This window comes from Klenkia brasiliensis (genome assembly GCF_900100695.1).
Lineage (GTDB): Bacteria > Actinomycetota > Actinomycetes > Mycobacteriales > Geodermatophilaceae > Klenkia > Klenkia brasiliensis.
The window spans coordinates 110316-204153 of record NZ_FNCF01000007.1; the positions used below are offsets into that span (position 1 = coordinate 110316).

The 93838-nt window shown below is 75.1% G+C and carries 92 protein-coding genes and 1 tRNA gene (1 of these 93 running past the window's edge); 50 read left to right on the forward strand and 43 right to left on the reverse strand.

Translation table 11 applies throughout. From position 1 onward, the window contains the following. Positions 1–607: the beginning of an ATP-binding protein gene (locus tag BLT39_RS19300; RefSeq protein WP_091067850.1), read on the reverse strand. The gene continues 1856 nt to the left of window position 1, outside the view; 607 of the gene's 2463 nt are visible here — the first part of the coding sequence; the start codon lies at positions 605–607; its stop codon lies off the left edge, out of view. A gap of 222 nt (positions 608–829) precedes the next feature. Between BLT39_RS19300 and BLT39_RS23410 the strand changes: the two genes are divergently transcribed. The 8 genes from BLT39_RS23410 (at position 830) to BLT39_RS19335 (ending at position 7745) form a co-directional block, all read left to right on the forward strand. Then, the gene (locus tag BLT39_RS23410; RefSeq protein WP_278247017.1) at positions 830–958 is read left to right on the forward strand and encodes a hypothetical protein; all 129 of its coding nucleotides are present in this window, start codon (positions 830–832) and stop codon (positions 956–958) included. After that, positions 955–1041, forward strand: a complete 87-nt coding sequence (gene kdpF, locus BLT39_RS23540; protein ID WP_091563909.1) for a K(+)-transporting ATPase subunit F — start codon at positions 955–957, stop codon at positions 1039–1041. The genes BLT39_RS23410 and kdpF overlap by 4 nt, the downstream gene beginning before the upstream one ends. Then, positions 1041–2660, forward strand: coding sequence for a potassium-transporting ATPase subunit KdpA (kdpA, locus tag BLT39_RS19310; protein WP_091067853.1), 1620 nt, complete (start codon positions 1041–1043; stop codon positions 2658–2660). Before kdpF ends, kdpA begins: the two co-directional genes overlap by 1 nt. Beyond that, on the forward strand, positions 2657–4684 hold the full coding sequence (gene kdpB / locus BLT39_RS19315) for a potassium-transporting ATPase subunit KdpB (protein WP_091067857.1): 2028 nt from the start codon (positions 2657–2659) through the stop codon (positions 4682–4684). The genes kdpA and kdpB overlap by 4 nt, the downstream gene beginning before the upstream one ends. After that, a complete protein-coding gene (gene kdpC / locus BLT39_RS19320; RefSeq protein WP_091067859.1) occupies positions 4684–5271 on the forward strand; it encodes a potassium-transporting ATPase subunit KdpC in 588 nt (195 codons plus the stop codon). Before kdpB ends, kdpC begins: the two co-directional genes overlap by 1 nt. Before the next feature lie 112 nt (positions 5272–5383). Beyond that, positions 5384–5456, forward strand: a tRNA-Ala gene (locus tag BLT39_RS19325). A 121-nt stretch (positions 5457–5577) separates the two neighbouring features. Continuing rightward, complete coding sequence (locus tag BLT39_RS19330; protein WP_091067863.1) at positions 5578–6516, forward strand: MBL fold metallo-hydrolase; 939 nt, start codon at positions 5578–5580, stop codon at positions 6514–6516. An 86-nt stretch (positions 6517–6602) separates the two neighbouring features. After that, positions 6603–7745, forward strand: coding sequence for a thiolase family protein (locus BLT39_RS19335; RefSeq protein ID WP_091067866.1), 1143 nt, complete (start codon positions 6603–6605; stop codon positions 7743–7745). On the opposite strand, the gene BLT39_RS19340 is transcribed toward BLT39_RS19335, so the two are convergent. The 3 genes from BLT39_RS19340 to BLT39_RS19350 are packed head-to-tail and all read right to left on the reverse strand — an operon-like array spanning position 7742 to position 13472. Next, on the reverse strand, positions 7742–10165 hold the full coding sequence (locus BLT39_RS19340; RefSeq protein ID WP_091067870.1) for an AMP-binding protein: 2424 nt from the start codon (positions 10163–10165) through the stop codon (positions 7742–7744). The two genes, BLT39_RS19335 and BLT39_RS19340, sit on opposite strands and share 4 nt — an antisense overlap. Next, on the reverse strand, positions 10162–11880 hold the full coding sequence (locus BLT39_RS19345; RefSeq protein WP_091067874.1) for a class I adenylate-forming enzyme family protein: 1719 nt from the start codon (positions 11878–11880) through the stop codon (positions 10162–10164). The genes BLT39_RS19340 and BLT39_RS19345 overlap by 4 nt, the downstream gene beginning before the upstream one ends. Then, the gene (locus BLT39_RS19350) at positions 11877–13472 is read right to left on the reverse strand and encodes a flavin-containing monooxygenase (protein WP_091067877.1); all 1596 of its coding nucleotides are present in this window, start codon (positions 13470–13472) and stop codon (positions 11877–11879) included. Before BLT39_RS19350 ends, BLT39_RS19345 begins: the two co-directional genes overlap by 4 nt. Before the next feature lie 83 nt (positions 13473–13555). Between BLT39_RS19350 and BLT39_RS19355 the strand changes: the two genes are divergently transcribed. Continuing rightward, a complete protein-coding gene (locus BLT39_RS19355) occupies positions 13556–14479 on the forward strand; it encodes an enoyl-CoA hydratase-related protein (protein WP_091067880.1) in 924 nt (307 codons plus the stop codon). A gap of 50 nt (positions 14480–14529) precedes the next feature. Here BLT39_RS19355 and BLT39_RS19360 read toward each other — a convergent pair whose 3' ends face one another. The 8 genes from BLT39_RS19360 to BLT39_RS19395 form a co-directional block, all read right to left on the reverse strand. Next, positions 14530–16014, reverse strand: coding sequence for an aldehyde dehydrogenase family protein (locus BLT39_RS19360; RefSeq protein WP_091067883.1), 1485 nt, complete (start codon positions 16012–16014; stop codon positions 14530–14532). A 108-nt stretch (positions 16015–16122) separates the two neighbouring features. After that, positions 16123–16851 carry an ester cyclase gene (locus BLT39_RS19365; protein WP_091067887.1) on the reverse strand — a complete coding sequence of 243 codons (729 nt, stop codon included), beginning with the start codon at positions 16849–16851 and terminating at the stop codon, positions 16123–16125. Continuing rightward, a complete protein-coding gene (locus tag BLT39_RS19370; RefSeq protein ID WP_091067890.1) occupies positions 16851–18368 on the reverse strand; it encodes a long-chain-fatty-acid--CoA ligase in 1518 nt (505 codons plus the stop codon). The genes BLT39_RS19365 and BLT39_RS19370 overlap by 1 nt, the downstream gene beginning before the upstream one ends. A gap of 2 nt (positions 18369–18370) precedes the next feature. Then, positions 18371–19567 (reverse strand): acyl-CoA dehydrogenase family protein, encoded by a 1197-nt coding sequence (locus BLT39_RS19375; protein WP_242658555.1) that lies wholly within the window; start codon positions 19565–19567, stop codon positions 18371–18373. 80 nt (positions 19568–19647) lie between these two features. Further along, positions 19648–20499: a 3-hydroxyacyl-CoA dehydrogenase family protein gene (locus tag BLT39_RS19380; protein WP_242658556.1), complete on the reverse strand. Its 852-nt coding sequence runs from the start codon at positions 20497–20499 to the stop codon at positions 19648–19650. A gap of 98 nt (positions 20500–20597) precedes the next feature. Then, complete coding sequence (locus BLT39_RS19385; protein ID WP_091067892.1) at positions 20598–21254, reverse strand: TetR/AcrR family transcriptional regulator; 657 nt, start codon at positions 21252–21254, stop codon at positions 20598–20600. A 60-nt stretch (positions 21255–21314) separates the two neighbouring features. After that, complete coding sequence (locus BLT39_RS19390; RefSeq protein ID WP_091067897.1) at positions 21315–22490, reverse strand: zinc-dependent alcohol dehydrogenase; 1176 nt, start codon at positions 22488–22490, stop codon at positions 21315–21317. Further along, positions 22487–23428 carry an SRPBCC family protein gene (locus BLT39_RS19395; RefSeq protein WP_091067900.1) on the reverse strand — a complete coding sequence of 314 codons (942 nt, stop codon included), beginning with the start codon at positions 23426–23428 and terminating at the stop codon, positions 22487–22489. The genes BLT39_RS19390 and BLT39_RS19395 overlap by 4 nt, the downstream gene beginning before the upstream one ends. 159 nt (positions 23429–23587) lie before the next feature. On the opposite strand from BLT39_RS19395, the gene BLT39_RS19400 reads away from it, so the two are divergent. The 4 genes from BLT39_RS19400 to BLT39_RS19415 are packed head-to-tail and all read left to right on the forward strand — an operon-like array spanning position 23588 to position 27024. Then, positions 23588–24145, forward strand: a complete 558-nt coding sequence (locus tag BLT39_RS19400; RefSeq protein WP_091068126.1) for a type 1 glutamine amidotransferase domain-containing protein — start codon at positions 23588–23590, stop codon at positions 24143–24145. Then, positions 24142–24825 carry a DUF1345 domain-containing protein gene (locus BLT39_RS19405; protein ID WP_207508183.1) on the forward strand — a complete coding sequence of 228 codons (684 nt, stop codon included), beginning with the start codon at positions 24142–24144 and terminating at the stop codon, positions 24823–24825. Before BLT39_RS19400 ends, BLT39_RS19405 begins: the two co-directional genes overlap by 4 nt. 22 nt (positions 24826–24847) lie before the next feature. Further along, the gene (locus BLT39_RS19410; RefSeq protein ID WP_091067904.1) at positions 24848–25813 is read left to right on the forward strand and encodes a glucosyl-3-phosphoglycerate synthase; all 966 of its coding nucleotides are present in this window, start codon (positions 24848–24850) and stop codon (positions 25811–25813) included. An 8-nt stretch (positions 25814–25821) separates the two neighbouring features. Next, on the forward strand, positions 25822–27024 hold the full coding sequence (locus BLT39_RS19415; protein WP_091068131.1) for a glycosyltransferase: 1203 nt from the start codon (positions 25822–25824) through the stop codon (positions 27022–27024). On the opposite strand, the gene BLT39_RS19420 is transcribed toward BLT39_RS19415, so the two are convergent. From BLT39_RS19420 to BLT39_RS19445, 6 genes are read right to left on the reverse strand one after another with little or no spacing between them, the layout of a single operon-like run. Next, positions 26969–28051: a zinc-dependent alcohol dehydrogenase gene (locus BLT39_RS19420; protein ID WP_091067907.1), complete on the reverse strand. Its 1083-nt coding sequence runs from the start codon at positions 28049–28051 to the stop codon at positions 26969–26971. The genes BLT39_RS19415 and BLT39_RS19420 overlap by 56 nt on opposite strands. Further along, positions 28048–29001 (reverse strand): Gfo/Idh/MocA family protein, encoded by a 954-nt coding sequence (locus tag BLT39_RS19425; RefSeq protein WP_091067911.1) that lies wholly within the window; start codon positions 28999–29001, stop codon positions 28048–28050. The genes BLT39_RS19420 and BLT39_RS19425 overlap by 4 nt, the downstream gene beginning before the upstream one ends. 4 nt (positions 29002–29005) lie before the next feature. Further along, positions 29006–29719 (reverse strand): hypothetical protein, encoded by a 714-nt coding sequence (locus BLT39_RS19430; RefSeq protein WP_091067914.1) that lies wholly within the window; start codon positions 29717–29719, stop codon positions 29006–29008. A 5-nt stretch (positions 29720–29724) separates the two neighbouring features. Beyond that, the gene (locus tag BLT39_RS19435; protein WP_091067917.1) at positions 29725–30900 is read right to left on the reverse strand and encodes a zinc-dependent alcohol dehydrogenase; all 1176 of its coding nucleotides are present in this window, start codon (positions 30898–30900) and stop codon (positions 29725–29727) included. After that, a complete protein-coding gene (locus BLT39_RS19440; protein WP_091067919.1) occupies positions 30897–31367 on the reverse strand; it encodes an SRPBCC family protein in 471 nt (156 codons plus the stop codon). Before BLT39_RS19440 ends, BLT39_RS19435 begins: the two co-directional genes overlap by 4 nt. Before the next feature lies 1 nt (position 31368). After that, the gene (locus tag BLT39_RS19445) at positions 31369–32517 is read right to left on the reverse strand and encodes a glutathione-independent formaldehyde dehydrogenase (RefSeq protein WP_091067922.1); all 1149 of its coding nucleotides are present in this window, start codon (positions 32515–32517) and stop codon (positions 31369–31371) included. 242 nt (positions 32518–32759) lie between these two features. Here BLT39_RS19445 and BLT39_RS19450 point away from each other — a divergent pair, with 242 nt between their 5' ends. Then, positions 32760–33449, forward strand: coding sequence for a helix-turn-helix transcriptional regulator (locus BLT39_RS19450; RefSeq protein ID WP_091067925.1), 690 nt, complete (start codon positions 32760–32762; stop codon positions 33447–33449). Between the two features lie 145 nt (positions 33450–33594). On the opposite strand, the gene BLT39_RS19455 is transcribed toward BLT39_RS19450, so the two are convergent. Together BLT39_RS19455 and nhaA are read right to left on the reverse strand one after the other, a co-directional pair. Continuing rightward, a complete protein-coding gene (locus BLT39_RS19455; protein ID WP_091067929.1) occupies positions 33595–35448 on the reverse strand; it encodes a glycoside hydrolase family 15 protein in 1854 nt (617 codons plus the stop codon). Between the two features lie 81 nt (positions 35449–35529). After that, positions 35530–36816, reverse strand: coding sequence for a Na+/H+ antiporter NhaA (gene nhaA / locus BLT39_RS19460; RefSeq protein ID WP_091067932.1), 1287 nt, complete (start codon positions 36814–36816; stop codon positions 35530–35532). Between the two features lie 404 nt (positions 36817–37220). On the opposite strand from nhaA, the gene BLT39_RS19465 reads away from it, so the two are divergent. Further along, positions 37221–38873 carry a M48 family metalloprotease gene (locus tag BLT39_RS19465; protein WP_165640339.1) on the forward strand — a complete coding sequence of 551 codons (1653 nt, stop codon included), beginning with the start codon at positions 37221–37223 and terminating at the stop codon, positions 38871–38873. A 19-nt stretch (positions 38874–38892) separates the two neighbouring features. On the opposite strand, the gene BLT39_RS19470 is transcribed toward BLT39_RS19465, so the two are convergent. Continuing rightward, positions 38893–39759 (reverse strand): nucleotidyltransferase domain-containing protein, encoded by an 867-nt coding sequence (locus tag BLT39_RS19470; RefSeq protein ID WP_207508187.1) that lies wholly within the window; start codon positions 39757–39759, stop codon positions 38893–38895. Positions 39760–39777: 18 nt separating this feature from the next. On the opposite strand from BLT39_RS19470, the gene BLT39_RS19475 reads away from it, so the two are divergent. Beyond that, a complete protein-coding gene (locus BLT39_RS19475; protein WP_091067939.1) occupies positions 39778–41133 on the forward strand; it encodes a CCA tRNA nucleotidyltransferase in 1356 nt (451 codons plus the stop codon). A gap of 32 nt (positions 41134–41165) precedes the next feature. Here BLT39_RS19475 and BLT39_RS19480 read toward each other — a convergent pair whose 3' ends face one another. Next, entirely contained in the window at positions 41166–41957 is a 792-nt protein-coding gene (locus tag BLT39_RS19480) for a glycerophosphodiester phosphodiesterase family protein (RefSeq protein ID WP_091067942.1), read from the reverse strand. Further along, positions 41954–42151 carry a hypothetical protein gene (locus BLT39_RS19485; RefSeq protein WP_091067945.1) on the reverse strand — a complete coding sequence of 66 codons (198 nt, stop codon included), beginning with the start codon at positions 42149–42151 and terminating at the stop codon, positions 41954–41956. The genes BLT39_RS19480 and BLT39_RS19485 overlap by 4 nt, the downstream gene beginning before the upstream one ends. 63 nt (positions 42152–42214) lie before the next feature. Here BLT39_RS19485 and BLT39_RS19490 point away from each other — a divergent pair, with 63 nt between their 5' ends. Next, complete coding sequence (locus BLT39_RS19490) at positions 42215–43312, forward strand: SDR family oxidoreductase (RefSeq protein WP_091068138.1); 1098 nt, start codon at positions 42215–42217, stop codon at positions 43310–43312. A 42-nt stretch (positions 43313–43354) separates the two neighbouring features. Here BLT39_RS19490 and BLT39_RS19495 read toward each other — a convergent pair whose 3' ends face one another. After that, the gene (locus BLT39_RS19495) at positions 43355–43930 is read right to left on the reverse strand and encodes a DUF1353 domain-containing protein (protein ID WP_091067948.1); all 576 of its coding nucleotides are present in this window, start codon (positions 43928–43930) and stop codon (positions 43355–43357) included. Positions 43931–44046: 116 nt separating this feature from the next. Between BLT39_RS19495 and BLT39_RS22600 the strand changes: the two genes are divergently transcribed. Genes BLT39_RS22600 through BLT39_RS19520 form a run of 3 tightly spaced genes read left to right on the forward strand, consistent with a single transcriptional unit; the run spans position 44047 to position 47338 of the window. After that, entirely contained in the window at positions 44047–45513 is a 1467-nt protein-coding gene (locus BLT39_RS22600; protein ID WP_165640340.1) for a lytic murein transglycosylase, read from the forward strand. Positions 45514–45559: 46 nt separating this feature from the next. Next, positions 45560–46480 carry a pyridoxal-phosphate dependent enzyme gene (locus tag BLT39_RS19515; protein ID WP_091067951.1) on the forward strand — a complete coding sequence of 307 codons (921 nt, stop codon included), beginning with the start codon at positions 45560–45562 and terminating at the stop codon, positions 46478–46480. Between the two features lie 54 nt (positions 46481–46534). Then, entirely contained in the window at positions 46535–47338 is an 804-nt protein-coding gene (locus BLT39_RS19520) for a class I SAM-dependent methyltransferase (protein ID WP_207508189.1), read from the forward strand. A 10-nt stretch (positions 47339–47348) separates the two neighbouring features. On the opposite strand, the gene BLT39_RS19525 is transcribed toward BLT39_RS19520, so the two are convergent. Next, positions 47349–47747: a TIGR03618 family F420-dependent PPOX class oxidoreductase gene (locus BLT39_RS19525; RefSeq protein WP_091067954.1), complete on the reverse strand. Its 399-nt coding sequence runs from the start codon at positions 47745–47747 to the stop codon at positions 47349–47351. Between the two features lie 29 nt (positions 47748–47776). On the opposite strand from BLT39_RS19525, the gene BLT39_RS19530 reads away from it, so the two are divergent. Beyond that, positions 47777–48658, forward strand: coding sequence for an ABC transporter substrate-binding protein (locus BLT39_RS19530; RefSeq protein ID WP_091067956.1), 882 nt, complete (start codon positions 47777–47779; stop codon positions 48656–48658). Here the strand turns inward: BLT39_RS19530 and BLT39_RS19535 are convergent. Continuing rightward, on the reverse strand, positions 48648–49559 hold the full coding sequence (locus tag BLT39_RS19535) for an aldose 1-epimerase family protein (protein ID WP_091067959.1): 912 nt from the start codon (positions 49557–49559) through the stop codon (positions 48648–48650). The two genes, BLT39_RS19530 and BLT39_RS19535, sit on opposite strands and share 11 nt — an antisense overlap. A 62-nt stretch (positions 49560–49621) precedes the next feature. Here BLT39_RS19535 and BLT39_RS19540 point away from each other — a divergent pair, with 62 nt between their 5' ends. After that, positions 49622–50659 carry a LacI family DNA-binding transcriptional regulator gene (locus BLT39_RS19540; protein ID WP_207508191.1) on the forward strand — a complete coding sequence of 346 codons (1038 nt, stop codon included), beginning with the start codon at positions 49622–49624 and terminating at the stop codon, positions 50657–50659. A 2-nt stretch (positions 50660–50661) separates the two neighbouring features. Here BLT39_RS19540 and BLT39_RS19545 read toward each other — a convergent pair whose 3' ends face one another. Continuing rightward, positions 50662–51894 (reverse strand): DUF2786 domain-containing protein, encoded by a 1233-nt coding sequence (locus BLT39_RS19545; RefSeq protein ID WP_091067963.1) that lies wholly within the window; start codon positions 51892–51894, stop codon positions 50662–50664. Between the two features lie 139 nt (positions 51895–52033). Between BLT39_RS19545 and BLT39_RS19550 the strand changes: the two genes are divergently transcribed. Then, positions 52034–53071, forward strand: coding sequence for a winged helix DNA-binding domain-containing protein (locus BLT39_RS19550; RefSeq protein ID WP_165640341.1), 1038 nt, complete (start codon positions 52034–52036; stop codon positions 53069–53071). On the opposite strand, the gene purT is transcribed toward BLT39_RS19550, so the two are convergent. After that, entirely contained in the window at positions 53072–54262 is a 1191-nt protein-coding gene (gene purT, locus BLT39_RS19555; protein WP_091067973.1) for a formate-dependent phosphoribosylglycinamide formyltransferase, read from the reverse strand. It abuts the gene before it with no gap. A gap of 110 nt (positions 54263–54372) precedes the next feature. Here purT and BLT39_RS19560 point away from each other — a divergent pair, with 110 nt between their 5' ends. Then, entirely contained in the window at positions 54373–55551 is a 1179-nt protein-coding gene (locus BLT39_RS19560; protein WP_091067975.1) for an acyl-CoA dehydrogenase family protein, read from the forward strand. On the opposite strand, the gene BLT39_RS19565 is transcribed toward BLT39_RS19560, so the two are convergent. Further along, a complete protein-coding gene (locus BLT39_RS19565) occupies positions 55479–56621 on the reverse strand; it encodes an acyltransferase family protein (protein WP_091067978.1) in 1143 nt (380 codons plus the stop codon). The two genes, BLT39_RS19560 and BLT39_RS19565, sit on opposite strands and share 73 nt — an antisense overlap. A 29-nt stretch (positions 56622–56650) precedes the next feature. Beyond that, positions 56651–58093 (reverse strand): MFS transporter, encoded by a 1443-nt coding sequence (locus BLT39_RS19570; RefSeq protein ID WP_091067982.1) that lies wholly within the window; start codon positions 58091–58093, stop codon positions 56651–56653. Positions 58094–58204: 111 nt separating this feature from the next. Here BLT39_RS19570 and BLT39_RS19575 point away from each other — a divergent pair, with 111 nt between their 5' ends. Next, positions 58205–59032 carry a siderophore-interacting protein gene (locus BLT39_RS19575; protein WP_207508193.1) on the forward strand — a complete coding sequence of 276 codons (828 nt, stop codon included), beginning with the start codon at positions 58205–58207 and terminating at the stop codon, positions 59030–59032. 25 nt (positions 59033–59057) lie between these two features. Here the strand turns inward: BLT39_RS19575 and BLT39_RS19580 are convergent, their stop codons facing one another. Genes BLT39_RS19580 through BLT39_RS19595 form a run of 4 tightly spaced genes read right to left on the reverse strand, consistent with a single transcriptional unit; the run spans position 59058 to position 62114 of the window. After that, a complete protein-coding gene (locus BLT39_RS19580) occupies positions 59058–59723 on the reverse strand; it encodes an NADPH-dependent F420 reductase (protein WP_091067985.1) in 666 nt (221 codons plus the stop codon). A 16-nt stretch (positions 59724–59739) separates the two neighbouring features. Continuing rightward, entirely contained in the window at positions 59740–60522 is a 783-nt protein-coding gene (locus BLT39_RS19585; RefSeq protein ID WP_091067989.1) for an enoyl-CoA hydratase/isomerase family protein, read from the reverse strand. Then, positions 60519–61457 carry a KPN_02809 family neutral zinc metallopeptidase gene (ypfJ, locus tag BLT39_RS19590; protein ID WP_242658557.1) on the reverse strand — a complete coding sequence of 313 codons (939 nt, stop codon included), beginning with the start codon at positions 61455–61457 and terminating at the stop codon, positions 60519–60521. The genes BLT39_RS19585 and ypfJ overlap by 4 nt, the downstream gene beginning before the upstream one ends. Continuing rightward, positions 61458–62114 (reverse strand): SIMPL domain-containing protein, encoded by a 657-nt coding sequence (locus BLT39_RS19595; RefSeq protein WP_165640342.1) that lies wholly within the window; start codon positions 62112–62114, stop codon positions 61458–61460. 82 nt (positions 62115–62196) lie between these two features. Here BLT39_RS19595 and BLT39_RS22605 point away from each other — a divergent pair, with 82 nt between their 5' ends. Then, positions 62197–62370 (forward strand): hypothetical protein, encoded by a 174-nt coding sequence (locus BLT39_RS22605; protein ID WP_165640343.1) that lies wholly within the window; start codon positions 62197–62199, stop codon positions 62368–62370. 14 nt (positions 62371–62384) lie between these two features. Here BLT39_RS22605 and BLT39_RS19600 read toward each other — a convergent pair whose 3' ends face one another. Together BLT39_RS19600 and BLT39_RS19605 are read right to left on the reverse strand one after the other, a co-directional pair. After that, a complete protein-coding gene (locus BLT39_RS19600; RefSeq protein WP_091067994.1) occupies positions 62385–63965 on the reverse strand; it encodes a helicase HerA-like domain-containing protein in 1581 nt (526 codons plus the stop codon). 9 nt (positions 63966–63974) lie between these two features. Then, the gene (locus BLT39_RS19605; protein ID WP_091067997.1) at positions 63975–64508 is read right to left on the reverse strand and encodes an antitoxin; all 534 of its coding nucleotides are present in this window, start codon (positions 64506–64508) and stop codon (positions 63975–63977) included. 112 nt (positions 64509–64620) lie between these two features. Here BLT39_RS19605 and BLT39_RS19610 point away from each other — a divergent pair, with 112 nt between their 5' ends. Genes BLT39_RS19610 through BLT39_RS19655 form a run of 10 tightly spaced genes read left to right on the forward strand, consistent with a single transcriptional unit; the run spans position 64621 to position 71304 of the window. Further along, a complete protein-coding gene (locus BLT39_RS19610) occupies positions 64621–64845 on the forward strand; it encodes a DUF4287 domain-containing protein (protein ID WP_091068157.1) in 225 nt (74 codons plus the stop codon). A gap of 4 nt (positions 64846–64849) precedes the next feature. Next, on the forward strand, positions 64850–65602 hold the full coding sequence (locus BLT39_RS19615) for a DUF4184 family protein (RefSeq protein WP_091068000.1): 753 nt from the start codon (positions 64850–64852) through the stop codon (positions 65600–65602). A 9-nt stretch (positions 65603–65611) separates the two neighbouring features. Continuing rightward, the gene (locus tag BLT39_RS19620) at positions 65612–66058 is read left to right on the forward strand and encodes a nitroreductase family deazaflavin-dependent oxidoreductase (RefSeq protein WP_091068004.1); all 447 of its coding nucleotides are present in this window, start codon (positions 65612–65614) and stop codon (positions 66056–66058) included. Further along, positions 65962–66906, forward strand: coding sequence for an SDR family NAD(P)-dependent oxidoreductase (locus BLT39_RS19625; protein ID WP_207508197.1), 945 nt, complete (start codon positions 65962–65964; stop codon positions 66904–66906). Before BLT39_RS19620 ends, BLT39_RS19625 begins: the two co-directional genes overlap by 97 nt. After that, entirely contained in the window at positions 66903–67844 is a 942-nt protein-coding gene (gene ligD / locus BLT39_RS19630) for a non-homologous end-joining DNA ligase (RefSeq protein ID WP_091068010.1), read from the forward strand. Before BLT39_RS19625 ends, ligD begins: the two co-directional genes overlap by 4 nt. Beyond that, positions 67844–68593 (forward strand): LamB/YcsF family protein, encoded by a 750-nt coding sequence (locus BLT39_RS19635; protein WP_091068012.1) that lies wholly within the window; start codon positions 67844–67846, stop codon positions 68591–68593. The genes ligD and BLT39_RS19635 overlap by 1 nt, the downstream gene beginning before the upstream one ends. Beyond that, positions 68590–69198 (forward strand): 5-oxoprolinase subunit B family protein, encoded by a 609-nt coding sequence (locus BLT39_RS19640; RefSeq protein WP_091068016.1) that lies wholly within the window; start codon positions 68590–68592, stop codon positions 69196–69198. Before BLT39_RS19635 ends, BLT39_RS19640 begins: the two co-directional genes overlap by 4 nt. Further along, the gene (locus tag BLT39_RS19645; protein WP_091068020.1) at positions 69195–70025 is read left to right on the forward strand and encodes a 5-oxoprolinase subunit C family protein; all 831 of its coding nucleotides are present in this window, start codon (positions 69195–69197) and stop codon (positions 70023–70025) included. Before BLT39_RS19640 ends, BLT39_RS19645 begins: the two co-directional genes overlap by 4 nt. A gap of 32 nt (positions 70026–70057) precedes the next feature. After that, positions 70058–70795, forward strand: coding sequence for a signal peptidase I (gene lepB / locus BLT39_RS19650; protein WP_242658558.1), 738 nt, complete (start codon positions 70058–70060; stop codon positions 70793–70795). After that, on the forward strand, positions 70792–71304 hold the full coding sequence (locus BLT39_RS19655) for a TlpA family protein disulfide reductase (RefSeq protein ID WP_091068024.1): 513 nt from the start codon (positions 70792–70794) through the stop codon (positions 71302–71304). The genes lepB and BLT39_RS19655 overlap by 4 nt, the downstream gene beginning before the upstream one ends. Positions 71305–71354: 50 nt before the next feature. On the opposite strand, the gene BLT39_RS19660 is transcribed toward BLT39_RS19655, so the two are convergent. Further along, complete coding sequence (locus BLT39_RS19660) at positions 71355–73460, reverse strand: catalase (RefSeq protein ID WP_091068028.1); 2106 nt, start codon at positions 73458–73460, stop codon at positions 71355–71357. A 60-nt stretch (positions 73461–73520) separates the two neighbouring features. Then, positions 73521–75044 carry an FUSC family protein gene (locus tag BLT39_RS19665; RefSeq protein WP_091068031.1) on the reverse strand — a complete coding sequence of 508 codons (1524 nt, stop codon included), beginning with the start codon at positions 75042–75044 and terminating at the stop codon, positions 73521–73523. A 141-nt stretch (positions 75045–75185) separates the two neighbouring features. On the opposite strand from BLT39_RS19665, the gene BLT39_RS19670 reads away from it, so the two are divergent. The 5 genes from BLT39_RS19670 to BLT39_RS19685 are packed head-to-tail and all read left to right on the forward strand — an operon-like array spanning position 75186 to position 80054. After that, positions 75186–75770 (forward strand): class I SAM-dependent methyltransferase, encoded by a 585-nt coding sequence (locus BLT39_RS19670; RefSeq protein ID WP_091068163.1) that lies wholly within the window; start codon positions 75186–75188, stop codon positions 75768–75770. 34 nt (positions 75771–75804) lie between these two features. After that, positions 75805–76950, forward strand: a complete 1146-nt coding sequence (sfnG, locus tag BLT39_RS19675; RefSeq protein WP_091068034.1) for a dimethylsulfone monooxygenase SfnG — start codon at positions 75805–75807, stop codon at positions 76948–76950. Positions 76951–76970: 20 nt separating this feature from the next. Beyond that, positions 76971–77096, forward strand: coding sequence for a hypothetical protein (locus BLT39_RS23415; protein WP_278247019.1), 126 nt, complete (start codon positions 76971–76973; stop codon positions 77094–77096). 31 nt (positions 77097–77127) lie between these two features. Then, positions 77128–78747 (forward strand): ABC-F family ATP-binding cassette domain-containing protein, encoded by a 1620-nt coding sequence (locus BLT39_RS19680; RefSeq protein ID WP_091068037.1) that lies wholly within the window; start codon positions 77128–77130, stop codon positions 78745–78747. Further along, positions 78744–80054 carry a D-arabinono-1,4-lactone oxidase gene (locus BLT39_RS19685; protein WP_091068040.1) on the forward strand — a complete coding sequence of 437 codons (1311 nt, stop codon included), beginning with the start codon at positions 78744–78746 and terminating at the stop codon, positions 80052–80054. Before BLT39_RS19680 ends, BLT39_RS19685 begins: the two co-directional genes overlap by 4 nt. Here BLT39_RS19685 and BLT39_RS19690 read toward each other — a convergent pair. Together BLT39_RS19690 and BLT39_RS19695 are read right to left on the reverse strand one after the other, a co-directional pair. Beyond that, positions 80012–81871 (reverse strand): sugar phosphate isomerase/epimerase and 4-hydroxyphenylpyruvate domain-containing protein, encoded by a 1860-nt coding sequence (locus BLT39_RS19690; RefSeq protein WP_091068044.1) that lies wholly within the window; start codon positions 81869–81871, stop codon positions 80012–80014. The two genes, BLT39_RS19685 and BLT39_RS19690, sit on opposite strands and share 43 nt — an antisense overlap. Beyond that, positions 81864–82748, reverse strand: a complete 885-nt coding sequence (locus BLT39_RS19695; protein WP_242658559.1) for a shikimate dehydrogenase — start codon at positions 82746–82748, stop codon at positions 81864–81866. The genes BLT39_RS19690 and BLT39_RS19695 overlap by 8 nt, the downstream gene beginning before the upstream one ends. Before the next feature lie 93 nt (positions 82749–82841). Between BLT39_RS19695 and BLT39_RS19700 the strand changes: the two genes are divergently transcribed. The 3 genes from BLT39_RS19700 to BLT39_RS19710 all read left to right on the forward strand — a co-directional run bounded on the left by BLT39_RS19700 (position 82842) and on the right by BLT39_RS19710 (position 85789). Then, the gene (locus BLT39_RS19700) at positions 82842–83510 is read left to right on the forward strand and encodes a TetR/AcrR family transcriptional regulator (protein ID WP_242658560.1); all 669 of its coding nucleotides are present in this window, start codon (positions 82842–82844) and stop codon (positions 83508–83510) included. 118 nt (positions 83511–83628) lie between these two features. Beyond that, entirely contained in the window at positions 83629–84975 is a 1347-nt protein-coding gene (locus tag BLT39_RS19705) for an MFS transporter (RefSeq protein WP_091068052.1), read from the forward strand. A 4-nt stretch (positions 84976–84979) separates the two neighbouring features. Next, a complete protein-coding gene (locus BLT39_RS19710) occupies positions 84980–85789 on the forward strand; it encodes an N-acyl homoserine lactonase family protein (protein WP_091068171.1) in 810 nt (269 codons plus the stop codon). A gap of 6 nt (positions 85790–85795) precedes the next feature. On the opposite strand, the gene BLT39_RS19715 is transcribed toward BLT39_RS19710, so the two are convergent. After that, a complete protein-coding gene (locus BLT39_RS19715; RefSeq protein WP_091068055.1) occupies positions 85796–86665 on the reverse strand; it encodes an oxidoreductase in 870 nt (289 codons plus the stop codon). A 27-nt stretch (positions 86666–86692) separates the two neighbouring features. Next, a complete protein-coding gene (locus BLT39_RS19720; RefSeq protein ID WP_091068059.1) occupies positions 86693–87910 on the reverse strand; it encodes an MFS transporter in 1218 nt (405 codons plus the stop codon). A 474-nt stretch (positions 87911–88384) separates the two neighbouring features. Here BLT39_RS19720 and BLT39_RS19725 point away from each other — a divergent pair, with 474 nt between their 5' ends. From BLT39_RS19725 to BLT39_RS19745, 5 genes are all read left to right on the forward strand, one after another. Next, on the forward strand, positions 88385–89458 hold the full coding sequence (locus BLT39_RS19725; protein ID WP_242658561.1) for a M23 family metallopeptidase: 1074 nt from the start codon (positions 88385–88387) through the stop codon (positions 89456–89458). Positions 89459–89525: 67 nt separating this feature from the next. Beyond that, the gene (locus BLT39_RS19730) at positions 89526–90455 is read left to right on the forward strand and encodes a cation diffusion facilitator family transporter (RefSeq protein WP_091068062.1); all 930 of its coding nucleotides are present in this window, start codon (positions 89526–89528) and stop codon (positions 90453–90455) included. Positions 90456–90495: 40 nt separating this feature from the next. Next, positions 90496–91452 carry a cytochrome c oxidase assembly protein gene (locus BLT39_RS19735; protein WP_242658562.1) on the forward strand — a complete coding sequence of 319 codons (957 nt, stop codon included), beginning with the start codon at positions 90496–90498 and terminating at the stop codon, positions 91450–91452. 7 nt (positions 91453–91459) lie between these two features. Then, a complete protein-coding gene (locus tag BLT39_RS19740) occupies positions 91460–91969 on the forward strand; it encodes a metallophosphoesterase family protein (protein WP_091068066.1) in 510 nt (169 codons plus the stop codon). Continuing rightward, positions 91966–92811, forward strand: a complete 846-nt coding sequence (locus tag BLT39_RS19745) for a putative RNA methyltransferase (protein ID WP_242658563.1) — start codon at positions 91966–91968, stop codon at positions 92809–92811. The genes BLT39_RS19740 and BLT39_RS19745 overlap by 4 nt, the downstream gene beginning before the upstream one ends. Positions 92812–92895: 84 nt before the next feature. Here the strand turns inward: BLT39_RS19745 and BLT39_RS19750 are convergent, their stop codons facing one another. After that, positions 92896–93228 carry a GlsB/YeaQ/YmgE family stress response membrane protein gene (locus BLT39_RS19750; protein WP_242658564.1) on the reverse strand — a complete coding sequence of 111 codons (333 nt, stop codon included), beginning with the start codon at positions 93226–93228 and terminating at the stop codon, positions 92896–92898. A gap of 188 nt (positions 93229–93416) precedes the next feature. Here BLT39_RS19750 and BLT39_RS22775 point away from each other — a divergent pair. Beyond that, on the forward strand, positions 93417–93838 hold a 422-nt coding region (locus tag BLT39_RS22775; RefSeq protein ID WP_242658565.1), incomplete at its 3' end, for a cbb3-type cytochrome c oxidase subunit I.

A 93838-nucleotide genomic window follows, 5' to 3' on the forward strand; every position in this document is an offset into this window, starting at 1 on the left:
CCAGCTCGCGCAGCGCGGTCAGGTTGCCGACCCGGAACCAGTTGCCCATCGCCGCGTCCACCCGCTCGGGCGGGTAGACGTTGCCGTGGGCCAGCCGCCGGCGCAGCGCCTCGGGGGACATGTCGACCAGCTCGACCTGGTCGGCCCGGCGGACCACCTCGTCGGGCACGGTCTCGCCCTGGGTGACCCCGGTGATCTGGGCGACGACGTCGGTGAGGCTGGCCAGGTGCTGCACGTTGACGGTGGTGACCACGCAGATGCCGGCGGCGACGAACTCCTCGACGTCCTGCCAGCGGTACTCGTTGCGCGACCCGGGGGCGTTGGAGTGGGCGAGCTCGTCGACCACCACCACCTCGGGGTGGCGGGCCAGCACGCCGTCGACGTCCAGCTCCGGCAGCGCCACGCCGCGGTGGGTGACCACGGCGCGGGGGAGGACCTCCAGGCCCTCCAGCTGGGCGGCGGTCCGGTCCCGGCCGTGGGTCTCGACCACGCCGACGACGACGTCGGCGCCGCGCTCGGCGCGGCGGCGTGCCTCGCCCAGCGCGGCGTAGGTCTTCCCGACGCCGGGTGCGGCGCCCAGGTAGACGCGCAACGTGCCCCGGCCCATGCCCCCATGATCACCCCGCCCGGCCACGGGGCGGTCCAGCCGGGCGTCAAGGACCCGTCAGGATCGCCCGCCGGGGTGAGGACCGCCGCGCCGGCCGGCCGGTGTCCGGTGGCGGCGGTCACCGGGCATCAGGACGGCGTCAAGGGCGGCGCAGTGCGGCGTCAAGGACCCGTCAAGGCCGGGTGCGGCCGGTCCCGCCGCTCCTAGCGTCGCCGTCCGCAGGTGACCGGTGCCGTGCCGGTCCCGCGGACGAGAAAGGCGACAACGGTGACCGACGTGGTCTACGTGCTCCTCACGCTGGCGGTCTTCGGGCTGCTGGCCCTGGCCGTGCGCGGGGTGGAGCGGCTGTGATCGAGACCTGGATCGGTCTGGCGGTGGCGGTCGGGCTGACCGGCTACCTGCTGGCGTCCCTGCTGTTCCCGGACCGGTTCTGATGACGGGCTGGCTGCAGGTCGCCGTCCTGGTCCTCGCCCTGGGCCTGGTGCACAGGCCGCTGGGCGACTGGATGGCCCGGGTGTACACGTCGGGGGAGCACTGGCGCGTGGAGAGGCTGACCTACCGGCTGGTGGGGGTGGACGCCGACGCCGAGCAGCGCTGGCCCACCTACCTGCGCAGCATCCTGGCGTTCTCGCTGGTCGGCGTGCTGCTGCTCTACTCGTTGCAGCGACTGCAAGCACTGCTCCCGCTGGACAACGGCATGGCGTCGGTCGAGCCCTCCAGTGCCTGGAACACGGCGGTCAGCTTCGTGACCAACACGAACTGGCAGGGCTACGCGGGCGAGTCGACGATGGGCCACCTGGTCCAGATGGCCGGGCTCGCGGTGCAGAACTTCGTCTCCGCCGCCGTGGGCCTGGCCGTCCTGGTGGCCCTGGTGCGCGGGTTCGTCCGCCGCGGCACCGACCGGCTGGGCAACGCGTGGGTCGACATCACCCGCTCCGTCGTCCGGCTGCTGCTGCCCCTCGCCGTCCTGGCCACCGTGGTCCTGGTGCTCGGCGGGGTCGTGCAGAACCTGCGGTCAGGCGGCGACGTCACCACCCTGGCCGGCGGGTCGCAGTTCATCCCCGGCGGGCCGGTCGCCTCGCAGGAGGCCATCAAGGAGCTGGGCACCAACGGCGGCGGGTTCTACAACGCCAACTCCGCGCACCCCTTCGAGGGGCCGACCGCGTGGGTGTCGCTGTTCCAGGTCTTCCTCATGCTGGTCATCCCGTTCTCGCTGCCGCGCACCTTCGGGCGGATGGTCGGGGACCGCAAGCAGGGCCTGGCGATCCTCGGGGTGATGGGCCTGCTGGCCGGGATCTCCCTGGCGCTGATCAGCAGCTTCCAGGCCGGCGCGCTGCCGGAGGGCCAGGAGGTCCGCTTCGGGGGGCCGCTGTCCTCGCTGTTCGCCGCCTCGACCACGCTCACCTCGACCGGGGCGATCAACACCCAGCACGACTCGCTCACCCCGCTGGGCGGCATGGTGACGCTGTTCAACATGATGCTCGGCGAGGTCGCGCCGGGCGGGGTCGGCTCGGGCCTGTACGGGATGCTCGTGCTCGCCGTCGTCGCGGTCTTCGTCGCCGGCCTCATGGTCGGCCGGACGCCGGAGTACCTGGGCAAGAAGCTCGGCCGTCGGGAGATGACCCTGGCCAGCCTCTACATCCTGACCACGCCGGCGATCGTGCTGATCGGCACAGCGGTGGCGATCGCCGTGCCGGCCGGGCAGGCCGGGATGCTCAACAGCGGCCCGCACGGGCTCTCCGAGGTGCTCTACGCGTTCACCTCCGCCGGCAACAACAACGGCTCGGCGTTCGCCGGCCTGAGCGCGAACACGCCCTTCTACAACACCGCGCTGGGCCTGGCGATGGTGCTCGGCCGGTTCGTGCCGATCGTGCTGGTCGTCGCGCTGGCCGGGAAGCTCGCCGCGCAGGGGAAGGTCCCGGTCACCTCCGGCACCCTGCCCACCCACCGCCCGCTGTTCGCCGGGCTGCTCACCGCCGTCGTCCTCGTGGTCGTCGGGCTCACCTACTTCCCGGTGCTCGCACTCGGGCCTCTCGCCGAAGGGCTGTCATGACCACCCCCGTGCTCGACCGGGCACCCGCCCCGGAGACCGCGAAGCCCACCATCGCGTGGGCGCCGGCGTTCGCCGGCGCGGTCCGCAAGCTCGACCCGCGCGGGCTGGTGCGCCAGCCCGTCGTGTTCACCGTCTGGGTCGGCTCGGTGTTCTCCACCGTGCTGGCCGTGCTGCACCCGTCGGTCTTCGGCTGGTCGATCGCGGTCTGGCTGTGGCTGACCGTGCTGTTCGCCAACGTCGCCGAGGCCGTCGCCGAGGGCCGCGGCAAGGCGCAGGCCGCCTCGCTGCGCAAGGCCAAGACCACCGCCGTCGCGGTGCGGGAGGACGGCCGCGAGGTGCCGGCCGCCGACCTGCGGCCCGGTGACCGGGTCGTCGTGGTCGCCGGGCAGGTGATCCCCGGGGACGGCGACGTCGTCGAGGGCATCGCCAGCGTCGACGAGTCGGCCATCACCGGTGAGTCGGCACCGGTCATCCGGGAGTCCGGCGGCGACCGGTGCGCCGTCACCGGCGGGACGACGGTGCTGTCGGACCGCATCGTCGTGGTCATCACCAGCAAGCCGGGCGAGACCTTCGTCGACCGGATGATCGCGCTGGTCGAGGGCGCCTCGCGGCAGAAGACGCCGAACGAGGTGGCGCTGGACATCCTGCTGTCCTCGCTGACCATCGTGTTCCTGCTGGCCGTCGTCACCCTGGCACCCGTCGCCGCGTGGTCGGGTGCGGGCCAGTCGACCACCGTGCTCATCGCGCTGGTGGTCTGCCTGATCCCCACCACCATCGGCGCGCTGCTGAGCGCGATCGGCATCGCCGGCATGGACCGGTTGGTGCAGCGCAACGTGCTGGCCATGAGCGGCCGGGCCGTCGAGGCCGCCGGCGACGTCGGCACCCTGCTGCTGGACAAGACCGGCACCATCACGCTGGGCAACCGGCAGGCCGCCCGCTTCGTGCCGGTCGGGGGCGCCTCGGCCGAGGAGGTGTCGCAGGCCGCCGTCCTCGCGTCGCTGGCCGACGAGACGCCGGAGGGCCGGTCGGTCGTCGTCCTCGGCGGGGGAGCGGTCGACCGCCCCGCGGGTGCCGCGTTCGTGGAGTTCACCGCGCAGACCCGGATGAGCGGGGTCGACCTGCCCGGCGGCCGGCAGCTGCGCAAGGGCGCCGCCGGCGCCGTGCAGGCGTGGGTGCGCGGGCTGTCCGGTGCGGTGGCCCCGGAGACGGGGTCGCGGGTCGCGGACATCTCCGAGGCCGGCGGGACGCCGCTGCTGCTGGCGGAGAAGGGGCCGGACGGCGCCCGGGTGCTCGGGGTCATCGAGCTGAAGGACGTCGTCAAGCCGGGGATGCGCGATCGCTTCGACGAGCTGCGCCGGATGGGCATCCGCACCGTGATGATCACCGGCGACAACGAGGCGACCGCCCGGGCCATCGCCGCCGAGGCCGGGGTGGACGACGTCCTGGCCGAGGCGACGCCGGAGGACAAGCTCGCGCTGATCGCGAAGGAGCAGGAGGGCGGCCGGCTGGTCGCGATGACCGGGGACGGCACGAACGACGCCCCGGCGCTCGCCCAGGCCGACGTCGGCGTCGCGATGAACACCGGGACGTCGGCGGCGAAGGAGGCCGGCAACATGGTCGACCTCGACTCCGACCCCACGAAGCTGATCGAGATCGTGGCCATCGGCAAGCAGCTGCTCATCACCCGCGGCTCGCTGACCACGTTCTCCATCGCCAACGACCTGGCCAAGTACTTCGCGATCCTGCCGGCGATGTTCGCCCCGGTCTTCCCGGGTCTGGACGCGCTCAACGTGATGCGGCTGCACTCGCCGGAGTCCGCAATCCTCTCCGCGGTCATCTTCAACGCGCTGATCATCGTGGCGCTGGTGCCGCTGGCGCTGAAGGGCGTGCGGTACCGCCCCGGGACGGCCTCGGCCCTGCTGTCCCGCAACCTCCTGGTCTACGGCGTCGGCGGCGTGGTGCTGCCGTTCATCGGGATCAAGGCCATCGACCTGCTCGTGTCGCTCATCCCCGGGATCTCGTGATGACTCGTCAACTGCTCGCCTCGGTCCGTGCCCTGCTGCTGGCCACGGTGGTGCTGGGCCTGGCCTACCCGCTGCTGCTGACCGGGTTGGCCCAGGTCGCCGTCCCCGGCCGGGCCGACGGGTCCCTCGTGTCCTCGGCCGACGGCACGGTGGTCGGCTCGTCGCTGCTCGGCCAGGGGTTCGTGGACTCCTCCGGCGACCCGCTGCCGCAGTACTTCCAGTCCCGGCCGTCGGCTGGGGACTGGGACGGCGCGGCGTCGGGCGGGTCGAACCTGGGGCCCTCCTCGCCCGAGCTCGCCGAGGCCGTGGGCTCCCGGCGGGCCGAGGTGGCGTCGTTCAACGGGGTGCCGGAGTCGCAGGTGCCCGACGACGCGGTGACGACGTCGGCGTCCGGCCTGGACCCGGACATCTCGCCGGCCTACGCCGCCATCCAGGTCGACCGGGTCGCCGCCGCGCGGGGGGTGTCCGCCGACGAGGTGTCGGCGCTGGTCGCGCAGGCCACGCACGGCCGGGACCTCGGGTTCATCGGGGCGCCGGGCGTCGACGTCCTGGACCTCAACCTGGCCCTGGACCGCGCCTTCGGGTGACCCCGCGGCGGGGGTGCCGGCCGACACGCCGGTGACCGGCACCCCCCTGCGGAGGGCCCTCCCGGGGACTGTATGGTTGTCGACGGCTCGGACACACCAGACCGGGTCGCAAGGGGCTGTGGCGCAGCTGGTAGCGCACCACACTGGCAGTGTGGGGGTCAGGGGTTCGAGTCCCCTCAGCTCCACCCGATCGACCAGGCCGTCCTCCTCCCGGAGGGCGGCCTTCGTCGTCTCCGGAGGTCCATCGGCCGGAGCGCCCGGCCCTGCTGTCAACAGCAGGGTTGACAGCGGAGGCACGATGGGGCGGTGAGCTCCACCGCAGCTGACCCGGTCCTGCCGCCCCCGGTCCTGACCGAGGTCGCCGACGGGGTGTTCGCCTACGTCCAGCCCGACGGCACCTGGTGGGTCAACAACACCGGTCTGCTGGTCGGCGCGCGGGGGGCCGCGGTGGTCGACACCTGCTCCACCGAGAAGCGCACCCGGGCGTTCCGGGACACGGTCGCCACGGTCACCGACCAGCCGGTGCGCACCCTGGTCAACATCCACCACCACGGCGACCACACCCACGGCAACTGGCTGTTCGACGGTGCCACCGTGGTCGGTCACGAGGCCACCCGCGACGGCGTGCTGGCCGCCGGGATCCCCGGCGAGCAGCCGTTCTGGACGCCGTTCGACATCGGGCGGGTCGTCCTGGAGCCGCCGTTCCTCACCTACACCGAGGGCGTCACGCTGTGGGTCGACGACCGGCGCTGCGAGGTCACCCACGTCGGCACGCCGGCGCACACCACGAACGACTCCGTGGTCTGGCTGCCCGAGCAGCGCACGCTGTTCGCCGGCGACCTGCTCTTCGCCGGCGGCACCCCGTTCCTGGTGATGGGTTCGCTGGCCGGGGCGATCGAGGTCCTCGAGGAGGTCGTCACCCCCCTCGGCGCGGAGACCGTCGTGCCCGGCCACGGCCCGGTGTCCGGCCCGGAGCTGGTCGACGACGTGCTGGGCTACCTGCGCTGGCTGGACGGGGTCGCGCGCGACTCGCACGCCGCCGGGGTGTCACCCCTGGAAGCTGCGCGCAGCACCGACCTGGGGCCGTACGCCGGGTGGTCCGACGCGGAGCGCATCGTCGGCAACCTGCACCGCGCGCACGCCGAGCTGTCCGGTGGCGAGCGCGGCTGCCAGATCGACGTCCGGGCGGCACTGGCCGACATGGTGACCTACAACGGCGGTCACCCGCTGACCTGCATCGCCTGATTCCGTGCAGATGTCCCCGACCGTCCCGGTCAGGGCTGTTACCCCGGCCGGCACCGCTGCCGGCGCCCAGTGAGAGGAGTCGCCAGATGCGCGACGCAGTGATCGTCGAAGCCGTGCGCACCCCCGTCGGCAAGCGCAACGGTGGCCTGTCCGGTGTCCACCCCGTCACCCTGTCCGCGCACGTGCTGCGCGAGCTGGTGGCCCGTGCCGGGGTCGACCCCGCGCTGGTCGACGACGTGGTGTGGGGGTGCGTCTCCCAGATCGGTGAGCAGACCTACGACGTCGCCCGCAACGCGGTGCTGTCGGCCGGCTGGCCCGAGAGCGTCCCCGGCACCACCGTCGACCGGCAGTGCGGCTCATCCCAGCAGGCCGTGCACTTCGCCGCCGCGGGCCTGGTGGCCGGGCACTACGACGTCGTCGTCGCCGGCGGCGTGGAGTCGATGAGCCGGGTGCCCATGGGCTCCTCCGTCGCCGGTCAGAGCCCGCTGGACCAGGACTACCTGGACCGCTACGACGGCGTGGCCCCCAACCAGGGCGTGGGCGCCGAGCTGATCGCCGAGCACTGGGGCCTGTCGCGCACCCAGCTCGACGAGTTCGCGCTGCGTTCGCACGAGCGCGCCGCCGCTGCCCAGGACGAAGGCCGCTTCGAAGCCCAGCTCGCCCCGGTCGACACCCCCGACGGCCGGGTCGCCGTCGACGAGGGCGTGCGGCGGGGTGGCACCGTGGAGGGCCTGGCCGGGCTGAAGACCCCGTTCAAGGCCGACGGTGTGGTGTCGGCCGGGAACGCCAGTCAGATCTCCGACGGCTCGGCCGCCCTGCTGATGATGACCAGCGAGAAGGCCGCGGCCCTCGGCCTGACCCCGATCGCCCGCGTGCACAGCGTCGCCCTGGCCGGCGACGACCCGGTCAAGATGCTCACCGCGCCCATCCCGGCCACCAAGAAGGTGCTCGACCGCTCCGGCCTGCGGCTGGACGAGATCGGCGTCTTCGAGATCAACGAGGCCTTCGCCCCCGTGCCGCTGGCCTGGCAGGCCGAGATCGGCGGTGACGAGAAGCTGCTCAACCCGGTGGGCGGGGCCATCGCGCTGGGTCACCCGCTGGGCGGCTCCGGCGCCCGCATCATGACCACGATGGTCCACCACATGCGCGACAACGGGATCCGCTACGGCCTGCAGTCGATGTGCGAGGGCGGCGGCCAGGCCAACGCCACCATCCTCGAGCTGCTCTAGCGCTGCACCCGGCGGGCCAGGTCGGCGGTGAGCTCGTCGGCCTGGCCCAGGGCCCTGGACAGCCACCAGAAACCGTGGACGGCGCCCGGGTACTCGACCAGCTCGACCGGTACCCCGGCCTCGCGCAGCCGCGCCGCGTAGGCCCTGCCCTCGTCGCGCAGCGGGTCGAGCTCGGCGACCACGACCGTGGTCGGCGGCAGGCCGGCCAGGTCGTCGGCCAGCAGCGGTGCGGACAGCGGGCCCGGCTCGGCGCCGGCCAGGTAGAGGTCCCAGAACCAGTCGAGCTCGCGGCGGGTCATGAACGGTCCGTCCGCCCGCGCGAGCATCGACGGGGTGTCCGTGGGCGGTGCGAGCGTCGGGTAGACGAGCAGCTGCGCGGCCGGCAGCGTTCCCCCGTCGTCCCGGAGCAGCGTGGAGACGGCTGCGGCCAGGGCCCCACCGGCGGAGTCCCCGAGCAGCACCAGCCGGTCCCCGAGGTCCCGCGCCCACCGGACGGCGGCCAGGCAGTCGTGCACGGGGCCCGGGAACGGCGACTCCGGGGCGAGCCGGTAGGCGACCGAGACCACGGTCGCACCCGAGGCGGCGGCCAGCGCCCGGCAGGGGCGGTCCACGACCTCGAGGTCACCGAGGACGAACCCGCCGCCGTGCAGGTAGACCAGCACGGTGCCGGTGGTCCCCGGGTAGACCCGGGCCGGGAAGCCGAGGTCGACGTCGTAGGTGCCGGCCACGTCCGGGGCGGGCCGTTGCAGGCGGATGGCGCCGCGCACCTGGTCGCGGGCCGCGGCCACCCCCACCCGGTCGTATGTCTGCACCCCGGCGGTGGCGAACTTCTCGACCAGGGCCTGCACGTCGGGGCGCAGCCGCACCTGCTGCCGCAGCACGTTCTTCTGCACCTTGCCGGTCGGCGTGCGCGGCAGGTCCCCGACCAGCACCAACGACTCCGGGTACTTCTGCTTCGCGATCCCGAGCCCGTCCAGGAACGCCGTCAGCGACTCCAGGGTCACGGTGGCACCGGGCCGGGGGACGACGACCGCGCAGCCACGTTCGGTCAGCACCGGGTCGGGCACCGCCACCACGGCGACGTCGGCGACGTCCGGGTGCCGGTAGAGGTGGTCCTCGACCTCCTTCGCGCTGATGTTCTCCCCGCCGCGCAGGATGAGGTCCTTGCTGCGGCCGGTGACGGTCAGGAACCCGGCGTCGTCGACCCGGCCCAGGTCGCCGGTGGCGAACCAGCCCTCGGCATCCACCACGTCCCGGTCCAGCCCGTGGTAGCCCAGGAACATCTCCGGTGCCCGGGCCCGCAGGTGACCCACCGTGCCCGGCGGCACCTCGCGCTCCTCGTCGTCGACGACCCGCAGCTCCCCGAGACCGACCACCCGGCCGTCGGTGTCGGCGCGCAGGTCGGCCGGGTCGTCGGCGTGGCCGGCGGTGACGGTCGGGATCTCGGTCGACCCGTAGACCCGGACCACGGTGCAGTCCAGCTCCCGGGTGGCCTCGCGGACCAGCTCGGGCGGGACGTCGGCGCCCCCGCAGCCGAACACCCGCAGCGTCGAGGTGGCCGGCCGGGCGGGCGAGTGGGTGAGCCCGTGCAGGAACGGGGTCGCCGCGACGGTGACCGTGCACCCCTCCGCCGTGATCAGCGACCAGCCGCGCTCGGGCGACCAGACGTCGCAGAACACGACGGCGGTGCCCAGCAGCGAGGCCAGGTGGAAGCCGTAGAGCACCCCGGTGACGTGCGCGACCGGAGAGGCCGACAGCACGACGTCGGAGGCGGTGAGCTGCAGGTGGGTCACCATGCTGCGGTCCTCGTGGCCGAGCGTGTCGTGGCTGTGCACCGCGCCCTTGGGGTCGCTCTCCGTGCCCGAGGTGTAGAGGAGGCACACCGGGTCCCCGCTGCTGCGCCCGGGTTCCGCGTGCCCGCCGTCGGCGGTGGAGAGCAGGTCGTCGAAGTCGCCACCGCGAGCCACGACGACGTGCTCGAGAGCTGGGCAGACCGGCCGCAGCCGCTCGGCGAGGGCCGTGTGGTCGTGTCCACGGAACACCCCGGGGACGACGAGGACCCGCGCACCGCCCGAGCGCAGCGCGAACGTCATCTCCGCATCGCGCAGGATCGGCATGAGCGGGTTGCTCACCGCACCCAGCCGGATGGTGGCCAGGTGCACGACCAGCGCCTCCCACCAGTTGGGCAGCTGCTGGGCCACCACGTCGCCGGGGCCCACGCCGAGCCGGCGCAGACCCGCCGTGCAGCGGACCACCCGGTCGGCCAGCTCGGCGTAGGTGAGCCGGACATCGGCGTCGACCACGGCCAGCCGGGCGGGGTCGGCGGCGTCCACCCAGGCGTCGAGCAGGGTGCCGTCCCAGGCGCCGGCGGCCGTCCACCGCTCCCGCGCGGCGGGGGTGGCCTGCGGGAACGCCGTCACGACGGGAGCAGGGTCTGCCGGGCGCGCTCGGCGAGCAGGAACTTGCGGGGCCGACCGGACGGCGTCAGCGGGATCTGGGCCGGGTCGATGGCCAGCACGTGCCGGGGCACCTTGAACCGGGCCAGCTGCGGGGCCGCCCAGGCCAGCACCTGCGCGGCATCCAGCTCTGCGCCGGGGGCGAGCACGACCCAGGCCACCCCGACCTCGCCCATCCGCTCGTCGGGCAACGGGACGACGTGGGCCTGCGCGATCGACGGGTGCGCGGCCAGCACCACCTCGACGTCCCCGGGCACGACCTGCTCGCCGCCGCAGCGGTAGCAGTCCTTCACCCGGCCGGCCAGCCGCAGCCAGCCGTCGGCGTCGACCGAGCCCAGGTCACCGGTGCGCAGCCAGCCGTCGGCGGTGAAGGTGGTGGCGTCGGCGGCAGGGTTCTCGAAGTATCCGTCGATGACGCCCGGCCCGCGGGCCAGCAGTTCGCCCACGGCGCCGGGCTCGAGCGCCGCACCGGTGACGGGGTCGGCGGTCCGGTAGACCACCAGCTGGCGGTCGAGGTCGGGGTCACCGGCGATGCCGGCGTCCCGGACCCGGCCGTTCGTCGTGCGGCGCCGGTCCGGGTCGTCCTCCGGGCGGGTGCAGGTGGTCGAGGCCGTGGTCTCGCTCTGCCCGTAGCCGGTGACCACCTCGACCCCGCCGCAGACCGCACCGAACACGTCGTCGATCGCGTCCCAGATGCCGGCGGGGGACACCCCTCCCGAGGAGAACAGGTGGGTGAGCGAGGAGAGGTCGTGCTCGTGGGCCCGCAGCTCGGCCAGCACCCCCAGGGTCATGGTGGGGATCAGCAGCGCGTCGGTGCAGCGGTGCGCCTGGATCGCGACCACCGTGGCGGCCGGGTCGAAGACCAGCTGCGGCACGATCGCCCCGCCGACGAACGGCACGGTGAGCAGGCCCTCGACGAAGCCGTAGACGTGGTACATCGGCAGCGAGAACGTGATCCGGTGCCCGTCGGCGAAGGCCCGGCCGAGCACGCTGGAGTACGCCGCCCGCAGCAGCATGTCGTGGGTCAGCGGCACACCCTTCGGCTCGCCGGTGGTGCCCGAGGTGAACAGCAGCACGGCGGGCGCGTGCGGGTCGCCGACGGGCTCGTCGACCAGCGGGTCGAGGTCGGCGAGCGCGGCCAGCGTCGTCGTCCCCGGGCGGGCCGGGGCCTGCCCGGTCTCCACGACCACCACCGAGCGCAGCTCGGGCAGGGCCTCGCCCCCGCCGGCGGTCTCCCACCCCGGCGCCAGCTCGTCGAGCACCGCCAGGTGGTCGGTGCCGCGGAACGCGTCCATCACCACGAGGGCGACCGCGTGCGAGCGGCGCAGGATGAACCCCAGCTCCGCCGTCCGGACCAGGAAGTTCACCGGCACCGCAGTGGCGCCCAGCCGGCTGAGCGCGTACGTGACCACGGGGAACTCGGCGTAGTTGGCCAGCAGGACGGCCACGTGGTCCCCGGCGCGCACCCCCAGCCCACGCAGGCCGGCAGCCAACCGGCGGGAGCGGTCGACGGTCTCGCCGTAGCTCCAGGACGCCCGGTCGGTGATGACCAAGGGACGTTCGGGGAAGGACCCGGCCGCGTGGTCGACCGCTCCGGACAGCGTGCGCGGTACCCAGACCGGGTGCCGTTGCTCCAGCAGGGCCCGCCGGGCAGCGGGGGCGAGCGGGTGGGCGGTCACCGGGCCGACGCCGTCATGGTGAAGCCGTCGTAGTCGTCGGCCACCACCCGCTCGAGGATGCGCTTGTAGCCCCGGACGCCGCCGACGTAGGGGGTGAACACCCGTGGCTTGCCGGGGACGTCGTCGCCCATGTAGTAGCTGCGCGCCCGCGGGTAGAGGGTGGCCTCGGCCCGTTCGTTGACGTGCGCCACCCAGCCGCTCTCGGCCTCCGGGGTCACCTGCACGACACCGGCGCCTCGGGCCGCCGCCGCGTCGAGCAGGTCGGCGATCCAGTCCACGTGCTGCTCGATGCTCAGCAGCACGTTCGACAGCAGCGACGGGCTGCCCGGACCGGCGACCAGGAACATGTTCGGGAACCCGGCGACCTGCAGGCCCAGGTAGGTGCGCGGCCCGGCGGCCCACGCCTCGCGCAGGGTCTGCCCGTCCCGGCCGACGATCTCGGGCTTGAGCAGCGCACCGGTCATCGCGTCGAACCCGGTGGCGAAGACGACGACGTCGAGCTCGATCTCCCGCTCCGCGGTCTGCAGGCCCCGCTCGGTGAAGCCGGTGACCGGGGTGTCCCGGACGTCGACCAGCTCCACGTCGTCGCGGTTGAAGGTCTCGAAGTAGCCGGAGTCGACCGGTGGCCGTTTCGCGCCGAACGGGTAGCCCTGCGGCAGCAGGTGCGGCAGCAGCTCGGGCTTGGTCACCTTGGCGGCGATCCGCTCGCGCACGTAGTCGGCGACCGTGTCGTTGGCGCGCTCGTCCAGCATCAGGTCCCGGTAGCTGAGCAGGAACCCGAACCCGGTGGTGGGCCACTGCTCGTCGTAGTGCCGGCGCCGCTCCTCGGGGGTGACCTCCAGCGCCGACTGGCGCACGACCGGGAAGCTCAGGCCGGTCGGGGAGTTACGGGCGGCCTCCCGGCGCTCGCGGTAGACCGCCTTGACCGCGGCGTCCTCCTCGTCGTCGACCGGTGCGTTGGTGGCCGGGATGGAGAAGTTGGGCGTGCGCTGGAAGACCGTCAGGTGGGCGGCCTGCTCGGCGACGACCGGCACCAGCTGGGTGCCCGAGGAGCCGGTGCCGATGACGCCGACCCGCTGCCCGGTCAGGTCGACGCCCTCGCGCGGCCAGCGGGCGGTGTGCAGCACGGTGCCGCGGTACCGGTCCTGGCCGGGGAGCTCGGGGTCCTTGGGGATGCTCAGCTGGCCCGTGGCCATGACGACGAACCTGGCCCGCCAGGTGCCTGCGGAGGTCTCGACGTCCCAGCCGTCGTCGGCGAAGACCATCCGGGTGACCCGGGTGCGCAGGTGGACGTCGCGAGCCAGGTCGAAGCGCTCCACGACGTGGTCGATGTAGCGCAGGATCTCCGGCTGGGTGGCGTAGCGCTCGGTCCAGCGCCACTCCTGCTCCAGGTCGGGGTCGAAGCCGTAGGAGTAGTCGTGGCTGCGCACGTCGCAGCGCGCGCCCGGGTACCGGTTCCAGTGCCACACGCCGCCGATGCCGTCCCCGGCCTCGAGCACGGCGACGCGGTACCCGCGTCCGCGCAGGGTGTGCAGCGCCCGCAGGCCGGCGAACCCGGCCCCCACCACGACGACGTCGACCTCGGTTGCCATGCCTCGACTGTGGTCGTGGACACAGCCATTGTCAACAACTACGTTGACCAACGACGGGTCGACGACGACGCAGGGAGACCGCAATGGGCCGCAGGGTGACCAACCCCTCGATGCTGACCTACGAGAAGGAGGGCCGGATCGCCACGATGACGCTGAACCGGCCCGACCGGGGCAACGCGTTGTGCCGCCAGCTGCGCGACGAGATGGACGACGTCCTCGACGACCTCGACTCCGACGACGACACCCGGGTGCTGATCGTGGCCAGCAACGGGAAGAACTTCTGCACCGGCTACGACCTCTCGGAGTGGGGCTACCTCTGGGGCACCGGTGAGCCCTCGCGCCCCGAGGACAGTCGCCCGCACCGTCGCGCCCCGATCTTCAGCCGCCGCGAGTTCCACGAGTCCCGCGAGCGCTGGATGCGGCTGTGGCGCATCCGGCAGGCCACGGTCGGCGTCGTGCGCGGGGCCTGCGTGGCCGGTGGCCTGGACCTGGCCGGTGTGCTGGACGTCGTGTTCGCCGCCGACGACGCGACCTTCGGCCAGCCCGAGGCCCGCACGATGGGGGAGATCCACACCTTCGGCATGTGGCCGGTGCACCTGGGCATGCGCAAGACCAAGGAGTGGCTGTTCACCGGCGACTCGATGACCGGCACCGAGGCCGAGCAGCTCGGCCTGGTGAACAAGGCCGTGCCGGCCGACGAGGTGATGGCGGTGGCCCGGGCGTATGCCGAGCGGATCAGCCACGTGCCGCTGGAGATGCTCTACAGCCACAAGGAGGCGACCAACCGCTGGTGGGACGCCATGGGCATCGCCTCGGCGATCGCGGCGGCCAACGACGCCGACGCGATGGCGATCGCCGGGCCCTCGATGGCCGACTTCGAGCGCATCCAGCGGGCCGACGGCGTCCGCGCGGCGGTGGAGGACCGCGACGAGCCCTTCTCCCACCACCGCACGTACTGGGAGGCCTACCAGGCCGGCCGGGCGGCGGAGCGGGCCGACCGGGGATGACCGCCGCGACCGCGGCCCGGCGACGCTGCCGGGCCGCGGTCGCGGGGCGCCTACAGCTGGATGGCCTTGGTCTCCAGGAACTCCTCGATGCCCGCGGCGCCGGCCTCCCGGCCCAGGCCCGACTGCTTGTACCCACCGAACGGCGCGGCCGTATCGAACGCCCCGCCGTTGACCTGGACCTGGCCGGCCTGCAGCTGCCGAGCCACCCGCAGCGCCCGGTCGCGGTCACCGGACCACACGGCCGCGGCCAAGCCGTAGACGGTGTCGTTGGCGATGGACACCGCCTCGGCCTCGTCGCCGTAGGGCAGGATCGCCACGACCGGCCCGAAGATCTCCTCCCGGGCGATGGTCATGTCGTTGCGGACGTCGGAGAACACCGTCGGCTGCACGAACCAGCCGGTGTCGCGACCGGTGTCCAACCCGCCCGTGACCAGCGTGGCGCCCTCGTCGATGCCGGCCTGGATGTAGCCCCGCACCTTGTCGTGCTGCACCTTGCTCACGAGCGGGCCGATGACGGTGCCTTCCTCGTCCCAGGCCCCGATCGAGTAGGTGCCGGCGATCCGGGCGGCGATCTCCTCGGCCTCCGCCAACCGGTCGGCCGGCACGAGCACGCGGGTCAGGGCGGTGCATGCCTGCCCGCAGTTCAGCCCCACCGAGTTGGCGAAACCGCCGGCGATGGCCTCCTCGAGGTCGGCGTCGTCCAGGACCACGTTGGCCGACTTGCCGCCCAGCTCCAGCGCCACCCGCTTGACCGACCCCGCGGCCACCTCGGCGATCCGCTTCCCGGCCCGCGTGGAGCCGGTGAAGGACACCATCGCGACGTCGGGGTGGGCGACCAGCGCCTCGCCGACGACCGGACCCACGCCGCTGACCAGGTTGAACACCCCGGCGGGCAGGCCGACCTCGTCCATGACACCGGCGATGGCGTGCACCAGCAGCGGAGCGACCTCGGAGGGCTTGACCACCACGGTGCAGCCGGCCGCGAACGCCGCCGCCACCTTCAGCGCCACCTGGTGGGCCGGGAAGTTCCATGGCGTGATGCAGCCGACGACCCCGATCGGCTCCTTCACCACCAGCGAGTTGCCCACCTCCTGCCCACCGAAGTCGTAGCTGCGGGCGAGGTCGGCGTAGAAGCCGAAGTTGAAGATCGGCAGGCCCAGCTGCACGAGCTTGGAGGCCTCGACCGGGCCGCCCACGTCGCGCGAGGCCAGCTCGGCGAACTCGTCGAGCCGCCCGCCGACGATCTGCCCGACCCGCTCCAGGTAGTCGGCGCGCTCGGCGCCCGACAGCGCCGACCAGGCCGGGAGCGCGGCCTTCGCGGCGGCGACGGCGGCGTCGACGTCGTCGGTCGAGCCGTCGGCGACCTCGGCGATGACCTGCTCGGTGGCCGGGTCGAAGACCTGGATGCGGGCATCGCTGGTGGAGGGGGTCCAGCGGCCGTCCACGTACAGGGCGGTGGCGTCGACGACCTCACCGGCCCGCAGGCCGGCCAGCAGGTTCTCCAGGGTGGGGGTGGTGCGGGCCGTCGCGGTCATCGCGACGCTCCTCCGGCTGGGTGTGATGTGTCGCACACACCTTGACCGCATGCCACGCATCTGTCAACGGTGCTGTGGACTGCTTGTCCGCGGAGAACATCGCCCAATTCATCCGCTCCTGCGGGTTCGGAGCAGGCCGTGGCGATCGCTGACCACCGTCCCGCCGGACACCGCGCCCTGGGTCACGGTCACCAGGCCCGCGATGCCGAGCCGCTCGCCGCCGTCGACCTGGGTCGCCGCGAACGCCACCTGGTCGCCGGCGGAGAACATTTCGGCCACCTCGACGTCGCGGGGGCGGATCAGCGCGGCGGTCAGCCCGTCGTCCCAGGTCACGCCGTCGACGCCGGGCTCGGCCGAGGCCAGCCAGGAGCGGACGACGTCCTCGGCGGCGGGGTCGGGCAGCGCGGGCCGGGTCGTCCACGGCGCCGCCATCGGCGTCCCCACGGTGTCGGGGACCCCGTCGGCCAGCTGACGCCGGCGGGCCGCGTAGTCCTCCTGGGTCCAGTTCTCGGTCAGCCGCTCGCCGTCCCAGGCGAACAGCGCGACACCGGTCCAGGCGGCGGCCCGCAGGTCGTGCCGGGCCGACGCCCCGTGCTCGGTGAAGTGCAGCACCAGCCGGTCCTCGGTGAACGCCAGGTCGTGCACGGTCAGCTGCAGGCCCGGGAACTGCTCGAGCTGGCCGACGGTGGCCGGCACGTAGGCCTCGAGACCGTCGAGCTCGACGTCGCCGATGTGCACCCGGTAGCCGGGCACCATGATGTCCGGGGGAACGGACGCATCGGCCCGGTCCAGCCAGTCGACGGTGAAGCGCTGGGCCAGGCGGGCGAGCGGGTGCATCAGTGGACCTGCCTCTCGGAGCCGGACCAGAACGGCTCGCGCAGCACCTTCTTGAGCACCTTGCCCGAGGCGTTGCGCGGCAGCTCGTCGGTGAAGTCGACGCTGGTCGGGCACTTGTAGTGGGCCAACCGGTCCCGGGCGAAGGCGATCAGGCCCGGCTCGTCGACCGTCGCACCGGGCCGCCGGACGACGACCGCCTTGACCGTCTCGCCCCACCGGGGCGAGGGCACCCCGATCACGGCGGCCTCCAGCACCTCCGGGTGCGCGTAGAGCACGTTCTCCACCTCGGCGGGGTACACGTTCTCCCCGCCCGACACGACCATGTCCTTCATCCGGTCGTGCAGGAACACGTACCCCTCGGCGTCGAGGTAGGCGGCGTCGCCGGTGCGCAGCCAGCCGTCCTCGGTGATGGTCTCGGCGGTCAGCTGCGGCTGGCCCCAGTAGCCGACGGTGTTCTGCCCCGAGCGGACCCAGATCTCCCCGACCCCGCCGACGTCGGCGTCCGCACCGGTGGCCGGGTCGACCACCCGGAGCTCCAGCCAGGGCAGCGGCTTGCCCACCGAGCGCAGCAGGCCGGCCCGCGGTCCGCCCGGGTCATGGTCCTCGGGTGGCAGGCAGACGACCGAGCCCGAGGTCTCCGTCATGCCGTAGACACCCATGAAGTCGCACCCGAAGAGCGCGATCGCCTTCAGCAGCTGGGTCTCACCCATCGGTGCGGCGCCGTAGGCGATGCGCCGCAGGCTCGACAGGTCGGTGCCGGGCAGCGCCGCGCTCTCGGCCAGCATCTGCACGACCGCCGGCACCAGGAACGTGTGCGTGACCCCGTGCTGCTCGATCAACCCCAGGACGGCGGCCGGGTCCATGTCGCGCACCAGCACGGTGTGACCGCCCTGGCCCAGGGCCGTCAGCGAGTAGCCCGCCCCGCCGATGTGGAACAGGGGAGAGGGCACCAGGTTGACCGTGTGCTCGTCCATGCCGTAGAACTCCCGGCCCATCCGGGGCGTCCACAGCAGGTTGGCCGAGGTGAGCATGGCCCCCTTGGGGCGTCCCGTCGTCCCCGAGCTGTAGAGCTGCAGCACCACGTCGTCGGCGTCACCTCCCCACCCCGGGTCCTGGTCCTCGCCCAGCCACGCCTCGTAGTCCTCGCCGAGGTGCACCTGCGGGACACCCTCGGGGAGCAGGTGGGCGAACTCCGGGTCGACGACCACGAGCCGGACACCCGCGTCGGCGACCACGTCGGCCACCTCGGGGGCGGCCAGCCGGAAGTTGAGGCCGACGGTGACCGCACCGAGCATGGCCGCCCCGAAGACGACCTCGTAGAAGGTCGGCGCGTTCTTGTCCAGCACGCCGACCCGGTCGCCGGGGCCCAGCCCGGCCGTCTGCAGGGCGCGGGCCACCCGGGAGCTGCGCTCGTGCAGCTCGGCGAAGGTGCGGGTGGTGTCCCCGAGCGTCACCGCCGGCGCACCGGGTCGGTCCGCGGCGAGTTCGCGGACCAGCTGGGCGAGGGTCTCGGCCACGGTCAGTAGCTCTTGGGCAGGCCCAGGCTGTGCTGGGCCACGTGGTTGAGGACCATCTCGCGGCTGACCGGCGCGGTCTTGAACATGCGCGCGACGAACCACAGGTCGGCCAGGCCGTACTCGTAGGACAGGCCGTTGCCGCCGTGCACCTGGATGGCCTGGTCCAGCGCCTTGACCGCGGCGTCGCCGGCGGCGAACTTGGCGATGTTGGACGCCTCGGCGGCGTCGAGCCCGGCGTCGGACATCTCGGCGGCGCGCATGGTCATCAGCCGGGCCAGCTCCACGGCGATGTAGGACTCCGCCAGCGGGTGCGCCACCCCCTGGTGGGCGCCGATCGGGGCCTTCCAGACGGTGCGCTCGTTCGCGTACTGCGCCCCCTTGGCCAGCGCGTAGCGGGCGATGCCGTTGGCCATGCAGGCCGCGGCCACCCGCTCGGGGTTGAGCCCGGCGAAGACCTGCTTGAGGCCCTCGCCCTCGGTGCCGACCAGCCCGGCGCGCTCGACCGGGACGTCGTCGAAGAACGTCATGAACTGCTTCTCGGGCAGCATCAGCGCCGAGTCCAGCTTCTGGAAGGTGAGCCCGGGGGCGTCGGTGTCGCAGATGAACAGCGACAGCGTGTGCCGCCCGTCGGGGCCGGGCTCGGCGTCGCGGGCCACCACGAGCAGGGCCTGGCACTCGTCGACGCCCGAGGTCCAGTACTTCTGCCCGCGCAGCCGCCACCCGCCGTCGCCGTCCTTGTGGGCGGTGGTGGTGATCTTGTGGGTGTTGGAGCCGGCGTCGGGCTCGGTGATGGCGAACGCCATCCGGAAGGTGCCGTCGGCGATCCCGGGCAGGTACTTGGCCTTCTGCTCGGGCGTGCCGTGCGCGGTGAGCACGGTGCCGGCGATGGCCGGGCTGATCACGACCATGAACATCGGGCAGCCCTGGCTGGCCATCTCCTCGATGACCACGGCCAGGTCGGCCAGCCCGCCGCCCCCGCCGCCGTGCTCCTCGGGCAGGTGGACGCCGAGGAACCCGGCCTTGCCCATCGCCGACCACAGCTCGTCGGCGTGCTCACCCTTGGCGACGACGTCCTGGAAGTAGGAGCGGCCGTAGCTGCCGACCAGCTGCCGTACCGCCTCGCGCAGGTCGCGACGCTCCTCGGTGGTGTCGCTGATCCGCGAGCCCTTGCCGGGCAGGCCGACCGGGGTGTTGTTCACGAGGCTCTCCTCTGCAACGCCGTCAACGCCGTCGTTGACGGTAGGGAGTGGCCTGGGCCACGTCAAGGGTGCCGACGGGGTCAGGGCCAGTCGTAGAAGCCGCGGCCGGACTTGGCGCCAAGCTCTCCTGCAGCGACCTTGTCGACCAGCAGCTGCGGCGGTGCGAACTGCGGCCCCAGGGCCGTCTCGAGGTTCCGGGCGATGTGCAGCCGCACGTCCAGCCCGACGATGTCGGTCAGCCGCAGGGGCCCGACGGGGTGCCGGTAGGCCAGCTGGACCGCCCGGTCGATGTCGGCCGGTTCGCCCACCCCCTGCTCGACCATCCGGATGGCCTCCAGGGCGGCCACCACGTCGAGCCGGCTGGTGGCGAAGCCCGGCGCGTCGGCGACCACCGCGGACTCCTTGCCGATACCGGCGACGGCGGCCAGCGCCGTCTCCAGCGTCGCCGCCGACGTGCGGGCGCCGCGGACCACCTCGACCACCGGGATGGACCAGACGGGGTTGAAGAAGTGCAGGCCGAGGAACGCCTCGGGGCGGGCCAGCCCCTCGGCGAGGGCGTCGATGGACAGGGCGCTGGTGTTGCTGGCCAGCACGGCCGGTCCGCGCGCCTCGCAGGCGGCCAGCACCCGGTGCTTGAGCGCCAGGTCCTCGGGCACCGTCTCGACGACCAGGTCCAGGCCCTCGGGGAGCTCCTCGGCCGAGGGCGCGTGCTCCAGGCGGTCGGCCAGGCCGGCGGCGACCTCGGCGGAGAGCTTGCCGCGGCGCACTCCGGCCTCGGCTGCGCCGGCCACCTCGCGGCGCACCGCGACCATCCGTGCGTGGTCGGGCTCGACCACCACGGTGCGCGCCCCGGTCACCGCGAAGACGTAGGCGATGCCCACGCCCATCGTGCCGGCCCCGACCACACCGACGCTGCCCGTCGCACCCGCCACCCGGTCCTCCTCGACGCGTCCTGGCTGTACCGTGCCGTCAACGTACACGTTGACGGCCTCGGGCGGAGCGACCGCGGTGCGGACCGGGCGATGAGCGATCAGCGGGCCGTGAGGCCGTCCAGCAGCACGTCCGCGTAGGCGCGCCCGATGGTCGCGGCGTCGACGTCGGACTTCTCGGGGTTGAACCACCGGTTCGTCCACCCGACCATGCCGATCAGCCCGTAGGCGAGCACCCACGGCTCGGCGACCGGCCGGATGGTGCCCTCGGCGATGCCCGACTCGATGATCGCGGTCACGCAGTCCTGGTAGGCGCGGTTGAGCCCGCGCATCTCGGCCGACCAGTCGGCGCGCTTCTGCCCGACGTGCGACAGGTTCTCCTGGATGAAGACGTACAGGAAGGGATAGGACGCGGCGTAGGAGTCCATCAGCTCGGTGACCAGTCGGCGCAGCTTGTCCGGGGCGTCCCCGGCGCCGTCCCGGATGGCTTCGGCCCGTGCGACGTTGGCCCGGACGGCATCGCTGACGACCTCGTCGAACAGCTCCTCCTTGCTGCCGACGTAGTAGTACAGCGTCGCGCGGTCGGTCCCGAGCGCCTCGGCGATCTGCCCGATGCTCGTGCCGCGGAACCCGTGCGACTTGAACAGGCCGGCCGCCGCCGCGATGATCTCCTGCCGCCGCTCCCGGTACGCCGCGCGGTCGCCGTCCTGGGCCGCGGCCCGGCGACGACCGATCGCGCTCGCCTGCTCCTCGCTCACCCCGTCGACCCTAGGCGTTGCGGCCCCGCGGGAGTCCGGGCCCGACCGCGCGACGCCACGTCAGGGGGTGAGGACGACCTTCTCGCAGTGGTCCTGCTTGTGCTTGAAGACGTCGTAGCCGTGCGGGGCCTCCGACAGCGGCAACCGGTGGGTGATGATCCGGGTCGGGTCGATCTCGCCGCGCTCGATCCGCTCGAGCAGCGGGCGCATGTACCGCTGCACGTGGCACTGCCCGGTGCGCAGGGTGATGGACCGGTTCATCCACGCCCCGGCCGGGAACTTGTCGATGAACCCGCCGTACACCCCGATCACCGACACGATGCCCCCGCTGCGGCAGGACGTGATGGCCTGGCGCAGCGCGTGCGGGCGGTCGGTCTCCGCGCGCACGGCCTGCTTGGCCCGGTCGTAGAGCTGCACATGCGCGGCGCCGTGCGTGGCCTCCATGCCCACGGCGTCGATGCACTTGTCCGGGCCGCGGCCACCGGTGAGCTCGAGCAGCCGGGAGCGGACGTCGGTGTCGGAGTAGTCGATGGTCGTGTAGCCCTGGGACGCGGCCATCTCCAACCGGTAGGGGACGTCGTCGATGGCGATCACGTGCGCCGCACCGAGCACGCGGGCGGAGTCCATCGCGAACTGCCCGACCGGCCCGGCGCCCCAGACGGCCACGACGTCGCCGTCGTGGATGTCGCACATGTCGGCACCCATGAAGCCGGTGGGCAGGATGTCGGAGAGGAAGAGCACCTGCTCGTCGGTGAGGTCGGACTCGATCTTCAGCGGGTTGACGTCGGCGAGCACCACCCGGGCGTACTCGGCCTGGCCGCCGGCGAAGCCGCCGGTGAGGTGGGAGTAGCCGTAGATCCCGGCGGTCGGGTGGCCGAACATCTTCTCCGCCAGGCCGGCGTTGGGGTTGGTGTTCTCGCAGCACGACCACAGGTCCGCCAGGCACGCGGCGCACGCCCCGCAGCCGATCGGGAAGGGGACGACGACGCGGTCGCCCACCCGCAGCTTGTCCCGGTCCACGCCGGGGCCGACCTCGACGACCTCGCCCATGAACTCATGGCCCATGATGTCGCCCTTCTGCATCGTCGGCACGTAGCCGTCGAGCAGGTGCAGGTCCGAGCCGCAGATCGCCGTGGAGGTGATCCTCACGATCGCGTCGCGGCTGTTCAGGATGGACGGGTCGGGCACCTCGGTGACCTCGACCGTGTTCGGGCTGATCCAGCAGTTGGCCTTCATGCCAGTGCCTCCGCGCGCTCGTCGTCGGTCAGGGGGTGGGCGGGGTGCTGCGGGAACTCCTCGCGGGCCTGCTTGCCGCGGGGTGCGCCGTCGCTGCGGACCACCTCACCGGTCTCCATCACCTGCTTGAACCGGCGCAGGTCGTCGTCGAGCTGCTGGGAGGGCTCCTCCCCGAACCACCGGGCGACGGCCTTCCCGACCGCCCCGCCGGGGATGCGGTAGTTCAGCGCCACGTGCACCTCCGTGCCCCGCCCGCCGGGCGCGGGCAGGAAGAGCACCTCGCCGTTGTTCGGCACGTCGGCGCCGTCGAGGGAGCGCCAGGCGATCCGCTCCCCGGGGACGTCGGCGGTGGTCTCGGCGTCCCACTCGACGGACTTCCCGAAGGGGGCGCTGGCCTTCCACCGGCTGCGCCCGCCCCCGGTGTCGCGCACCTCGTCCAGGTGTGCCATGAACGTGGGCAGCCGGTCGAGCTGGCGCCAGAACGCGTACACCTCCTCCGGTGGCCGGGTGACGGTCGTGGTCGACGTGAGCTCCATGGGTCTCCTGGTCTCTTTCCGGTTCGAGCGGGTGAGGGCGGCGTGCACGTCGACGGCGGTCACGACGGCCAGGGCCGCCGTGCTGAGCACCGTGCGCTGCAGGCCGCGGCCGTCGTGGTGGCGCAGGGCGCGGCCCATCAGCGTCAGGTCCATCGCGTCGCCGCCGACGCGGGCCCACAGCCACGCGGGGTGCGGGCGGCCGAGCAGGCCGGCCGCGGCGACCAGCTCCCGGACGCCGACGACCACCGTGGCCGTGCGGTGCCGGGGGGCGTCACCGACGCCGAGGGCCCGGGCGACCTCGGCCGGTCGCAGCACCTGCGGGACGCCGAGCGCCGCGCTGAACAGGCCCAGGCCGCGGGTCAGCGGGTCGGCCCGCAGCGGTGCGTGGGGTGGGGACGGCATCGCGCACCTCCGGGTGTCGGTCGTCGGAGCACCCAGCCCACCTCCGGGGTGCCGGTCGGCGCCATCGGCAGGTCTGCCGATGTGGTGCGCGGTCTGCGGCGGCTTCCATCGGCGTGCACCCCGAGCCCGGCGGGTCGCAAGAGTGCGGAGGTGGCCGACGTGGCCGGTGAGCTGAAGGGACGACGGGTCGCGATCCTGGCGGCGGACGGGGTGGAGCGGGTCGAGCTGGAGCAGCCCCGACAGGCCCTGGAGGACGCCGGTGCCCGCACCGAGGTCCTGTCGATCGCGAGCGGCGAGATCCAGGCGCGCGACCACGACCTGGCCGACGCCGGCACGTTCGGCGTGGACGGGCTGGTGGGGGACGCCTTGGTCGGGGACTACGACGCCCTGCTGCTGCCCGGCGGCACGGTGAACCCGGACAAGCTCCGGGTGGAGGCCGACGCCGTCCGCTTCGCCGGGGACTTCGTCCGGTCGGGCAAGCCGGTGGCCTCCATCTGCCACGGTCCGTGGACCCTCGCCGAGGCCGGCGTGGTCACCGGTCGGCGGCTGACGTCGTGGCCCAGCGTGCGCACCGACCTGCGCAACGCCGGCGCCGAGGTGGTCGACGAGGAGGTCGTCACCGACGGCAACCTGACCACCAGCCGCTCGCCGGACGACCTCCCCGCGTTCTGCGCCCGCATCGTGCAGGAGTTCGCCCGGCCCGCGGCCGGCCGGTGAGCGGGGGGCACCGCGGGCCCACCGCCACCGCCGCCCCGGACACCGACGCCCAGATCCTGTCCTGGCGCCGCATCCTGGTCAGCCTCGCGGCCGGCGTCGTGGTGGGCGGTGCGCTGGGGGTCGCCGGGCTGCCCGAGCTCGCGGTGCTCGCCGGCTGGACCGTCGCGGCCGGCGGCCTGCTCACCTGGGTCTGGCGGGTCAGCTGGCCGCGCGACGCCGACGGCACCCGGCGGCTGGCCGAGGAGGAGGGGCGGACCCGGGCCACCGACACCGCCGTCCTGGTCGCCGCCGTGGTCAGCCTCGGCGCCGTCGCCGAGGCGCTGGTGCGGTCCGGGTCGCCCGACGCGGTGGGGGTCGCGGTCGTCGTCCTCGGCGTGCTCGTCGTGATGCTGTCCTGGGCGCTGGTGAACACCGTCTTCGCCCTCAAGTACGCCCGCCACCACTACGAGGGCGCCGACGGCGGCATCGACTTCGGCCAGCGGGAACCCCCGGCCTACAGCGACTTCGCCTACCTGGCGTTCACCGTCGGCATGAGCTTCGCCGTCCCCGACACGCAGTTCACGGCGACGCCCGTCCGCAAGGTCGCCCTCGCGCACTCCCTGCTGTCCTACCTGTTCGGCACGGTGGTGATCGCCGTGGCCGTCAACCTGGTGACCAACCTCGGCCAGCAGGGGCAGTGACCGGCCGACCGCAGGAGGAGCCGTGCACACCGACGCCGCCGCCCTCCTCGCCCGGCGCACCGGCGCCGTCGGGGACCACGACCCCGCCACGCTGCTGGCCGAGAAGCGCCGGCAGGGCCTGACCGTCAGCGTCGTGCTGCCGGCCCGGGACGAGGCGGACACCGTCGGCACGATCGTGACCACCCTGCGGCGGGCCTGGCAGGAGGAGGTGCCCCTGGTCGACGAGGTCGTCGTCGTGGACAGCGACTCCGTCGACGACACCGCCGCGGTCGCCGCGGCCGCCGGCGCCCGGGTCGTCGCCGTCGACGCGGTGCTGCCCCACCTGGGCCGGCTGCCCGGGGGCGGCAAGGGGGAGGCGCTGTGGAAGTCGCTGGCCGTCACCTCCGGCGACCTGCTGGTGTTCATGGACGCCGACCTCGTCGACGTCGACCCCGGCTACGTCCCGGGTCTGCTCGGGCCGCTGCTCACCGACCCGACCGTGGGCTACGTCAAGGGCGTCTACGACCGTCCCCTCGCGACCACCGAGGGCCTGGTCCCGACCGGCGGCGGCCGGGTCACCGAGCTGCTGGCCCGGCCGCTGCTCAACGCCCTCTGGCCGGAGCTGGCCGGGGTGATCCAGCCGCTGGGCGGGGAGTACGCCGGCCGGCGGCACCTGCTCGAGCAGGTGCCCTTCGTCTCCGGCTACGGCGTGGAGTTCGGCCTGCTCGTCGACCTGACCCGGCTGGCCGGCGTGCAGACCCTGGCCCAGGTCGACCTCGGCACCCGCCGGCACACCCACCAGGGCGACGCGGCCCTGGGACGGATGGCCGGCCAGATCCTGCAGACGGCGCTGGCCCGGTTGCCCGGCGGCGCACCGGTGCCGGCCACCCGGCTGCTGCAGTTCGTGCGCACCGACAGCACCGTCGACGTCGTCGGGTGGGACGTCGGCGTGCACGAACGGCCGCCCATGGCGCACGTCCGACGGGTGCCGGCCGAGGCGGACCGGTGAAGGTGCTCATGGACGCCGGCCCCTGGCTGGCCGTCCCCCCGGTCGGCTACGGGGGCCTGGAGAACGTGGTGGCCACCCTGACCGGCGAGCTGTGCGACCGCGGGCACGAGGTCGTCCTGGCCACGGTGGGGGAGTCCGCGCAGCCGGCCGCCGAGCGGGTCTCCGCCTTCGCCACCGGTCAGTTCCACCGGCTGGCCGGTCCCTACCCCGAGGTCGTCGGGGTCGCCCACGCGCACGCCCGGCTCGTCCTGGACACCCTGGCCCGGCACGCCGCGGCGGGGGCGCCGTTCGACCTCGTGCACACCCACCTCGAGGTCGTCGGCCCGGCCGTCCTGGGCGCCCTGGGGGTCAGCGCCCCGCCGGTGGTGCACACCCTGCACTGGGACCTGGCCCGCAACGCGGACTTCTACGCCACCTTCGACGGCGGCGGCCGGGTCGGCTACGTGGGTGTCTCGGCCAGCCAGCTGGAGCGCGGTCCCGACCTGTTGCGCCGCCAGGCGCTCGGGCACGTGCCGCTGGCCGTCCCGCCGGCCACCGCCCCGCCCCTGCCGCGCGGCGCCCGGGGCGCGCACGCGGTGCTGCTGGCCCGGCTGACCCCCGCCAAGGGCGCGCCCACGGCCATCGCGGCCTGCGCGCGGGCCGGCGTCCCGCTGGTCCTGGCCGGCCCGGTGGGACCCCACCCGGACGTGGCCTCCCTGCAGGCCGCCCTCGCCGACGACCGGGCCCCGCTGGGCGCCGACGTCGCCTGGTTCCTCGAGCACGTGCAGCCCCACCTGGACGGGGAGCGGGTGCGGTGGGTGGGCAGCGTCTCGGGCCGCGCGAAGGCCGAGCTGCTCGCCACGGCGCGCGCCGCGCTGTTCCCGGTCGCGTGGGAGGAACCCGGCGGGACGGCGGTCTGCGAGGCCCTCACCGTCGGCACACCGGTGGTCGCGATGGCGCGCGGCTGCCTGCCCACCCTGGTCGACCACGGCCGCACCGGGTTCCTGGCCACCGACCTGGACGGCTTCACCGACGGGCTGCGCCGCGTCGACGAGGTCGACCCCGCCGACTGCGCAGCGGTGGCGCGGGAGCGGTTCGCGCCGGCCGTGATGGCCGCCGCCTACGAGGCGGTCTACCGGCGCGTGCTCGGGCGGGCACCCGAGCAGACCCGCCCCCTCACCCTGCCGGGCCCGCGAACACCACGGTCAGGGCGTGCCGCCGCCGCTCGCTGAGCTCGGCGACGACCCGCGGGGCCTCGGCCAGCGGCAGCACGTCGGTGACCAGCACCTCGCGCACCAGCGTGCCGTGCCCGGCGAGCAGCGCCAGGGTCTCGACGGCCAGCCGCCGCCGGTCCCACAGGTGCGCCAGCCCGCGGGGCACCCGACCGATCTGGGCGCAGACCACCGCGAGCCCGTTGTGGTGGAACTCCTCGCCCAGCCGCACCTCACCGGCGCCGCCGGTGTAGAACGCCAGGTCGACCACCGTGCCCTGCGGGCGCAGGCAGCGCAGGGCGGTGGCCAGCGCCGCCGCGGTGCCCCGGCACTGGAACACCACGTCGGCGCCGCGGTCGGCCGGGCCGTGCCGCCACCGGGTCTTCAGCTCCCGGGCCAGGTCCGGTACGTCGTCGGCGGCCTGCAGGCCCAGCGCCCGCGCGGCCGACCGCCGGGCCGGTGTCGGGTCCACCACGACCACCTCGGCGGCACCGTGCACCTGGGCCAGCAGCCCGACCAGCAGCCCGACCGGGCCGCCGCCGGTGACCACGACCAGACGCCCCCGGACGCCGTCGGCGAGGTCCCGGCCGCCGACGTCGGCCGCGGCGTGCAGCAGGCCGTTCACGCAGATGGGGCCCAGGTGCGCGACGTACACCCCGAGCACGGCGTCCAGGCCGGCCGGCAGCGGGACGACCGCCTGGGCCAGCGGGTCGCCGTGGACGACGGTGGCGTGCCCGTACGCCATCGCGACCAGGTCGCCGGGTGCCACGGCCGGCGTCCGGGTGTCGGTGACGCGGGCGACCTCCATGTAGCCCAGCCGGCGGACCGGGAAGGACTGCACCGGTCCGCCGGGGTCGAAGAGCCCGAGGTCAGCGTCCCAGCCGGTGGTGAGGTAGGGGCTGGTGCCGCGGTACCAGGTGAGCTCGGTGCCCGCCGACAGCCCCGTCCACGCCGTCTCGGCCCGGAACCGGCCCTCGGCCAGCGCCGGTTCCTCGGTGTCCTCGAACGCCAGCTCGCCGGCGCGGGGCACCACCAGCGTGCGGATCACCGGGCGACCCGCACCGTCGAGCCGGTCCGGGTGGCCTCGGCCAGCGCCCAGGCCAGCCGGTGGGTGCGCAGCGCCTCGGCGACGTCGACCAGCCCGGCCGCCGGGACGCCGCCGGCGAGGACGTCGACGAACGCGCGGTCGACGGCCACCCGGGGGTCGACGGCGGGCGTGCGCTGCTCGTCGCGTCCCCGGTCGCGCACCGACAGCGAGGTCTCGGTGAGCTGCACGACCAGGTCGTCGGCGACGACGTCGAGACCGGCGGCGGTGGGCCCGGGCAGCACGCACGAGGTGCTCACCGACCCCACCGCGCCCGAGGCCATCCGCAGGACGGCCGCGGTGGCGTCGGGCACGCCGCGGTCGTCGTGCGTGGACGCCGCGGCGGCGCCGACGACCTCGTCGACCTCCCCGGCCAGCACCCGCACCAGGTCCAGCACGTGGGTGGCCTGCTCGACCAGTTGGCCCCCCGACCGGGCAGGGTCCCGCCACCACGCCGGCGGCGGCGTGCCGCCCCACCAGCGCGCCGCCACCAACCGGGGCACCCGGCCGGCCAGCTCGGCCCGGGCCGCGGCCACGGTGTCCAGGTGCCGCCAGTGGTACCCGGTCGCGGTGGGCAGGCCGGACGCCGCGACCAGGGCGGCGACCTGCACCGCGGTCGCCAGGTCGGCGGCCAGCGGCTTCTCCGTGAAGAAGGGCACCTCGGCCGCCACGACCTGCACCTCCAGCTCGCCGTGGGCGAAGGGCGGCACGCACAGCCAGACGCCGTCCGGGCGGGCCGCCAGCAGCTCGGCCACGGGCACGACCGGCGCCCCGGTGCTGTCGGCGAGAGCGCGGGCCGCCCCCGGCACGGGGTCGGCGATGCCCAGCAGCTCCACGTCGGCGAACCCGGCCAGCACCCGGGCGTGCCGGGCGCCGACCGCGCCGGCGCCCACCAGGCCCACCCGCACGCTCATGCGGTCACCCGCCCAGCTGGCCGACGGCGGCCGAGATGACGACGAGGGTGGTGAGCAGGGCCGCGGAGGCCTGGATGCCCATGAGGACCTTCGCGCGGGTGGTCAGGGGCATGGTGTCGGCGGGGGAGAAGGCACTGGAGTTGGTGAGGGACAGGTACAGGTAGTCGGGGAAGGACGGGACCCAGTCGGCCTCCACGCTGGAGCCCCGGGCCACCTCGCGGACGGCGTCGTGGTCCTCGTCCTGGGAGAAGCGCCAGTCCGCCGGGGGCAGGTCGTCCCGGCGCCGCCGGCGACGCGACACCGGCCCGCCGCGGTCCAGCTGGGCGTAGGCCAGGGCGAAGGCCAGCACGCCGGTCACCCAGATCTGCAGGGCCGCGGTGAGCAGCGTCCCCGAGTCGGAGGCGGCCGGGGTGCCGCGCACCAGGGCCGTGACGGTCAGCCCGAGCGCGGCGAGGTTGGTCGCGGCGATGACCGCGACCAGCGCGAGCGCGGCGCGGCGCGACCAGACGGTCTCGCGGTCCATCCGCCACGGGTTGACCACCAGCAGCGCGACCAGCAGGAGTGCCTCGACGGCGGGGACGGCGAACCGCGGCGCGAGCAGCAGGTCGTCGGGCAGGGCCGCGTACGCCGCCGCCGCGACCACGGTGGCCACCGCGTACGGGGCACGGACCTCCCCGCGGCGGTCGCGGTCCGCGCCGCGCCGCGGGGGGTCCTCCACCTCCCTCAACCCGCCGGCTTGAAGACGGCGCGGACGCAGCCGTCCTCCTTCTCCTTGAACATCCGGTACCCCTCGGGGCCCTGCTCCAGCGACATCACGTGGGTGGCCAGGTGCTCGGTGCGCACCTCGCCGGAGTCCATCAGGTCCAGGATCTCGGGGACGTAGCGCTGGCCGTGCTGCTGGGCCCCGCGCAGGGTGAGCGCCTTGTTCATCACCGCGCCCAGCGGGAACTTGTCCACCAGGCCGCCGAAGACCCCGAGGGTGAACACGGTGCCGCCCTTGCGGCAGGCGTGGATCGCCTCCCGCACCGCCGTCGGCCGGTCGCTCTGCAGCCGCAGCTGCTGCTTGACCTGGTCGTAGACGTGCTGCACGCCGGTGCCGTGGGCCTCCATCCCGACCGCCTCGATGCACACGTCGGGCCCGCGCCCGCCGGTCATCTCCCGCAGCTCGGCCAGGACGTCGACCTGCTCGTAGTCCAGCGTCTCGGCCCCGATGTGGGTGCGCACCTGCTCGAGGCGGTTGTCGAGGCGGTCGACGACCACCACCCGCTCGGCGCCCATCAGCATCGCCTTGCGGGCCGCCATCTGGCCCACCCCGCCGGCGCCCCACACCGCGACGACGTCCCCGGCCTGCACCCCCGCCTGGTCCGCCCCGGTCCACCCGGTGGGTGCCGCGTCCGAGGCGAACAGCGCGCGCTCGTCGCTGACCCCGTCGGGGATGGTGAAGGCACCGTGGTCGGCGTGGGGCACCCGGATGTAGCGGGCGTGGCTGCCGGCGTACCCGCCGAGGGCGTGCGAGTAGCCGAAGCAGCCGCCGATCGACTGGCCCCACAGCGCCTCGGTCATGCCCGGGTTGGGGTTGCCGTTGTCGCACAGCGACCACAGCCCCTGCCGGCAGTACCAGCACTGCCCGCAGCCGATGAAGGACACCACCACCACGCGGTCGCCCACCCGGTGCCGGGTCACGGCGGGGCCCACCTCGGCGACGGTGCCCATGAACTCGTGGCCCAGCACGTCCCCGGCCCGCATGGCCGGGATGTAGCCGCCCATGAGGTGCAGGTCCGAGCCGCAGGTCACGCTCAGCCCCACCTCCAGGACGATGTCGCCCGGGTCGAGGATGGTGGGGTCCGGCACGTCCTCGACCCCGATCTCGTTGACCCCCCGCCAGGTGATCGCCCTCATCGCACACCTGCCCCGGCCGCGCCCCGGGTCCACGCCTCCAGCAGCGCGCCGCCGGGGGTCGCCGTCCGCCGTCCGTGCGGGACGGGGTCGACGGTGAGCACCGCGCCCACCTCGAGCAGCTGCTTGGCCCGGCGCAGCGCCGACCGCAGGTCGGCCTCGGGGTCGGCCCCGGCGAGCCGGGCGGGGGCAGGGCCCGGCGGGCGGCGGTCGCGCAGCCGGGCCCGCAGCTCGGTGCCCTTGCCGGCCGGGGCGGGGTCGGCCCGCACCTCGATGCGGTGGCCGAACTCGGCCAGCGGGGCGGGCAGCGACGCCAGGTCGACATCGCCGGGGTCGCGCAGCACCGTGACGGCCAGCCACCCGGCTGCCGTCCGCCCCGCCGTGGCGGACGCGCTGCCCGTCGGGTCCACCAGCGACCGGACCCGGCCCACCACGGCACCCGCCAGGTAGGTCAGCGTGTCGGTGGCCACCTCAGACCCCCGCCGGCTTGAGGACCACCTTGGTCCAGCCCTCGTCGCGGGCGTCGAAGTGCTGGTAGGCCTCGGGGGCCTCGTCCAGCGAGAGCTGGTGGCTGACGATGAACGATGGCTCGGCCTTGCCGGCGGCGATGAGGTCGCGCAGCTGCCGGTTGTACTTCTTCACCGGCGCCTGGCCGCTGCCGAGGTGTTGGCCCTTGAACCAGAACAGGCCCTGGTCGAAGGCGATCTGGCCGTTGCGGGCGAGCTCGTCCGACGCCCCCGGGTCCTGGGGGACGAAGACGCCGACGCAGCCGATCCTCCCGGTGAACCGCACCGACTGCACCAGCTTGTTCATCGTGGCGTTGGGCTGCTCGTCGCCCGACGGGTCGTGCGCCTGGTAGCCCACGCACTCGCAGCCGTTGTCCGCGCCCAGCCCCAGCGTCTGCTCCAGCACGGCCTCGACCGGGTCCACCTGCGAGTCGTCGATGGCGATGGCGCCGATGGACTCCGCCAGCCGCAGCCGGTCGGGGTGGCGGTCGACGACCATCACCTTGCTGGCGCCGCGGATGGTCGCCGAGAGCGCGGCCATCAGCCCGACCGGGCCGGCCCCGTAGATGACCGTCTGGTCGCCGGGGGAGACCCCGGCCATCTCGGTGGCGTGGTAGCCGGTCGGGAAGATGTCGGCCAGCATCACGTAGTCGGCGGCGCGCTCGTCGGCGTCCTCGCCCAGCCGCAGGCAGTTGAAGTCGCCCCAGGGCACCCGCAGCAGCTCGGCCTGGCCGCCGGCCCAGGGGCCCATGTCGGCGAACCCGTAGGCGGCGCCGGCCATGTGCGGGTCGGGCTGGGCGGTGAGGCAGTAGTTGGTCAGCCCCCGCTCGCAGTTCTTGCAGTGCCCGCAGGCCACGTTGAACGGCAGGACGACGCGGTCCCCGACCTGCACCTTGTCGACACCGTCCCCGACCTCGATGACCTCGCCCATGTTCTCGTGGCCGAACCAGCGACCGGTCTCGAAGTCGGTGCGGCCCTCGTACATGTGCAGGTCCGAGCCGCAGATGTTGGTCGTGGTGACCCGCACCAGCACGTCGGTGGACCGCTCGACCCGGGCGTCCGGGACGTCCTCCACGCCGACCTCGCGCGGTCCCTTGTAGACGACTGCCTTCATGGTGCCTCCTCGTCCGTTGCCGATCCCTGGTCGCTGCGTACGTCCACCGGACGCCGGGCGCCGGGCGCCCCTCCATCCGACGCCGGGACCGCGGAGCGGGGTATCGGCAGACCTGCCCATCCGGGCTCGGCAGGTCCCTCGACAGGACGCCGGCGCCGGGATCCGTTAGACAGGTGGCAGCGGCCCGGCGGCGGCCACGTCCAGACTGGGCGTCGGTGTCCCGCCCTGGCCCTGGAGAGCCCATGGCGCCACCGAGCGCTCACCCGGTCGGGATCGCCGACCCCGCCCGTCCGTCGTGCGGACGGGCGCCCGAGCTGCAGACCTGGGCGGAGTGCTTCCGCCCGGCCGGCTACCTGCAGGCGCTGCGCCTGTCGCTGGTCGGGGACGGGCGACGCCAGGCACAGCCCCAGCGCTCGGTGACCTCCGCCGTCCGGCTGGTCCGCGGCGCGACCGCCGGGGCGGTGCTGCACCGCCGGGGTACGAGCCCGCTGCCCGGTCTCGGGGAGGACGACCTGCTGGCCCCGCTGTCGCCGGTCCTCGACGTCGCCCGCTCCCGGATGGAGGAGGGGCTGGTGTTCGCGACCTTCCTGTGGCCCCGGGGCGGGGCGCACGCCCCGAACGGCCACACCCGGGTGACCGTGCTGAGCTGCCCGGACGCGGCGCCGGCCGGCGTGCTCGGCGCCGTCGTGCTGTCCCCGGCGGGTGACCTGCGCGGGCTGACGCCCCGGGAGCTCGAGGTGCTCGGTCTGCTGGTCGACGGCTGCACCAACCAGGAGATCGCCCGGGCGCTGGTGGTCGCGCCCCGCACGGTGGCGGCCCACCTCGAGCACGTCCTGGTCAAGCTCGACGCCTCCACCCGGACGCTGGCCGCGGTGCGGGCCGAGCGGGAGGGTCTGCTCGTGCCCTCGCTGCCCTCGCCCTGCCGGAGCTGAGCGGGGGTGCGGCTGGGGACTACCCCTGCACCGGCCCCAGGCGCTCGACCCAGGGCGGGGCGCCGCCTGAAGCACTTCCGGCGGCGCCCGTCCCGCATCACCACAACGGGTGCTCCCACCGCGGGACCCGTTGACCTGCCGTCCGTCAGCCCCGGCGCGCCCGGGCCGCGCGGGCCTGCGCCAGCTTCCAGCCCGATGCGACGACGCCGAGGTGGCTGAACGCCTGCGGGAAGTTGCCGAGGAACGACCCGTCCCGGGGGTCGATCTCCTCGCTGAGCAGCCCGAGCGGGGTGGCGCGGGCGCACAGCGAGTCGAAGAGGGCCTCCGCCTCGTCCAGCCGGCCCTGCCCGGTCAGGTTGTCCACCAGCCAGAAGCTGCAGAGCAGGAACGCGCCCTCCTCACCCGGCAGTCCGTCGTCGGACTCGGTGTGCAGGTACCGGTACATCAGGCCGTCGCCGGCGTCCAGGTGCTCGCGGACCTGCTCGACGGTGGCGACCATGCGCGGGTCGTCGAAGGGGACGACGCCGCGCAGCGGGAGGGCGAGCAGCGACCCGTCGAGCCCGCCGTCGTTGCGCTCGCCGTCCTCGGCCAGGTGCTCGGTGAAGGTGCCGCGCTCCTCGTCCCACGACCGCTCGAGGACGGCGGCCCGCATCTCGTCGGCCGCGGCCCGCCAGCGCTCCCGGGGGTGGTCCAGGCCGCAGCGGTCGGCGATGCGCAGCGCGCGGTCGACGGCGACCTGGCACATCGCCACCGAGTAGGTGAACGGCCGGCCGGCGCCGCGGATCTCCCAGATGCCCTGGTCGGGGGTGCGCCACTGCTCGATGGCCTGCTCGGCCAGCGCGGAGAGCGCCGTCCAGAGGTGGTCGTCGACCGAGCCGCCGTCCGAGGCCCACTGGTGGGCGACGTCCATCAGCTCGCCGTACACGTCGTGCTGGGTCTGCCCCGCCGCGCCGTTGCCCCAGCGGACCGGCGCCGAGCCGCGCCACCCGCGCAGCACCGGGTCCTCCTGCTCCTCGGGCGGCTGCCCGCCGTCGAGGGCGTACATGATCTTCGGGCCGCCGTCGCGCTCGGCGTTGGTGAGCGTCCAGGCCAGGAAGGAGTCGGCCTCGGTGGTCAGCCCGATGCGGCGCAGCGCGTAGACGCTGAACGCGGCGTCGCGCACCCAGGTGTAGCGGTAGTCCCAGTTGCGCACCCCGCCCACCTCCTCGGGCAGCGAGGAGGTGGCCGCGGCCATGATCGCGCCGGTCGCGGCGTGGTCGAGCAGCTTGAGGGTCAGCGCCGAGCGGCGGACCAGCCGGCGCTGCGGGCCCTCGTAGCGGATGCGCGCCGCCCAGGCCCGCCAGGCCGCCGCCGTCTGGTGCACCAGGGCGTCGGGGTCCTGCCGGTCCTGCAGCCGGGTGTTGCCCGACCAGTGCAGCGCCACGGTCAGCGGGTCGCCGGCGCGCAGGGTGACCGTGCCGCCCAGGACGCCGTCGGCGCCGACCGCCAGGGGGTGGGAGGACCACAGGGTGAGCCGCAGGTCCGGGCGGGCCGGCCAGGTGAGCGCCCAGCCGCCGCCCTCCTCGCGGACCTCGACGTCGTCCTTCGGGCGCAGCCGCACGGTCAGCTCGGCCCGGCCGGTGACCACCCGGGCCAGCCGCAGCAGCTCCGACCGGCCGGCCGGGACCAGCTCGGTGAGGTCGGCGCCCGCGCGGAGGGTGAGGCAGTCGGTCACCTCCACGACGCCGTCGGGGCCGTGCAGCTCGGTCAGCAGCACCCCGGTGTCGTCGAGGTAGCGCTGGTCGGCCGACTGCAGCCCGGTCAGCTCCAGGTCGAAGGAGCCACCCCGCTCGTGGTCGAGCAGCCCGGCGAGGAAGGGCGGGGAGTCGAAGTCGGGCAGGCACAGCCAGGGGATGGAGCCGTCCCGGGCGACGAGCGCGCACGTGGCGCCGTCCCCGATCAGGCCGTGGTCCTCGATGGGCAGCTGGCCGCGGTCTCGGGTCAGCGGGCGGGTCGGCACAGGTCTCTCCTGGGTGTCGGCTCGTCGGTGCAGGTCAGGTGCCCGCTGACCGGCCCGGCAACCGTGGGTCCGCTGGAACGGTCAGCGGCCGTGCTGCTGGTGGACGTCGGGGATGCCGTCGCCGTCGTCGTCGCGGGCCTCGGCCTCGGCGATGCGGCGGTACAGGCGGTCGCGGGGCTTGAGCACGGCGGTGGCCAGCAGCGCGGCGAGCAGGGTGCCGGTGAGGACGCCGACCTTGACGTGCTCGTCGCGCAGCGACCCGGCCCCGAACGCGAGCTCGCCGATGAGCAGCGAGACGGTGAACCCGATGCCGGCCAGCAGGGACAGCCCCACCACGTCGGGCCAGCGCAGGTCGGTGTCCAGCCGCGCGCGGGTGGTCCGGCTGACCAGCCAGGTCGCGCCGGTGATGCCGATCGCCTTGCCGGCCACCAGGCCCACCACGATGCCGATGGCGACGGTGTCGGTCAGCGAGGCGCCCAGCCCGGACAGGCCGCCGACGGTGACCCCGGCGGAGAAGAACGCGAAGACGGGGACGGCGATGCCCGCCGAGATCGGCCGGATGCGGTGCTCGAAGTGCTCGGCCAGCCCGGGGCCCGCACCGGGGGCGCGCCGCGCGACGGGGACGGTGGAGGCCAGCAGGACGCCGGCCACCGTGGCGTGCACCCCGGACTCGTGCACCAGCACCCAGGTGACGGCGGCCAGCGGCAGCAGGACCCACCACGACCGGATCCGCCGCTGCACCGCGAGGCCGAACAGCGCCAGCGGGATCAACGACAGCGCGAGCGGGCCGAAGGACAGCGCGGAGGTGTAGAAGACCGCGATGACCGTGATGGCCAGCAGGTCGTCCACGATGGCCAGGGTCAGCAGGAAGGTGCGCAGCGCGGCCGGCAGGTGCGTGCTGATGACCGCCAGCACGGCCAGGGCGAAGGCGATGTCGGTCGCGGTCGGGATGGCCCAGCCGGCCAGCCCGCCGTCGCTGCGCAGGTTGACGACCGTGAAGATCAGCGCCGGCACCGCCATGCCGCCCACCGCCGCGGCGATGGGCAGCGCGGCCTTGCGGGGGTCGCGCAGGTCGCCGGCGACGAACTCGCGCTTGAGCTCCAGGCCGGCGACGAAGAAGAAGATCGCCAGCAGGCCGTCGGCGGCCCAGGTGCCCAGTGACAGGTCCAGGTGCAGGGACGCGGGCCCGACGACGGTGTCGCGCAGGCCCTCGTAGGCCGACGCCCACGGGGTGTTCGCCCAGACCAGGGCGGCGACCGCGCCGGCGATGAGCAGGACGCCGCCGACGGTCTCCTTGCGCAGCAGCGCCGCGATGCGGGTCGCCTCGTCGTACGTGCCGCGGGCGAACAGGCGGGCGGGCGAGGTCACGGGGCGGCTCCGGGTGCAGGGGTCGGTCGAGGAGTTGCCGACCAGACTTCCCGGCGCACCGGTGCAGAGGTTACCGGCGCGGGGAGGCCGCGGCAGCTCAGCCGCGGGGGCGCAGCCGGGTGACGCGGGCCGGGGTCTGCCGTCGACGCTGCTCGGTGGCGGGCCCGCCTGCCAGGACCTGCTGGTCCCAGGACCACCGGGCCGAGCCATCCCCCGGGGGCGCCGGGACCCGATCGGCCGTGCACCCCGGGCGCGGCGCTGACCTGCGGTTCCGTCGCGCAACCATGCGATGGGGTGCCGTCGCGGTTGCTCTTGCGGACCGGGCCCGTTCCGGTGACCATTCGGCTGCGCGGTCGGTCCACCGGTCGCGGGGGGACCCACCGACGAGCGACACAGGGTGCGCCATGACCGGGTACGTGCTCCGCCGATCCGCAGTCCCCCTCGGGGTGCTGGCCGCCCTGCTCGCCGCCGGGGGCGGGGTCCTGGTCTGGTTCGGCGCCCCGCTGTGGGCGCCGGTCGTGCTCGCCGTCCTCGTCGTGTCGGCCCAGTACGCGCTCGCGCCCTACCTCGTGCAGTGGTTGATCCCGGCCCGGCGGGTCGAGTGGCTGGGCGACCGGTACGACACGCTGCACCCCGTCGGGGAGCTGGTGGTGCGGCGGTGCAGGGAGGCCGGCGTCCGCCCGGTGCGGCTGGGCATCGTCGACGACCGGACGCCCAACGCCTTCACGTTCGGGCACACCCGCGGCAACGCCCGCATCTACCTCACCCGCGGCCTGCTGGAGCGGCTCGACGAGCGCGAGCTGGACGCGGTGGTCAGCCACGAGGTGGGCCACGTCAAGCAGAACGACGTGCTGGTCATGGCCATCGCCAGCACCGTGCCGATCATCCTGTACTACCTGTTCCTGTTCTTCCGCAGCGACCGGAACGCCAACAACGCCATCCCGGCCGTGGTCGGCTTCGTCGGCTACCTGCTCTCGCAGCTCGTGCTGCTGTCGCTGGGCCGGGCCCGGGAGCTGGGCGCCGACCGGTACAGCTGCCAGGTCACCGGGGACGGCGACGCGTTGTGCTCGGCGCTGGTCGCGATCGGCTACGGGATGGGACAGGTCGACGCCGACCGGGCCTCCCGCGCGGCCGAGGCGACCCGGACCAAGGACAAGGACGCGCAGAAGGCCCTGGCCAAGGAGGAGCGGCGGCACCAGCGCACCCGGTCGATCGCGGTGCTCGGCATCGCCGACCACGGCCAGAGCACCACCATCCTCGCGGCGCGCGAGCGGGGGCTGGACCCGGCGGAGGTGATGGGCGCGCTGCGGTGGGACGCGTGCAACCCGTGGGCCCGCTTCCTGCAGCTGCTGAGCACGCACCCCCTGGTGGTCACCCGCATCGCCGCGCTGGAGGACAGCGGCCTGCCCGGTGCGCCGCAGGGGTGGAGCGCGCGGGCGGTCGCCGACTCGTGCGACGGCCCCGAGCTGACCCGCGCGCGCCGCCGGTTCTGGTTCGAGCTGCCCGTCCGCTACCTGCCCTTCATCGCCCTGCTGGTCGGGCTGGTCGCGTGGGGCCGGCACGACTGGCTGCTCCTCGCGCAGGCCGCGACGGTCGGCGGTGCCGCCCTGCTCGCCCGGACGGCGCTGACCCGGCCGCTGTGGCGGCACGTCCCCGTGGCCCGCGTCGCCCAGCTGCTCACCCGGCTCGACGTCGGCCCCGTCTCGGGGCTGCCGGTCGAGGTGCGCGGGCGGGTCATCGGGCGGGGCGTGCCCGGCTACGTGCTCAGCCCCGACCTCGTCGTGCAGGACGACTCCGGCTTCGTCCCCGTGCTCTACCAGCAGCCCTGGCCCTTCGCCCGCAGCGTCTTCGGCCTGCTGCGGGTGCCCGAGCTGATGGACACCGACGTCGTCGTCCGGGGCTGGTACCGCCGTTCCCCGGCGCCGGTGCTCGAGCTGCGCGACCTGGTGCCCGACCGGGGCGCACGGGTGCGCGGGTTCCAGTGGGCGACCGCGTACGCGGTGTCCCTCGCGCTGCTCGTCGCCGGCGCCGTCGCCTGGACCCAGCTGGCCGGCTGACCGCGGCCGCCGGGTGCCCTCAGCGGCGGGCCCAGGAGGCCAGGTAACTGCGGTGCAGCCACCCGTCCACCCAGGCGTGGTCGGGCTCGTCGGGCACGGTGGCGCTGTCCCGCAGCTCGACCAGGCGGCGCTCGGCGTCGTCGACCGCGGCCACGACCTCGGGCAGCGGCACCTCGCCGGCACGGACCGCGCGCAGGTACGAGCGGTCGGGTTCGGGCACGGGCAGGGAGATCCGCCCGGTGCTCAGCAGCTCGACCCCCTGCACGCCCAGCCGCAGCGCGTGCATCGCGTACTTGGTGTCGTAGCCGTGCACGGCCACCAGCTCGGGCCGGTTGGTGTGGGCGCCGGCCTCGCCGGTCATCGCCGCGCGCTGGCCGGCCAGGTAGCCGAGGAACCTGTCGGCGGCCAGCCGCGAGACGAACCGGTGCGCGTTGTCGACCAGCTCGGCCCCCGCCTCGTCGCGGTGCACCACCTCGGCGTCGGGCACGAAGAGCAGCAGGAGCACCGTGGGGTTGCCGGCCAGCGCCAGCCGCGCCCACTTGCGCGCCGAGTAGACGACGACGTCCAGGTCCCCGGCGCCCGACCGGTTCGCCAGGCCGCCCGGCCGGTCCCACACGGTGTGCCGCTGGTACTGCTCGAACGGGATGCCGCCACCCACCCGGGCCACCCCGGTCACGAACTCCGGCGGCTCGAGGCAGATGCCCATCTCGTCCCGGTCGTCCTGCCCGGAGATCGACGTCCCGTGCACCCCCGACCCGACCTGGACCCGCAGGATGGTGCCCTCCTCGGCGATGCGGCGGGCCTGCTCGGAGGCGTGCGGGTGGTCGTAGCCGGGCGGCAGCGACCGGTCGCCGAGCACCACCTTCGACGGGAACGGTGCGGACACGACGGCCACACTCCCACCATGACCACCCTCCCGGCAGCCGGTTTCGCCGACACCGTCCTGGCCGCCGTCACCCGCGCCGGAGGGCGGCCCTACCTGGTGGGGGGCTGCGTCCGTGACCGGTTGCTCGGCGTCCCGGCGGGCGACGTCGACGTCGAGGTGTTCGGGCTGGCGCTGGCCGAGGTCGCCGCCGCGCTGCGCGGGGTCGGCCGGGTCGACGAGGTGGGCCGCGCCTTCGCCGTCCTCAAGGTGCGCCGGGACGGCGTGGACGTCGACGTCGCCGTCCCGACCGCGGGACCGGGCACCGCACCCGAGGACGCCGCCCGGCGGCGGGACTTCACCGTCAACGCGCTGATGCTCGACGCCGCGACCGGCGAGGTCCTCGACGTCGTCGGTGGGCGGGCCGACCTCCGGGACGGCGTCCTGCGGCACACCGGGCCCGCCTTCGCCGACGACCCGCTGCGGGTGCTGCGCGGGGTCCGCTTCGCCGCCCGGTACGGGTTCCGGTTCGCGCCGGGGACGGCGGCGCTGTGCCGCACGCTGACCCCCGCGGGTCTGCCGGCGGAGCGGGTGTGGGGCGAGTGGCGGCGCATCGGCGAGGAGGGCCGGCACCTGTCCGCCGCGCTGGCCGCGCTCGCCGCGACCGGCTGGCTGGCGCACGTGCCGAAGCTCGCCGCCCTCGCCGGCGTCCCGCAGGACCCGCACTGGCACCCCGAGGGCGACGTGCTCACCCACGCCGGCCTCGCCGGGGACGCCGCCGCCGCACTCGCCGACGAGGCGGGGCTGACCGGGGAGGACCGCGCCGTGGTCGTGCTCGCCGCGCTGCTGCACGACGTCGGCAAGGCCGGCCACACCCAGGTCCGGGCCGACGGCCGGATCACCTCCCACGGCCACGCCGAGGCCGGGGCCGAGATCGCCCGCGAGGCGCTCACCGCGCTGGGTGCGCCCGAGGCGTTCGTGGCGCGCGTCGTCCCGCTGGTGCGCGAGCACATGGTCGCGACGGGCCCGACCGGTGCTCCACGGCGCACGGTGGTCCGCCGGCTGGCCCGCCGCCTGGCACCGGCGACCGTGGCCGAGTGGTCGCTGGTGTGCGGGGCCGACCGGGCCGGCCGCGGGTCCGGCGCAGGGCCGAACCCGACGCTGGCCTGGCTCGCCCTGGCCGAGGCGGCGGGGGTGGACCGCGAGCCGTCCCGCCCGCTGCTGCGCGGCGCCGACCTGGTCGCCCTGGGCCGCGCACCCGGGCCCGGGTTCGGCGCGGTCCTGGCCGCGGCGCTGGAGGCCCAGGACGAGGGGGCGTTCGCCGACACGGCCGGTGCCCGGGCGTGGCTCGCCCGGCTCGACGCGGACGGCGGTCTGGACCGGTTGCTGGGCGGATGACCCGGCTCAGCTGCAGCCGGTGCCGGCGTGGGTCAGCGCGGGACGACCTCGGTCACCCCGGAGACCATCAGCCCGGTGGCCCCCTCGGCCAGCGCCTGCTGCGCCTGCGCCGCGGTCGCCACCACGTGGCCGAACACCGGCTTGCCCGTGCCGACGGCGTCCGTCCAGGCCGACGCCGGTCCGTCCCAGGGCAGGGCGAGCAGGTCGTAGCGCTCCTGGTCGGCGTCGAACGTCGGCAGGTCGGCGACGAACCAGTAGCCCCAGGTGAGGTACCCGCGCCGGTGCGCGGCCTCCGGCACCGCGACCGACGGGCCGTAGCTCTTGAGCACGAACCGGTCGGGTCCGCCGGCGGCGTCGAGCAGGTCGAGCAGGCCGGCCGGGTCGGCGGCGGGCTTGTCGTCGATCAGCCACACGCGGTCGGGGTGCTCGGCCAGCACGTCGGACAGCCGGGCCAGCGGCTGGTCGCCGTCGACCGTCCGCAGCGCCGACAGCTGCGCCCACGTGCTGGTCGCGATGTCGAGGTCGGCGTCGAACTCCGCACCCGTCGTCGCGTCGTGGCAGACCACCCAGACCCCGTCGGCGGTGAGCCAGACGGGTGCCTCCAGCGCCAGGGTCGGCGACCAGTCCGCCGCCTGGTCGTAGGCGTAGGAGGTGCCCTCGGGCCAGTCGGCGCTGCCGCCGCGGTGCGCGGCGAGCGACGGTGTCTGCGCCAGCCACACCTCGACCGGCGTGCGGATCGGCTGGACGGCCCCGGTCACCGGGCTGCCGCAGCCGGCCAGCACCAGCCCGCCGACGAGCAGCACCAGGCCGAGCCGGGGCCTCACCGGTTCTGGCGGCGGGCCACCAGCACGGCGACGGCCAGCACCAGCGCCAGCGGTGCCCAGCTCGGGAGGTCGAAGCCCCCCAGCAGGAGACGGGCGATCGCGAGGACGACCTGGAAGACCACGAAGAAGCCGACCAGCAGCAGGATGAAGTACAGGACCGGTCGTTCCATCTGGAGGCGGCGCAGGTAGTCCATGTCTCCATCATCCCCGGCCAGCACCGGGAACAGGTCGGGACGTGGCCGTGCTGCCCCGTGGTGATGAGCACCGACACCAGCACCCCGACCCCTCCCTTCCTCGGCGCCCACGCCCTCGTCGTCGGCGCGAGCGGCATCACCGGCAGCGCGCTGGTGGAGAAGCTGACCGCCGGCGGCTGGGAGGTCTCCGGCCTCTCGCGCAACCCCGTCCCGGGGTCCAGCGCCCGGCACGTCCGCGCCGACCTGCGCTCGCCGGACTCCCTGGCCGAGGCGCTCGGCGAGCTGCGGCCCACCCACGTCTTCTTCTGCGCCTGGTCCCGGCAGGACACCGAGGCGGAGAACATCGTGGTCAACCGGGCGATGGTGGCCGACCTGCTCGCCGCGCTGGCGCCGGGGCGCAGCGTCCGGCACGTCGCGCTGGTCACCGGCCTCAAGCACTACCTCGGCCCGTTCGAGGCCTACGCGCAGGGCGAGATGCCCGACACCCCGTTCCACGAGGACGCCGAGCGGCTGCCGGTGCAGAACTTCTACTACGCCCAGGAGGACGCGCTCTTCGAGGCCGCGGCGCAGCAGGGGTTCACCTGGAGCGTGCACCGCTCGCACACCGTCATCGGCCACGCCGTGGGCAACGCGATGAACATGGGCTCGACGCTGGCCGCGTACGCCGCGATCTGCCGCGCCGAGGGCCGGCCGTTCACCTTCCCCGGCTCCGCGACGCAGTGGAACTCGCTGGTCGACATGACCGACGCCGGCCAGCTCGCCGACCACATGGTGTGGGCCTCGACCACCGAGGCCGCCGCCGACCTGGCCTTCAACGTGGTCAACGGCGACGTCTTCCGGTGGCGCTGGATGTGGCCGCGCCTGGCCGCCGCGCTCGACGTCGAGCCCGCCGGGTTCGCCGGTGAGCCCCAGCCGCTGGAGCAGCAGATGGCCGGCGCCGAGGAGGTGTGGGCGCGGGTCGTCGCCGAGCACGGGCTCGTGGAGCCGGACCTGTCGCGGGTCGCGTCGTGGTGGCACACCGACTCCGACCTCGGCCGCGACATCGAGGTGGTCGCCGACATGAGCCGGTCGCGGCTGCTCGGGTTCACCGGCTACGTGCGCACCGAGGACTCCTTCCTGCGGCTGTTCGACCGCTACCGCGCCGACCGTCTCATCCCGTGACGACGCCGGGCCGGGGCGGGGAGGTCATCACCGGACTCCCCATCACGACCTGATGTCCTGCCCGGCCTCCCGCTCGTCCAGCCACGGTCCGGGCGGGTCGGCCGGGCGGCCGGCCAGCCGGAGCACCAGGGTCAGCGCCCGGTCGACGACGGCGTCCACCGCGAGCCCGACGGCGACCACCACCGACACCGGCAGCACCAGCGGGCTGACCGCCACCGACAGCAGCAGGACGGCGGGGGCGTCGCGGGCCCACCCGGGACGGCGCACCGGGCTCGCCAGCGCGCCCCACCGGACACCGGTCCACATCACCCAGCGGCGCAGCACCGGCGTCCCGAGCTCACGGCACATGCGGCGGAACACCCCGTCGGCGTCCCGGCTGCTGATCACCCCGGCCGCGATGCCGACGTCGCAGAACCAGTCGTGCACGATCGCGGCCGCCGTCCACGGGCCGTCCGCGGGGATCAACCACCGCACCGGGACGGGCACCGAGGCGAAGTCGGACTCGAAGCCCGCCGGCACGACCCACTGCTCGGCGCGGCCCGCGTAGACCAGCGGGGAGGTCAGCGTCCAGTGCCCGCTGGCGGTCTGCTCCACGCGTGGACGGGTCAGGAACGGCACGCGAACAGTCTGGACCCCCAGGTCGGGGGGCTGGACCACATCGTTGCCTCCGCTTACGGTCGGGGGCAGTGGTCGGGTCGACGGGGGCCGGGCCGGCGGACGGTGGGGGAGGCACGATGGGCCGCGGACCCGGTACGACGTTGCTGCTGGCCGTGCTCGGTGGCGTGGCCGTCGCGACGCTCCCGGCCGTCGTCGGACCGGGCGCCGCCACGTCGGCGCAGCCGCGGCACGAGGAGCTCGCCCTGGCCGCCGCCCGCGTGGTCGACCCCGACCTCGACCTGGACGGCGGCGTGCCGTCGACCCGGCGGGGTGCCACCGGCGCCGGGGACGCACCCGTCGGCGCGGACGACGCCCCGCCGACGCACCGGTCCGGCTCGGTGGACCCCGACCTGGACGGCGGACCCCGGCCGTCGGCCACCAGCTCCTCGAGCGTCCCGGCCTCGGGGCTGGCCGCGTCCGGCATCCCGACGACGGCGCTGGAGGCCTACCGGGCCGCGGCCGCCGCGCAGGACTGCGGCATCGAGTGGCCGCTGCTGGCCGCGATCGGGCGCGTGGAGTCCAACCACGGCCGGTTCGGCGGCGCGGTGCTGCGGACCGACGGCACGTCCAGCCCGAAGATCATCGGCATCCCGCTGGACGGCGGCCCCGGGGTCGCCACGATCACCGACACCGACGGCGGCCGCTACGACGGCGACGCGGTGCACGACCGGGCGGTCGGCCCGATGCAGTTCATCCCCGGCACCTGGGCCCGCTACGCCGCCGACGGGGACGGCGACGGCGTGCGCGACCCCTTCGACATCCACGACGCCGCCACGGCCGCGGCCGACTACCTCTGCACCGCCGGCGGCGACCTGTCCGACGCGGCCGGGCAGGCCCGGGCGGTGCTCGCCTACAACCGGTCGCAGACCTACGTGGACACGGTCCTGGGCCTGGCGGCGACGTACGCGGGCACCGAGGTGGCCGAGGTCCCGACGCCGACGGCACCGCCTGCGGTCCCGCCCGCCGCACCCCCCGCGCCGGTCGCGGACCCGACCCCTGCGCCGCAGCCGGCCCCTGCGCCGGAGCCCGCCCCGAGCCCGACGCCGACGCCCAGCCCGACGCCGACGCCCAGCCCGGAGCCCACCCCGAGCCCGACGCCGACCCCGAGCCCGACGCCGACCCCGGAGCCCACCCCGGGTCCGGACCCGAGCCCGACGCCGACCCCGAGCCCGACACCGGAGCCGTCGCCGACCCCGGAGCCCACCCCGGCCTGTCCCGGCGAGGGGGCACCGGCCGTCGTCGACGTCCTCGACGGCACCGGGCGGTCGGGTGCGGCCGACGAGCTGGTCGCCGACCTGACCGCGGCCGGCCTGACCGCGGGCACGGTGACCGTCGCCGACGGTGGCGGAGCCGCGGTCGAGGGGCCGGCCGGCGACGGCGGGGCCGCTTGGCTCGCCGACGCGCTCGGGCTCACGGAGCTGGCCCGGGACGCCGAGGTCGAGCACGTGACCCTCGTGCTCGGCCCGGGCACGGCCGCCGACGACCGGACGGCCGACCTGCTGGCCGCCGTCGACGCCCTGCCCGACTGCACGCCGGCCGGCTGACCGGGGCCGGCGTGCGGTCCACCGCCGTCGGCACGACGATCCAGCCGTGACCGTCCCGCTCTCGCGCTGGCCCACCCCGCTGGACCCCGCCCCGCGGCTCGCCCGGGCGATCGGCCTGCACCCGGCCGACCTGTGGGTGAAGCGGGACGACCTGACCGACCTCGGCGGCGGCAACAAGATCCGCAAGCTCGAGCACCTGTTCGCCGAGGCCGAGGGGGCCGGCGCGACGGTGCTGGTCACCGAGGGTGGCGTACAGAGCAACCACGCCCGGATGACCGCGGCGGCCGCCGCGCGGCGCGGGCTGGGCTGCGTGCTGGTGCTCTCCGGGGACCCCGACCCGCGGCACCCCGGCAACCTGGCCCTGGAGGGGCTGTTCGGCGCCCGGGTGGTGGTGGGCCCGGCGGTGGACGACGTCGTGGCCCAGCTGCGGGAGGCGGGGGAGCGGCCCTCCGTCATCCCGCTGGGCGGGTCGTCGGTCACCGGGGCCCGCGGCTACCTGACCTGCGCCGCCGAGCTCGCCGAGCAGGCACCGGACGCCGTGCACGTGGTGACCGCCGTCGGCTCCGGCGGCACGATGGCCGGGCTGGTCGCCGGCCTGGGTGCGGCCCGGGTGCTCGGCGTGCACACCGGCGCGGTCCCCGACCCGGAGGCCCGGGTGGCCGCGCTGGTCGCGGCGCTGGGCGGCTCGGCCGCGGGCCTGCGGCTGCGCACCGACCAGGTGGGGGACGGCTACGGCGCGTTGACGACCGCCGCCGAGCACGCCATCCGCACGGCGGCCGCCACCGAGGGGCTGGTGCTGGAGCCGACCTACACCGGCAAGGCCCTCGCCGGCCTGGTCGCCGCCGTCCAGGAGGGCGCCGTCCGCCCCGGTGAGCGCACCGTCTGGCTGCACACCGGCGGCCTGCCCGGGCTGTTCGGCCACCCGTTCGCCGAGCAGGTGGCCCGGGAGGTGCTGGACCGGTCTTGACGGCGGGGCCGTGCGGGAGTGTGCTGCGGTGGACCCGCCAGACCGGAGCCCATCGTGAGCCACGCCGCCACCTCCTTCCACGGCTCGATGCCGGCCGCCTACGAGGACGGCCTGGTCCCGGTCCTGTTCGAGCCCTACGCCGCGGTCGTGGCCGACCGGGTCGCCGCGTCGGGGCCCCGCCGGGTGCTGGAGGTCAGCGCCGGGACCGGTGTCCTCACCCGGGCGCTCGCCGCCCGGCTGCCCGGTGCCGACGTCCTCGCCACCGACCTCAGCCCGGCCATGGTCGAGCTGGCCGCACGCATCTCGGCCCGACCCGGGGTGCGCTGGCAGCAGGCCGACGCGCTCGCCCTCCCGGCCGGGGACTGCACCGTCGACGTGGTCACCTCGCAGTTCGGCCTGATGTTCGTCCCCGACCCGGTGGCCGCGCACCGCGAGGCACGGCGCGTGCTGGTCGACGGCGGCCGGCTGGTGGTCGCCGTCTGGGGCCACCTCGCCGGCAACGGGCTGGCCGCCGCGCTCGACGCGGCGCTCCGGGCCCGGTGGCCCGACGCCACCACGACGTTCGTGGGGCGCACCCCGCACGGCTACGGCGACCCCGACCGCGTGGCGGCCGACGCCACGGCCGCCGGGTTCCGCGACGTGCAGGTGGAGACGGTCGCCCTGGTCAGCCGGGCGCCGTCGGCGTCGGGGGTCGTGCGGGCCTTCCTCGCCGGGACCCCGCTGGGCATCGAGGTGCTCGAGCGCGAGGGGAGCACCGAGGGCGCCGCCGCCGACCTGGTCGCCGAGGTCGCCCGGCGGTTCGGCGACCACCCGGTGGAGGCGCCGATGACGGCGTTGCTGCTCACCGCGACCAGGTGAGCCCGGGCGGTCAGCCCTGCGGGGAGTGCACCGAGTCGGCCTCGACCTTGATCACCAGGCGCTGCTGGTCCCGGCCGCCGTACCAGGGGTAGGGCCCGCCCAGGTACTTCTGCGCCAGCGCCTCGATGTGCTCCACGGCGCCGTCGGCCGTGACGTCCACGACCCGGCCGCGGACGGCGTAGTACCGCGACGGGTCGGCCGGGTCGGCGACGTTCAGCGCCACCCGGGGGTCGCGCTCGACGTTGCGCACCTTCTGGAACCCGGCGACGGAGTTGATCCGGATGCGGCCCCGGTCGTCGGCGTCGACCCACGTCTGGGTCAGCTGCGGGCCGCCGTCGGGCATCAGGGTGGCGACGAAGCAGGGTGCGGGCGAGCGCAGCAGCGCCAGCAGGGCGGCGGGGAGGTCCATGGCCCGACGCTACGACCTACCGTCGGGGCATGCGCGTGGTCTCCCTGCTGCCCTCGGCCACCGAGGTCGTGGCGGCCCTGGGCCTGGCCGACGACCTGGTCGGCGTCAGCTTCGAGTGCGACCGACCGGTGGGCATCCGCGACCGCGCGACGGTGGTGGTCGGCGGGCTGGACACCGCGGGGCTCACGCCCGGCGAGGTCGACGCCGCGGTGCGCGCGACGGTGGCGGCGGGGGAGGACCTCTACACCCTGCGCGCCGGGGCGCTGGCCGACCTCGCCCCGGACCTGGTCATCACCCAGGACCTCTGCGCGGTCTGCGCCCTGCCGGCGGGCACGGTCCGCGACGCGCTGGCCCACCTCGGCACGACGGCCGCCGTGCTCACCCTCGACCCGCACACCCTGGACGACGTGCTGGACACCGTCACCGCGGTCGGCGGGGCGGCGGGGGTGCCGGAGCGCGCCGCCGCGCTGGTCGCCGGTCTGCGGGCCCGGCTGGACGCCGTCGCGGCCGCGGTGGCCGGGCGGCCCCGCCCCCGGGTGGCGGTCGTGGAGTGGACCGACCCGCCCTTCACGGCCGGCCACTGGGTGCCCGACCTGGTGACCGCGGCCGGCGGCGACCCGGTCGGCGCGACCAGCGGCGCCCGGAGCGTCCCCACGACGTGGGCGGCGATCGACGCCGACGACCCGGACGTCGTGCTCGTTGCCCCGTGCGGCTACGGCCTGGACGCCGCGGTGCAGCAGGCGCGGGACGTCGCGGCCCACCTCCCCGGCCGGCCGGTGTGGGCGATCGACGCCGACGGGCTGGTCGTCCGCCCGGGCCCGCGGCTGGTCGAGGGCGTGGAGGCGGTCGCCGCCGTGCTGCACCCGGGCGCCGTGCCGGCCTCGGCCTCGGTGGCGCGGGTCAGCGGCTGAGCGCCTCGACCTCCCACGTCGCGGTGTGCCTGGCGCCGGGGTCGAGCACCACGAGGTCGGTGCCGGAGTTCAGCGCGTCGGGCGGGCAGGTCATCGGCTCGACGGCCAGCCCCCCGCGGTGGGCGGGGGTGCCCGGCCGGTCGCAGGTGTAGACCTGCGCCCACGGCAGCTGCGCCGCGTCCCAGTGCACGGCGACCCCGGTGCCCGACGGCGCCCACACCCGCGCAGTCGTCCGGCCGGCCCCGAACCCGGTGAAGGCGTGGTCGACCTCGAGACCGCGCAGGGCGCGCGCCCGGAGATCCAGCCCGGCGCCGGCCGCCTCGACGAGCCCGGTCGGCAGCTGGCCGGGCCCGGCGGTGAGCACCTGGCCGGCGGCCAGCTCGAGCTCCCAGTCGTCGACCCCGCCCTCGCCGGCCACGAGGTAGGGGTGCACCGAGCTGCCCCAGGGCGCCGGGGCGGCCCCGGCGTTGGCGCCCTCGACCGTCCAGCGCAGCCCGGTGTCGGTGAGCTCGTAGCCGACGACGACGTCGAGCAGGTGCGGCCAGCCGGGCTGGGGCCAGATGCGGGTGCCCAGCCGTGCGCTGGACGCCGTGCGGTCGAGCACGGTGAACGGGCTCCAGCAGACCAGCCCGTGCAGCGCGTGGCCCCGCTCGGGCTCGGTGACCACCAGCTGCTGCTCCTCGCCGGCGAAGGCGTACCGGCCGCCGCCCACCCGGTTGGGCCAGGGCGCCAGCACCGAGCCGCGGAACAGCGGCCGCGCCTCGTCGACGCCGAACCCGGCGACCAGGGGCCGGCCGGCGACGGTCAGCTCGCGCAGGCCGCCGCCCACCTCGGTGACGACGGCGCGCACGTCGCCCCGCACGAGCTCGTGCTGGGCGCCGGTCGGGGCGGGGGTGGTCACGTCGTCTCCCGGGGGTCGGTGGGGCTGTGAACGCTAACAGTGAGCCGTGCCACGATGCCTGCATGGCGGAGGGCACCGGCGAGGGCGGCGACCACCGTGCCGCGCGGCCGGTGATGGCCGACGTCGCGCGCCTGGCCGGGGTGTCGCACCAGACCGTCTCGCGGGTGGTCAACGAGCACCCCTACGTCAGGGAGCAGACCCGGGAGGCGGTGCTCGCCGCCATGGCCGAGCTGGGCTACCGGCCGAACCTGACCGCTCGCGCCCTGGCCCGCCGGCAGTCCGACACCATCGGGGTCATCGCCTTCGACACCACCCTGCACGGGCCGGCGAGCACGCTGTTCAGCCTGGAGCAGGCCGCCCGGACGGCCGGCTACGAGGTGCACGTGGTGACCGTCCCCGACCCGGAGCCGCAGGCCTTCGCCGACGCGGTCGAGCGCCTGGTCGCGCAGTCGGTCTGCGGGGTGGTGGTGCTGGCGCCCCAGCAGGCCGCGGTGCAGGTGATGGTGGGGCTGCCCACCGACCTGCCGGCCGTCGCGGTCGAGGGCGGCGCCGCGCCGGGGGTGCCGTCGGTGGTGGTGGACCAGGTCGAGGGTGCCCGGCAGGCCACCCGGCACCTGGTCGAGCTCGGGCACCGGGAGGTCGCGCACGTGCGCGGACCGCAGGACTGGATCGAGGCCGAGGCCCGCGTCGACGGCTGGCGCCGGGCGCTGGCCGACGCCGGGCTGGCCGTCCGCGACCCGCTGCCGGGGGACTGGAGCGCCCGCTCGGGCTACGCCGCCGGGCAGGCGCTGCGCCGCGACCACCCCGAGGTCACCGGTGTCTTCGTGGCCAACGACCACATGGCGCTGGGCCTGCTGCGGGCGCTGGCCGAGGCCGGCGTCGACGTGCCCGGGCAGGTCAGCGTGGTCGGCTTCGACGACATCGCCGAGGCCGAGTACCTGCACCCGCCGCTGACGACGGTGCACCAGGACTTCGCCGAGGTGGGCCGCCGGTGCGTCGACGTCCTGCTCGCGCGGATGGCGGGAGGGACCGCGCCCGGCCCCGTGGTCGTGCCCACCCGGCTGGTGGTGCGCACCTCGACCGGCCCGGCCCGCGGCTGACCTCACCGGCCCAGCCGCGGCGCGGCGGGCCCGGACCCGAGGTCGGCGCGGTCGGCCGCGGCCCGCCCGGCCCACCACCCCGCGGGGTCGACCGTGCGGCGGCGGCTCGACCGCAGCCGGGGGAACAGCTCGGCGAGCCGGTGCTCCACCGCGGCGTCGCGCCGGGCGAGGGCGGGGACCAGCGCGGCGCCGTGCTCCCCGGCGGCCGCCGCGGCGGCCCGCTCCCCGGCCGCGGCGAGCCGCTCGCCGATGCGTGCCGCGTAGGCCAGCAGGAACCCGCGGCCGAACACCGCCGAGCCCGGCCCGCCGCGCGTGGCGTCGGCCAGCGCGCGGGTGGCCTGCAGGAGCAGCGAGGTGAACAGCAGGTCGACCAGCTCCAGGTCGGTGGGGAGGCCCACGACGGTCGCCATGCCCAGGTCGCCGAGCCGGACGACGCGGCAGCCGTTGGCCGCGGCGACCGCGTGCAGCAGCTGCGACTTCGCGGTGGCGAACGGGTCGTCCAGGTGCAGCCGGCGGGCGACCACGCCGGCCCCGAGGTCGACCGCCTGCGCGCCGGCCAGCACGGCGGCGTCGATGGCGTGCCGGCTCATCAGCTCCTGCGCCTTGCCGGTGAGGGCGTCGGCCTCCTCCGGGAAGTCGGTGCGCTCGGCCTTGGCCAGCAGGGCGCGGACCCGGCCCAGGACCCGCTCGTCCACCGGACCCGACCGGACCGGCTCGTCGACGGCGCGGCGGTGCGCGGGCCAGCCGGCCGGCCCGGGCAGCAGCCGCTCCAGCGACGGCAGGGTGGGCAGCAGCGCGAGCACGCGGACCAGGTCCGACCACGCGGTGGCCGGGTCGACGCGGGTGCCGGTCCGCCAGGCACGCAGCCCGACCGCGGGGGGCAGTGCCCCGAGCTGGTCCAGCCAGGGCCGCGGGGCCCGGTCGGCCGCCCGGGTGACCTCGGCCTCGGCGCGGACGGCGGCGGCCGCCAGCCGGGCCGCGCGGCGGCTGGTGCGCCGGCCCACCACGTGCACCACGTCGGCCGGTTGCCAGCCGCGCGCCCACAGGCCGGCGAGCGCCGCGACCAGCTCCTGCTCGGCCGGCGGCAGGTCGAGCCCCGGGAACCGGCGGCCCAGCTCGGCGACCCACGGGCCGAGGTCGTCGGCGGTGGCGCCGGGGCGCCGGGCGGTGTGCACGGCCGCGCGCAGCAGGTCCGCCGGGTCGGGCTCGGCGGCCGGCCGCCACGGGGTGCGCATGGCCAGCAGCGTGCCCCAGCGGCGCCGGGTCGAGCGCCGGTCGACCCGATCTGTGGACGGCCGGCCCGGGAGGGACGGCCGTGCGCGGTCCTGTCGGGGGTACCCGCTACCGTCGCCGCCCACCGAGGGGAGCGCCCGGATGCAGATCGACGTCGTCGCCGTCCGTCGCACGCGGCTGGCCGCGCTCGGCCTGACCCGGCCCCGGGGCGGGGTCGCCGCCGCGGTGCGGGGGGTGCTCGCGCTGCAGGCCCAGGACCTGCGGCAGGCCGAGTGGGCGATCGGCTCCCGGGTCCCCGGGAGCTCCGCCGCCGAGGTGTGGGCCGCCTTCGACGCCGGCGCGGTGGTCCGGTCCTGGCCGGTGCGCGGCACCCTGTTCGCCCTGGCCCCGGCCGACCTGCGGCTGCTGCTGTCGCTGACCGCCGAGCGGCAGCAGCGCACCGCCGAGCCCCGGCACCGCCAGCTGGGCCTGACCGAGGAGCAGGTCGGCCGGGCCGGCGACGTCGCCCGCGCCGAGCTGGCCGGCGGGGGAGCGATGACCCGCCCGGAGCTGCTGGCCGCGTGGACCGCCGCCGGCGTGGACACGACCGGCCAGCGGGGCCCGCACCTGTACGGCCGGCTGGCCCACCGCGGCCTGCTCTGCCTGGGCCCGGCGCGCGGTGCCACGGCCGGCGGGCCGCAGCAGGCCTTCGTGCTGCTCGACGAGTGGGCGCCCGGGCAGGCACCCGACGACCGGGCGGCTGCCGTCGCCGAGCTGGTCCGGCGCTACCTGGCCGGGCACGGTCCGGCGTCCGAGCGCGACCTCTCCTGGTGGAGCGGGCTGACCCTGACCGAGGTGCGCGCCGGGTTCGCGGCCGTCCGCGAGGAGCTGACCGAGCTGCACTGCGGTGACCGGGTGCTGTGGACCCTCGGCGAGCCGCTCCCCGCCGAGCCCGACGGCGTCCGGGCGCTGGCCGGCTTCGACGAGCTCCTGCTCGGCCACACCGACCGCTCGTTCGTGGTCGCACCGGACCGGTTCGACGCCGTCGTCCCCGGCGGCAACGGGGTCTTCCTGCCGATGCTGGTCGCCGACGGCGAGGTGGTGGGCACCTGGCGGACGGTCCGCGGCGCCGTCCAGTTCGACCCCGACGTCCCGGGGGCGGCCGACGCGGTCGCCGTGGCGCAGCGGTTCCGCAGCTGATCAGGCGTGCGGGCGCACCCGGGACGCGGCCTCGCGGGCGGTGGCGCGGGCGGCGTCGGGGTCCTCGCCACGGGCCAGGGCCACGCCCATCCGGCGCCGGGTGAAGCTCTCGGGCTTGCCGAACAGCCGCAGCTGCACGCCGGGCAGCGCCAGCGCGTCCTCCACCCCGTCGAAGACGATGCCGGTCGCCTCGACCCCGCCGTAGACGACGGCGGAGGCGCCGGGGTTGCGCAGCGCGGTGTCCACCGGCAGGCCGAGCAGGGCGCGGGCGTGCAGCTCGAACTCGTCCTGCCACTGGGTGGCCATGGTGACCATGCCGGTGTCGTGCGGGCGGGGGCTGACCTCGGAGAACCAGACGTCGTCCCCGCGGACGAACAGCTCGACGCCGAACAGGCCGTGCCCGCCCAGGTCCCCGGTGACCGCGGCGGCGATGTCCTGGGCCCGCTGCAGCGCCAGCTCGCTCATCGGCTGGGGCTGCCAGCTCTCCACGTAGTCGCCGGCCTCCTGCCGGTGCCCGATCGGGGCGCAGAAGCTCGTGACGGTCTCCCCGTCGCGCACGGAGCGGACCGTGAGCAGGGTGATCTCGTAGTCGAAGTCGACGAAGCCCTCGACGATGACCCGGGTGCCGGCCACCCGGCTGCCGGCCATCGCGTACTCCCAGGCGGTCTGCACGTCCTCGGCCGTGCGCACCGTGCTCTGGCCCTTGCCCGACGAGGACATCACCGGCTTGACCACGCACGGGAAGCCGACCGCGTCGGCGCCGGCGCGCAGCTCCTCCAGCGAGTCGCAGAACCGGTACGGGCTGGTGGGCAGGCCCAGGGTCTCCGCGGCCAGCCGCCGGATGCCCTCGCGGTCCATGGTGAGCCGGGCCGCGCGCGCGGTGGGCACGACCCGCTGGCCCGCGGCCTCGAGCTCCACCAGGGTCGGGGTGGCGATCGCCTCGATCTCGGGGACGACGACGTCGGGCCGCTCGGCCTCCACCAGCGCCCGCAGCTGCTCCGGGTCGCTCATGGTGATGGTGCGGGCGTGGTGGGCGACCTGGTGGCCGGGCGCGTCGGCGTAGCGGTCGACGGCGATGGTCTCCACGCCCAGGCGCTGCAGCGCGATCAGCACCTCCTTGGCCAGCTCGCCGCTGCCCAGCAGCATCACGCGGGTGGCCGACGGGGACAGGGGCGTGCCCAGGGTGACCATGCGGCGAGGTTATCGAGGGTGATGCCCGGCACGGTGCCTGGAGTGGCTACCGGTGGGTAGCCAGCGGACCATCGAGGCAGACGCCGTCGTCGACCGGGAGGACCCGCACCATGACCACCGACCTGCTGACCGGGGACTTCTTCGGCTACGAGTCGCTGCTGCCCGAGCACGAGCGCAAGGACCTGCTCGCGCTGCGGGAGTTCCTCGACGACAAGGTCCGGCCGCGGGTGAACGACGCGTGGGCGGCCGCGGAGTTCCCGATGGACCTCATCCCGGAGTTCACCTCGATCGACGTCGTCGGCCGGGCGTACGAGTGGGAGGGCCGCCCGCCGGCCTCGAAGCTCTACAACGGCTTCCAGGCCCTGGAGCTCTCGCGGGTCGACCCGTCGATCGCGACCTTCCTGGGCGTGCACAACGGCCTGGCCATGGGCTCGATCATGATCCTGGGCTCGGAGGAGCAGCGGCAGCGCTGGATCCCCGCGATGATGTCGATGGACGAGATCGGGGCCTTCGCCCTGACCGAGCCCGAGGGTGGCTCCGATGTCGCCCGCGGTCTGCGCACCACCGCCCGTCGCGACGGCGACTCGTGGGTGCTCGACGGGGCCAAGCGCTGGATCGGCAACGGCACCTTCGCCGACCACGTGGTGGTCTTCGCCCGCGACGAGGCCGACGACCAGGTCAAGACCTTCGTCGTGGACAAGGGCACGCCGGGCTTCACCGCCACCAAGATCGAGGACAAGTTCGCGCTGCGCACCGTGCAGAACGCCGACCTGGTCTTCACCGACTGCCGGATCCCCGCCGACCACAAGCTCGAGGGCGGCAACACCTTCAAGGACGTCAACAAGGTCCTCAAGGTCACCCGCGGCGGCGTGGCCTGGTCCGGTGTCGGCTGCCAGATGGGCGCCTACGAGTACGCGGTGGCCTACGCCAAGGAGCGGGTGCAGTTCGGCAAGCCGATCGGCTCCTTCCAGCTCATCCAGGACCTGCTGGCGCGGATGCTCGGCAACGTCACCGCCAGCCTCGGCATGGTGGTGCGGGTGGCCCAGCTGCAGGAGGCCGACGAGCTGCGCGACGACCAGGCGGCGCTGGCCAAGAGCTACGTGACCGCGCGCGGCCGGGAGACCGTGGCGATGGCCCGTGAGCTGTTCGGCGGCAACGGCATCGTGCTGGAGAACAACGTCGTGCGGTACTTCAACGACGCCGAGGCGCTGTACTCCTACGAGGGCACCCGGGAGATGAACACGCTCATCGTGGGCCGCTCGGTGACGGGCTTCTCGGCCTTCGTCTGAGCGACCCCGGGCAGCAGCCGGTCGCGCAGCCACAGCGAGGGCCGCTCGACCAGCTGCGTCGCGACCACCCCGACGACGAGGGCGGCGGCGTACTTGACCAGCAGGTTGACGCCGCCGCCGTCGGTGTAGTCGCGGCCCAACGCCTCGATGACGAGCTGTGCGGCCAGCACGTGCCACACGTAGATGCCGTAGGAGTTGCGCCCCAGGGCGGCCATCGGGCGGGACACCCAGCCGGCCCGGTCCACCCAGCGGGCGTCGAGCACCAGCAGCAGGATCGCCGCGGCCCACACCCAGGCGATCGTGTAGCCGGCGGTCATCCCCCACGGGCTGGACTTGGACACGATGGCCAGCCACGCGGTGCCGCCGGCCACGACGGCCAGCAGCGGCAGCCGGGCGCGGTGCAGCGCGTCGAAGGCCCCGGGCCGGTGCACCGCGGCCCACGCCAGCAGCACGCCCGCGGCCAGCGAGTCGGCCCGGAACTGGGCCTGCCACTGCACGTCGACCGCACCCCACCCGCGCGCGGTGGCCCAGACCCGCAGCCCGAGCGCGACCACCAGCACCGCGGCGAGCACGGCGGCGACGGTGCGCGGCCGCACGCGGCGCCGGGCGGCCAGCGGCAGCAGGAGGGCCAGCGCGAGGTAGAACTGCTCCTCCACCGCCAGGGACCACAGGTGGGGCACCGACGTCCCCAGGTAGTTCTGCAGGTGCACGACGTTGGGCCACAGCGATCCGCTGGTGTCGCCCGGGCGGCCGGTGCCGGCCACGGCCTGGACGACGAGGTACAGGTAGAGCACCGGCCACAGCTTGAACGCGCGGCGGACGCTGAACCGCCAGCCGTCGAACCGCCCGGTGCGCTGGGTCTCGAGGAACACCAGCCGGCCGATCAGGAAGCCGCTGAGCACGAAGAACAGGTCGACACCGGCCCAGCCGAACGCCCCGCCCGGGGAGGCCGCCCAGGTCAGCGGGGGCACCCCGGTGGGTTTGCGGGCGAAGTGCCAGCCCAGCGCGAGCAGCACGGCCAGGCCCCGGACCACGTCGAGGTCGCGGCGGCGGGCAGGTGCGGCGGTCATCGCCGCCCCACGCTAGGGGGCCGGGGCGCTCACCGCTCGGCGGTGAGCGGGTCGGCGATGTCCTCCAGGGAGGCGTTCTCGCTCTGCACGCCGAACACCAGCTCGGCCACCCCGCCGATCGCCATGACCGCGGCGGCGATCCAGAAACCGGTGATGAGCTGGCCGGGGTCGCCGGACTCCACGAGCTTGCCGAACAGCACCGGGCCGATGACCCCGCCCAGGCCGGTGCCCACCGCGTAGAAGAACGCGATGGCCAGCGCCCGGGTCTCCATCGGGAAGATCTCGCTGACCGTGAGGTAGGCGGAGCTGGCACCGGCCGAGGCCAGGAAGAAGGTGACGCCGAGCAGGGCGATGAACGTCCACTCGGTCAGCCCGGTGAACACCAGGGCGATGACGACGGCCATCGCGGCCGACCCCAGGTAGCTGACGCTGATCATCGGCTTGCGGCCGATGGTGTCGAAGAGCGGGCCGAGCAGCACCGGGCCGAGGAAGTTGCCGACGGCGTAGACGACGAGGAACACCGGCGCGGTGGAGGTGGCCACGCCGAAGTAGGTGGTCATCAGCGTGCCCAGGTTGAAGGTGAACCCGTTGTAGAGGAACGCCTGCCCGACGAACAGCGCCAGCCCCAGCACGGCGCGCTTCGGGTACTTCGTGAACGCGACCTTCGCGATCTCCCGGAACGGGATCACGTGCCGCTGCCGGATCTGCAGCTGCTGGTCCACCGGCTCCAGCTGCTGCCCGGTCTCGCGCTCGACCTCGCGCTCGATGTCGGCCACGGTGCGGTCGGCCTCGTCGGCCTGGCCGTGGATGAACATCCACCGCGGGCTCTCCGGCACGTGCCGGCGCACCAGCAGGATCAGCAGCCCGAGGACGGCGCCGATGCCGAACGCCAGCCGCCAGCCCAGCCCCGCCCCCAGCAGGCCCTCGTCGAGCAGGAGGAGCGAGGCGCCGGACCCGGCGGCCGAGCCCAGCCAGTACGAGCCGTTGACCAGCAGGTCGACCCGGCCGCGCAGCCGGGCGGGGATGAGCTCGTCGATGGCGGAGTTGATCGCCGCGTACTCCCCGCCGATGCCGGCGCCGGTGAAGAAGCGGCAGAGGTAGAAGAACCACGGGGCGGTGGCGAAGGCGGTGGCGACGGTGGCCACCACGTAGATGCCCAGGGTGAGCATGAACAGCTTCTTGCGGCCGAACCGGTCGGTCAGCTGGCCGAAGAACAGCGCGCCCAGGCAGGACCCGACGATGTAGATCGAGGCGGCCAGCCCGATCTGCGACGCGGTGATGGAGATGCCGCTGCCGGCCTCGGTGAGCCGGGCGCCGACGCTGCCCACGATGGTGACCTCGAGGCCGTCGAGCACCCACACCGTGCCCAGGCCCAGGATCACCATCCGGTGGAACCGGGAGAAGGGCAGCCGGTCGAGCCGGGCGGGGACGTCGGTGGTGATCGTGCCGAGCTCGTGGGTGTCGCTGGCCATCGCTGCCTCCTGGGGTCGCGCGGCGATCATCACGCCGGGTGACCCGGACCGCACGTTGGCCGGGGCAACCATCCCGGGGGCGTAGGGTTAGGTGACCCTAAGGAGAGCGACGTGACGCAGGCACCGAAGAAGAAGCGGGTCACCCGGGTGGGCACCGTGGTCCGCGCCGACCGGCTGACGCCCCACCTGGTCCGGGTGGTGCTCGGCGGCGCGGGCCTGACCGGCTTCGGCGCGGGCGAGTTCACCGACCACTACGTCAAGCTGCAGCTGCCGCCGGCCGGCGCGCCCTACGGCGCGCCCTTCGACGTCGAGGCGGTGCAGGCCGAGCAGCCGCAGGAGTGGTGGCCGGTCACCCGCACCTACACGGTGCGCGCGTGGGACGCCGGGGCCGGCGAGCTGACCGTCGACTTCGTGGTGCACGGCGACGAGGGCGTGGCCGGTCCGTGGGCCGCGGCCGCCAGGCCCGGCGACCGGGTGCAGCTGGCCGGGCCGGGCGGTGCGTACGCGCCGTCGGCCGACGCCGACTGGCACCTGCTCGCCGGCGACGACTCGGCACTGCCGGCGATCGCCGCGGCGCTGCCCCGGTTGCCCGAGGGCGCGCCGGCGCACGTGTTCGTCGAGGTGGCGGGTCCGGCCGACGAGCAGGACCTGCCCGGCGTGACCTGGGTGCACCGCGGGGCCAACCCGGTGGGCAGCGCGCTCACCGCGGCGGTCCTGGCCGCCGAGCTGCCCGGGGGCGTGCCGCACGTGTTCGTGCACGGCGAGGCCGGGTTCGTCCGGGAGCTGCGCCGGGCGGTGCGGGCCCGCTGGGACGTCCCGCGCGGGCTGCTGAGCGTGTCGGGCTACTGGCGGGCCGGCCGCACCGAGGAGGGCTGGCGCGCCGACAAGCCGGCGTGGAACGCCGCCGTCGAGGCCGACGAGGCCGCGCTCGCCGTCTGAGGACGGCGGGCGCGGCCCCCGCGGCTCACATGTCGCGGTAGCGCTTGGCCTCGCCGAGGGCCTGCCGGAGCTGCTCGGCGTCGAGCTCCGGGCCGTATCCGGGGGTGTCCCGCTGGATGCGCCACCCCTCGGCGAGCGGGCCGGCGTCGACGGTGTCGAAGCCGATCCGGTCGATGTAGTCGGCCACCCAGGCCTTGGCGTCGGCGTCGTCGCCGGCGATCACCAGCGCGCGCCGGTGCTCGGTGCCGGTGGCCGAGCGCTGCTCGGTGAGGTGCTGGGCGTAGATGTGGTTGAAGGCCTTGACCACCTTCGAGGTGGGCAGGTGGGCCTGCGCCATCTCGGCGGTGGTGGTGCTCTCGTCGTCGAGCTCGGCGATGTGGCCGTCGCGCTCGGGGTAGTAGTTGTTGGTGTCGACGACGACCTTGCCGGCCAGCGGCTCGACGGGGACGTCGCCGAGGTTCTTCAGCGGCACCGTGACGACGACGACCTCCCCGGCGGCGCCGGCCTCGGTGGCGGTGGCCGCCGAGATCGAGCCCTGCCGGGTGTCCCGGGCCTCGACCTCGGCGACGAGGTCGGCCAGGGTCTCCGGGCCGCGGGAGTTGGCGATGACGACGTCGTAGCCGGCGTCGACGGAGATGCGGGCGAGCTGGGCGCCGATGTTGCCGGCGCCGATGATGCCGATGGTGGTCATGCCCGCTGCAACGCCGTCAGGCCGGGCTGATTCCTGCCGACGGGAACCGCGGTGGCCGCCGCTCCGCGAACGCGGCCACGCCCTCGGCCAGCTCGCCGGAGGCGATGGTCTCGCGGAACCGCCGGGCGGCCACCGGCTCGGCGTCCCGGCCCTCGGTCAGCGCGGTCACGATCTCCTTGGTGGCCCGCTGGGTCAGCGCCGAGCGGCCGGCCAGGACGGCGGCGAACTCCTGCGCGCGGGCACCCAGCCGGTCGGCGGGGTGCACCTCGTCGACCAGTCCCACCCGCAGCGCCGTCGCGGCGTCGAGCAGCTCGCCGGAGAACAGCAGCCACTTCGCCGTCGCCGGGCCGACCAGGTCGACCAGTGCCCGGGTGGGTGCCGGCGGGTAGACCACCCCGATCCGGGCCGGGGTGACCCCCAGGACGGCGGTCTCGTCGGCCAACCGCAGGTCGCAGCTGGCCGCCAGCTCCACCCCGCCGCCGATGCAGTGCCCGCGGACGACGGCGAGGGTGGGGTGCGGGAAGGCGCGCAGCGCCGCCTGCGCCGCCAGGTTGTCCGCCCGCAGCCCGGCCATCGGGTCGGCCGGGTCGTCCCCGCCCAGCAGCTCGCCGATGTCGGCGCCGGCGCAGAACGACGGGCCGGCGCCGGTCACCAGCAGCACCCGGACGTCGTCCACCACCTGCGCGAGCAGGCCGGGGACGGCGGCCCACATGGCGCGGGTCATCGCGTTGCGCTTGGCGGGCCGGTCCACGGTCAGCGTGGCGACCGGCCCCTCGACGTCGATCCGGAGGTCGCTCACCCGAGGTCGTCGGTGCCGAACGTGTCGCACGCGCCCGGGTCACCGCTCTGGTAGCCGGTGCTGAACCAGCGCTCGCGCTGCGCCGACGAGCCGTGGGTGAAGGCGTCCTGGTCGACGGTGCCGCTGCCCAGGTTGGTCTGGATGAAGTCGTCGCCGATGCGGCTCGCGGCGTCCAGGGCGCGGTCGACGTCGTCCTGGGTGATCTCGGTGATCAGCGGCTCCTGGCCGTCGTCGGAGACCGTGGTGGCGTGGTTGGCCCACACCCCGGCGTAGCAGTCGGCCTGCAGCTCCAGGCGGACCGTGCCCGACGTGGGGCCGGTCTCGCCCGGGGTGACCCGCTGGTTGGTGCCCAGCAGGTTCTGCACGTGGTGGCCGTACTCGTGGGCCAGCACGTAGGCGTCGACGAACGTGCCGCCGCGCGCGCCGAACTGGGTCTGCAGCTGGTCGAAGAAGGTCAGGTCGACGTAGACCAGCTGGTCGCCGGGGCAGTAGAAGGGGCCCGACCCGCTGGTCGCGCCGCCGCACGCGGTCTGCACCGACCCGGAGAAGAACACCGTCTGGGTGTCGGCGTAGGCGGTGCCGCTGGTCTGCGGCAGCGCCGTCGTCCAGTAGTCCTGGATGGAGTCGACGATCGCGACGGCCGCGCAGTCGGCGCTGTCGTTGGCGTCGGCCCCGGTGCGGCACTCCTGCGCGAGCTCGGTGTTGTCGGCGGTGCCCGACCCGCCGCCCTGCAGCTGGGACAGGATGCTCGCGACGTCCGCGCCGGAGCCGGAGCCGGAGCCGCCGCCCCCGCCCAGGACCTGCACGAGCACGAAGGCGATCAGGCCCAGCACGCCGATGCCGCCACCGCCGACGGCCGCGGCCCGGCCCCCGCCGCCACGGCGGTCCTGCACGCCGGAGGTGTCCAGCCGGGCACCTTCACGGAAGCGCACCATCTACAGCTCCTCGAGGTCGGGGGCGGAGACGAGGAACACGGCCTCGACCGCGCCGTGCACCTCCTGCAGCGCCGGTTCCAGGTCCAGTTCGGGCAGGGCGGCCGCGCCCGCGCGCCCGGCGCGCGCCGAGGCGGCCATCATCATCGGGACGGCGGGGCCGGTGCCGACGTCGCGCAGCTCCACCAGCGCGGTGACCCGGCTGCCCAGGGCCGAGGCGTAGCCGCGGGCCCGGGACAGCGCCTCGCCGATCGCCTCGGTGCGGGCCTGCGCGTGGGCGGGGTCGTCGCGGTCCAGCCGCCAGTCCGGGCCCCACAGCGAGCAGTCCGGCAGGGCGGCGGCGGCCAGGGCCAGCTCGCCGACCCGGTCGACGTCCTCGACCCGCACCTGGGTGGTGACGCTCGCCCGGTAGCCGGTGACCCGGCCCCGGTCGTCGTGCTCGGGGTGCACGCCGACCGCCGCGGTGGAGGAGCGGGTGATGAGTGCGGCGTGCTCGGCCAGCAGCGCGGCCACCCCGGCCTGCACCTCACCGACCAGCGCCAGGGCGCGGTCGCGCCGCCTGTCCCGCGCGGTGGCGGTGATGGACAGCGTGGCGTGGCTCGGCCGCACCCGGAGCACGGTCTCGCCGCGCACCACCACGCGCGGGCTCGGTTCGGTCACCGGGCCACCCTGGCAGATCACAGCTGGGGAACGCTTCTCGAGCCGTGATGCGGATGTGACCCTGCGCTGTGACCCTCGGGGCATGAGCAGGCCGGAGGGGGTGCGGGGGCGCATGGCCACCGTGGGCGTCCTCGGGGCGGTCTGCCTGGCCAGCGCGCTGCTGACGTTCTGGATGCTCGGCGTCCCCGTGTGGGCGTTCGCGGTCGTCTTCGTCGGGCTGGTCGTGGTCAGCCTGATCCGCCCGCCCAACGGCTGACCCGCGCCGCACCCCTAGCGGCGCCGGCGGGTGCCGAAGATGCCGCGGGTGATCTCGCGGCCCAGCGCCGAGGCCGCCGAGCGCGCGAAGGACCTGAACGCCGACGAGCCCAGCACCTGCTCCACCACGCCCGGCTCGGGCTCGGGCTCGCGGCGCGACCGCGGCCGCCCGGCCGGCTCCCGCGGCTCCTCGGGTGCGGGCGCCGGGGCCGGGGCCGGTGCGCTCGGCGGGGGAGCCAGCCGGGAGGCCAGCCGCTCGTAGGCCGACTCCCGGTCGACGGCGGTGCCGTAGGTGGCCAGCAGGGGCGAGGCGGCGACGGCGGCCTGCAGCTGCGCCGGCTCGACGGCGCCCATGAAGGAGCGCGGCGCGCGCAGCATCGTCCAGGCCACCGGGGTCGGGGCACCGCGCTCGGACAGCACCGTCACCACCGCCTCGCCGGTGCCCAGCGACGTCAGGGTCTCGGCGATGTCGTAGGCGTCGGACCTCGGGTAGGTCTTGACGGTCTTCTTGAGCGCGGTCGCGTCGTCCGGGGTGAAGGCGCGCAGCGCGTGCTGCACCCGGTTGCCCAGCTGGCCGAGCACGGCGGGCGGCACGTCGGTGGGGTTCTGGGTCACGAAGAACACGCCGACGCCCTTGGACCGGATCAGCCGCACGGTCTGGGTGACCGACTCCAGGAAGGCCGGGCTGGCGCCGGTGAAGAGCAGGTGGGCCTCGTCGAGGAAGAAGACCAGCTTGGGCTTGTCCACCTCGCCGACCTCGGGCAGGTCCTCGAACAGGTCGGCCAGCAGCCACATGAGGAACGTCGAGAACAGCGCCGGCCGGTCGGCGACGGCGGACAGCTCGACCGAGCTGATCACGCCGCGGCCGTCGGGGGCGGTGCGCATGAGGTCGGCGGTGCTCCACTCGGGCTCGCCGAAGAACACGTCGCCGCCGAGGTCCTCGAGGGCGACGAGGTTGCGCAGGATGACCCCTGCGGTCGCCTTCGACAGCCCGCCGAGGCCCGCGAGGTCGGCCTTGCCGTCGTCGCTGACCAGCCAGCTGATGACCGACCGGAGGTCCTTGAGGTCCAGCAGCGGCAGGCCCGCGCGGTCGGCGTAGTGGAAGACCAGGCCCAGGGAGCTCTCCTGGGTCTTGTTCAGGCCCATGACCTTGCTCAGCAGCACCGGCCCGAAGGAGGTGATGGTGGAGCGCACCGGCACCCCGGTGCCCAGCCCGCCGAGGGCGAGGAACTCCACCGGGTAGCCGGTCGCCGTCCACTCGTCACCGGTGTCGGCGGCGCGGCGGGTGACCCGGTCACCGGCCTCGCCGGGCCGGGACAGCCCGGTCAGGTCGCCCTTGACGTCGGCCAGCACGACCGGGACGCCCTGCGCGGACAGCTGCTCGGCCAGCAGCTGCAGCGTCTTGGTCTTGCCCGTGCCGGTGGCACCCGCGACCAACCCGTGCCGGGTCATCATCGACAGCGGCACCCGCACCTGTGCGGTGGGGTGCGGCGCACCGCCGGCCACGACCGAGCCCAGCTCCAGGGCGGGACCGGTCGAGGCGTAGCCGGCGGCGATGCCCGCCGCGGTGGCAGCGGGGTCGGTCGGGGTGCTCACCGGTCCGGGTCAGCCCTGCTCGCGCGCGGCGCGGTCGACCTCGGGGGTCGGGGACGGCGGCGTGTGCGTGGGCGGCGGGGTGTGCGTCGGCGGCGCCGGCGGGGTGGGCGGGGTGGCCTGGGTGTCCGCGCCCGGGGGGCTCCAGCTCGGCGCGGTGGTGTCGGCCGCGGTGGGGGTGGCCGGGGCCGGCGGCGCGGTGTGCGTCGGGGGCACCGGCGGGGCCGGCGGAGCGGGGGTGACCGGGGTCACCGGGGGCACCGGGGCGCCCGTGCCGCCGGCCGTGGCCGGGGAGCCGGGGTAGCCGGTCGCGGTCGAGGCGCTGCCGGTGCCGTCCTCGTGCCGCGGGACGGCGGCCTTGGCCTTCTGCGTCGCGTTGTCGATCTGGGCGGCGCGGTCGGGCATCTTCTCCTTGGCGAACTGCCCGGCCTTGTCGACGGCGCCCTCGATCTTGCCGGCGTTGTCCTTGAGCGCGGCCTCGATCCGGTCCGACCCCTGCGCCAGCGCGTCCTGGGCCTTCTTCGCGAACTTCCCGAAGTCCACCACGTCGTCCTCCTCTGGATCGTCGTCTGCGGACACCCTGCCGAACAGGGGCCCGCCGTGCCACCGGTGCACGAGTGCGCCCACCGGGAGGTTCCCGTGCGCCAGGATGGCGGTCGTGACCGAGAAGGTGCAGGGCCCGGCGAGCTACTTCCCGTCGATGGAGAAGAAGTACGGCCGGCCGATCGGTGAGTGGCAGCACCTGGTGCGCGAGAAGCGGGCCGCCGAGCCCGACGCCAAGCACATGGCGCTGGTCTCCTGGCTGAAGTCCGAGCACGGCATGGGCCACGGGCACGCCAACGCGCTGGTGGCCCACGTCCTGGCCGAGGACGCCGCCGGCTGAGGCCGTGCCCTTCACCCTGAGCCACCCGGCCGCCGTCCTGCCGTTCCTGCGCAGCCGGCTGCCCGCGTCCGCGCCGGTGGCCGGGAGCGTGGTGCCGGACCTGCCCTACTACCTGCCGGTCGACCTCGGTCTGCGCACGCACACCGCGCTGGCCGTGGTGACCACCGACCTGGTCGGCGGGCTGCTGCTGTGGGCGCTGTGGCACGGGTTCCTCGCCGCGCCGCTGGTCGCGACCGCGCCCGGCCCGCTGCGCGCCCGGCTGCCGGTCCCCGGCCCCCCGCGGGTGGGCGGCGCCCGCGGGCCGGCGCTGCTGGCCGGGGCGGTGGTGCTGGCCGGGGCGGTGGTGCTGGGTGCGGCCACCCACGTGCTGTGGGACGAGTTCACCCACCCGCGCCGGTGGGGGCCCGAGCACATCCCGGCGTTGTCGTCGCAGGTGGCGGGGGAGCCGCTGTACGGCTGGCTGCAGGACCTGTCCGGCCTGGCAGGCGGCCTGGCCGTCGCGGTCTGGGTGCTGCTGTGGTGGCGGCGCACCCCGGCGCGGCCGGTGCCCGGCGGGGTGCCCTGGGCGTGGCTCGCGGTGGCGGCGGTCGCGCTGGTCGCCGGTGCGGTGGGCGGGGCCGGGCAGGACGACGTCCGCAGCGGGGCGGTGCTGGCGGCCTTCGCCGGCGGGACCGCGGCCCTGGTCGCGGTGGTCCTGCTCGCCGCCGCCTGGCACCTCCGCGCCCGCGCGGGGGCGGGGTCGGGCGGGGGGTCCTAGGGTCGGGGCATGCCACTGGAAGGCGAGTACGAGCCCAGCCCGGAGAAGTGGGTCCGCGACCAGGTCGAGGCCTACGAGCGCAGCGGCGGACGCGAGGCGAACACCCTCCCGGGCCGCCCCGAACCGGTCGTCGTGTTCACCACGCGCGGTGCGAAGAGCGGCAAGGTCCGCAAGAACCCGCTGATGAAGGTCGAGCACGACGGCGTCTACGCCATGGTCGCCAGCCAGGGCGGGGCACCCAAGCACCCGACCTGGTACTTCAACCTCAAGGCGCACCCCGACGAGGTCACCGTGCAGGACGGCGAGCGCGTGTGGGACGGCGTCGCCCGCGAGGTCCACGGCGAGGAGAAGGCGCAGTGGTGGGAGCGCGCGGTCGCCGCCTTCCCCGACTACGCCGAGTACCAGCAGAAGACCGACCGGGAGATCCCCGTCGTGCTCGTGGAGCCGAAGGCCTGAGCGCGCCCCGCACCGCCGTCGTCACCGGTGCCTCCGACGGCATCGGGGCGGCGGCCGCGCGCCGGCTGCACCGCGACGGCTGGCGGGTGGTCGTGGTGGGCCGGTCGCCGGACAAGACCGCCGCGGTCGCCGACGAGCTCGAGCGCCAGGGCCACCCCGACGACCACCGCGCCGTGGAGCGGCACACCGTCGACTTCGCCCGGCTCGACGACGTCCGCGCGCTGGCGGGCACCCTGCTGGAGCGGCACCCGCGCATCGACGTGCTGGCCAACAACGCCGGTGCCTCCTTCCCCCGCCGGACGACGACGGCCGACGGGTTCGAGACGACGTTCCAGGTCGACCACCTCGCCGGGTACCTGCTGACCCGGCTGCTCGAGGAGCCGCTGCGCGCGGCCCGCGCCCGGGTGGTGACGACGTCGTCGTTCATGCACCGCATCGGCCCGCTGCCGCGCACGGTGACCGCCGACCCGCCCCGGCCCTACGCCGGGATGCTCGCCTACTCCCGCGCCAAGACGATGAACGCCTTGTTCACCCGCGAGCTGGCCCGCCGCTGGGCACCCGACGTCACCGCCACCTGCTACACCCCCGGCGCGGTGGCCACGTCGTTCGGTGCCCGGTCGGGCGGGCTGTCCGGGCTGGCGTGGAAGCTCGGGCTGTCCCGCAGCTTCCGCACCCCGGCCCAGGGCGCGGACACCCTGGTCTGGCTGGCCACCGCCGCCGAGGGCTGGCGCAACGGCGGCTTCCACGCCGACCGGGCCACCGCGCCGGCCATGCCGTGGGCCACCGACGACCGCCGCGCGCGGGACCTGTGGCAGCTGTCGGCCGATGCGGTAGGACTGCCGGCGTGAGCGACGCCATCGAGGTCGAGGTCGACGGGCTCGACGTCCGGCTGTCCAGCCCCGACCGGGTCTACTTCCCGGCGCACGGCTGGACCAAGAAGGACCTGCTCGACTACTACCTCGCCGTCGGCCCCGGGATCGTCAACGGGCTCCGCGAGCGGCCGTGCATGCTGCACCGCTTCCCCAAGGGCGTCGAGGGCGACAAGGTGCACCAGAAGCGCATCCCCGCGGGTGCCCCGCCGTGGATCGAGACGGTGCGGCTGCACTTCCCGCGCTGGAACCGCACCGCCGACGAGCTGTGCGTGACCCACCTGGCGCACGTCGCGTGGGCGGTGCAGATGTCGACCGTGGAGTTCCACCCGTGGAACAGCCGCCGCGCCGACACCGAGGTGCCCGACGAGTGGCGCATCGACCTGGACCCGATGCCCGACGCCGACTACGCCGCCGTCCGCCGGGTCGCGCACGTGGTGCACGAGGTGCTCGACGAGCTGGGCGCCGTCGGCTTCCCGAAGACCAGCGGGGGCAAGGGCCTGCACGTCTACGTCCGGATCGAGCCCGAGCACGGGTTCGCCGACGTCCGGCGGGGTGCGCTGGCCTTCGCCCGGGAGGTCGAGCGGCGCAGCGCCGACGTCACCACGACCTGGTGGCGCAAGGACCGCGACCCGACGGCGATCTTCCTGGACTACAACCAGAACGCCCGCGACCACACGATCGCCGCGGCCTACTCGGTGCGCGGCAACGCCGAGGCGACGGTGTCCACGCCGATCCGCTGGGACGAGGTCGACGACGCGCACCCCCGCGACTTCACCATCGCCACCGTGCCCGCCCGCTTCGCCGAGCTCGGTGACCTGCACGCCGGCATCGACCGCGAGGTGTTCGACTTCCGCCCCCTGCTGGAGTGGGCCGACCGGGACGGCACGGAGGTCCCGCCCGAGCCGGAGGACTGATGGACCTCAACGCCGACCTCGGCGAGGGCTTCGGCGCCTGGACCCTCGGCGACGACGACGCCCTGCTCGAGGTCGTCACCAGCGCGAACGTGGCTTGCGGGTTCCACGCCGGTGACCCGCGCACCATGCGGCGGGTCTGCGAGCGCGCGGTGGAGCACGGGGTCGCCATCGGGGCCCAGGTCTCCTACCGCGACCTGCCCGGCTTCGGCCGCCGGTTCATCGACGTCGACCCCGACGAGCTGACCCAGGACGTCGTCGCCCAGCTCGGCGCGCTGTCGGCGTTCGCCCGGGTCGCCGGGGACCGGGTGCGCTACCTCAAGCCGCACGGCGCGCTCTACAACGCCGTCGTGCACCACGAGGAGCAGGCCGCCGCCGTGGTCGCGGCCGTCGTGGACGTCGACGCCTCGCTGCCGGTGCTGGGCCTGCCCGGCTCGGCGTTCCTGCGGCTGGCCCGCGACGCCGGGCTCACCGGGGTGGACGAGGCCTTCGCCGACCGCGGCTACACGCCCGCGGCGACGCTGGTGCCCCGCCGGGAGCCCGGCGCCGTGCTGCACGACGCCGACGAGATCGCCGCCCGCTGCGTCGCCATGGCCACCGGGCGACCCGTGCGCGACGTGGACGGCGGCGAGCTGCGGCTGGCCCCGGCGTCGATCTGCGTGCACGGCGACACCCCGGGCGCGGTCGGCATCGCCCGCCGGGTGCGCGCCGAGCTGACCGCGGCGGGGGTCGAGCTCGCCGCCTTCGCATGAGGCTGTTGCCCAGCGGGGACGCCGCGGTGCTGGTCGAGCTCGCCGACCTCGACGAGGTGCTCGCCCTGCACGCCGCCCTCGCCGACCGCCCGGACGGCGTGCTGGACGTCGTCCCCGCCGCCCGCACCGTCCTGGTGGCGCTGGACCCCGGCCGGACGTCGGTGGTCGCCGTCGCCTCGTGGGTCCGGGCCGCCGAGCCGGTCGCGGGGGCGCGGCCGCGGGGCGCGGAGGTCGAGGTGCCGGTGCACTACGACGGCGCGGACCTCGCCGACGTCGCCGCGGCGCTGGGCTGCGACGTCGACGAGGTCGTCGCCCGGCACACCGGCACCGCCTGGACCGTCGCGTTCGGCGGGTTCGCCCCCGGCTTCGGCTACGCGGTGCCCGACGGCGGCGGGTGGGACGTGCCGCGGCGGGCCACCCCGCGCACCCGGGTGCCGGCCGGGTCGGTCGCCGTCGCCGGCGGGTTCGGCGCGGTCTACCCGCAGGCCTCGCCCGGGGGCTGGCAGCTGCTGGGCCGGACCGACCTGGCCGTGTTCGACGTCGACCGCGACCCGGCGGCCCTGCTGCGCCCGGGCGTGCGCATCCGGTTCACGGCGCTGCCGTGACGCTCACCGTGCTGGCACCGGGCCCGCTGACCACGGTGCAGGACCTCGGCCGGCCCGGCCTGGCGGCCGAGGGCATCGGCCGGTCGGGCGCGGCGGACCGGGCGTCGGCCGCGCTGGCCAACCGGCTGGTCGGCAACGCCCCGTCGGCCGCCCTGCTGGAGGTCACCGCCGGCGGGCTGGTCGTGCGCGCGGACGCCGGGGTGTGGGTCGCGCTGACCGGCGCCCGCTGCACCGGTGCCCCGTACGCGGCGCCGGCCTGGCTGGGCGCGGGGGAGCAGCTGCGGCTGCGCCCGCCCGCCCGGGGCCTGCGCAGCTACCTGGCGGTGCGCGGCGGGGTCGACGTCCCCCCGGTGCTCGGCTCCCGGTCCACCGACCTGCTCTCCGGGCTGGGGCCGGAGCCGCTGGCGGCCGGCGACGTCCTGCCCACGGGGACGGCGACCCGGCCGTGGCCCGGCGTCGACGTGGCCCCGGTGGCCGAGCCGGTGCGGGAGCTGACGGTGGCGCTGCGTCCGGGGCCGCGCGCGGACTGGTTCCCCGACGCGGCCCACCGGGTGCTCACCGGGACGGCGTGGGAGGTCACGGGCGACAGCAACCGGGTCGGCCTGCGGCTGGCCGGCCCGGAGCTGACCCGGGCCCGCGACGGCGAGCTGGCCAGCGAGGGCATGGCGCGCGGGGCGCTGCAGGTGCCGCCGTCGGGCCGGCCGGTGCTGTTCCTCGCCGACCACCCGGTCACCGGCGGCTACCCGGTGATCGGCTACATCGCCGACGCCGACGTCGACCGCTGCGCCCAGCTCGCGCCCGGGGACGTGCTCCGGCTGCGGGGTTGACCCCCGGCGGCGGCGTCCCGCACGCTTCGCCCGTGGCGGACCCGGGGAGGAAGCAGGGGTCGCTGCTCAAGGAGCTGCCGGTCCTGCTGCTGGTCGCCGTCGTCCTGGCGGTGCTGGTCAAGACCTTCCTGGTGCAGCCGTTCTACATCCCGTCGGCGTCGATGGAGCAGACGCTGCACGGGTGCACCGGCTGCACCGCCGACCGGATCCTGGTGACCAAGCCGCCCTACTGGTTCGGCGACCCGCAGCCCGGTGACGTCGTGGTCTTCGAGGGCCCGGACACCTGGCCGTCGGAGGGGCAGGCCGACGAGCCGGGGAACTGGTTCGCGCGGGCCGCCCTGTTCGTCGGCCGCGCGGTCGGCACCGCCCCGCCCAGCGACCGCGACTTCGTCAAGCGGGTCATCGCGGTCGGCGGGCAGACCGTGCAGTGCTGCGACAACCAGGGCCGGGTCACCGTCGACGGCTCGCCCCTCGACGAGCCCTACCTCTACCAGGACGACCAGCGCGCGTTCGGCCCGGTGACGCTCGCGACCGGGCAGCTCTGGGTGATGGGCGACCACCGCGGCGACTCCGCCGACTCGCGGGACCACGGCCCGGTCTCCGTCGACGACGTCATCGGCAAGGCGTCGCTGATCATCTGGCCGCTGGGCCGTGCCGGCTGGATCGGCAGCCCCGACATCCAGGCCACCGCCGAGGGCCCGGCCGACCCGGGCACCGTCGTCCTGCTGGCCGCCGCGCTGCTGGTCCCGCCCGGGAGGCGACGGCGGTGAGGGCGGCGGTGCTCGGCCTGGCCGCGCTGCTCGTGCTCACCGGCTGCAGCGGGGGCGCCGACCCGACCCCGCCCGGCGAGGTCATCCCGGTGGCCGACCGCGACCCCGCACCGCCCGTGGCGGGCGACCTGCTGGGCGGCGGCACCTTCGACCCCGCGCGCACCGACGGCGTCGTCACCGTCGTCAACTTCTGGGGCAGCTGGTGCCCGCCCTGCCGGCTGGAGGTCCCCGAGCTGCAGGACCTCGCCGACAGGAACCCCGACGTCCTGGTCGTCGGCGTCGCGCTGCGCGACAGCCCCGAGCTCGCCGAGCAGTTCCGCGTCCACCAGGGCATCAGCTACCCGTCGATCGACGACCCCGGCGGCGAGCTCGCCACCGCCTTCCGGGCGTGGCCGCTGACCAGCACGCCGTCCACCGTCGTGCTGGACGACCGGGGGCGGGTCGCCGCGGCCTACCCCGGGCCCGTGTCGGCCGAGGACCTGCAGCGGGCGGTCGACCAGCTGGCCTGACCGCGAGGGTGCCGCCCCCGCCGCCCCGGTGGGACGACGGGGGCGGGTGGTCAGACCGCGGGCGGGACGGCGGAGGCGGTGACCAGCTCGGCGCGCTCCCAGACCCGGTGCTGCCCCATCGCGGCCACCAGGTCCCCGACCACGTCGGCCACGGACGCGCCGGTGAACACACCCGGACCGGACACCCCCGCCGACGTCAGCACCTGTGCACCCGAGCCCCAGGCCGCGAACGGCTTGAGCTGGCGCAGGGCCTCCTGCAGCAGGACGACGGCCTTGACGTCGCCGTCGTCCGGGGCGCCGTCGGCCACGACGACGGCGTCGAACTCGACCGAGCGGGCGGTCAGGTTCGTCCGCTCGACCACCTGCTGGTCCTCGCCCGTCCCCAGCACGCCGCCACGCGGTGCCAGCACCTTGAGCTGGGCGCCCTCGGCGTCCAGGGCCTGGCGCAGAGCCGCGATGCCGGCCAGGTCGGCGTCGGGTCCGGCGACGACGGCGACCTGCCGGCCGTCCAGCGGGAACGACTCGCCCGTGACCTGGGCGAGCGCGGGGGAGGCGGGCAGGTGCTCGGCCGGGGTGCCCTCGGGGGCGGGCAGGCCCAGCCCGTCGGCGACCAGGGCGGCCAGCTCGGTGTCGACGTGGGCCAGCACGCCGAGCACCCGCTCCTTGATCGGCTGCTCGTAGACCTTGCCGAGCTCGAAGGTGTACGCCTCGACGGTGTGCGTCTTCTCGACGTCGGACAACGACGCCCAGAACATCGCGGGCTGGCTGAAGTGGTCGTCGAAGGAGGAGGCCACCGCGCGCACGACCTCGCCCTCCACCTTCCGCGGGACGACGACGTAGCCGCCCTCGTCCCACCCGGCGGGCCGCGGTGAGCCGCCGTCGACGGTGTTGGGGGAGTACGGCGCCTGCCCGGTCGGCACGCCCTGCTGCATGAAGCCGTCGCGGTGGTCGTCGTTGACCGGCACGTGCGGGCGGTTGATCGGCAGCTGGGTCCAGTTCGGTCCGCCGAGGCGGGTGAGCTGGGTGTCCTGGTAGGAGAAGTTGCGGCCCTGCAGCAGCGGGTCGTCGGTGAACTCGATGCCGGGCACCACGTGGCCGGTGTTGAACGCGACCTGCTCGGTCTCGCTGAAGTAGTTGGTCGGGTTGGCGTTCAGCACGAGCGTGCCGATCGTCTGCACCGGCACCATCTCCTCCGGCACGATCTTGGTGGGGTCGAGCAGGTCGATGCCCTCGAACATCTGGTCCTCGGTGTCGGGGAAGACCTGCACACCCAGCTCCCACTCCGGGAAGGCGCCCGCCTCGATGGCGTCGGCGAGGTCGCGGCGGTGGAAGTCCGGGTCGGTGCCCATGGCCAGCTGCGCCTCCTCCCAGGTCAGGGAGTGCACGCCCAGCTTGGGGGTCCACTTGAACTGCACCAGCACCGTCTCGCGCGCCTGGTTGACCATCCGGAAGGAGTGGACGCCGAAGCCCTCCATCATCCGGTAGCTGCGCGGAATGCCCCGGTCGCTCATGTTCCACAGCACGTGGTGGGTGGCCTCGGTGTGCAGGGAGACGAAGTCCCAGAACGAGTCGTGCGCCGACTGCGCCTGCGGGATCTCCCGGTCCGGGCTGGGCTTGGCGGCGTGGATGAGGTCGGGGAACTTGATGGCCTCCTGGACGAAGAAGACCGGCATGTTGTTGCCGACCAGGTCCCAGGTGCCCTCCTTGGTGTAGAACTTCGTCGCGAACCCGCGGGTGTCACGGGCGGTGTCGGCCGAGCCGCGGGACCCCAGCACGGTGGAGAACCGCACGAACACCGGCGTCTGCAGGCCCTCCTCGGCCAGCACCGGTGCGCGGGTGATGCTGGCCGCCGTCCCGTTGGCGGTGAAGACGCCGTGCGCCCCGGCGCCGCGGGCGTGCACCGCACGCTCGGGGATGCGCTCGTGGTCGAAGTGGCTGACCTTCTCGCGGAGGTGGAAGTCCTCCAGCAGGGTCGGACCGCGCCGGCCCGCCTTCAGCGCGTGGTCGGTGTCGGGGATCCGCACCCCGTTGGGCGAGGTGAGGGCGTCGCCGCCCTGGGCGCGCGGGTCGCGGTCGCCGCCTGGCGCCTCGAACGGGACGCCGGTGGCGCTGACCTGGGCGGGGGCGGACTGGTCGGGCTTGCGTGCAGGAGGCATGGGGGATCCCTGGGCTCGGGCGGGCAGGAGGTGCCGGCGCCGTTCCCTGGACGCGAGACATCAGGGCCCATGCCCCTCGTCGACGGGGGCCGAAACGGTCCCGTGCACCCGGACGCGCTCGCCCAGCGCGGCGGCCAGGTCGGCCTCCCCGCGGGCCCGGGCGGCCAGCAGGCCCCACCCGACGTCGGCGGTCCACCGGGCCCGGTGCAGCCAGGCCGCCGTCCCCGCCGCCGGGCGCAGCTCCGCCCGCGCCGCCGTCCCGACCTCGTCCAGGCCCTCCAGCGCGCCCCGCAGCACGCCCTCGTCGCCGGCGCCCGCGACCAGCGCGGCCGTCGCCCGCTCGGCGGCGCTGACCGCGGCGGGCAGCCGGCGGCTGGCCGCCCGGGGGAGCAGCAGCAGGCCCGCGGCCAGTGCCAGCGCGATGCCGACCACGGTCTCGGTGAGCCGGGTCCCGATGAGCTCCGCGCCGCTGCGGCCCGGGACGCCGACGTGCACGAGCATCAGCGACAGCGGCGTGATGAGCGCGACCGCGAGCACGTACTGCGCCGCGACCAGCAGCTCCACCCCCACGAGCAGCAGGCCGACGACGACCACCTCGACCCCGACCGGCAGGTCCGCGGCCAGCAGCAGCCCGGCGACGCCGACCCCGGCCAGGGTGCCGGTGACGCGGTGCACCGCGCGGGTCCGCGCGGCCCGGGCGCCGGTGCCCATCAGCACCGCGACCGCCGTCGTGGACGCCCAGTAGGTGCTGCCCAGCCCCAGCGCGGCGGCGACCAGGCCCGCCGCGGCGACCCCGGCGGTGGTGCGCAGCGCCGTGGCGACCCAGGCGGGCAGGTCCCGGACCGGGCTGCCGGCCGGGGCGGACGGCGGGACCGGCGGGACGTCGGCGGGCGACAGCCCGTGCAGGAAGGCGGCCTCCAGCTCGTGCACGCGGGGCCGCAGGGACGGTCGGCGCCGGGTGCCCCCGGCGACCGCCGCGTCGGCGACCCGCAGCGCGCGGGCCACCACCTCGGGCGGGGCGGACCCGGCGACCGCCGCGGCGGCCGCGGCCACCGCGCGGCGCTCGGGCCCTGCCGGGTCGCGGACCCAGGGCGCCATCACCACGAACCAGGCGAGCGCGGCCCCGCCCGCCGCGGCCGCCACGTGGCCGGCCAGCGCCGACGGCGCGGCGCCGAGCGCGCTGGCGCTGCCGCCGACCAGGACGACGCCCAGGGCCCCGGGCGGGCCGACGCGCAGCACCGCGGTGGCCGCGGCGGCGGCACCGGCGAGCAGGCCCAGCACCACCGACAGCGCCACCGGTGACCCGCCGACCAGACCGCAGACCGCGACGGCCAGCACCAGCACCGCCCCGCACCCGGCGACCACCGCCGCCCGCCGGCGGTAGGACAGCTGGTGGCCGTAGACCGCGGTCAGCCCGCCCAGCGCCGCGGCCGACCCCAGGTCGGCGTGCCCGGCGGCGACCCCGGCGCCGAGGGGGACCGCCACGCAGAGCGCGGCCGACAGCGCCCGCCGCCCGGCCGCCGCCCACAGCGCGGGGACCGCCGGTGGGCGGTGACCGATCAGGTGGTGGGCGGCGAGGGGCACGCCGCCATGGTCGCCGCACCGGGCCGCACCGCCGAGCGGTGCCTCCCGGTGGACGGGAACTGCGACCGGCCTCACGAGACCACCCGATCGTGTGCGCAGCGGTCACAGCCGGGGCCCAGTCCCGACCACTACGGTGCCGCCGTGCACGCCACCGACTGGGACGCCCGCTACGCCGAGAAGCAGCAGTGGTCGGCCGACCCGAACCCGGTGGTGGCGCAGCTGTGCGCCGACCTGGCGCCGGGCACCGCCGTCGACCTCGCCGCGGGGGAGGGCCGGCACGCGCTCTGGCTGGCCGCCCGCGGGTGGCGGGTCACCGCGGTCGACTTCTCCGCCGTCGGCCTGGACCGGGGCCGCGCGACCTGGCACGGCCCCGACGTGCTGTGGTCGGTCGCCGACGTGACCACCTGGACGGCGGCGCAGGCGTCCCTGGACCTGGTGCTGGTGGTCTACCTGCACCTGCCCGAGCCGGAGACGACCGAGCTGCTGACCCGCGCGGTCGGGTGGCTGCGCCCCGGTGGGCACCTGCTGGTGCTCGGCCACGACGTGGACAACGTGGCGCACGGGGTCGGCGGCCCGCAGGACACCGCGATCCTGCACTCGGTCGACCGGCTGGCCCCGGTGGCGGCCCGGCTGGACGTCGACCGGCTCGAGCAGCTGCCCCGCGAGACCCCGGCCGGCACCGCGCTGGACACCCTGCTGTGGGGTCGGCGCCCGGCCCGCGCGTGATTCCCCACCAGGTCGCTGTGGTTCCCTCGGGTGCATGACCGACCAGGTGCCCACCCCCGAGCAGCCCGCGGCGACCAAGTTCGCCTACTGGGTCCCCAACGTCAGCGGCGGCCTGGTCACCTCGACCATCGAGCAGCGCACCGACTGGGGCTACGACTACAACAGGAAGCTCGCGCAGACCGCCGAGGCCGTCGGCTTCGAGTACGCCCTCTCCCAGGTCCGCTACATGGCCAGCTACGGCGCGGAGTTCCAGCACGAGTCGACGTCGTTCTCCCTCGGCCTGCTGCTGGCCACCGAGCGGCTCAAGGTCATCGCCGCCGTCCACCCGGGGCTGTGGCAGCCCGGCGTGCTGGCCAAGCTGGGCGCCACCGCCGACCACATGAGCGGCGGCCGGTTCGCCGTCAACGTCGTCTCCGGCTGGTTCAAGGGCGAGTTCACCGCCATGGGCGAGCCGTGGCTGGAGCACGACGAGCGCTACCGGCGGGCCGAGGAGTTCATCTCCGCGCTGCGCGGCATCTGGACCGAGGAGGGCTACACCCTCGGCGGCGACTTCTACCGCTTCCGGGACTTCGACCTCAAGCCCAAGCCGCTGGCGTCGGAGGGCCGCCCGCACCCGGAGATCTTCCAGGGCGGCAACTCCACCGCCGCCCGCGCCATGGCCGGGCGGGTCAGCGACTGGTACTTCTCCAACGGCAAGGACCTGGCCGGCATCGACGAGCAGATCCGCGACGTGCGCGCGGTCGCCGACCCGCTGGGCCGCCGGGTGCGGTTCGGCCTCAACGGCTTCGTCATCGCCCGCGACACCGAGGCCGAGGCCCGGGAGACCCTGCGGGAGATCGTCGCCAAGGCGAACAAGCCCGCCGTCGAGGGGTTCCGCGACGCGGTGCAGCAGGCCGGCAGCTCCACCGGCGACAAGCGCGGCATGTGGGCGGACTCCACCTTCGAGGACCTGGTCCAGTACAACGACGGCTTCCGCACCAACCTGATCGGCACCCCGGAGCAGATCGCCGAGCGCATCGTGGAGTTCCGCAAGCACGGCGTGGACCTCATCCTCTGCGGCTTCCTGCACTTCCAGGAGGAGGTCGAGCAGTTCGGGGCGAAGGTGCTGCCGCTGGTCCGGGAGATGGAGGCCGCGGCCGGGATCGCCCCGTCGCCGTTCGCGCCTGCCGTCCCGGCCTGATCCCGGGTACGGTCCCGCCCATGCTCGGCATGGGCGGGACCAACGGGGAGCAGGGACGACGGCGGCAGCGGCTCGTCGCCGGGGTCATCGTGCTGGCGATGGTGCTGGCCGCCGGCGCGGTGCTGTTCTCCATGCTGCTGGGCTAGGTGCTGGACCCCGTCGGCCAGACTGGTCGCCGTGGGCTACGTCGACGTCACCGGGATCCGGTTCACCCTCCCCGACGGGCGGGTGCTGCTCGACGACGTGTCCTTCCGGGTCGGGGACGGCGCGGTCGCCGCGCTGGTGGGGGAGAACGGCGCCGGCAAGACCACCCTGCTGCGGATCATCACCGGCGACCTGACCCCCGACGCCGGCTCGGTCGCGGTGGTCGGCGGCCTGGGCGTGATGCGCCAGTTCATCGGGTCGGTGCGCGACGCCACGACCGTGCAGCAGTTCCTCGTCGACCTCGCCCCGCCCGCCGTCCGCGAGGCCTGGCACGCCGTCGAGGCCGCCGAGCTGGTGATGATGGAGCGCGACGACGAGCCCGCGCAGATGGCCTACGCGAACGCCCTGGCGCACTGGGGCGACGTCGGCGGCTACGACGTCGAGGTCACCTGGGACACCGTCACCGTCGCCGCGCTCGGCGTCCCGTACGAGCGGTGCAAGTACCGCGAGCTGCAGACGCTGTCGGGCGGGGAGCAGAAGCGGCTGGCCCTGGAGTGCCTGCTGCGCGGCCCCGATCAGGTGCTGCTGCTCGACGAGCCGGACAACTACCTCGACGTCCCCGGCAAGCGCTGGCTGGAGGCCCGGCTGGCCGAGACCCGCAAGACGGTGCTGTTCGTCAGCCACGACCGCGAGCTGCTGGCCACCGTCGCCACCCGGGTGGTCACCGTCGAGGGCGGGACGGCGTGGGTGCACGGCGGGCGCTGGGCCGACTACCCGGCCGCCCGCGAGGCGCGGCACGAGCGGATGGCCGAGCTGCGGCTGCGCTGGGAGGAGGAGCACCAGCGGCTGGTCGACCTCACCCGCACGATGCAGCAGCAGGCCGCCAACTCCCCGGACATGGCCAACCGCTACCACGCCATGCAGACCCGGCTGGCCAAGTTCGAGGCGGCCGGCCCGCCGCCCGAGCGCCCGCCGCAGCAGGAGGTGTCCATGCGCCTGACGGGCGGGCGCACCGGTGTGCGGGTGCTGGTCGCCGCCGACCTGGAGCTGACCGGCCTGATGCGGCCCTTCGACGTCGAGCTGGACTACGGCGACCGGGTCGCGGTCCTGGGGTCCAACGGGGCCGGCAAGTCGCACTTCCTGCGGCTGCTCGCCGGCCAGGACGTCGACCACACCGGCACCTGGAAGCTGGGCGCCCGCGTCGTCCCCGGCTTCTTCGCCCAGACCCACGCCCACCCGGAGTGGATGGACCGCACCCTCACCGACCTGCTGTGGCACGGCGAGCCCGGCCGGCCGGGCATCGACCGCGGCAGGGCGATGGCGGTGCTGCGCCGGTACGGGCTGGCCGCGGCCGGCGACTCGCTGTTCCGGTCGCTGTCGGGCGGTCAGCAGGCCCGCTTCCAGGTGCTGCTGCTGGAGCTGTCGGGGGCGACGCTGCTGCTGCTCGACGAGCCCACCGACAACCTCGACGTGCTCTCGGCGGAGTCGCTGGAGCAGGCGCTGGCCGCCTTCGACGGCACCGTCGTCGCGGTCACCCACGACCGCTGGTTCGCCCGCTCCTTCGACCGGTTCCTGGTCTTCGGTTCCGACGGCCGGGTGCGGGAGTCGCCCGAGCCGGTGTTCGACGAGGCCCGCGTGGAGCGTGCCCGGTGAGGTGGCGCAACTGGGCCGGCAACCAGCGCGCCACCGGCATCGAGGTCCGGCACCCGCGGGGCGCCGAGGAGATCGCGACCGTGCTGCACGAGGCGACGGTCGCCGGCCGCCGGGTGCGCCCCATCGGCAGCGGTCACTCCTTCTCCGGCATCGGCCGGCCCGAGCAGGTGCAGCTGGTGCTCGACCGGCACGCCGACCTGGTCGACATCACCCCCGACGGCCTGGTCACCGTGCAGGCCGGCATGACGCTGCACCGGCTGAACGCGGTGCTGGCCCGCGAGGGCTGGGCGCTGACCAACCTGGGCGACGTCGACCGGCAGACCGTCGCCGGTGCGCTGTCCACCGGCACGCACGGCACCGGCGCCGCGTTCGGCGGGCTGGCCACCCAGGTGCGCGCCCTGCAGCTGGTCACCGCCGACGGCACCGTGCTGGACTGCTCGGCCGACGAGCACCCCGACGTGCTGTCCGTCGCCCGGCTCGGGCTGGGCGCCCTCGGCGTGCTCAGCACGGTGACGCTGCAGGCGGTGCCCGCGTTCGGGCTGCGGATGGTCGAGGAGCCGATGCCGCTGGCGGCCCTGCTGGCCGATCTCGACGGGTTCATGACCTCCACCGACCACGTCGAGTTCCACTGGTTCGGCCACACCGGCACCTGCCTGACCAAGCGCAACACCCGGGTCCCCCTGTCCGAGGGCCTGGCGCCGCTGCCGCGGTGGCAGGCGCTGTGGGAGGACGAGCTGCTGTCCAACGGCGCCTACGCCGCCCTGATCGCCACCGGCCGCGCGGTGCCCGCGCTGGTGCCGCCGCTGGCCCGCTTCGCCTCCACCGCCCTCAGCCCCCGGACGGCGACCGACCTGTCGCACCGGGTGTTCGTCTCCACCCGCCGGTTCCGGTTCCGGGAGAGCGAGTACGCCGTCCCGCGGGCCGCCGTCCCCGACCTGCTGCGGGAGCTGCAGCGGCTCACCGACCGCCGCGGCTGGCGGCTGCCCATCCCCACCGAGGTGCGCTACGCCGCCGCCGACGACGTCCCGCTCTCAACCGCGCAGGGCCGGGACACCGCCTACGTCGCGGTGCACGTGCCCGCCCGCAGCGACCCGGCCGACTGCTTCGCGGCCCTGGAGCGGCTGGCCGGCGAGGTCGGCGGCCGGCCGCACTGGGGCAAGGAGCACGGCCTGGACGCCGCCGCCCTGGCGCAGCGCTACCCGCGGTTCGGCGAGTTCACCGCCGTGCGCGACCGGCTGGACCCCACCGGCACGCTGTCCAACGCCTACCTCGACCGCGTGCTGGGGGTACCCGCCCCGGTGGCCTGACGGGCCCGCCGGTGCGCGGCCATCCGCACCGGGGTGTTGACCGCGCCGTACCCGTCGTAGCCGGACAGGCGCTGCACCACCTCGAAGAACACCCGCCCGGCCAGCACCTCGGTGTAGAGGTGCAGGAAGGAGCCGCCCGCGTCGGTGTCGTGCAGCAGGCCGTGCTCGCGCAGGTCGGCCAGCAGCTGCGGGTCCAGGTCGACCCGGGCCGCGAGGTCGTCGTGGTAGTTCGCGGGGACGGCGAGCAGCGGCGCACCCGCCGCCCGCAGCGCGCGGGCGGTGGCGACCAGGTCGTCGGTGGCGAAGGCGACGTGCTGGGGGTCGGGGACCGCCGGGCTCCAGTCGCCGCGGCGCAGCACCGACGCGCTGAGCACCAGCCGGACGGCGCGGTCGGGCGTGGTGACCCCGCGCGAGCGGACCAGGCCGAAGGGGGCGGCCACCTCGCTGCCGCCGCCGTCGGCCAGCCCGAGCACCGAGCGGTAGAACAACCCGGCCTCGTCGTAGGAGTCGTAGGGCTGGGTCAGCGCGACGTGGTCGGTGCCGGTCAGACCCGCGCCGGCCGCCGTGCCGCCGGTGGGGAGGAAGTCCGCCGGCCAGCCGTCGGGGCCGGTGCGGGCGAGGAACACCTGGGTGCCGTCGGGCGCGGCGACCGCGGACAGCTCGGCCTCGGCGGCGCCGCGGGAGCGGGGGAGGACCGGGGCCAGCAGCGCCTCCGCCCGGGCGGCCGCGGCCGTGGGGTCGGCGGACTCGACCGCCACCGCGGCGACGGCGGCCCCGCCCTCGGCGGTGCGGGGTGCCCCGGCGTTGAGCAGCACGCGGGCGGCGCCCTGCTCCCACAGCTGCACCGGCTTGGAGCGGTGCTGCCCGGTGTGCGCGAACCCCAGCCGGCCCAGCACGTCGGCCAGCGCCGGGCCCGAGGTGCCGTCGACGGCGAGCTCGGTGAAGGCGTACCCGTGCAGCGCCGGGGCGGGCGGCAGCACCAGCGGGTCGACCGGCAGCGCGGCCTCCAGCGCCAGCAGCGAGCGCATCGCGTCGACCGCCGTCCGGGCCGGGTCGGACTGCCGGAAGACGTCGTTGAACACCTCCAGCGACAGCGGCCCGGGATACCCGGCGGCGAGCACGTGCCCGAGGAAGGCGGGCAGGTCGAAGGCGCCCTGGCCCGGGAAGAGCCGGTGGTGGCGGGACCACTGCAGCACGTCCATGTCCAGCCGCGGGGCGTCGGCCAGCTGCAGGAAGAACAGCTTCTCCCCGGGGACGGCGGCGAACCCGGCCGGGTCACCGCCGCGGGAGAGCACGTGGAAGGAGTCCAGGCACAGGCCCAGCGCGGGGTGGTCGGCGGCCTGCACGACCCGCCAGGAGTGGTCCCAGGTGGAGACGTGGGAGCCCCAGGCGAGTGCCTCGTAGGCGATCCGCATCCCGCGCTCGGCGGCCAGGTCGGCCGCCGCGGACAGCTGCGCGGTGAGCTCGTCGTCGTCGCGGACCGCGTCGGGGGCGACCGCCGAGCAGACCAGGACGGTGTCCACGCCGAGGTCGGCCATGACGTCGAACTTGGCCCGGGCGCGGCGCAGGTTGCGGGCCGCGGTGGCCGGGTCGGTGGAGTCCAGGTCACGGAAGGGCTGGTAGAGGTCGATGCCCAGGCCGAGGTCGGCGCAGCGGGCGGCGAGCTCGGCCGGGGCCCAGGGCGAGGCGACCAGGTCGGGCTCGAAGACCTCGACGCCGTCGAACCCGGCGCCGGCCGCGGCGGCCAGCTTGTCCTCCAGCGTGCCGGACAGGCAGACCGTGGCCACCGACCGCCGGCGGGTGGTGCGGTCAGCCAACGGGGGTGCCCGCCGGGTCGACCAGCGTCGCGAAGTGGGCCAGCATCCGGTCGGCGTCGGGCTCCACCCCGGTGAACAGCCGGAAGGAGTCCACCGCCTGGAACACCGCCATGCCGCCGCCGTCGAGCACCCGGCAGCCGCGCTCGCGGGCGGTGCGCACCAGCTCGGTGTCCAGCGGCCGGTAGACGATGTCGGCCACCCACAGCTCGGGCCGCAGCAGCTCGGCGGGGACGGCGGAGCCCGGGTGGGCGGCCATCCCGGTGGGCGTGGCGTGCACCAGGCCGTCGGCCGCCGCGGTCGCCGTGCCCAGGTCGGCGAGGTCGCCGCCGTCCGCCCGGTCGGCACCGAACCGGGCCGCCAGCTGGGCGGCCAGGCCCTCGGCGCGGCCCCGGTCGACGTCCAGCACGGTCAGCCGGCCGGTGCCCAGGGTGAGCAGGGCGTGCGCCACGGCGGCGCCGGCGCCGCCGGCGCCCAGCAGCACCACCCGGTCCATCGCGGCGTCCGGCAGACCCCGGTCGACGTTGCGCGCGAAGCCCGACCAGTCGGTGTTGTGGCCGACCGCGCGGCCGCCGGCGAGGACCACGGTGTTCACCGCGCCCAGCGCCTCGGCGTCGGGGGAGAGCTCGTCGAGGTGGTCGATGACCAGCTGCTTGCAGGGGTGGGTGATGTTCAGCCCGTCGTACCCGGCGGTCCGCGCGGCCCGGACCATCTCGCCGACGTCCTCGGGGGCGCGGCCCAGCACGTCGATGTCCAGCCGGCGGTAGACGTAGCGCAGGCCCAGCGCGTCGGCCTCGTGCTCGTGCAGCGGGGGGCTCAACGAGGGGCCGATGCCCGAGCCGATCAGCCCGACGACGACGCCGGGACGGGACTGCTGCACGCGGGCCTCCGTATGTACCGGTTGGTGAGTTGCGCCAGACCCAGGACACCACACCGCACGCCCCGGCGCCATCCCCCCACCTACGCTGCGCAGGTGACCGAGACGACCGGGCGGACCCCCGAACGCACCCGGGACGCCGACCGCACGCGGGCCGAGATCCTGGCCGTGGCCACCGAGGAGTTCGCGCACTCGGGCTACGCCGGTGCCCGGGTCGACGTGATCGCGGCCAAGACCAGCACCACCAAGCGGATGATCTACTACTACTTCGGCGGCAAGGAGCAGCTCTACGTCGCCGTCCTCGAGGCCGCCTACACCCGCATCCGCGACCTGGAGCAGCAGCTGGACGTCGAGCACCTCGACCCGGTCGACGCGGTCCGCGAGGTCGCCGGGCTGACCTTCGACCACCACGAGGCGCACCCGGACTTCGTGCGGCTGGTCAGCATCGAGAACATCCACCACGGCGAGCACATCGCCCGTTCGTCGGTGCTGTCCGGGCTGGCCAACCCGGCGCTGGACGTCCTGGGCGGCATCCTCGAGCGCGGCCGGGCCGCCGGCCGGTTCCGCGACGACGTCGACGCCCTGGATGTGCACCAGGTGATCAGCAGCTACTGCATCTTCCGGACGGCGAACCGGCACACCTTCGGGGCGCTGTTCGGCCGGGACATGCTCGACCCCGCCCGCCGCGCCCACCAGCGGGCGCTCATCGGCGACCTGGTGGTCGCCTGGCTGTCCTCGTCGGGCGGCGACACGCGCGGTATGTGACCCACGTCTTGACAGGGTGACGCGGCCCACTCCATCCTCTCCGTCGTACTAACCAGGTGGTACATAAGCCGCCTCGCCCCACTGTCCCTGCACCGCCGCATCCACAGAGGAGCACGACGTGACGACCCCGACCAGTCCGCCCACGGGGGGCACGGGCTTCGTGGCCAACCCGCGCAAGGCCGCGACCGCCGCCTTCGTCGGCAGCGCCCTCGAGTACTACGACTTCTTCATCTACGGGACCGCCGCGGCTCTGGTGTTCGGGCGGGTCTTCTTCCCCTCCGACAACCCGGCCGCGGGGACCCTGCTGGCGCTGGCCACGTTCGGCGTCGGCTACCTCGCCCGCCCGGTCGGCGCCCTGGTGCTCGGGCACATGGGCGACAAGTTCGGCCGCAAGAACGTGCTGGTGCTGACCGTGCTGCTCATGGGTGTCTCCACCTTCCTGGTCGGCTGCCTGCCCTCCTACGCCGCCATCGGCGTCGCCGCCCCGATCGCGCTCGTCGTGCTCCGCCTGGCGCAGGGCTTCTCCGCCGGCGGCGAGCAGGCCGGCGCCAACTCGATGAGCCTCGAGCACGCCCCCGACGACCGCCGCGCCTTCTTCACCAGCTTCACCCTCAGCGGCACGCAGGGCGGCCAGATCCTGGCCACCGCCATCTTCATCCCGATCGCCGTGCTGCCCGACGAGCAGCTGCTGACCTGGGGCTGGCGGATCCCGTTCTTCCTGTCCGCGGTCGTCGTCCTGGTCGCGTTCCTCATCCGCCGCAACCTGGAGGAGACCCCGGTCTTCGAGCAGGAGAAGGCCAGCGCCGAGGTGGCCAAGCTGCCGCTGGCCGTGCTCCTGCGCGACCACTGGCCCGCCGTGCTCCGGGTCGTCCTCGCCGCCGTCATCGCCTCGGTCAGCACGATCTTCACCGTCTACGCGCTGAACTACGCGGTGAACACCGTCGGGCTCGAGCGCACCCCGATGCTGTGGGTCGGCGTGCTGGCCAACGTCGTCGCGCTGTTCACCATCCCGCTGTGGGGCCGGCTGGCCGACCGGGTCGGCCGCAAGCCGGTCTTCCTGTTCGGCAGCGCCGGCTGCGCGGTGCTGATGTTCGGCTACCTCTGGTCGATCTCGCAGGGCAACTACTTGTTGGTCTTCGCCTTCGGCCTGGTCATGTTCGGGATCGTGCACAGCGCGACCAGCGGCACGTGGCCGGCGTTCTACGGCGAGATGTTCCCCGCCCGGGTGCGGCTGTCGGGCATGGCGCTGGGCACCCAGATCGGCTTCGCGATCGCCGGGTTCGCCCCGACCATCGGCGGCGCGGTCGCCGGCGACGGCGTCGACGCCTGGTTCCCCGTGGCCGTGGTGACCGCGGTGTTCTGCCTGGTCAACATCGTGGCGGTCGCGACGGCGCGGGAGACCCACCGGGTGCCCACCGCCGACCTCGGTGAGCCGGCCGCGCGCCGGCAGACCGCCGGCGTCTGACCCCGTGGCCCTCGTCGACGAGCTCCGCCCCGGCGGCGAGGGCCTCTGGCGGGTCCTGGCGCTGCGCTACGCCACCCGCCAGGGCACCCGGGGCCAGCACTTCCTGGGCCACGACGACCGCTCGGCGCACCCGCACCCCACCGCGTACTACGTGTGGGTGGCGGTCTCGCGGTCCGCCACGGTGCTCGTGGACGCGGGCATCTCGGCCGCCCACGCGGCCACGGTCCCGGGCCTGGAGCACCGCGGGTCCCCGGTCGCGCTGCTGGCGGAGGTCGGCGTCGCCCCCGGGGACGTCGACGTCGCCGTCCTCACCCACCTGCACTACGACCACACCGGCACGGTCGCGGAGCTGCCGCGGGCCCGCTACGTCGTGCAGCGGGCCGAGTGGGAGTACTGGACCGGCCCGTGGGCCCGGCGGATCACCCGGGAGCACTGGCTGAACAGCCCCGCCGACATGGCGCACCTGGCCGGGGCCGGCGACCGCCTGGAGCTGCTGGACGGCGACGCGGAGCTCGCCCCGGGCCTGTCGGTGCACCGGGTGGGCGGGCACACGGCCGGCATGCAGGTCGTCCGGGCCGCCACCCCGGCCGGCGCCGTCGTCGTCGCCTCCGACAGCAGCCACTTCTACGAGAACGTGGAGACCGACCGTCCCGGCACGCTGCTGCACTCCATGACCGGCGTCCACGGCGCCTTCGACCGGGTGCGCGAGCTGGCCGACCCGGGGCTGGTGGTCCCCGGGCACGACCCGGAGGTGCTGGCGCGCCACCCGGCGGCCTCGCCGGAGCTGACCGGCCGGGTGGCGCTCATCGGCTGAGGCGCCTCACGGACCGCCGATGGCCGCCAGCTCGTCGAGCTCGTCGGGGCCCAGCACGCGCGCGGCGGCCTCGAGGTTCTGCTCCAGGTGCGCCACCGAGGAGGTGCCGGGGATGAGCAGCACGTTGGGGGAGCGGGCCAGCAGCCAGGCCAGCGCCACCTGCATCGGCGTGGTGCCCAGCCGGCCGGCCACCGACTCCAGCGCCCGCGACTGCAGCGGGGTGAACCCGCCGAGCGGGAAGAACGGCACGTAGGCGATGCCCTCGCGGGCCAGCGCGTCGACCATCGCGTCGTCGTCCCGGTGCACCAGGTTGTAGTGGTTCTGCACGCACACGACCGGCGCGATCGAGCGGGCCTCGGCCAGCATCGAGGTGCTGACGTTGCTGACCCCGATGTGCTGCACCAGGCCCTCGGCCTGCAGGGCGGCCATGGTCTCCATCGGCTCGGCGACCGAGCGCTCGACCGGCTCGGCGAACCCCGGCATGCGCAGGTTGACCACGTGCAGGCTGTCCAGGCCGAGGTGGTCGAGGTTGTCGTGCACCGCCTGCCGCAGCTCGTCGGCGCCCAACGCCTCGGGCCACTCGCCCTCCGGCGTCCGCCGCGCCCCGATCTTGGTCGTGATGGTCAGCTGCTCCGGGTAGGGGTGCAGCGCCTCGCGGATGATCTCGTTGGTCACGTGCGGGCCGTAGTAGTCGCTGGTGTCGATGTGGTCGACACCCAGCTCGACCGCCCGCCGCAGCACGGCCACCGCCGCGTCCCGGTCGGCCGGCGGACCCATCACGTGCGGACCGGCCAGCTGCATGGCGCCGTAGCCCATCCGCTGCACGGTGCGGTCACCGAGCTGGTACTGCCCGGCGTGGTCTGCCCTCGTCGTCATGTGCTCCGGTCTACTCCCGGAGGACGGTCAGCGCGCGGTGACGCAGGCGGTCGCGCCCTCCCAGGCGTCGACGTCGGCGACGACCGGGTCGGGGGTGCGGGCGTCGGCCCGCTCGGTGCGCACGGCGACCAGGCAGAGCACGGTGCCGGCCAGGGCGAGGGCCGCGCCCACCCAGATCGGCGCGGTGTACCCCTGCCCGGCGCTGAGCACCGCGGCGCCGAGCGCGGCCCCCAGGGCGTTGGCCACGTTGAACGCGCCCTGGTTGGCCGCGGACACCAGCGACCCGCCGCGCACGCGGGCGGCCTCGATGACCTTGTTCTGCACGACGGGGCCGGCGGCGAAGGACACCGCACCGAAGAGCACCAGCAGGACGACGGCGGCCACCGGTGTGCGCGCGGTCAGCGCGAACGCCGCCAGCAGCAGGGCGCTCACCACCAGGCTGGCGAGGACGGCGCGCAGCCCGAACCGGTCGCCGAAGCGGCCACCGGCGAGCATGCCGATCGTGGTGCCGATGCCGAACACCGCGAGCACCGGGGTCACCCACGCCTCGGGGAGGCCGCCGAGCTCGGTCAGGATCGGCGCGACGTAGGAGTAGACGGCGAACAGCGCGGCGAAGCCGATCATCGTCACGCCCAGGACCATCCAGACCTGCCGGCGACGGAAGGCGCGCAGCTCGCTGCGCAGGTCGGTCGCCTCGCCGGTCAGCGCCGGCATCCAGGCCAGCAGCCCGGCGATCGTCACCAGCCCGATGACCGCGCACCCCGCGGGCACCAGCCGCCAGCTGGCCTGCTGGGCCACGAAGGTGCCCAGCGGGACGCCGACGACGTTGGCCACGGTGAGGCCGGCGAACATCAGCGAGATCGCCTGGGTGGCCTTCTCCCGGGGCACCAGGCGGCGGGCGGCGACCGCGCCGACGCCGAAGAAGGAGCCGTGCGCCAGCGCGGTGATGACCCGGGCGACGACGAGGGTGCCGTAGCTGGGGGCCAGCGCGGAGAGCACGTTGCCGACCACGAAGACCGCCATCAGCGCGACGAGGGTCTGCTTCGGGGTGAACCGGACGCCGAGGGCGGTGAGCGTCGGGGCGCCGACCACGACGCCCACGGCGTAGGCGCTGATCAGCAGCCCGACGGCGGACACCGACACGTCGAGGCCGTCGGCGATCTGGGGGAGCATGCCCATGACCACGAACTCGGTCGTGCCGATGCCGAAGGCACCGATGGACAGGGCGAGCAGGGCGCGGGGCACAGCAGTCCTCACAGGGCGCGGGTGGGCAGGACGTCTCCTGGGGCCAAGGCCGGATCGGGTCCCGACCATCCACGATCCCCGATGACACCGGTCACGTCGGCACCGACACCCGCCGGCCGCCGTCCGGTAGGCAGAACCGGACGGTGACGGAACCCCATGAACACGCCGTGCCGGGGTGACACCTCGCTGGGTACGGGTTTCGTCACGGCTGGTGATGATCGTCCCGCGGTGTGGGATGCGGTCGGCGCTGTGCAGCCACAACATCACCCAGGGTTGCTGATTGGCACATCTGGTGGTGACCTACCTCACTGAACACCAGTGATCCCGGTCCCCATCTGGTCACGGCCAGGTCACGGCATGTTTAAGTGGGTCCCGCCCTCCCCCCGAGCCCCACTGACGAAAGCCAGGTGCATGAGCCCGCAACACCCGGAACACCTCCTGGCGACGGGCAGGGATCGGCAGGTCGGCACGCTGGTGTCGGACGACGTCCGCAACCCCTCCACCGGGGAGTGGAACGCGATCGTCGGCATCTGGTCCGACGAGTTCACCGCCGACCCGGTCGTCGTCCAGGGCCCGGCCACCGCAGCCGCGCTGCGCGCCGTGGCCGCCCGCGACCTCGTCGACCACATCACCGGTGACGCCGGCGGCACCCGACCGGTCCCGCACGCGCAGGCCGCCGACGGCGACGTCGTGCTCGCCGACGCCCCGCGCGAGGACGTCGAGGTGTCCGCCGCCGAGATCATCGCGGCCATCGCCGAGGGCCGCGTGCCCCGCGGGCGGCACCGCCAGGTCAAGCCCGCCCGCACCCGGTCGCTGGCCGGCCCGGCGCGGATGCGCAAGCCGACCCTCTACCTCGCCGCCGCCCTCGCCGGGGCCACCGGCGTCGGCCTGCTGACCACCGGCGACCCGCAGGCGCAGGCCGGTTCCGCGGTCACCGCCGCCGAGGCCTCTGCCGCGCAGGCCACCAGCGTCGCCGACGCCCTGGGTCTGCAGACGCCCGACCCGGCCGTCGTCGAGAGCGACGCGGTGTCCCAGCTGCAGCAGATGGCCGCCAGCCGGGCGCAGCGCGAGGACGCCCAGGCCGCCGCCCAGGAGACGCAGGCCGCCGCCGACCAGGCCGCGATCGCCGCCGCCGAGGAGGCCGCCCGCCCCAAGGCCGTGCTGCCGGTCGACGGTGCGCGGCTGTCGAGCACCTTCGGCTACCGCTGGGGCACGCTGCACGCCGGCATCGACCTGGCCGCCCCGATCGGCACGCCGGAGTACGCGGCCATGGACGGCGTGGTCATCAAGGCCGGTCCGGCCAGCGGCTTCGGCCTCGCGGTCTACATCCAGCACGAGAACGGCGACGTGACCGTCTACGGCCACATGGAGGAGATCCTCGTCTCCGAGGGCCAGACCGTGAAGGCCGGCGACACCATCGCGCTGCTGGGCAACCGCGGCCAGTCCACCGGCCCGCACCTGCACTTCGAGGTGCACGTGGGCGGCATCGGCGGCGAGAAGGTCGACCCGATCCCGTGGCTGGCCGAGCGGGGCGTCTCCGTCCCCTGACCCCACCCGGCGGCCCCGTGGGGCACACTCCTGGCATGCACGACGACGCATGCGAGGTGACGGGCTGATGGGCCACGACCACGCGCACGCCCACGTGCCGCCCGGCGGCACCGCCTCGGCGGGGTACCGGCGCCGGCTGGGTCTCGTCCTGGGCATCACCGCCACGGTGCTGGTGGTCCAGGCGGTCGGCGCCGTGCTGTCGGGGTCGCTGGCCCTGCTGGCCGACGCCGCGCACATGGCCACCGACACCCTCGGCATCGCCCTGGCGCTCGGTGCGGTCACCCTCGCCCAGCGGCCCGCGTCGGGCCGGCGCACCTTCGGCTGGCAGCGCATCGAGGTGCTGGCCGCGGTCGGCAACGGGCTGCTGCTGGTCGGCGTCGGCGCCTACGTCGTCGTCGAGGCCGTCCGCCGGATCGGCGACCCGCCGGAGATCCGTTCCGGCCTGATGCTGTCGGTCGCCGTCCTCGGCCTGGTGGCCAACCTGGTCTCGCTGGCGCTGCTGCGCCGCGGCCAGGGCGAGTCGCTGAACATGCGCGGGGCCTACCTGGAGGTGCTCGGCGACGCGCTGGGGTCGGTCGCCGTCATCGTCGCCGCGGTGGTCATCGCCACCACCGGCTGGACCGGCGCCGACGTGGTGGCCTCCTTCGTGGTCGGCGCGCTGGTGCTGCCGCGGGCCTGGTCGCTGCTGCGCGACGCCCTCGACGTCCTGCTGGAGGCCGCCCCCCGCGGGGTGGACCTGGCCGACGTCCGGTCGCACATCCTGGGTGTCGACGGCGTCCTGGACGTGCACGACCTGCACGCCTGGACGATCACCTCCGGCCTGCCCGTGCTGTCGGCCCACGTGGTGGTCGCCGAGGACGTCCTCGCCGACGGCCACGGCGGCCGGGTGCTCGACGCGCTGTGCGCGTGCCTGGGCGGCCACTTCGACGTCGAGCACTGCACCTTCCAGCTCGAGTCGGCCACCCACCGCGCGCACGAGGCACCGGTCCACGACTGACCCCCCGACCGGGTCGGCGCCCGGGTGGGACAGTGGGGGAGTGCACGACCACTCCGACATGTGGATGCCCACGGATCCGCCCACGTGGGCCCGGCTGTTCACCCCGCACCTCGACGGCTGGTCCTGGGTCGCCTACCTGACCGTCGCCGCCCTCCTCGCCTACCTGGTCGGCCTGGCCCGGCTGCGCCGCGCGGGCGTGCGCTGGCCCTGGTGGCGGACCCTGTCGTTCGTCACCGGCGCGGTGTCGCTGTTCGCGGTGACCGGCACCGAGCTGCACGGGTACTCGATGGTGCTGTTCAGCGTGCACATGGCCCAGCACATGGTGCTGTCGATGGTCTCGCCGCTGCTGCTGCTGCTCGGCTCCCCGGTGACGATGGCGCTGCGCGCCCTGCCGCGGGGCAGGGGCACCGCCGGCGTCCCCCGGGCGCTGCTGCTGGAGGCCCTGCACAGCCGCTTCGCCCGGTTCGTCTCGCACCCGGGCTTCACGATCCCGCTGTTCATCGTGAGCCTCTACGGGGTCTACTTCACCCCGCTGTTCGACGACCTGATGGCCGACCCGCTGGGCCACCAGTTCATGCTGGCCCACTTCCTGGTCACCGGGCTGCTGTTCTTCGGGCCGATCCTGGGCGCCGACCCGTGGCCGCGGACCGTCGGGCACGCGGGCCGGATGCTCGAGCTGCTGCTGCCCATGCCGTTCCACGCCTTCTTCGGCGTCGCGATCATGATGGCCGGCAGCCTGGTCGTGGAGACCTTCGCCACCCCGCCGGCCGGCTGGGGCGTCGACCCGCTGGCCGACCAGAACACCGCCGGCGCGATCGCCTGGTCCTTCGGCGAGCTGCCCACCGTGCTGGTGCTGGCCGTCGTGTTCTTCCAGTGGGCAGGGTCCGAGCAGCGCCGCAACCGCACGCGGGAGCGCACCATCGACCGGGTCGGCGACGCCGAGCTCGACGCCTACAACGCCCGGCTGCGGGCGATGGCCGCCGGCCGGCGGGCCTGACCGCCCGGTGGCCCTCGCGCTGACCCTGATCGCCGACACGCACCTGCCGCGCCGGGCCAGGGACCTGCCCGCCGAGGTCTGGGCCGCGGTCGAGGGCGCCGACGTCGTGCTGCACGCCGGCGACTGGGTCGACGTCGCGCTCCTGGACGCGCTGGAGGAGCGGTCGCGCCGCCTGGTCGGCGTCGTGGGCAACAACGACCACGGCGAGCTGCGCGACCGGCTCCCCGAGGTCGCCCGGGTGGACCTGGACGGCGTCGCCACCGCCGTCGTGCACGAGACCGGTGCCGCGGCCGGCCGGGAGGCCCGCTGCGCCGCCGCCTTCCCGGACGTCGACCTGCTGGTCTTCGGGCACAGCCACATCCCCTGGGACACCACGGCCCCCGGCGGGCTCCGGCTGCTCAACCCCGGGTCGCCGACCGACCGCCGGCGGCAGCCGCACTGCACCTACCTGACCGCGGTCGCCGACGCCGGCAGGCTGCGCGACGTCGTGCTGCACCGGCTGCCACCCCGCCGGTGAACCCGCCGTTGCCGCCGGCCGCGGTCGGGCTGCTGGCCTGCCCCGTGTGCGGTGCCGGGCTGGCCGCGGACGACGCCGGGGTGCGCTGCGCCGCCGGGCACGCCTTCGACCGGGCCCGGCAGGGCCACCTGACCCTGCTGCCGCCGGGGGGCAGCCCGCACGCCGGGGACTCCGCGGCGATGGTGGCCGACCGGGTCGCCTTCCTGGCCGCCGGCCACTACGCCGGGGTGACCGCCGCGCTGGCCGACGCCGTCCTCGCCGACGGCGTCCCGGGCACCGTGCTCGACCTGGGCGGCGGCACCGGCGCGCACCTGGCCGGCGTGCTGGACGCCGCACCCGGCGCCGTCGGGGTCTGCCTGGACGTCTCGCGGTACGCCGCCCGCCGGGCGGCCCGGGCGCACCCGCGGGCCATGGCGGTGGTCGCCGACACCTGGGCCGGCCTGCCGGTCCGCGACGGCGCCGTCGACCGGGTGCTGGTGGTCTTCGCGCCGCGGAACGGCGCGGAGACCGCGCGGGTGCTCGCGGTAGGTGGCCGGCTGGTCGTGGTGACGCCGGCCGCCGACCACCTGGGCGAGCTCGTCGGCCCGCTCGGCCTGCTGTCGGTCGACCCCGCCAAGGCCGACCGGCTGGCCGGGTCCCTCGAACCGCACCTCGTGCGCACCGCGACCGCCGGCCACCGGGAGCAGCTGGTGCTCGACCGGGACGCGGTGCGGGTGCTCGTCGGGATGGGTCCGCACGCCCGGCACCTGACGGGGGAGGAGCTGGAGCAGCGGCTGGCGGGGCTGCCGGACCGGGTGGCGGTGACCGTGGCGGTCGACGTCACCACCCACCGGCGGGCCTGACCCCGGACACGCGGACGGGGGCCCGGCCTGTGGGACCGGGCCCCCGTCGGAGGTCCTGCGGGGCGCGGCGATCCGCGCCCGGGATCAGCGCCGGACGCTGCGGCGGCCGGTGACGGCCACGTAGACGCCGAGCACGATGATCGCGCCGACGATCGAGCCGATCCAGCCGGCGGTGCCGAGCTCGAAGCCGTTGCCGCTGATCAGCGAGCCGAGCAGGTTGCCCACGAACGAGCCGATGATGCCGAGCACGATGGTGGCGACCACGGACATGTTCTGCTTGCCCGGGATCACGGCGCGGGCGATGAAGCCGGCGACGGCGCCGATGACGAGAAGGACGATGATGTTCCAGAGCACGGGGACCTCCCAGGGGTGACGGCTGGTGCCGTCGGCGCCGGTCTCTCCAACGCGGCTGATCATGTGTCCCGCACGCGACCCGTCCAAACAACGCGATGGTCACGACCTGGTCTCGGAACGCGGGACACCACCCCGACGGGGGACGCGTCGGCGCAGGTCGGCGGCGGGGTGCGGGGGCGGCCGACGCACCGCCGCGGATCGCCTCCCGGACCGCCCGACCGGAGGCGTGCACACCGTCTAAGCTCCGGGTCGTGACGATCGCTCCTGCCCCGATCGTGAGCCGTCCTTCTCCGGTTCACGTGGCCGAGAAGGGTTCGCGGCTGTCGATGCTGCTGCGGACCACCGACCACAAGGTGATCGGGTTGATGTACCTGGCCACCTCGTTCACCTGGTTCATGGTGGGTGGCCTGATGGCCATGCTCATGCGTGGTGAGCTGGCCCGTCCGGGTCTGCAGTTCCTGTCGAATGAGCAGTACAACCAGTTGTTCACCATGCACGGCACGGTGATGCTGTTGTTCTTCGCGACGCCGTTGTTCTTCGCGTTCGCGAACCTGATCCTGCCGTTGCAGCTGGGTGCCCCGGATGTGGCGTTCCCGCGGCTGAACGCGTTCTCGTACTGGTTGTTCCTCTTCGGTGGGTTGATCCTGATCTCGGGGTTCTTCACCCCGGGTGG

Coding starts and splice junctions, on each gene's coding strand:
- BLT39_RS23415 (WP_278247019.1), top strand. CDS start 76,971: ATGCTCGGCATGGGCGGGACCAACGGGGAGCAGGGACGACGGCGGCAG.
- kdpA (WP_091067853.1), top strand. CDS start 1,041: ATGACGGGCTGGCTGCAGGTCGCCGTCCTGGTCCTCGCCCTGGGCCTG.
- BLT39_RS19425 (WP_091067911.1), bottom strand. CDS start 29,001: ATGAGCGTGCGGGTGGGCCTGGTGGGCGCCGGCGCGGTCGGCGCCCGG.
- BLT39_RS19445 (WP_091067922.1), bottom strand. CDS start 32,517: ATGAAGGCAGTCGTCTACAAGGGACCGCGCGAGGTCGGCGTGGAGGAC.
- BLT39_RS19390 (WP_091067897.1), bottom strand. CDS start 22,490: ATGAAGGCCAACTGCTGGATCAGCCCGAACACGGTCGAGGTCACCGAG.
- BLT39_RS19550 (WP_165640341.1), top strand. CDS start 52,034: ATGCAGATCGACGTCGTCGCCGTCCGTCGCACGCGGCTGGCCGCGCTC.
- BLT39_RS19490 (WP_091068138.1), top strand. CDS start 42,215: ATGAGCACCGACACCAGCACCCCGACCCCTCCCTTCCTCGGCGCCCAC.
- BLT39_RS19715 (WP_091068055.1), bottom strand. CDS start 86,665: ATGACGACGAGGGCAGACCACGCCGGGCAGTACCAGCTCGGTGACCGC.
- BLT39_RS19350 (WP_091067877.1), bottom strand. CDS start 13,472: ATGGCAACCGAGGTCGACGTCGTCGTGGTGGGGGCCGGGTTCGCCGGC.
- BLT39_RS19475 (WP_091067939.1), top strand. CDS start 39,778: ATGACCACCCTCCCGGCAGCCGGTTTCGCCGACACCGTCCTGGCCGCC.
- BLT39_RS22600 (WP_165640340.1), top strand. CDS start 44,047: ATGGGCCGCGGACCCGGTACGACGTTGCTGCTGGCCGTGCTCGGTGGC.
- BLT39_RS19635 (WP_091068012.1), top strand. CDS start 67,844: ATGGACCTCAACGCCGACCTCGGCGAGGGCTTCGGCGCCTGGACCCTC.
- BLT39_RS19360 (WP_091067883.1), bottom strand. CDS start 16,014: ATGACCGCGACGGCCCGCACCACCCCCACCCTGGAGAACCTGCTGGCC.
- BLT39_RS19395 (WP_091067900.1), bottom strand. CDS start 23,428: ATGCCGTCCCCACCCCACGCACCGCTGCGGGCCGACCCGCTGACCCGC.
- BLT39_RS19570 (WP_091067982.1), bottom strand. CDS start 58,093: ATGGCCAGCGACACCCACGAGCTCGGCACGATCACCACCGACGTCCCC.
- BLT39_RS19750 (WP_242658564.1), bottom strand. CDS start 93,228: ATGATCAGCCGCGTTGGAGAGACCGGCGCCGACGGCACCAGCCGTCAC.
- BLT39_RS19565 (WP_091067978.1), bottom strand. CDS start 56,621: ATGACCGCCGCACCTGCCCGCCGCCGCGACCTCGACGTGGTCCGGGGC.
- BLT39_RS19355 (WP_091067880.1), top strand. CDS start 13,556: ATGGGCCGCAGGGTGACCAACCCCTCGATGCTGACCTACGAGAAGGAG.
- BLT39_RS19450 (WP_091067925.1), top strand. CDS start 32,760: ATGGCGCCACCGAGCGCTCACCCGGTCGGGATCGCCGACCCCGCCCGT.
- BLT39_RS22605 (WP_165640343.1), top strand. CDS start 62,197: ATGAGCAGGCCGGAGGGGGTGCGGGGGCGCATGGCCACCGTGGGCGTC.
- sfnG (WP_091068034.1), top strand. CDS start 75,805: ATGACCGACCAGGTGCCCACCCCCGAGCAGCCCGCGGCGACCAAGTTC.
- BLT39_RS19485 (WP_091067945.1), bottom strand. CDS start 42,151: ATGGACTACCTGCGCCGCCTCCAGATGGAACGACCGGTCCTGTACTTC.
- BLT39_RS19415 (WP_091068131.1), top strand. CDS start 25,822: ATGGACGCCGGCCCCTGGCTGGCCGTCCCCCCGGTCGGCTACGGGGGC.
- BLT39_RS19540 (WP_207508191.1), top strand. CDS start 49,622: ATGGCGGAGGGCACCGGCGAGGGCGGCGACCACCGTGCCGCGCGGCCG.
- BLT39_RS19435 (WP_091067917.1), bottom strand. CDS start 30,900: ATGAGGGCGATCACCTGGCGGGGGGTCAACGAGATCGGGGTCGAGGAC.
- BLT39_RS19335 (WP_091067866.1), top strand. CDS start 6,603: ATGCGCGACGCAGTGATCGTCGAAGCCGTGCGCACCCCCGTCGGCAAG.
- BLT39_RS19465 (WP_165640339.1), top strand. CDS start 37,221: ATGACCGGGTACGTGCTCCGCCGATCCGCAGTCCCCCTCGGGGTGCTG.
- BLT39_RS19530 (WP_091067956.1), top strand. CDS start 47,777: ATGCGCGTGGTCTCCCTGCTGCCCTCGGCCACCGAGGTCGTGGCGGCC.
- BLT39_RS19525 (WP_091067954.1), bottom strand. CDS start 47,747: ATGGACCTCCCCGCCGCCCTGCTGGCGCTGCTGCGCTCGCCCGCACCC.
- BLT39_RS19560 (WP_091067975.1), top strand. CDS start 54,373: ATGACCACCGACCTGCTGACCGGGGACTTCTTCGGCTACGAGTCGCTG.
- ypfJ (WP_242658557.1), bottom strand. CDS start 61,457: ATGGTGCGCTTCCGTGAAGGTGCCCGGCTGGACACCTCCGGCGTGCAG.
- BLT39_RS19640 (WP_091068016.1), top strand. CDS start 68,590: ATGAGGCTGTTGCCCAGCGGGGACGCCGCGGTGCTGGTCGAGCTCGCC.
- purT (WP_091067973.1), bottom strand. CDS start 54,262: ATGGTCACCCTGGGCACGCCCCTGTCCCCGTCGGCCACCCGCGTGATG.
- kdpB (WP_091067857.1), top strand. CDS start 2,657: ATGACCACCCCCGTGCTCGACCGGGCACCCGCCCCGGAGACCGCGAAG.
- BLT39_RS19580 (WP_091067985.1), bottom strand. CDS start 59,723: ATGACCACCATCGGCATCATCGGCGCCGGCAACATCGGCGCCCAGCTC.
- BLT39_RS19365 (WP_091067887.1), bottom strand. CDS start 16,851: ATGCACCCGCTCGCCCGCCTGGCCCAGCGCTTCACCGTCGACTGGCTG.
- BLT39_RS19660 (WP_091068028.1), bottom strand. CDS start 73,460: ATGCCTCCTGCACGCAAGCCCGACCAGTCCGCCCCCGCCCAGGTCAGC.
- BLT39_RS19730 (WP_091068062.1), top strand. CDS start 89,526: ATGGGCCACGACCACGCGCACGCCCACGTGCCGCCCGGCGGCACCGCC.
- BLT39_RS19545 (WP_091067963.1), bottom strand. CDS start 51,894: ATGCGCACCCCGTGGCGGCCGGCCGCCGAGCCCGACCCGGCGGACCTG.
- kdpC (WP_091067859.1), top strand. CDS start 4,684: ATGACTCGTCAACTGCTCGCCTCGGTCCGTGCCCTGCTGCTGGCCACG.
- BLT39_RS19620 (WP_091068004.1), top strand. CDS start 65,612: ATGCCACTGGAAGGCGAGTACGAGCCCAGCCCGGAGAAGTGGGTCCGC.